107 protein-coding genes and 1 riboswitch (1 of these 108 running past the window's edge) are annotated in these 112,103 nt (G+C 67.1%); of the genes, 64 read left to right on the top strand and 43 right to left on the bottom strand.

Annotation, left to right across the window (positions count from 1 at the left end):
- Nucleotides 1–869, bottom strand: the 5' portion of a protein-coding gene (locus V8324_RS04760; protein ID WP_336418776.1) for a tyrosine-type recombinase/integrase. The gene continues 376 nt to the left of window position 1, outside the view; the window shows 869 of its 1,245 coding nt (coding positions 1–869); the start codon lies at nt 867–869; the stop codon falls past the left edge of the window.
- A 478-nt stretch (nt 870–1,347) separates the two neighbouring features.
- On the opposite strand from V8324_RS04760, the gene V8324_RS04755 reads away from it, so the two are divergent.
- The 3 genes from V8324_RS04755 to cobD are packed head-to-tail and all read left to right on the top strand — an operon-like array spanning nt 1,348 to nt 4,082.
- Nucleotides 1,348–2,160 (top strand): propanediol utilization protein, encoded by an 813-nt coding sequence (locus V8324_RS04755; protein WP_336418775.1) that lies wholly within the window; start codon nt 1,348–1,350, stop codon nt 2,158–2,160.
- Nucleotides 2,157–3,095 carry an adenosylcobinamide-phosphate synthase CbiB gene (gene cbiB / locus V8324_RS04750; RefSeq protein ID WP_336418774.1) on the top strand — a complete coding sequence of 313 codons (939 nt, stop codon included), beginning with the start codon at nt 2,157–2,159 and terminating at the stop codon, nt 3,093–3,095. Before V8324_RS04755 ends, cbiB begins: the two co-directional genes overlap by 4 nt.
- A gap of 6 nt (nt 3,096–3,101) precedes the next feature.
- Entirely contained in the window at nt 3,102–4,082 is a 981-nt protein-coding gene (cobD, locus tag V8324_RS04745; RefSeq protein WP_336418773.1) for a threonine-phosphate decarboxylase CobD, read from the top strand.
- Here the strand turns inward: cobD and V8324_RS04740 are convergent.
- The 6 genes from V8324_RS04740 to greA form a co-directional block, all read right to left on the bottom strand.
- Nucleotides 4,063–4,479, bottom strand: a complete 417-nt coding sequence (locus tag V8324_RS04740) for a GNAT family N-acetyltransferase (RefSeq protein WP_336418772.1) — start codon at nt 4,477–4,479, stop codon at nt 4,063–4,065. The genes cobD and V8324_RS04740 overlap by 20 nt on opposite strands.
- Nucleotides 4,469–5,047: a tRNA (adenosine(37)-N6)-threonylcarbamoyltransferase complex dimerization subunit type 1 TsaB gene (tsaB, locus tag V8324_RS04735; RefSeq protein WP_336418771.1), complete on the bottom strand. Its 579-nt coding sequence runs from the start codon at nt 5,045–5,047 to the stop codon at nt 4,469–4,471. Before tsaB ends, V8324_RS04740 begins: the two co-directional genes overlap by 11 nt.
- The gene (locus V8324_RS04730; RefSeq protein ID WP_336418770.1) at nt 5,037–5,600 is read right to left on the bottom strand and encodes a NifU family protein; all 564 of its coding nucleotides are present in this window, start codon (nt 5,598–5,600) and stop codon (nt 5,037–5,039) included. Before V8324_RS04730 ends, tsaB begins: the two co-directional genes overlap by 11 nt.
- Before the next feature lie 111 nt (nt 5,601–5,711).
- Nucleotides 5,712–6,167, bottom strand: coding sequence for a universal stress protein (locus tag V8324_RS04725; protein WP_336418769.1), 456 nt, complete (start codon nt 6,165–6,167; stop codon nt 5,712–5,714).
- 133 nt (nt 6,168–6,300) lie between these two features.
- Nucleotides 6,301–7,248, bottom strand: coding sequence for a hypothetical protein (locus tag V8324_RS04720; RefSeq protein WP_336418768.1), 948 nt, complete (start codon nt 7,246–7,248; stop codon nt 6,301–6,303).
- A 33-nt stretch (nt 7,249–7,281) separates the two neighbouring features.
- On the bottom strand, nt 7,282–7,752 hold the full coding sequence (greA, locus tag V8324_RS04715; RefSeq protein ID WP_336418767.1) for a transcription elongation factor GreA: 471 nt from the start codon (nt 7,750–7,752) through the stop codon (nt 7,282–7,284).
- Between the two features lie 277 nt (nt 7,753–8,029).
- On the opposite strand from greA, the gene V8324_RS04710 reads away from it, so the two are divergent.
- The 3 genes from V8324_RS04710 to V8324_RS04700 all read left to right on the top strand — a co-directional run bounded on the left by V8324_RS04710 (nt 8,030) and on the right by V8324_RS04700 (nt 12,290).
- The gene (locus V8324_RS04710; protein ID WP_336418766.1) at nt 8,030–9,679 is read left to right on the top strand and encodes an electron transfer flavoprotein-ubiquinone oxidoreductase; all 1,650 of its coding nucleotides are present in this window, start codon (nt 8,030–8,032) and stop codon (nt 9,677–9,679) included.
- 81 nt (nt 9,680–9,760) lie between these two features.
- On the top strand, nt 9,761–11,482 hold the full coding sequence (locus V8324_RS04705; RefSeq protein WP_336418765.1) for a tetratricopeptide repeat protein: 1,722 nt from the start codon (nt 9,761–9,763) through the stop codon (nt 11,480–11,482).
- Entirely contained in the window at nt 11,460–12,290 is an 831-nt protein-coding gene (locus tag V8324_RS04700; RefSeq protein WP_336418764.1) for a 4-(cytidine 5'-diphospho)-2-C-methyl-D-erythritol kinase, read from the top strand. The genes V8324_RS04705 and V8324_RS04700 overlap by 23 nt, the downstream gene beginning before the upstream one ends.
- Here the strand turns inward: V8324_RS04700 and V8324_RS04695 are convergent.
- Complete coding sequence (locus V8324_RS04695) at nt 12,283–13,278, bottom strand: polyprenyl synthetase family protein (RefSeq protein WP_336418763.1); 996 nt, start codon at nt 13,276–13,278, stop codon at nt 12,283–12,285. The two genes, V8324_RS04700 and V8324_RS04695, sit on opposite strands and share 8 nt — an antisense overlap.
- 62 nt (nt 13,279–13,340) lie before the next feature.
- On the opposite strand from V8324_RS04695, the gene V8324_RS04690 reads away from it, so the two are divergent.
- The 3 genes from V8324_RS04690 (at nt 13,341) to V8324_RS04680 (ending at nt 14,613) form a co-directional block, all read left to right on the top strand.
- A complete protein-coding gene (locus tag V8324_RS04690; protein WP_336418762.1) occupies nt 13,341–13,556 on the top strand; it encodes a putative signal transducing protein in 216 nt (71 codons plus the stop codon).
- Complete coding sequence (locus tag V8324_RS04685; RefSeq protein WP_336418761.1) at nt 13,546–14,319, top strand: tRNA1(Val) (adenine(37)-N6)-methyltransferase; 774 nt, start codon at nt 13,546–13,548, stop codon at nt 14,317–14,319. Before V8324_RS04690 ends, V8324_RS04685 begins: the two co-directional genes overlap by 11 nt.
- A gap of 123 nt (nt 14,320–14,442) precedes the next feature.
- A complete protein-coding gene (locus tag V8324_RS04680; RefSeq protein ID WP_336418760.1) occupies nt 14,443–14,613 on the top strand; it encodes a YdcH family protein in 171 nt (56 codons plus the stop codon).
- 63 nt (nt 14,614–14,676) lie between these two features.
- Here the strand turns inward: V8324_RS04680 and phbB are convergent, their stop codons facing one another.
- From phbB to V8324_RS04665, 3 genes are all read right to left on the bottom strand, one after another.
- Nucleotides 14,677–15,399, bottom strand: a complete 723-nt coding sequence (phbB, locus tag V8324_RS04675; RefSeq protein WP_336418759.1) for an acetoacetyl-CoA reductase — start codon at nt 15,397–15,399, stop codon at nt 14,677–14,679.
- A gap of 177 nt (nt 15,400–15,576) precedes the next feature.
- Nucleotides 15,577–16,752: an acetyl-CoA C-acetyltransferase gene (locus V8324_RS04670; RefSeq protein ID WP_336418758.1), complete on the bottom strand. Its 1,176-nt coding sequence runs from the start codon at nt 16,750–16,752 to the stop codon at nt 15,577–15,579.
- Between the two features lie 149 nt (nt 16,753–16,901).
- Nucleotides 16,902–17,738 carry an EAL domain-containing protein gene (locus tag V8324_RS04665; RefSeq protein WP_336418757.1) on the bottom strand — a complete coding sequence of 279 codons (837 nt, stop codon included), beginning with the start codon at nt 17,736–17,738 and terminating at the stop codon, nt 16,902–16,904.
- 111 nt (nt 17,739–17,849) lie between these two features.
- Between V8324_RS04665 and V8324_RS04660 the strand changes: the two genes are divergently transcribed.
- The 4 genes from V8324_RS04660 (at nt 17,850) to V8324_RS04645 (ending at nt 21,354) form a co-directional block, all read left to right on the top strand.
- Nucleotides 17,850–18,437 carry a DNA-3-methyladenine glycosylase I gene (locus tag V8324_RS04660; RefSeq protein ID WP_336418756.1) on the top strand — a complete coding sequence of 196 codons (588 nt, stop codon included), beginning with the start codon at nt 17,850–17,852 and terminating at the stop codon, nt 18,435–18,437.
- Nucleotides 18,438–18,501: 64 nt separating this feature from the next.
- The gene (gene rlmN / locus V8324_RS04655; RefSeq protein WP_336418755.1) at nt 18,502–19,680 is read left to right on the top strand and encodes a 23S rRNA (adenine(2503)-C(2))-methyltransferase RlmN; all 1,179 of its coding nucleotides are present in this window, start codon (nt 18,502–18,504) and stop codon (nt 19,678–19,680) included.
- 4 nt (nt 19,681–19,684) lie between these two features.
- A complete protein-coding gene (locus V8324_RS04650) occupies nt 19,685–20,638 on the top strand; it encodes an amidoligase family protein (RefSeq protein WP_336418754.1) in 954 nt (317 codons plus the stop codon).
- On the top strand, nt 20,635–21,354 hold the full coding sequence (locus V8324_RS04645; protein ID WP_336418753.1) for a gamma-glutamyl-gamma-aminobutyrate hydrolase family protein: 720 nt from the start codon (nt 20,635–20,637) through the stop codon (nt 21,352–21,354). Before V8324_RS04650 ends, V8324_RS04645 begins: the two co-directional genes overlap by 4 nt.
- A gap of 101 nt (nt 21,355–21,455) precedes the next feature.
- Here the strand turns inward: V8324_RS04645 and rpsU are convergent, their stop codons facing one another.
- On the bottom strand, nt 21,456–21,662 hold the full coding sequence (gene rpsU / locus V8324_RS04640) for a 30S ribosomal protein S21 (RefSeq protein WP_005614280.1): 207 nt from the start codon (nt 21,660–21,662) through the stop codon (nt 21,456–21,458).
- Nucleotides 21,663–21,770: 108 nt separating this feature from the next.
- On the opposite strand from rpsU, the gene V8324_RS04635 reads away from it, so the two are divergent.
- From V8324_RS04635 to V8324_RS04620, 4 genes are all read left to right on the top strand, one after another.
- The gene (locus V8324_RS04635; RefSeq protein WP_336418752.1) at nt 21,771–22,460 is read left to right on the top strand and encodes a COQ9 family protein; all 690 of its coding nucleotides are present in this window, start codon (nt 21,771–21,773) and stop codon (nt 22,458–22,460) included.
- Between the two features lie 16 nt (nt 22,461–22,476).
- Nucleotides 22,477–23,460, top strand: a complete 984-nt coding sequence (locus V8324_RS04630) for an NAD(P)H-quinone oxidoreductase (RefSeq protein WP_336418751.1) — start codon at nt 22,477–22,479, stop codon at nt 23,458–23,460.
- 261 nt (nt 23,461–23,721) lie between these two features.
- The gene (locus V8324_RS04625) at nt 23,722–24,483 is read left to right on the top strand and encodes a DUF1013 domain-containing protein (protein WP_336418750.1); all 762 of its coding nucleotides are present in this window, start codon (nt 23,722–23,724) and stop codon (nt 24,481–24,483) included.
- A gap of 130 nt (nt 24,484–24,613) precedes the next feature.
- Nucleotides 24,614–25,201: a LysE family translocator gene (locus V8324_RS04620; RefSeq protein WP_336418749.1), complete on the top strand. Its 588-nt coding sequence runs from the start codon at nt 24,614–24,616 to the stop codon at nt 25,199–25,201.
- 6 nt (nt 25,202–25,207) lie between these two features.
- Here the strand turns inward: V8324_RS04620 and V8324_RS04615 are convergent, their stop codons facing one another.
- Nucleotides 25,208–26,605, bottom strand: a complete 1,398-nt coding sequence (locus tag V8324_RS04615) for an aminotransferase family protein (RefSeq protein WP_336418748.1) — start codon at nt 26,603–26,605, stop codon at nt 25,208–25,210.
- A gap of 252 nt (nt 26,606–26,857) precedes the next feature.
- On the opposite strand from V8324_RS04615, the gene V8324_RS04610 reads away from it, so the two are divergent.
- Both V8324_RS04610 and V8324_RS04605 read left to right on the top strand, forming a co-directional pair.
- Nucleotides 26,858–27,529 (top strand): hypothetical protein, encoded by a 672-nt coding sequence (locus V8324_RS04610; protein ID WP_336418747.1) that lies wholly within the window; start codon nt 26,858–26,860, stop codon nt 27,527–27,529.
- A gap of 119 nt (nt 27,530–27,648) precedes the next feature.
- Nucleotides 27,649–29,694: an ASKHA domain-containing protein gene (locus tag V8324_RS04605; RefSeq protein WP_336418746.1), complete on the top strand. Its 2,046-nt coding sequence runs from the start codon at nt 27,649–27,651 to the stop codon at nt 29,692–29,694.
- Nucleotides 29,695–30,001: 307 nt separating this feature from the next.
- Here V8324_RS04605 and V8324_RS04600 read toward each other — a convergent pair whose 3' ends face one another.
- The 4 genes from V8324_RS04600 to rpe all read right to left on the bottom strand — a co-directional run bounded on the left by V8324_RS04600 (nt 30,002) and on the right by rpe (nt 37,001).
- On the bottom strand, nt 30,002–32,884 hold the full coding sequence (locus V8324_RS04600; protein WP_336418745.1) for an error-prone DNA polymerase: 2,883 nt from the start codon (nt 32,882–32,884) through the stop codon (nt 30,002–30,004).
- 423 nt (nt 32,885–33,307) lie between these two features.
- Nucleotides 33,308–35,467 (bottom strand): catalase/peroxidase HPI, encoded by a 2,160-nt coding sequence (katG, locus tag V8324_RS04595; protein ID WP_336418744.1) that lies wholly within the window; start codon nt 35,465–35,467, stop codon nt 33,308–33,310.
- Between the two features lie 179 nt (nt 35,468–35,646).
- Nucleotides 35,647–36,303, bottom strand: a complete 657-nt coding sequence (gph, locus tag V8324_RS04590; protein WP_336418743.1) for a phosphoglycolate phosphatase — start codon at nt 36,301–36,303, stop codon at nt 35,647–35,649.
- The gene (gene rpe, locus V8324_RS04585; RefSeq protein ID WP_336418742.1) at nt 36,300–37,001 is read right to left on the bottom strand and encodes a ribulose-phosphate 3-epimerase; all 702 of its coding nucleotides are present in this window, start codon (nt 36,999–37,001) and stop codon (nt 36,300–36,302) included. The genes gph and rpe overlap by 4 nt, the downstream gene beginning before the upstream one ends.
- 133 nt (nt 37,002–37,134) lie before the next feature.
- Here rpe and V8324_RS04580 point away from each other — a divergent pair, with 133 nt between their 5' ends.
- Genes V8324_RS04580 through V8324_RS04570 form a run of 3 tightly spaced genes read left to right on the top strand, consistent with a single transcriptional unit; the run spans nt 37,135 to nt 40,210 of the window.
- On the top strand, nt 37,135–38,778 hold the full coding sequence (locus tag V8324_RS04580) for a long-chain fatty acid--CoA ligase (RefSeq protein ID WP_336418741.1): 1,644 nt from the start codon (nt 37,135–37,137) through the stop codon (nt 38,776–38,778).
- A complete protein-coding gene (locus tag V8324_RS04575) occupies nt 38,775–39,800 on the top strand; it encodes a phosphotransferase family protein (protein ID WP_336418740.1) in 1,026 nt (341 codons plus the stop codon). Before V8324_RS04580 ends, V8324_RS04575 begins: the two co-directional genes overlap by 4 nt.
- Complete coding sequence (locus V8324_RS04570) at nt 39,797–40,210, top strand: PaaI family thioesterase (RefSeq protein ID WP_336418739.1); 414 nt, start codon at nt 39,797–39,799, stop codon at nt 40,208–40,210. Before V8324_RS04575 ends, V8324_RS04570 begins: the two co-directional genes overlap by 4 nt.
- Before the next feature lie 9 nt (nt 40,211–40,219).
- Here the strand turns inward: V8324_RS04570 and V8324_RS04565 are convergent, their stop codons facing one another.
- From V8324_RS04565 to V8324_RS04555, 3 genes are read right to left on the bottom strand one after another with little or no spacing between them, the layout of a single operon-like run.
- Nucleotides 40,220–41,641 (bottom strand): protein adenylyltransferase SelO, encoded by a 1,422-nt coding sequence (locus V8324_RS04565; RefSeq protein WP_336418738.1) that lies wholly within the window; start codon nt 41,639–41,641, stop codon nt 40,220–40,222.
- A gap of 32 nt (nt 41,642–41,673) precedes the next feature.
- On the bottom strand, nt 41,674–42,120 hold the full coding sequence (locus tag V8324_RS04560) for a GNAT family N-acetyltransferase (RefSeq protein WP_336418737.1): 447 nt from the start codon (nt 42,118–42,120) through the stop codon (nt 41,674–41,676).
- Entirely contained in the window at nt 42,117–43,058 is a 942-nt protein-coding gene (locus V8324_RS04555; protein ID WP_336418736.1) for a nucleoside hydrolase, read from the bottom strand. The genes V8324_RS04560 and V8324_RS04555 overlap by 4 nt, the downstream gene beginning before the upstream one ends.
- A 304-nt stretch (nt 43,059–43,362) precedes the next feature.
- Here V8324_RS04555 and ihfB point away from each other — a divergent pair, with 304 nt between their 5' ends.
- Genes ihfB through V8324_RS04540 form a run of 3 tightly spaced genes read left to right on the top strand, consistent with a single transcriptional unit; the run spans nt 43,363 to nt 44,651 of the window.
- Entirely contained in the window at nt 43,363–43,644 is a 282-nt protein-coding gene (gene ihfB / locus V8324_RS04550) for an integration host factor subunit beta (protein WP_336418735.1), read from the top strand.
- A gap of 2 nt (nt 43,645–43,646) precedes the next feature.
- On the top strand, nt 43,647–43,997 hold the full coding sequence (locus V8324_RS04545) for a DUF1049 domain-containing protein (protein WP_336418734.1): 351 nt from the start codon (nt 43,647–43,649) through the stop codon (nt 43,995–43,997).
- 9 nt (nt 43,998–44,006) lie between these two features.
- Nucleotides 44,007–44,651, top strand: coding sequence for a phosphoribosylanthranilate isomerase (locus V8324_RS04540; RefSeq protein ID WP_336418733.1), 645 nt, complete (start codon nt 44,007–44,009; stop codon nt 44,649–44,651).
- Nucleotides 44,652–44,675: 24 nt separating this feature from the next.
- Here V8324_RS04540 and hpt read toward each other — a convergent pair whose 3' ends face one another.
- A complete protein-coding gene (gene hpt / locus V8324_RS04535; RefSeq protein WP_336418732.1) occupies nt 44,676–45,218 on the bottom strand; it encodes a hypoxanthine phosphoribosyltransferase in 543 nt (180 codons plus the stop codon).
- 71 nt (nt 45,219–45,289) lie between these two features.
- Between hpt and V8324_RS04530 the strand changes: the two genes are divergently transcribed.
- Nucleotides 45,290–45,742: a type II toxin-antitoxin system RatA family toxin gene (locus V8324_RS04530; RefSeq protein WP_336418731.1), complete on the top strand. Its 453-nt coding sequence runs from the start codon at nt 45,290–45,292 to the stop codon at nt 45,740–45,742.
- Between the two features lie 15 nt (nt 45,743–45,757).
- On the opposite strand, the gene V8324_RS04525 is transcribed toward V8324_RS04530, so the two are convergent.
- The 3 genes from V8324_RS04525 to V8324_RS04515 are packed head-to-tail and all read right to left on the bottom strand — an operon-like array spanning nt 45,758 to nt 47,855.
- Nucleotides 45,758–46,228: a CinA family protein gene (locus V8324_RS04525; RefSeq protein WP_336418730.1), complete on the bottom strand. Its 471-nt coding sequence runs from the start codon at nt 46,226–46,228 to the stop codon at nt 45,758–45,760.
- A complete protein-coding gene (locus V8324_RS04520) occupies nt 46,225–46,722 on the bottom strand; it encodes a phosphatidylglycerophosphatase A family protein (RefSeq protein WP_336418729.1) in 498 nt (165 codons plus the stop codon). Before V8324_RS04520 ends, V8324_RS04525 begins: the two co-directional genes overlap by 4 nt.
- Nucleotides 46,713–47,855 carry a bifunctional 2-C-methyl-D-erythritol 4-phosphate cytidylyltransferase/2-C-methyl-D-erythritol 2,4-cyclodiphosphate synthase gene (locus tag V8324_RS04515; protein ID WP_336418728.1) on the bottom strand — a complete coding sequence of 381 codons (1,143 nt, stop codon included), beginning with the start codon at nt 47,853–47,855 and terminating at the stop codon, nt 46,713–46,715. Before V8324_RS04515 ends, V8324_RS04520 begins: the two co-directional genes overlap by 10 nt.
- Before the next feature lie 161 nt (nt 47,856–48,016).
- Between V8324_RS04515 and dusB the strand changes: the two genes are divergently transcribed.
- The 15 genes from dusB to lon all read left to right on the top strand — a co-directional run bounded on the left by dusB (nt 48,017) and on the right by lon (nt 68,265).
- Nucleotides 48,017–49,015: a tRNA dihydrouridine synthase DusB gene (gene dusB, locus V8324_RS04510; RefSeq protein ID WP_336418783.1), complete on the top strand. Its 999-nt coding sequence runs from the start codon at nt 48,017–48,019 to the stop codon at nt 49,013–49,015.
- Complete coding sequence (locus tag V8324_RS04505) at nt 49,012–50,112, top strand: two-component system sensor histidine kinase NtrB (RefSeq protein WP_336418727.1); 1,101 nt, start codon at nt 49,012–49,014, stop codon at nt 50,110–50,112. The genes dusB and V8324_RS04505 overlap by 4 nt, the downstream gene beginning before the upstream one ends.
- Nucleotides 50,113–50,115: 3 nt before the next feature.
- Complete coding sequence (locus V8324_RS04500) at nt 50,116–51,483, top strand: response regulator (protein WP_336418726.1); 1,368 nt, start codon at nt 50,116–50,118, stop codon at nt 51,481–51,483.
- Between the two features lie 99 nt (nt 51,484–51,582).
- Complete coding sequence (locus V8324_RS04495) at nt 51,583–53,856, top strand: sensor histidine kinase NtrY-like (protein WP_336418725.1); 2,274 nt, start codon at nt 51,583–51,585, stop codon at nt 53,854–53,856.
- A 22-nt stretch (nt 53,857–53,878) separates the two neighbouring features.
- The gene (gene ntrX / locus V8324_RS04490; RefSeq protein WP_336418724.1) at nt 53,879–55,291 is read left to right on the top strand and encodes a nitrogen assimilation response regulator NtrX; all 1,413 of its coding nucleotides are present in this window, start codon (nt 53,879–53,881) and stop codon (nt 55,289–55,291) included.
- A 96-nt stretch (nt 55,292–55,387) separates the two neighbouring features.
- Entirely contained in the window at nt 55,388–56,563 is a 1,176-nt protein-coding gene (locus tag V8324_RS04485; RefSeq protein WP_336418723.1) for an aspartate aminotransferase family protein, read from the top strand.
- A 77-nt stretch (nt 56,564–56,640) separates the two neighbouring features.
- The gene (gene argF, locus V8324_RS04480; protein WP_336418722.1) at nt 56,641–57,567 is read left to right on the top strand and encodes an ornithine carbamoyltransferase; all 927 of its coding nucleotides are present in this window, start codon (nt 56,641–56,643) and stop codon (nt 57,565–57,567) included.
- 161 nt (nt 57,568–57,728) lie between these two features.
- On the top strand, nt 57,729–59,129 hold the full coding sequence (gndA, locus tag V8324_RS04475) for an NADP-dependent phosphogluconate dehydrogenase (protein WP_336418782.1): 1,401 nt from the start codon (nt 57,729–57,731) through the stop codon (nt 59,127–59,129).
- A gap of 157 nt (nt 59,130–59,286) precedes the next feature.
- On the top strand, nt 59,287–61,791 hold the full coding sequence (locus V8324_RS04470; protein WP_336418721.1) for a penicillin-binding protein 1A: 2,505 nt from the start codon (nt 59,287–59,289) through the stop codon (nt 61,789–61,791).
- A 100-nt stretch (nt 61,792–61,891) separates the two neighbouring features.
- Nucleotides 61,892–63,019, top strand: coding sequence for a peptide chain release factor 2 (gene prfB, locus V8324_RS04465; RefSeq protein ID WP_336418720.1), 1,128 nt, complete (start codon nt 61,892–61,894; stop codon nt 63,017–63,019).
- Nucleotides 63,020–63,178: 159 nt separating this feature from the next.
- The gene (locus tag V8324_RS04460) at nt 63,179–63,421 is read left to right on the top strand and encodes a twin-arginine translocase TatA/TatE family subunit (RefSeq protein ID WP_336418719.1); all 243 of its coding nucleotides are present in this window, start codon (nt 63,179–63,181) and stop codon (nt 63,419–63,421) included.
- A gap of 7 nt (nt 63,422–63,428) precedes the next feature.
- A complete protein-coding gene (gene tatB, locus V8324_RS04455; protein ID WP_336418718.1) occupies nt 63,429–63,902 on the top strand; it encodes a Sec-independent protein translocase protein TatB in 474 nt (157 codons plus the stop codon).
- Complete coding sequence (gene tatC / locus V8324_RS04450; RefSeq protein ID WP_336418717.1) at nt 63,899–64,816, top strand: twin-arginine translocase subunit TatC; 918 nt, start codon at nt 63,899–63,901, stop codon at nt 64,814–64,816. The genes tatB and tatC overlap by 4 nt, the downstream gene beginning before the upstream one ends.
- The gene (locus V8324_RS04445) at nt 64,817–65,656 is read left to right on the top strand and encodes an ATP-binding protein (RefSeq protein ID WP_336418716.1); all 840 of its coding nucleotides are present in this window, start codon (nt 64,817–64,819) and stop codon (nt 65,654–65,656) included.
- 197 nt (nt 65,657–65,853) lie between these two features.
- Complete coding sequence (lon, locus tag V8324_RS04440) at nt 65,854–68,265, top strand: endopeptidase La (RefSeq protein ID WP_336418715.1); 2,412 nt, start codon at nt 65,854–65,856, stop codon at nt 68,263–68,265.
- A gap of 115 nt (nt 68,266–68,380) precedes the next feature.
- Here the strand turns inward: lon and V8324_RS04435 are convergent, their stop codons facing one another.
- The 5 genes from V8324_RS04435 to V8324_RS04415 form a co-directional block, all read right to left on the bottom strand.
- Nucleotides 68,381–69,127: an ABC transporter ATP-binding protein gene (locus V8324_RS04435; RefSeq protein WP_336418714.1), complete on the bottom strand. Its 747-nt coding sequence runs from the start codon at nt 69,125–69,127 to the stop codon at nt 68,381–68,383.
- Nucleotides 69,124–69,909 carry an MlaE family ABC transporter permease gene (locus V8324_RS04430; protein WP_336418713.1) on the bottom strand — a complete coding sequence of 262 codons (786 nt, stop codon included), beginning with the start codon at nt 69,907–69,909 and terminating at the stop codon, nt 69,124–69,126. The genes V8324_RS04435 and V8324_RS04430 overlap by 4 nt, the downstream gene beginning before the upstream one ends.
- Nucleotides 69,906–70,943, bottom strand: coding sequence for an alanine racemase (gene alr, locus V8324_RS04425; protein ID WP_336418712.1), 1,038 nt, complete (start codon nt 70,941–70,943; stop codon nt 69,906–69,908). Before alr ends, V8324_RS04430 begins: the two co-directional genes overlap by 4 nt.
- A gap of 121 nt (nt 70,944–71,064) precedes the next feature.
- Nucleotides 71,065–71,178 (bottom strand): entericidin EcnA/B family protein, encoded by a 114-nt coding sequence (locus V8324_RS04420; RefSeq protein ID WP_336418711.1) that lies wholly within the window; start codon nt 71,176–71,178, stop codon nt 71,065–71,067.
- 13 nt (nt 71,179–71,191) lie between these two features.
- Nucleotides 71,192–73,042 carry an extracellular solute-binding protein gene (locus V8324_RS04415; protein WP_336418710.1) on the bottom strand — a complete coding sequence of 617 codons (1,851 nt, stop codon included), beginning with the start codon at nt 73,040–73,042 and terminating at the stop codon, nt 71,192–71,194.
- Between the two features lie 285 nt (nt 73,043–73,327).
- On the opposite strand from V8324_RS04415, the gene V8324_RS04410 reads away from it, so the two are divergent.
- Nucleotides 73,328–74,101 (top strand): 3-hydroxybutyrate dehydrogenase, encoded by a 774-nt coding sequence (locus V8324_RS04410; RefSeq protein WP_336418709.1) that lies wholly within the window; start codon nt 73,328–73,330, stop codon nt 74,099–74,101.
- A 43-nt stretch (nt 74,102–74,144) separates the two neighbouring features.
- On the opposite strand, the gene V8324_RS04405 is transcribed toward V8324_RS04410, so the two are convergent.
- The gene (locus V8324_RS04405) at nt 74,145–74,831 is read right to left on the bottom strand and encodes a DUF502 domain-containing protein (protein ID WP_336418708.1); all 687 of its coding nucleotides are present in this window, start codon (nt 74,829–74,831) and stop codon (nt 74,145–74,147) included.
- A gap of 248 nt (nt 74,832–75,079) precedes the next feature.
- Here V8324_RS04405 and rpsB point away from each other — a divergent pair, with 248 nt between their 5' ends.
- From rpsB to V8324_RS04385, 4 genes are all read left to right on the top strand, one after another.
- Entirely contained in the window at nt 75,080–75,853 is a 774-nt protein-coding gene (rpsB, locus tag V8324_RS04400; RefSeq protein ID WP_336418707.1) for a 30S ribosomal protein S2, read from the top strand.
- A 74-nt stretch (nt 75,854–75,927) separates the two neighbouring features.
- On the top strand, nt 75,928–76,800 hold the full coding sequence (gene tsf / locus V8324_RS04395) for a translation elongation factor Ts (RefSeq protein WP_336418706.1): 873 nt from the start codon (nt 75,928–75,930) through the stop codon (nt 76,798–76,800).
- A gap of 229 nt (nt 76,801–77,029) precedes the next feature.
- Nucleotides 77,030–78,178, top strand: a complete 1,149-nt coding sequence (locus tag V8324_RS04390; protein ID WP_336418705.1) for an efflux RND transporter periplasmic adaptor subunit — start codon at nt 77,030–77,032, stop codon at nt 78,176–78,178.
- On the top strand, nt 78,175–81,309 hold the full coding sequence (locus V8324_RS04385) for an efflux RND transporter permease subunit (RefSeq protein WP_336418704.1): 3,135 nt from the start codon (nt 78,175–78,177) through the stop codon (nt 81,307–81,309). Before V8324_RS04390 ends, V8324_RS04385 begins: the two co-directional genes overlap by 4 nt.
- A gap of 91 nt (nt 81,310–81,400) precedes the next feature.
- Here V8324_RS04385 and V8324_RS04380 read toward each other — a convergent pair whose 3' ends face one another.
- Nucleotides 81,401–83,215 (bottom strand): M3 family oligoendopeptidase, encoded by a 1,815-nt coding sequence (locus tag V8324_RS04380; RefSeq protein ID WP_336418703.1) that lies wholly within the window; start codon nt 83,213–83,215, stop codon nt 81,401–81,403.
- 145 nt (nt 83,216–83,360) lie between these two features.
- Between V8324_RS04380 and V8324_RS04375 the strand changes: the two genes are divergently transcribed.
- A complete protein-coding gene (locus V8324_RS04375) occupies nt 83,361–84,383 on the top strand; it encodes a hypothetical protein (protein ID WP_336418702.1) in 1,023 nt (340 codons plus the stop codon).
- Nucleotide 84,384: 1 nt separating this feature from the next.
- Here V8324_RS04375 and V8324_RS04370 read toward each other — a convergent pair whose 3' ends face one another.
- Nucleotides 84,385–85,977 carry an ATP-dependent DNA ligase gene (locus V8324_RS04370; RefSeq protein ID WP_336418701.1) on the bottom strand — a complete coding sequence of 531 codons (1,593 nt, stop codon included), beginning with the start codon at nt 85,975–85,977 and terminating at the stop codon, nt 84,385–84,387.
- Entirely contained in the window at nt 85,974–86,969 is a 996-nt protein-coding gene (locus V8324_RS04365) for a ligase-associated DNA damage response exonuclease (protein WP_336418700.1), read from the bottom strand. Before V8324_RS04365 ends, V8324_RS04370 begins: the two co-directional genes overlap by 4 nt.
- 111 nt (nt 86,970–87,080) lie before the next feature.
- Here V8324_RS04365 and V8324_RS04360 point away from each other — a divergent pair, with 111 nt between their 5' ends.
- The gene (locus V8324_RS04360) at nt 87,081–87,911 is read left to right on the top strand and encodes a fumarylacetoacetate hydrolase family protein (RefSeq protein ID WP_336418699.1); all 831 of its coding nucleotides are present in this window, start codon (nt 87,081–87,083) and stop codon (nt 87,909–87,911) included.
- Between the two features lie 24 nt (nt 87,912–87,935).
- Here V8324_RS04360 and V8324_RS04355 read toward each other — a convergent pair whose 3' ends face one another.
- Nucleotides 87,936–88,895 (bottom strand): alpha/beta hydrolase, encoded by a 960-nt coding sequence (locus V8324_RS04355; RefSeq protein WP_336418698.1) that lies wholly within the window; start codon nt 88,893–88,895, stop codon nt 87,936–87,938.
- The gene (locus V8324_RS04350) at nt 88,895–89,185 is read right to left on the bottom strand and encodes an SCP2 sterol-binding domain-containing protein (RefSeq protein WP_336418697.1); all 291 of its coding nucleotides are present in this window, start codon (nt 89,183–89,185) and stop codon (nt 88,895–88,897) included. The genes V8324_RS04355 and V8324_RS04350 overlap by 1 nt, the downstream gene beginning before the upstream one ends.
- A 71-nt stretch (nt 89,186–89,256) precedes the next feature.
- On the opposite strand from V8324_RS04350, the gene V8324_RS04345 reads away from it, so the two are divergent.
- From V8324_RS04345 to V8324_RS04320, 6 genes are all read left to right on the top strand, one after another.
- Nucleotides 89,257–89,817, top strand: a complete 561-nt coding sequence (locus V8324_RS04345) for a tetratricopeptide repeat protein (RefSeq protein ID WP_336418696.1) — start codon at nt 89,257–89,259, stop codon at nt 89,815–89,817.
- Between the two features lie 20 nt (nt 89,818–89,837).
- Nucleotides 89,838–92,693: a helicase-related protein gene (locus tag V8324_RS04340; RefSeq protein ID WP_336418695.1), complete on the top strand. Its 2,856-nt coding sequence runs from the start codon at nt 89,838–89,840 to the stop codon at nt 92,691–92,693.
- Nucleotides 92,694–92,731: 38 nt separating this feature from the next.
- Nucleotides 92,732–93,319 carry an NAD(P)H-dependent oxidoreductase gene (locus tag V8324_RS04335; protein WP_336418694.1) on the top strand — a complete coding sequence of 196 codons (588 nt, stop codon included), beginning with the start codon at nt 92,732–92,734 and terminating at the stop codon, nt 93,317–93,319.
- The gene (locus V8324_RS04330; protein WP_336418693.1) at nt 93,309–93,692 is read left to right on the top strand and encodes an RNA-binding S4 domain-containing protein; all 384 of its coding nucleotides are present in this window, start codon (nt 93,309–93,311) and stop codon (nt 93,690–93,692) included. The genes V8324_RS04335 and V8324_RS04330 overlap by 11 nt, the downstream gene beginning before the upstream one ends.
- A 52-nt stretch (nt 93,693–93,744) precedes the next feature.
- Nucleotides 93,745–94,083: a ferredoxin FdxA gene (gene fdxA / locus V8324_RS04325; protein WP_336418692.1), complete on the top strand. Its 339-nt coding sequence runs from the start codon at nt 93,745–93,747 to the stop codon at nt 94,081–94,083.
- Nucleotides 94,084–94,353: 270 nt separating this feature from the next.
- Nucleotides 94,354–94,863: a CarD family transcriptional regulator gene (locus tag V8324_RS04320; RefSeq protein WP_336418691.1), complete on the top strand. Its 510-nt coding sequence runs from the start codon at nt 94,354–94,356 to the stop codon at nt 94,861–94,863.
- Nucleotides 94,864–94,910: 47 nt separating this feature from the next.
- On the opposite strand, the gene cobS is transcribed toward V8324_RS04320, so the two are convergent.
- Nucleotides 94,911–95,669 (bottom strand): adenosylcobinamide-GDP ribazoletransferase, encoded by a 759-nt coding sequence (gene cobS / locus V8324_RS04315; protein ID WP_336418690.1) that lies wholly within the window; start codon nt 95,667–95,669, stop codon nt 94,911–94,913.
- Nucleotides 95,670–95,745: 76 nt separating this feature from the next.
- Here cobS and cobT point away from each other — a divergent pair, with 76 nt between their 5' ends.
- Together cobT and V8324_RS04305 are read left to right on the top strand one after the other, a co-directional pair.
- A complete protein-coding gene (cobT, locus tag V8324_RS04310) occupies nt 95,746–96,762 on the top strand; it encodes a nicotinate-nucleotide--dimethylbenzimidazole phosphoribosyltransferase (protein ID WP_336418689.1) in 1,017 nt (338 codons plus the stop codon).
- A gap of 118 nt (nt 96,763–96,880) precedes the next feature.
- Entirely contained in the window at nt 96,881–98,545 is a 1,665-nt protein-coding gene (locus V8324_RS04305; protein WP_336418688.1) for an ABC transporter permease, read from the top strand.
- A 3-nt stretch (nt 98,546–98,548) separates the two neighbouring features.
- Here V8324_RS04305 and V8324_RS04300 read toward each other — a convergent pair whose 3' ends face one another.
- Nucleotides 98,549–99,154 carry a flavin reductase family protein gene (locus tag V8324_RS04300; RefSeq protein WP_336418687.1) on the bottom strand — a complete coding sequence of 202 codons (606 nt, stop codon included), beginning with the start codon at nt 99,152–99,154 and terminating at the stop codon, nt 98,549–98,551.
- Nucleotides 99,155–99,245: 91 nt separating this feature from the next.
- Between V8324_RS04300 and V8324_RS04295 the strand changes: the two genes are divergently transcribed.
- Nucleotides 99,246–99,728 carry a GNAT family N-acetyltransferase gene (locus V8324_RS04295; RefSeq protein ID WP_336418686.1) on the top strand — a complete coding sequence of 161 codons (483 nt, stop codon included), beginning with the start codon at nt 99,246–99,248 and terminating at the stop codon, nt 99,726–99,728.
- 47 nt (nt 99,729–99,775) lie between these two features.
- Nucleotides 99,776–100,552, top strand: coding sequence for an EcsC family protein (locus tag V8324_RS04290; protein WP_442970468.1), 777 nt, complete (start codon nt 99,776–99,778; stop codon nt 100,550–100,552).
- A 31-nt stretch (nt 100,553–100,583) separates the two neighbouring features.
- On the opposite strand, the gene V8324_RS04285 is transcribed toward V8324_RS04290, so the two are convergent.
- The 6 genes from V8324_RS04285 to metZ all read right to left on the bottom strand — a co-directional run bounded on the left by V8324_RS04285 (nt 100,584) and on the right by metZ (nt 106,267).
- The gene (locus V8324_RS04285; RefSeq protein ID WP_336418685.1) at nt 100,584–102,032 is read right to left on the bottom strand and encodes a TrkH family potassium uptake protein; all 1,449 of its coding nucleotides are present in this window, start codon (nt 102,030–102,032) and stop codon (nt 100,584–100,586) included.
- 69 nt (nt 102,033–102,101) lie between these two features.
- On the bottom strand, nt 102,102–102,329 hold the full coding sequence (locus V8324_RS04280) for a DUF1127 domain-containing protein (protein WP_336418684.1): 228 nt from the start codon (nt 102,327–102,329) through the stop codon (nt 102,102–102,104).
- A 176-nt stretch (nt 102,330–102,505) separates the two neighbouring features.
- Complete coding sequence (locus tag V8324_RS04275; protein ID WP_336418683.1) at nt 102,506–102,727, bottom strand: hypothetical protein; 222 nt, start codon at nt 102,725–102,727, stop codon at nt 102,506–102,508.
- 123 nt (nt 102,728–102,850) lie between these two features.
- Nucleotides 102,851–103,702, bottom strand: coding sequence for a hypothetical protein (locus tag V8324_RS04270; protein ID WP_336418682.1), 852 nt, complete (start codon nt 103,700–103,702; stop codon nt 102,851–102,853).
- A 164-nt stretch (nt 103,703–103,866) separates the two neighbouring features.
- Entirely contained in the window at nt 103,867–104,961 is a 1,095-nt protein-coding gene (folE2, locus tag V8324_RS04265) for a GTP cyclohydrolase FolE2 (protein WP_336418681.1), read from the bottom strand.
- 121 nt (nt 104,962–105,082) lie between these two features.
- Nucleotides 105,083–106,267 (bottom strand): O-succinylhomoserine sulfhydrylase, encoded by a 1,185-nt coding sequence (metZ, locus tag V8324_RS04260; protein ID WP_336418680.1) that lies wholly within the window; start codon nt 106,265–106,267, stop codon nt 105,083–105,085.
- A 56-nt stretch (nt 106,268–106,323) separates the two neighbouring features.
- A riboswitch (SAM riboswitch) is annotated at nt 106,324–106,402 on the bottom strand.
- A gap of 112 nt (nt 106,403–106,514) precedes the next feature.
- Between metZ and V8324_RS04255 the strand changes: the two genes are divergently transcribed.
- From V8324_RS04255 to V8324_RS04230, 6 genes are all read left to right on the top strand, one after another.
- A complete protein-coding gene (locus tag V8324_RS04255) occupies nt 106,515–107,456 on the top strand; it encodes a hypothetical protein (protein WP_336418679.1) in 942 nt (313 codons plus the stop codon).
- 142 nt (nt 107,457–107,598) lie between these two features.
- Nucleotides 107,599–108,642 carry a patatin-like phospholipase family protein gene (locus tag V8324_RS04250; RefSeq protein ID WP_336418678.1) on the top strand — a complete coding sequence of 348 codons (1,044 nt, stop codon included), beginning with the start codon at nt 107,599–107,601 and terminating at the stop codon, nt 108,640–108,642.
- A gap of 129 nt (nt 108,643–108,771) precedes the next feature.
- Nucleotides 108,772–109,479 (top strand): DUF484 family protein, encoded by a 708-nt coding sequence (locus tag V8324_RS04245; protein ID WP_336418677.1) that lies wholly within the window; start codon nt 108,772–108,774, stop codon nt 109,477–109,479.
- Nucleotides 109,476–110,396: a tyrosine recombinase XerC gene (locus V8324_RS04240; protein WP_336418676.1), complete on the top strand. Its 921-nt coding sequence runs from the start codon at nt 109,476–109,478 to the stop codon at nt 110,394–110,396. The genes V8324_RS04245 and V8324_RS04240 overlap by 4 nt, the downstream gene beginning before the upstream one ends.
- 155 nt (nt 110,397–110,551) lie before the next feature.
- Entirely contained in the window at nt 110,552–111,052 is a 501-nt protein-coding gene (locus tag V8324_RS04235; RefSeq protein WP_336418675.1) for an Lrp/AsnC family transcriptional regulator, read from the top strand.
- 350 nt (nt 111,053–111,402) lie between these two features.
- The coding region (locus V8324_RS04230; RefSeq protein ID WP_336418674.1) for a tyrosine-type recombinase/integrase at nt 111,403–112,103 on the top strand (701 nt) is incomplete at its 3' end.

Genomic DNA, 112,103 nt, shown 5'->3' with positions numbered 1-112,103 from the left:
CGCCCCTTGATCCTCTCCACGCCTGTGAGAACGTCCTGCGCGGCTTGTGTGAGCGGCACGGAATGTGCGCGCCCGTTCTTCGTTCGCGCCGCTGGCAGGTGCCAAGTGTCGCCGTTGATTTCCGCCTCGGTCATGCCCGCGACCTCGCCGCGCCGCTGCCCGGTCAGGATCAGCAGCCGCGCCAATGGCCCGAAAGGTTGCCCTACATCGCCAGCCGCAAGCCATAGCCACCGCAATTCGTCGTCGCTCAGAACGCGCTCGCGCGAATTTTCCGGGGAAGGGGGCTTTGTGCCGGTGATAGGCGACGTGGCGATTGCGTCCCGCTCGACCGCCCATGCGAAGAACGCTGACAGATAGGCGCGCGTCCGGTTGGCAGTGACCGCGCGCCCGCTCTCGACAATATCCTCCAGCAGTTCGATCACGTCGCGCCGCGCAATGTCCTGTATGCGGCGATCGCCCCATTTCGGCATGACGTGCTTGTTGATGACGGCCTGCACCGTGTCGCCCGCCTTGAGTTGCGTTAGCCTTCGCTTGCGGTAGGTGTCGAACATTGTGCGCACCGTGTCACGCTCGGATAGCTGCGCGTCGATCCGCGCGGCCTTGGCTTGTTTCTTCGCCGCGCCCGGATCGTCTCCATGCTCGACCGCCTCGATTGCCTCGGACGCGGCGGCGCGCGCATCCGCCACGCCCATGATCGGCCACCGGCCAAGGGTCAGCTTGCGCGGTTTGCCAGCGTATCGGTAGCGCAGCGCCCACCCTTTCGCGCCGCCCGGCTGCACGACAAGGTAAAGCCCGGAAAGGGCCGGGTCGGGGATCTCAAGCCGCTTGTTCGGATCCGGTTTTGCGGCCTCGACCGCCTTCGTCGTCATTGCGCGCGCCATGTCACACCCCCTATCCAATGGTGTTACCCCGGCGTTTTCCAGCCCTGCCAGAAGGTTGGCCCGAAGGCCCAAATTCGCGGCCCAGCCTGTTACCCGAAGCCTCTCGGGTAACACAGGGGTAACAGATTCCGGTGATTTGCACCGTTACCCGAAGTTAGCAACAAACCCTAACATTGCAAGGAAAGTCTTGTGATATATGGTGAAAATGTAGGCTGGATGTTTTGACTTGTTAGGCTCTGTTTGCCTATAAATTTGGATTGTGGATCCAGAGGTCCCCTGTTCAAGCCAGGGAGGCGGTACCATCCAGTCTGACATGACATGCGCGGTACGAGGCCGAGGGTTGGTTCTTGGCGGGGTCGCAAGGATCCGCGGGATCGACTTCGGCGCAGGGGTCGGGTCCGCTCGACTTCGGGGACGCCGCGTGACAAGAGACGGCGACACGTCCCCTGACGAGAGTTCACGTCTCATGCCCGACCTCGTTCCCGTCCCCCCACAGGTCACCGTGCCGGGCCATTTCGGCGAATGGATCCAAGGTAGGATGGGCGCGGACGGGCCGGTCGCGCTGGTGACGCTGGCGTGCCCTGCCTTGTGCGCGCGGGCGCCGGGAAGGGCGCTGCGCGTGCGCGACCATTTCAGCGCGGCAAGGCTCGAGGCGTTCGCGGACGCGCTCGGGCTGGCGGCGCCGGAGTGGCCCGAGATCGATTGCGACATGCCGCTCGGGGCGGGGGCCGGGGCCTCGACCGCCTGCCTCGTGGCGGCGGCCCGGGCGGCAGGGTTCGAGGGCGCGCCCGAGCGGCTGGCGCGCGCCTGTCTCGCATTGGAAGGGGCCAGCGATCCGCTGATGTACGATGCGCCCGACCGCCTGCTCTGGGCCTCGCGCCGGGCCGAGGTGTTGCGGGTGCTGCCGAGCCCGCCCGAGGCCGAGATCGTCGGGGGTTTTTGGGGCGCGCCCGAGGTGACCGATCCCGGCGACGATGCGTTCCCGGACATCGCCGACCTGGTGGAGTTCTGGGCGCAGGCCGTCGCGCGCGACGATCTGGCCGCCGTCGCGGGGATCGCCACCGAATCGGCGCGGCGCTGCTCCGTGCTGCGCGGGCCGGGCGATCCGATGTCGGATCTGGCGCGGGATCTCGGCGCGCTCGGGATCGCGCGCGCGCATACCGGCTCGGCCCGGGCGTTGATCTTCGCGCCGGGGCGTGTGCCCGATGGCGCCGAGGCGATCTTGGGCGAGGCCGGGCTCGACCGGGTGGTGCGGTTTTCCACGGGCGGCGCGGGATGAGTTTCGCGGCGATGATGCTGACCGGGCTGGCGATCGACCTGGTGCTTGGCTGGCCCGACCGCCTTCACGCCCGGATCGGACATCCGGTGACATGGCTGGGGCGCGTCATCGCCGCGCTCGAGGCGCGGTGGAACCGCGGCCCGCGCGGTGCGCGTCTGCGCATGGGGGCCGCGACCACCGGGATCGTCGTCGGGCTGGCGCTGGTGCCGGCGGTGGCGGTGCAGATGCTGTTGCCCGCAGGCCCGCCCGGCTGGCTGATCGGCGGGGTGCTGGCCTGGCCGCTGATCGCGCTGCGGTCGATGCACGATCACGTGGCGGCGGTCGCGCGGCCGCTGGCACAAGGTGATCTGGACGGCGCGCGCGCGGCGGTGGCGATGATCGTGGGGCGCGATCCCGCGACGCTCGACACCGGCGGCGTGGCCCGGGCGGGGATCGAGAGCCTTGCCGAGAACACCGGCGACGGCATCGTCGCGCCGATCTTCTGGGGCGTGGTCGCGGGCCTGCCGGGGATCGCGGTCTACAAGGCGATCAACACGCTGGATTCGATGATCGGCCACCGCGACGCGCGGTTCGAGGCGTTCGGCAAGATGGCCGCCCGGCTCGACGACGCGGTGAACCTGATCCCGGCGCGGCTGACGGGGGGGCTGTTCGCACTGGGCATGCCGCGGCACGCGGCGCGCGCCTGCCGCGTGATGCTGCGCGATGCGCGCCGGCACCGGTCGCCCAATGCCGGCTGGCCCGAGGCGGCGATGGCCGGCGCGCTCGGGCTGCGGCTGTCGGGGCCGCGCGCCTATGGGGCGAGATTCAGCGACGAGCCGTGGCTGAACGCGGGCGCGCCGGATCCGGGGCCACGCGACCTGCACCGGGCGCTGTCGCTTTATGCGCGCGCGATGGCGCTGCTGGCGCTTGCGCTTGGGGCGCTTTGCTTGTTCTAAGGCGGCATGCAGACCGAAGCCCGTGATCACGGCGGCAATCTAGATGCCGCGATGCGCCGTCATGGCGGCGACATGACGCGTTGGATCGACCTGTCGACGGGGATCAACCCGGTGCCCTACCCGGTGCCGCACCTTGAGCCTCGCGCCTTCACGGCGCTGCCCACCCGAGGCGACATGGAGGCGCTGCGCGCGGCGGCGGCGGTCTGTTACGACAGCCGCGCACATGTCACGCCGATGGCCGGCGCGCAGGCGGTGATCCAGGCGGTGCCGCATCTGGCAAGGCCGGGGGACGCGCGCGTGCTGGGCCCGACCTATAACGAGCACACGGCGGCGCTGGGCGCCTGCGGCTGGAGGGTTGCGGAGGTTACAACGCCCGAAGCATTGGCCGGGGCCGATTGCGCGGTCGTGGTCAACCCCAACAATCCCGACGGGGCACGGTACGACCCCGCCCGCCTGCGGGCGCTTGCCTCGCAAGTCGGCCTGCTGGTGGTCGATGAAAGCTTCGTCGATCCCGACCCCGAGCTGTCGCTGGCGCCCATGCTGCACCGCGGACCGGAGAACGTGATCGTGATGCGGTCCTTCGGCAAGTTCTACGGGCTGGCCGGGCTGCGGCTGGGATTCGCGCTGAGCGGGGCGGAGATCGCCGCGCGACTGGCCGATCTGGCCGGGCCGTGGCCCGTGTCGGGCCCGGCGATCGAAGTGGCGCGCGCGGCGCTTGGCGATCGCGACTGGCAGCGCGAGACCAGTGCGCGGCTGGCGCGGGACGCCGCCCGGCTCGATGCGCTGGCCTTGCGGGCGGGCTGGTCGCTGGTCGGCGGCACGCCGCTGTTCCGGACCTATGCCACGCCGGATGCCGCCGCGGCGCAGGAGGCGCTGGCGCAGCATCACATCTGGTCGCGCGTGTTTCCCTATGCGCCGGGCTGGCTGCGGCTTGGTCTTGCGGGGTCGCAGGACGACTGGGACCGGCTCAGCGCGGCGCTTGGCTGAGCGGTCGCGATAGCAGCAGCGCATCGACACCCGCGCCGTAATAGCCGTTGCGCCGGCCCACCTCGACATAGCGCGCGGCAGTGTAAAGCGCTCGGGCGGGGGCGTTGTCCGCGGCCACCTCGAGAAAGGTCTGTGTCGCGCCGCGCGCCGCCGCCTGTGCATGGAACGCGCGCAGGCAGGCACGGGCAAGGCCGCGGCGTCGATGCGCGGGATCTGTGGCGAGCGTCAGGATCTCGGCCTCATCCGCGACCACCCGCCCGAGGAGAAAGGCGCGCGCGTCGCCAGTGCAGATGACGTGGCGGTCCTGCAGGAGGCCCTGAAATTCTTGCGCCGACCATGGTCTGCCATGCTGATCGAAGGCACGGGCATGGGTTTCCGCGATCGCCTCAGGCGTCATCGAGGATGCGGGGCGGGGCGTCGCGCGCCGGTGCGGCGTCCGCGGGCCGGACGTAAAGCGGCGCGGGCGGTGGGCCATCCCCGGGAGCAAGGGCCGCGAGGCGCGCGATGGCGCAGGCCAGATCCGCCGGCGCGGGCGGCAGGACCGGGCGGTCGATCCCGGCGAGCGCCACGAGCTGCGGCGGACCGCCCTCGGGTTGCACATAGGCCTGGCCGTGCGGCGCCGGCACGCACGGGGTGCCCTGCGGGGCGCCGGCGCGGATCGCGTCCAGCGTGCCGATGCCGATGGCCGGGATCCCGAGGCTGAGGGCGAGGCCGCGCGCCAGCGACACGGAAATGCGGATGCCGGTGAAATTGCCGGGTCCGATGCCCACCCCGAGACGCGCCAGATCGCCCCAGTCGACACCGTTTGCGGCCAGCATGTCCTGCAGCATCGGGACCAGCCGTTCGGCCTGTCCGCGCGTCATCTCCTCGGACCGCGCGGCGAGGATCCGGTCGCCGGACAGCAAAGCGGCCGCACAATGTGCGGCCGATGTGTCGAATCCCAGCGTGAGCGTGTCACATGCCAATCGGTCGGACCTCTGTCACCTCGGGGATGTAGTGGCGCAGCAGGTTCTCGATCCCCATCTTCAGCGTGATGGTCGAGGACGGGCAGCCCGCGCAGGCGCCCTGCATGTGCAGGTAAACGACGCCGCGCTCGAACCCGTGAAAGGTGATGTCGCCGCCATCCTGCGCCACGGCGGGCCGCACGCGGGTGTCCAGAAGCTCCTTGATCTGGCCGACGATCTCGGAATCCTCGCCGCTATGCTCGGCATGGCCCGAGGCAGCGGTACCGCCGGCGGTCATGACCGGCTGGCCGGACTGGAAATGCTCCATTATGGCGCCGAGGATCGCGGGTTTTATGTGGTCCCACTCGATGTCGGTCGCCTTGGTGACGGTGACGAAGTCGTTGCCGAGAAACACCCCCGACACGCCCGGCACCTTGAAGATGCGCGCCACCAGCGGCGAGGCCTCCGCGCCCTCGGCGGTCGGGAAATCGGCGGTGCCGGCTTCGAGGACTTCCTGCCCGGGCAGGAATTTCAGCGTGGCGGGGTTGGGGGTGGATTCGGTCTGGATAAACATGCGCGCGTCCTTTCGAGATTACTTGCAGATATGCGCCTGCAGGATGCGCGAGTCAAGAGTTTGGAACGATTCCAAACTGGCGGATGTCGCGGTCGCGGGCCGCCTTGCGGCTCAGGTGATCGCTTCCAGCCGTTCCTTGCTGAGGTCGCCGGGAACGATGGTGATGGGCATCGGCAGCGTTCCGGCATTCCTCGTCAGCTGCGTGACGAGCGGCCCGGGCCCCTTCTTGCCGGACCCGGCCCCGAGCACGAGTACCCCGATCTGGTCGTCTTCGCTGACCTGCTCCATGATTTCCGTCACCGGTTCGCCCTCACGGATGACCAGTTCGGGATCGATGCCCTGCTTGTCGCGCATCCACTTGGCGAAGACCTCGAAATGCGCCTCGATCCGCTCGCGCTGTTCCTCGCGCATGATGTCGCCGACGCCGATCCAGTGATTGAATTCCTCGGGGGGGATGATCGCGAGGATCTCGACACCGCCGCCGGTGCGGGCCGCGCGCATGGCCGCGAAGCGCATGGCGTTCAGACATTCGCGGCTGTCGTCCAGTATCACGAGAAACTTGCGCATCGCTGGAACCCTTTCGGATGGTATCATGACGCGGAATGGCGCCGGGGGCAATAGAGCCCGGGCGGGGCGTATCCCGGGCGTCTGAAAATGTGGAAGATGTTCATTGACAAGGGTTTGCGGGATGGTCTTGACGTCAATCGAAGGTGCCCGCGACCCGGCCGAGCAGCATGAAGGCGCGCGCCGTGCGGGTTTGCGCCAGTTGCGCGATCTCGGCATCGCTGGCGTCTGGCGCGAAGTCGCCCAGCATCCTGTCGAAGAGGCGCAGGAAATGATGCGCCACGTCGCGAAAGACCGCGTCCTGTTTCATGCGCCTCGTCGCCACGTCGAGCGCGGCCTGATCGTGCACGCCGCCCAGGCTGGCGATCGTGCGGCCGCGTTCGCCACTGGCGAAGCGCCGCCACAGATCGGGATGCGCCATGTCGGGGTGCAGGTCGTCCATGTAGATGCCGTCCTGCGACATGAGCGTCAGGATGTCCTGCGCGGCGCGGATGATCTGCGCCGCCGAGCGATCCCGCAGCGCTCCGCGCAGCGCCGTGAACCCGGCCGTGTCATCCATGTTCTGCGGGAAATTCAACGCCCCAAGGAAATCGGCCCGCGACAGCCCCGGCTGCGCGTCCTCGGCCGGCATGTCGAGCGGCAGGGTGACCTGGTCGTCATCGGCGGGCGGCGCCGGGGTTGGGGCGGGGGCGGGCCGTGGCGCCTCGGGTGCGGGCTGCGGCGTGGCGCTGAGCGTATCGAGCGCCGCCTCGATCCCGCGCTGCCGCGCGGCGATCTCGTCGAGCTTGACGAGGACGCCGTCCGCTGCCGCCGGGCCCTTGGCCGGCGTGTCGTCGTGGTCGGATCGCAGCCCGTCGATGGCATCCTCGAGATGGGCGCTTTCCTCGCGGACGGTCTCGATGGCGCGCAGCAGGATCACCCCGAGCCATGTTAAAGCCGCCGGCAGTGCCGCGCAGATCAGGCCGATCATCAGGTGGGCGCCCGTGCCGAGCGGCGACGCGGATGCGCCCCAGATGAAAACCGTCGCGACGCCGATCCCCCAGAGGATCGCCGCCCCGAAGCTGACCCGTTCGAGTGATGTCACGTCAGCCTGCCTTCGTGCAGGGCCCGCGGCCCGTCAAACGTATGCGACCTTCAGGATCTCGTAGGCGCGATCGCCGCCGGGGGTGTGCACCTCGACGCTGTCGCCCGCTTCCTTGCCGATCAGCGCGCGGGCGATCGGCGACTTGATGTTGAGCAGGCCCTTCTCGATATTGGCCTCGTGCTCTCCGACGATCTGGTAGGTCTTTTCCTGGTCGGTATCCTCGTCGACCAGCGTGACCGTCGCGCCGAACTTGATCGTGCCCGACAGCTTTTTCGGGTCGATCACCTCGGCGAGGCCGAGGATGCCCTCGATCTCCTTGATGCGGCCCTCGATGAAGGACTGCTTTTCCTTGGCCGAGTGATATTCGGCGTTCTCGCTGAGATCGCCGTGCTCGCGCGCTTCGGAAATGGCGCGAATGATGGCGGGCCGTTCGACCGACTTGAGCTGCTTGAGCTCTTTCTCGAGCGCCGCGTGGCCGCCGGCGGTCATCGGGATCTTTTCCATTTCGCGTGTCCATTGTTAAGAAGGGGCCGCGTGTCCGCTGGCCCCGTCAGTCTTTTGTCACCGTTTAACGAAGAGTGCACGAAGGTGGCGGATGATTGCAAGAGCGGATCGGACGGGGTGGCGGATTCCAGCGTCAATGCAGCGCGCAGCGCCGGTTCCCGGCGGTCTGACGTCGTGTTTTGTTTGACGGCAAATGCCGGGCGTGGCTTAAGGTTCTCGCCAAACGACGAGCGGCTTCTACGTCCAGTGATGTGGGCTGCAAGCAGAGGAAATGCCGATGACGGATGTGACGCGCGAAGCCATGGAGTATGATGTCGTGATCGTCGGGGCGGGGCCGGCCGGCCTGTCGTCCGCGATCCGGCTCAAGCAGCTCGACGCCGACCGCGAGGTCGTGGTGCTCGAGAAGGGCTCCGAGGTGGGCGCGCATATCCTGTCGGGCGCGGTGCTGGACCCGTGCGGGCTGGACGCGCTGATCCCCGACTGGAAGGAGAAGGGCGCGCCGCTGAACACGCCGGTCGCCGATGACAACTTCTACCTGCTGGGCGAGGGCGGCAAGGTGCGCATCCCGAACTGGCCGATGCCGCCGCTGATGCGCAATCACGGCAATTACATCGTGTCGATGGGCAATGTCTGCCGCTGGATGGCCGAACAGGCCGAGGCATTGGGCGTCGAGATCTTTCCGGGCATGTCGTGCTCTGAGGTTGTCTATGGAGAGAACGGCGAGGTCCGGGGCGTCGTCGCCGGCGAATTCGGCCGGAACTCCGACGGCACACCCGGGCCGCATTACGAGCCGGGAATGGAACTGCTGGGCAAGTACGTGTTCCTGTCCGAAGGCGTGCACGGATCGCTGTCCAAGGAGGTCATCGGTAAATACGACCTGGCCGCCGGCAAGGAGCCGCAGAAATACGGCCTTGGCATGAAGGAGATCTGGGAGATCGACCCCGCCAAGCACCGCCCGGGATCGGTGACCCACACGATGGGCTGGCCGCTTGGCAAGGAAGCGGGCGGGGGATCGTTCATCTACCACCTCGAGAACAACCAGGTCTATGTCGGGTTCGTGGTGCATCTGAACTACGAGAACCCGTATCTGTACCCCTACATGGAATTCCAGCGCTTCAAGCATCACCCGATGGTCGCCGAGCTTCTGGAGGGCGGCAAGCGCGTGGCCTACGGCGCGCGGGCCATATCCGAGGGCGGCTGGCAGTCGCTGCCCAAGATGGTGGCGCCGGGCGTGGCGCTGCTGGGATGTTCGGCGGGGATGGTCAACGTGCCGCGCATCAAGGGCAACCACAACGCCATGCTGTCGGGCAAGGCGGCGGGCGAGGCCGCGCATGCCGCGCTGACCGGGGGCCGCGAACGCGATGAGCTGACCGAGTACGAGAGCGATGTGCGCGATGGTGCGATCGGCAAGGACCTGAAGAAAGTGCGCAACGTCAAGCCGCTGTGGTCGAAATACGGGCTGGCGGCGTCGCTGACGCTTGGCGGGCTCGACATGTGGACGAACACCGCCGGGTTCAGCGTCCTCGGGACCATCGGGCATGGCAAGTCGGATGCGGCCGCGACCGGCAAGGCAAAGGATCATGCCAGGATCGACTACCCCAAGCCCGACGGCAAGCTGAGTTTCGACCGGCTGACCAATGTCAGCTTCTCGATGACCAATCACGAGGAGAACCAGCCCTCGCATCTGTGGCTGAAGGACGCGGACGTGCCGATTTCCGTCAACCTGCCGGACTACGCCGAGCCGGCGCAGCGCTATTGCCCGGCCGGCGTCTACGAGGTGGTCGAGGAGAAGGGCAAGGAGCCGCGCTTCGTCATCAACTTCCAGAACTGCGTGCATTGCAAGACATGCGACATCAAGGACCCCAGCCAGAACATCGTCTGGGCGGTGCCGCAAGGGGGCGATGGCCCGAATTATCCGAACATGTGAGGGGTGCCGCGGGCCGCATTGCGTCGCTTTGGCGATCGCTGTAGAAACCGTGACATCCCGGGTGAGAAAAGGCAGGTCAGCGTGATAACAAGAACCATCTCGGCCCTCGTGCTGTCGGCACTGCTGCAGCCCGTTGCGTTTCCGGTGGCGGCGCAAGAGCCGTCGGGTGCCTATCTTGCGGCGCAGCACGCGCGCAGCATGGCCGATTTCAAGGCCGCCGCGGAATACTATTCGCAGGCGCTGGCGCAGGACCCGTCCAACCCGTCGCTTCTGGAGAACGCGACCGTGGCCTACCTGGCGCTTGGCCAGATCGACCGCGCCATCGCCGTGGCCGGCAAGATGGAAGGCGACGACCTGCGCAGCCAGGTGGCGCAGATCGTGCTCATCGCCGAGGAAACCCGTAACGAGAACTGGGATGCGCTGCTCTCGCGGGTCGAGGACATGCGCGGCGCCGGGGACCTGGCCGACGGGCTGATCGCCGCCTGGGCGCATCTCGGGGCCGGCGATGTCGACGCCGCGCTCGCCCGGTTCGACACCGTGGCCGAAGAGCGCGGATTGCGCAGTTTCGCACTTTACCACAAGGCGCTTGCGTTGGCCTCGGTCGGGGATTTCGAAGGCGCCGACGCGGTGTTCGCGGGCGACGAGAACGGCCCCGTCCAGCAGACCCGGCGCGGGGTGATGGCCTGGGCACAGATCCTCAGCCAGCTTGGCGAACAGGAGCGCGCGCTGGCGCTCCTCGACGAGACCTTCGGCAGCGATCCCGATCCGCAGGTCGCCGATCTGCGCGCGCGCGTCGCCTCGGAGGCGCCCGTGCCGTTCGGCCTTGTCCGCACTCCGCAGCACGGGGTGGCCGAAGTGTTCTTCTCGCTGGCGCGCGCCTTGCGGCAGGATGCCAATGACGAGTTCGTGCTGCTTTACGCGCGCATCGCCGAGGCGATCCGGCCGGACCATGTGGACGCGATCATCACCACCGCCGAGTTGCTGGAAAACATGGGGCAGTTCGAGCTGTCCATCGCCGCCTACAAGAAGGTGCCGCGCGAGCACCCGTCCCATCATGTCGCAGAGCTTGGCCGCGCCGAGGTGCTGCGCCGCGACGACCGCCCGGATGCCGCGGTCGAGGTGCTCGATCAACTGGTGCAGGCCTATCCGGACCTTGCCGACGTGCATGTCGCGGCCGGGGATCTCTATCGCACGCAAGAGGACTACGCCGAGGCGGTGTCGTCCTACGACCGCGCGATCGAGTTGCTGGAAGCGCGCGACAACCCGCAATGGTTCGTCTATTACGCGCGCGCCATCAGCCACGAGCGGCAGGACAACTGGCCCGAGGCCGAGGCGGATTTCCGCCGTGCGCTGGAGCTCAATCCCGGGCATCCGCAAGTGCTGAATTACCTCGGCTATTCGATGGTTGAAAAGGGCGTCAATCTCGACGAGGCGCTCGACATGATCGAACAGGCCGTCGCCGAACAACCCGAAAGCGGTTACATCGTCGACAGCCTTGGCTGGGCGCTATACCGCCTCGGGCGCTACGACGAGGCCATCGTCCACATGGAACGCGCCGCCGAGTTGATGCCGACCGATCCGGTGGTCAACGACCACCTGGGCGATGTGCTGTGGGCCGTGGGGCGCGAGACCGAGGCGCGGTTTCACTGGAAACGCGCGCTGTCGCTGCATCGAAGCGAGCCGTCACCGGATCTGGAGCCTGACCGCGTGCGCCGCAAGCTGGAGGTCGGGCTGGACGAGGTGCTGGAGCAGGAAGGCGCCGAGCCGCTGAAAGCCGCGGATGCCACCTCGGCCAACAACTGAAACTGCCCCGGCCAAGGTCAACGTGACGCTGCACGTGACCGGACGGCGCGCGGACGGCTATCATCTGCTCGATTCGCTGGTGATGTTCGCCGATATCGGCGACCGCCTGACCGTGGCGCCGGGGCCGCGGAGGTTGGCCGTGACGGGGCCACGGACCGCGGACGTGCCGGACGGGCCCGGCAACCTCGTGCTGCGGGCGGCGGACCTGATCGGCGCCGAGGCCGATATCACGCTGGAAAAGCGCCTGCCGGTCGCGGCGGGGATCGGCGGCGGATCGAGCGATGCGGCCGCCTGTCTACGCGCCCTTGCGCGGATGACGGGGCGCGCGCTTCCCGAGGACGTGCTGTCGCTCGGCGCGGATGTGCCGGTCTGCCTGGTGGCGCGCGCGGCGCGGATGCAGGGGATCGGCGACAGGGTGACGCCGCTGGACGGTCTGCCGACGCTGGACGCGGTTCTGGTCAATCCCGGTGTGGAGGTGTCCACGCCAGTGATATTCAAGCGATTGGAAAACCCGGACAACGCCCCGATGCCGATGCCGCTGCCGGGCTTCGCGTCTCCCGAGGATCTGGCCGGCTGGCTCGCGTCGCAGCGCAACGACCTCGAAGCGCCGGCGCTGGCCGAGGCCCCGGTGATCGGCGATGTCCTGCGGCGGATCGCGAAGACGCCCGAGTGTCGCATTGCCCGCATGTCCGGGTCGGGGGCGACCTGTTTCGGGCTTTATCCCGATGCGTCGCGCGCGCGGGCGGCGGCCGAGATGCTGACGACCGCACAGCCGGGCTGGTGGGTCGCGGCCTGTCGGCTCAGTTGATCCGCGCGACCACGTAATCGGCGAGATGGTCGAGCATGTCGCGCACCGGATGCGCGGGCATCGAGCGCAGGGCCCCGCGCGCCGTGTCGATCCAGGCGGTCGCGTCGGCGCGCGTCCGGTCGAGCGCACCATGCGCGTGCAGCAGGGCGAGCGCGTGGTCGAGATCGCCGTCGCGCTGATCGCCGCGCTCGATGGTGCGTTGCCAGAAGGCGCGTTCGGTGTCGGTCGCGTCCGCTACCGCCTTTATCACCGGCAGGGTCAGCTTGCGCTCGCGGAAATCGTCGCCGATGTTCTTGCCGGTCGCCGTCGCATCGCCCTCGTAATCGAGCAGGTCGTCGACGATCTGGAACGCGATTCCGAGCGCGTCGCCGTAGCGGAAAAGTGCCCGGATCTGGTCCTCGGGCGCTTCGGCCAGGACGCCGCCCACCTCGGTCGCGGCCGAGAAGAGCGCGGCCGTCTTGCCGCGCACCACCTGAAGATAGACGCCCTCGTCGGTGCGCAGGTCGCGCGCTGCGGTCAGTTGCAGCACTTCGCCCTCGGCGATGGTCGCCGAGGCGTTCGACAGGATGTCGAGCACCCGCAGCGAGCCGACCTCGACCATCAGTTGAAACGCGCGCGCGAAGAGGTAATCGCCGACCAGCACGCTCGACTTGTTGTCGTAAAGCAGGTTGGCGGTCGGGCGCCCGCGCCGCTGCGCGCTCTTGTCGACGACATCGTCGTGCAGCAGCGTGGCGGTGTGGATGAATTCCACCGTCGCCGCGAGATACACGTCGCGGTCGCCGCCATAACCGCAGAGATCGGCGGTCGCCAGCGTCAGAAGCGGTCGCAGCCGCTTGCCGCCAGCCTCGACCAGATGGGCGGTCACCTCGGGGATGCGCGGCGCGTGGCGCGACGCCATGCGCGCCCGGATCAGCGTGTTGACGGCGTCTATCTTGCCTGCGAGATGCGCGGACAAGGCGTCATGCGGTTTGGTTGCGGCGTCGTCCACTCCCGTCGATCTCCTGTCACTACTACTCGACAAATAGGCTGCGGTGGCCTTATGTCAGCCCCATGAAACTGCTTCTCAGAACGAACGATCCGGCATCCATGGCCTTTGCCCAGGCGCTTCTTCAGGGCGAGGATATAGACTGCTTTGAAATGGACGTAAACATGAGCATCCTCGAAGGGTCCATAGGTATTTTCCCGCGCCGGCTGATGGTGCCGGATGCCGATTACGACGCGGCTCGGCAGGCGCTTCTGGACAATGGATTCTGGCTTGAGGACTGAGCCGTTCGCCGAGAGCGAGCTGCGACGTGACGCATTTCTCGGGGGGCGTCTGTCGCTTTGGCAGCCCACGCACGGCTATCGCGCCGGGATCGACCCGGTGCTTCTGGCCGCCAGCATTCCCGCGCATTCCGGGCAACGGGTGCTCGACCTTGGCTGCGGGTCCGGCGTTGCGGTGCTTTGCCTCGGGGCCCGGGTGCCGGGCGTCGCGCTTGCGGGGCTCGAGGTTCAGCCGGGCTACGCCGACCTGGCGCGGCGCAACGCGGCGCACAACGGGATCGATCTCGACGTGGTCACCGGGGATGTGGCCGCGGTGCCTTCGGCCCTGCGGCAGCGGCTGTTCGATCACGTGATCGCGAACCCGCCCTATTTCGACCGCGACGCCGGCAGCCCCGCCCGGGATGCCGGGCGCGAGCAGGGTCTGGGCGAGGGCGTGCCTCTGGCCGACTGGGTCGCCGCTGCCGCACGCCGGGTTGCGCCGAAGGGCTTCGTCACGATGATCCAGCGGGCCGAACGGGTGCCCGAGCTGATGGGCGAGATGTCCAAGGCATTGGGATCGCTTGAACTTTTGCCGCTGACGCCGCGGGCGGGCAGGGCGGCGCGGCTGGTGTTGATGCGCGGGCGCAAGGGCGGCCGGGCGGCGTTTCGGCTGCATGACGGCTGGTGCATTCACGCGGGCGCGGCACATGCGTGCGACGGCGAGGATTACACCCCCGCGACCGCCGCCGTGCTCAGAGATGCGGCAGCCTTGCCGTTTTCTGCCTGAACTCCGACAAATCTGATCGGAAAACTTTCGCTCATCTCGCAGCTGCAGCGTGACAGGATTGTAAAAATATGCTGCACTTGCGTTCCTAGTTGTAAGGACAACTCATTCCAGAGGAGACAGCGCATGAGCTTGAGTTCGCATATCGAGGAACTTAGGAAGAAGCACCAAACGCTCTCTGAACGCGTGGAAGAGGCGCAGCGCGCACCCGGCACCAGTACGCTGGAAATCGCCGAACTCAAGAAGCAGAAATTGAAGATCAAGCAGGAAATCGAGCGCCTGTCGGAAAGCGCCTGACAGGATCGTGATCCAGGACGTGGGGCCGGTGTCATTTCGCACCGGCCCTTTTGCGTGGCGCGCTTAGCTGAAGAACTGCCCGCCATTGGCCGAGATCGTCGAGCCGTTGATGAAGCTCGCATCGTCGGAGACGAGGAACCGCACGCAGCGCGCGATTTCTTCCGGCTCGCCGAGGCGGCCGGTGGGAATCATGCCGATGATCGCCTCGCGGACCTTCTCGGGGACCGCCATGACCATTTCCGTGGCGATGTAGCCCGGGCAGACCGCGTTCGCCGTGATGCCCTTGGCGGCGCCTTCCTGCGCGAGGCTGCGGATGATGCCGAGGTCGCCGGCCTTCGTCGCGGCGTAGTTGGTCTGGGCGAACTGGCCCTTCTGGCCGTTGACCGAACTGATCACGACGACCCGGCCGAAGCCGCGCTCTCGCATGCCGGGCCAGACCGGGTGGATGGTGTTGAAGACGCCGGTGAGGTTGGTGTCGATCACCTCTTTCCATTGCTGCGGCGTCATCTTGTGGAACGGCGCGTCGCGGGTGATGCCGGCATTGGCGACGACGACCTCGATCGGGCCGAGATCGCCCTCGACCTGTTCGATGCCGGCCTTGGAACTGTCGTAATCGGCGACGTTCCACTTGTAGGTCTTGATCCCGGTCTCTTCGGTGAACTTCGCGGCGGCGTCATCGTTGCCGGCATAGCTCGCGGCGACGGTATAGCCGTCCTGCTTGAGCGATTTCGAGATGGCGGCGCCGATCCCGCGGGTTCCACCGGTGACGAGTGCGGTTCTTGCCATGATATCCTCCAATATGGCTGGGTTTCATCAAGTTGGTTATCGTGTCGCAGCGTAATTCGCAATAAAGTTGCGCAAGGCTTTGCCGATTTCGCCGCGCGTCCCTGTCGCCGGCATGAAAAAGGGTGCCGGATGGGGCACCCTTTGGTGTTCAGGACGTCGGCACGGTCGCCCGGCGGGTCAGGGGCGTTCGACGCACATCGCGACGCCCATGCCGCCGCCGATGCAGAGCGTGGCGAGGCCCTTCTTGGCGCCGCGGCGCTTCATCTCGAACAGCAGGGTGTTGAGGACCCGGCAGCCCGACGCGCCGATCGGGTGGCCGATGGCGATGGCGCCGCCGTTCACGTTCACGATCGACGGATCCCACCCCATGTCCTTGTTCACGGCGCAGGCCTGCGCGGCAAACGCCTCGTTCGCCTCGATCAGGTCGAGATCGGCGACGGACCATCCGGCCTTCTCCAGCGCCTTGCGGCTGGCATTGATCGGACCCACGCCCATGATCGACGGATCGACCCCGGCGGTGGCATAGGACGCGATCCGCGCCAGCGGCTCGATGCCGCGGCGCTCGGCCTCGTCGGCGCTCATCAGCAGGGTGGCCGCGGCGCCGTCATTGAGGCCCGAGGCGTTCGCCGCCGTGACCGAGCCGTCCTGGGTGAAGGCCGGGCGCATCTTCTGCATCCCTTCGATGGTCGCGCCGTGGCGGATGTACTCGTCCTTGTCGACGACGATGTCGCCCTTGCGGGTCTTGACGGTGAACGCGATCACCTCGTCGTCGAACTTGCCGGCCTTCTGCGCCGCCTCGGCCTTGTTCTGGCTGGCGAGCGCGAACTCGTCCTGGCTTTCGCGGGTGATCTGCCACTTGTCGGCGACGTTTTCCGCGGTCTGGCCCATGTGATAACCGTTGAACGCGTCCCAGAGGCCGTCGCGGATCATCGTGTCGATGTATTTCATGTCGCCCATCTTGTGGCCGGCGCGCAGATGCGCGGCATGCGGGCTGAGCGTCATGCTTTCCTGGCCGCCCGCGCAGATGATGGCGGCATCGCCGAGCTGGATGTGCTGGGCGCCCAAGGCCACCGCGCGCAGCCCCGATCCGCAGACCTGGTTGATGCCCCAGGCGGCGGATTCGATGGGCAGGCCGGCATTCACATGCGCCTGGCGCGCGGGGTTCTGGCCCTGCGCCGCGGTGAGGACCTGTCCGAGGATGGTCTCGTTGATCTCGGACTTGTCCACGCCGGCGCGCGAGATGACCGCCTCGAGGACGGCCGCCCCCAAGTCGTGGGCCGGAGTGGTGGCGAACGCGCCGCCGAATGATCCGACTGCGGTCCGCGCCGCAGATGCGATAACTACGTTGGTCATGTGTGCCTCCACCAAGCTGTGTTCGCCCGAATCGTCGCAAGGGGAGGTGGTCCCGGGCCTGCGACGCTTCGACGCTTGGCTTGGTCATATCGCAAGCCCGAGGCTTGGGCAACGGGGCAGATGTGAAAGGCGGCGCCGCGCCCCCGGTGTCAGGCCCGCGCCCTTGTCGCCTCGGCGACCAGCCAAGGCGGGCGCACGGTCGGCGCGCCGAAGCGGTAGCCCTGCATGCAATCGATCCCGAGCCCCGCCAGGTACGCGGCATCGGCCTGTTTCTCGACGTTCTGGGCCACCGTCACCATGTCGAATTGCCGGCCGATGGTCATCAGCGCGGTGGTCAGCACCTGGTTGTCGGTGTCGCTGGCGATGTCGCGGATGAAGGCGCCATCGATCTTCAGGATGTCGAAATAGAATGTCTTGAGGAACTTGAACGACGTGAACCCGGCCCCGAAATTGTCGAGCGCGAAGCCCACCCCCTTGCGCTGCATCCGGGTCATGAAGCCGGTGACAAGTTCGGGCAACTGCATGGCCGAGGTTTCGGTGATCTCGAGGATCAGCCGTTCGGGCACGGTCGGGTCGGCGGCGAGCCCCTTTTCCAGCATCCGCATCCAGCGCGCATACCCGATCGAGCGCGCCGACATGTTGATCGACAGGCGCAGCCCGGGATGGGTCGCCAGCACCCGCAGCCCGTGTTCGAGCGCCAGGCTGTCGATCACCCGGCCGGTTTCCATCACCTCGATCTGGTCGATGAAGTCGCGGGCGGGGATGACGCGCCCCGTGGCGTCGAGCACGCGGATCAACCCCTCGTAGAAGGCGGCCGTGTCGGGCTGACCGGCCGTCACGACCGGCTGGTAGGCAAGCATCACCTGGCTGTGCCGCACGGCCTGGTCGACCATCTCGACGGTGGAGCGATCGCGTGCCTCGACCGCGCGGGTCACCGGATCCTCGTGCCCGACGGCCCCCTTGCCCCATTTCCGATCCTGCGTCATCCGGTCCTCCGCAACGTCATGTGTTCTCACCGTGGGGCATATCCCTTAAGGATCGTTTAAACGGCGCATTTGCACGACTTTTTCGCCGGGGATATCACAAGGGAGACGCGCATGGAGCGATGCGGCTGGGTTGGCGCGGATCCGCTTTACGAGGCCTATCACGACACAGAATGGGGCGTGCCCGAATATGACAGCCGCGCGCTTTGCGAAAAGCTGGTCCTCGACGGGTTCCAGGCCGGGCTGAGCTGGCTGACCATCCTGCGCAAGCGCGAGAATTTCCGCCGCGCGTTCCACGGCTTCGATCCCGACGTGATTGCCACATGGGGGGAGGCCGAGGTCGAACGGCTGCTGGCCGATCCGGGCATCGTCCGGCATCGCGGCAAGATCGCGGCGACCATCGGCAACGCCAAGGCATGGCAGCGGATCGAGGCCGAGCAGGGCTTCGACAGGTATCTTTGGGATCATGTCGGCGGCACGCCGATTCAGAACCGCTGGCGGACGTTGGCCGAGGTGCCCGCGCAGACCGAGCTGTCGGCGCGACTCTCGAAGGATCTCAAGCGGCGCGGGTTCACGTTCTGCGGGCCGACCATCGTCTATGCCTTCATGCAGGCCGTGGGCATGGTCAACGACCACCTCGTGACCTGTCCCCGGCATGCGCCGGTGGCCCGCATGGGCGATGGCGCCCCGCCCGAACGCTAGAGGTTTCGAAACGCCGCGATCACCGCTATATGAGGTTCTGATCCTCAGGACGCGCGAAAGAGCCATGACCCAGACAGCCCCGATCACGCAGGACGTGATGATCATACCCCGCAAGCTGCCCGAGGGGCCGATCAACCTGGTCGGCCTGACCCGCGACCGCATGCGTGAGATGCTGATTGCGCATGGCACGCCGGAAAAGCAGGCGAAGATGCGCGTGAACCAGATCTGGCAATGGATCTACCAGTGGGGGGTGCGCGATTTCCACGCGATGACCAACCTTGCCAAGGCCTACCGGGCGGATCTTGCCGAGAAATTCGTGATCGAGATCCCCGAGATCGTCAGTCGGCAGGTCAGCGCAGACGGCACCCGCAAGTACCTCGTGCGCATCAAGGGCGGGCACGAGGTCGAGGTGGTCTATATCCCCGAGACCGATCGCGGCACCCTGTGCATTTCGTCCCAGGTGGGGTGCACGCTGACCTGTTCCTTCTGCCACACCGGCACGCAGCGGCTGGTGCGCAACCTGACGGCGGCCGAGATCATCGGGCAGGTGATGCTGGCGCGCGACGATCTCGACGAGTGGCCGCGCCCCGGCGAGGGGGCGGACGCGCATCCGCGCCTGCTGAGCAACATCGTTCTGATGGGCATGGGAGAGCCGCTATACAATTTCGAGAACGTGCGCGACGCGATGAAGATCGCCATGGATGGCGAGGGGATCTCGCTGTCGCGGCGCCGGATCACGCTGTCGACGAGCGGCGTGGTGCCCGAGATCGCGCGCACCGCCGAAGAGATCGGCTGCCTGCTGGCCGTGTCGTTTCACGCCACCACCGACGAGGTGCGCGACCGGCTGGTGCCGATCAACAAGAAATGGAACATCGAGACGCTGCTGACGGCGCTGCGGGACTATCCGCGCCTGTCGAATTCCGAGCGGATCACCTTCGAGTATGTCATGCTCAAGGACGTCAATGACAGCGAGGCCGATGCGCGGCGGCTGGTGAAACTGATCGCGGGTATCCCGGCCAAGATCAACCTGATCCCGTTCAACGAATGGCCCGGCGCGCCGCATCAGCGCAGCGACTGGGACCGGATCGAGCGTTTTGCCGACATCCTCTACAAGGCGGGCTATGCCAGCCCGATCCGCACCCCGCGCGGCGAGGATATCATGGCCGCCTGCGGGCAGCTCAAATCCGATACCGAGCGGGTCCGCAAGAGCCGGGCGCAGATCGCCGCGGACGCGGGGCTCTGACCAGGTGGCGGCGTTCGCCCCCCTTCCGCGCCCCTGCAACGCCGAGGGCGCGCCGCGCCGGGTCGGCGTCGAGATCGAGTTCGGCGGCCTGTCGGAGCGCGACGCGGCCGATCTCTGCGCCCGGGTTCTGGGCGGCACCGCGGTGCAGCTCGACAGCCATATCTGGCGTGTCGAGGACAGCGAGATCGGCACGCTCGACATCTATCTCGACATCTTCCTGCGCAAGGCGCAGCAAAGCCGGCTGCGCGACCAGGCCCTCGATCTCGGGCGCGAGGTGGTGCCGGTCGAGATCGTGACCGAACCGCTGGACATGGACGGGCTGTCGCGCCTTGACGATCTGCGCGACGCGTTGCGCAAGGCCGGGGCGCTTGGCAGCGGTGCGGGCTGGTTCTTCGGCTTCGGCGTGCATCTCAACATCGAGATCGCCAGCGACCGCGACCGCGACATCGTCCGCCCGCTTCTGGCCTACGCGCTGATCGAGGACTGGTTGCGCGCCGACAATCCCATCGACGATTCGCGCCGGCTGCTGCCCTTCACAGATCCCTATCCCACGGAGTTCGTGCGCGCCCTCATCAAGGCGGGGCCCGAGGCCACGCGGGATCATGTCACGGGTCTTTACCTGGAATACACCCCGAGCCGGAACCGCGGCCTCGACATGCTGCCGGTCTTTGCGCATTTCGACGCCGAGCGGATCGCGGCGGCGATTTCCGACAAGACCTCGGCGCGCCCGACCTTTCACTTTCGCCTGCCCGATTGCCGCATCGACGAGGATGGCTGGTCGCTCGCCGAGGAATGGCACCGCTGGATCGTGGTCGAGCGCGTGGCCGAGGACGGCGCGCTGCTGGACCGGCTGGCACAGGCCTGGGAAGACGATCACGGGCTGCTGACGCTGTCGCGGCAAAGCTGGGCCGAGCGCGCGGGCCGCATCCTTCGGACCGCGGGTCTGGCGCGCGCATGACCAGGCAACGCCCGGTGATCGGGGTCACGGTGTCGCGCCGGTCGGGTTGGCGGATCTACCCGTTGATCGCGGTCAACGTGTGGCTTGCCGGGGGGTGCGCCCGGCGCTGGCAGGCAGGCTGCACGGCAGATATCGACGGCGTGGACGGCGTCATCATCGGCGGCGGCGACGACATATCGCCCGACCTCTATGGCGGGCAGATCGTCACCTCGGCGCGGCTCGACCCGGACCGCGACGCGCTGGAGCGGGGCGTCCTGCTGGCCGCGTTCGTGCAGTCGAAACCGGTCCTGGGGATCTGCCGGGGCAGTCAGATGCTCAACATCGCACTGGGCGGCACGCTGCACCAGGATGCCTACGCCACCTACCAGGCGAGCGATCACAAGCGCACGGTGCTGCCGCGCAAGACCGTCTATCCCGAGGCGGGCACGCGTTTTGCCGCGCTGTCGGGCGAGGGTCCGATGAAGGTCAACGCGCTGCACACGCAGGCGGTGAACCGGCTGGGCGAGGGGCTGAGGATCGCGGCGCTGGACCAGGGCGGCATGATCCAGGCGATCGAACGGGTCGCCGATCCCTTTGCCCTCGGCGTGCAGTGGCACCCCGAGCATCTGTTCTACGCGCATCGGCAGATGGGCATCTTCCGCGCGCTGATCGCCGCGGCCGCCGCGCGGCGCGCGGACGCCGCACAGCTTGCCGGCGTGGACGCGTCAACGACCTGATCCCGGGCCTCTGAAAAAGGGTGTTCGAAAAAAGACAAACCCCCGGGCAGATGCCTCGGGGGTCGTCATTTCGTGTCGCAAGAAACTGAGCCGCGTGGCGTTCAGAGAAGCCCTTCGCGCTGCGCTTTCTTGCGTGCCAGTTTCCGGGCACGCCGAATCGCTTCGGCCTTCTCGCGCGCTTTCTTCTCGGACGGTTTCTCGAAATGTTGCTTGAGCTTCATTTCGCGAAACACGCCTTCGCGCTGCAGTTTCTTCTTCAGGGCGCGGAGCGCCTGATCGACATTGTTGTCGCGAACACTAACCTGCATGTGGTGTCACCACCTTCCCAAGTTGAAGTTGCAATAGATTGCAGGAATCGTTTCTATACCGATGTGCGTCTGGCTTGTCCAGAGCGCAACCCCCGAGAGGAGCGAAGAATGTCCCAGACGATGCTGATGTCCCGCCTACTGGAGGCCGCGAAGCTGCACGTCCCCTTCGACGGGTGGAGCGATGCGACCCTGCGGATGGCCGCCGACGATGCCGGGATCGATGCCGGTCTGATCCCGGCGATCTGTCCGCGCGGCGCGGTCGATCTCGCACTGGCCTTTCACGACGAGGGCGACCGCCTGATGCGCGCGCGGCTCGAGGCCACGGATCTGGGCGCCATGCGGTTTCGAGACCGCGTGGCGTTCGCGGTGCGCGTGCGGCTCGAACTGGTCGAGGACCGCGAACTGGTGCGCCGCGCCACGACGCTGTTCGCACTGCCGCAGCATGCCGCGGACGGCGCCAAGGCGATCTGGCGCACCTGCGATCACATCTGGACGGCGCTCGGCGATCGGTCGGACGATGTCAACTGGTACACCAAACGCGCCACGCTGGCCGGGGTCTACGCGTCCACGGTGCTGTATTGGCTGGGCGATGACAGCGAAGGATCGACGCGCACCTGGGAGTTTCTCGACCGTCGCATCGACGGGGTGATGCAGATCGAGAAGCTGAAAGGCCGGGCGCGTGACAATCGCCTGATCTCGGGGCTGATGGCCGGCCCGATGAAGGTGCTGAGCCGGGTGCGCGCCCCCGACCGGCGGCAGCAGACCGGTATGCCGGGGCGGTGGCGCGATTCGACTTGACACGAAGGAAGACATGATGAGCGAGATGATGCAGGCGGTCGAGATCACCGCCGCCGGCGGGCCCGAGGTGCTGCAGCCGACGGCACGCCCGCGCCCGGTGCCGCGCGCGGGCGAGGTGGTGATCCGGCTGGCCTATGCCGGGGTCAACCGCCCCGACGCGCTGCAACGCGCCGGCATGTACGCGCCGCCGCCGACCGCCAGCGATCTTCCCGGCCTCGAGGGCGCGGGCGAGATCGTGGCGGTCGGCGAGGGGGTCAGCGACCGGGCGCCTGGCGATCAGGTCTGCGCGCTGCTGCCCGGAGGCGGCTACGCGGAATACGTGGCCACCCCCGCCGCGCATTGCCTCGCCGTTCCCCAAGGCTTGGACCTCAAGCAGGCCGCCTGCCTGCCCGAGACATTCTTCACCGTCTGGTCCAACGTGTTCGAGCGCGGCGGCTTGAAGGGTGGCGAGCGCTTCCTGGTGCATGGCGGCTCGTCGGGGATCGGCACGACGGCGATCCAGCTTGCCAGCGCTTTCGGGGCGCGGGTATTCGCCACCGCCGGATCCGCCGAGAAATGCGCGACCTGCGCGCGCCTCGGGGCCGAGCGGGCGATCAACTACCGCGACGAGGATTTTGTCGAAGTGCTGCGCGCCGAGGGTGGCGCGGACCTGATCCTCGACATGGTCGGTGGCGATTACCTGCCGCGCAACGTCAAGGCGCTGGCCGACGAGGGGCGGCTGGTGCAGATCGCGTTCCTTCAGGGGCCGAAGGTGGAATTGAACTTTGCGCAGGTGATGGTGCGGCGGCTGACGATCACCGGCAGCACCCTGCGTCCGCAAGGCGATCTGGCCAAGGCGCGGGTCGCCGAAAGCCTGCGCGCCCGTGTCTGGCCGCTGCTGGCGGCGGGCCGGGTGGCGCCGGTGATGGATTCGGAATTTCCCCTGTCGCAGGCCGCCGCCGCGCATGAGAGGATGGAATCGAGCCGGCATATCGGCAAGATCGTGCTGAAGATCGCCTGAGGTGGCGGGAACTGTCATCGCCGCGTGTCGGGGCCGCGTGTCGGGATCCTCGGCATTCCTGCCATGACGGTCCCGCCGACACTGGCGAAAGAGCAGCAGGGCTCGTAACATCGACAGGACAAGACGCATTCTTTGGTCTTTTATTTTTCGGGCGGGATAAGTATATGACCCTCGAGTTCCCCGAAAATGGCAACCCGTTCCGGTCTGACCGGAACCGCCGGTCAGGCGCCGGGGAGGAATTGGGTGAAGGAGACCTGAGAGATGTCGAAACCGATCATGGCCAAGGCCACCGCCGTGTGGCTGGTGGACAACACGACGATAACCTTCAAGCAGATCGCCGATTTCTGCGGGCTGCACGAGCTCGAGGTGCAGGGCATCGCCGACGGGGACGTGGCCGCGGGGGTCAAGGGTTTCGATCCGATCGCCAACAACCAGTTGACCCAGGCCGAAATCGACCGCGCGCAGGCCGATCCGCTGCACCAGCTCAAGCTCAAGAACTACGCCGCGGCGCAGGGCGAGGAAAAGCGGCGCGGCCCGCGCTACACGCCGCTGTCGAAGCGGCAGGACCGCCCCAATGCGATCCTCTGGCTGGTGAAGTTTCACCCCGAGCTGGTCGACAGCCAGATCTCGAAGCTGGTCGGCACGACCAAGCCGACGATCACCTCGATTCGCGAGCGCACGCATTGGAACATCTCGAACATGCAGCCCGTCGATCCCGTGGCGTTGGGTCTTTGCAAGCAGTCGGAACTTGACACCGCCGTGCAGAAGGCCGCCGCCAAGAAGGCCCGCGCCGGCGAGACGCTGACCGACAACGAGCGCCGCAAGCTGCTCAGCACCGAGCAGAGCCTCGACGCCGATACCGAGCCGCGCATGCCGACCGCGATCGAGGGGCTCGAGACGTTCACGCTGGGGCAGAAGACCGAAGAGGAAGAGGAGGACGCGCCGCAACAGGATTACGACGCGGACAGCTTCTTCAACCTGCCGGACTCATCCGACGAGGATGACGAGGACGACCGCGGCTGAGCCTTTGCGTTATGCGTTGGCACCTCCGCCCTGGCCGTTTTTCGGACCACGGCGGTAGGTTGCGCAGGAACCGGGTCGCCTGACCTTCTGGTGCATGACAGCCTTTGCGCACACCGTTGCGAGGCCTGTCATGACCGAGACTCTTGCCGCACTGCTGATCTTTCTTCTGCCGCTCGCCTACAGTCCGGGGCCGGGCAACATGGTGTTCGCCGCCATGGGTGCGCGACACGGTGTGCGGAGCACGTGGCGCGCGAGCCTTGGCTATCACGCAGCGACGTGGCTGGTGACCCTGGCCATCGGCCTCGGCTTCGACACGGCTCTTGCGGAACGCCCCGTCATCGCGCGCGCGGTGCAGATGGTAGGGGTGCTCTACGTGCTTTGGCTGGCGCACGGTCTCTGGCGGGCGGGGGCTGCGCGGGAGGTGAAATGCGCCGCCCCGGCGATCGGGTTTGGCGGTGGCGTGGTTCTGCTCGTCTTCAATCCTAAGGCCTACATGATCATCGCGCTCATGTTCACCCAATTCGCGCAGGCCTCGGGGCTAAGCACGGTCGGGGTGACGACCGTCTTCACGCTCAACAACGCGCTTGCCTTCACGCTCTGGGCCGCCGTGGGGGCGACGCTCACACGGTTCTGGGCCCGCCCTGAAACCGCTGCGCGACTCAACAAAGGCCTGGCGCTAATGCTCGCGACGGTCGCGGTCTGGATGGCGGTCGGCTAGGCGGGCTCAGTCGAAGACGCGGGTGAGCGCCTGATCGGTGGCCGAGACGATCTGGTCGATGTCGTCGCGGGTGGCGATCAGCGCCGGCGAGTAGCACAGCGTGTTGTTGAAGCCCGGAACCGAGCGGTTCGTCGCGCCGATCACCACGCCTTGCGCCATGCAGTCGGCGACCACGGCCTGAACCATCTTTTCCGGCGCCGGATCCTTGGTCTGGCGGTCGGCCACCAGCTCGGCGCCGAGAAAGAGGCCCTTGCCGCGCACGTCCCCGATCACCGCGTGCCTATCCTGCAGCGCGCGCAACTGGTCGAGCATGTAGTCGCCCATGGCATTGGTGTTCTCGAGCAGACCTTCGTCCTCGATGATCGCCATGTTTTCCAGCGCCGCCGCAGGCCCCGCCGTGCAGCCGCCGAAGGTCGAGATGTCGCGGAAATAGTTCATCGGATCGCCTGCGTCCTCCTTGAACAGATCGAAGACCCGCTCGTTGGTCACGCAGCAGGCAATGGCGGCGTAACCGCTGGCCACGCCCTTGGCCATCGTCACGAAATCGGGCTCGACCCCGTAATGCTGGTAGCCGAACCATGTGCCCGTGCGCCCAACGCCGCAGACCACCTCGTCGATATGCAGCAGGATGTCGTATTTGCGGCAGATCTCCTGCACGCGGGGCCAGTAGCCTTCGGGCGGCACGATCACGCCGCCGCCGGCGGTGACAGGTTCCAAGCAGAGCGCGCCCACCGTGTCGGGACCCTCGGCGAGGATGACCTCTTCGATGGCGTTCGCCGCGGCTTCGCCATACGCCTCGCCCGTAAGATCCCATTGCGCGCGGTATTCGAGGCAATGCGGGACACGCACGAAGCCGGGCGTGTAGGGGCCGTATTGCGCATTGCGTTCGTCCTGACCGCCGGCCGAAAGGGTGGTGATGGTGGTGCCGTGATAGTCCCGCTCTCGGTAGAGGATCTTGTATTTCTTGCCGCCATGGCGCTTGTGCGCGATTTGGCGCACCATCTTGAAGGCCTTCTCGTTCGCCTCGGACCCCGAGTTGGTGTAGTAGACCCGGCTGAGGCCCGGCATTTTCGAGATCAGCTTTTCCGAGAACAGCGCGCCGGGGATCGACCCGGCAGACCCCGCGAAATAGGGCAGCTTGATCAACTGGTCGCGCACCGCGTTGGCGATGCGTTCGCGCCCGTAGCCCACGTTGACCGTCCAGACACCGCCCGAGACGGCATCGATATGTTCGCGCCCCTTCTGATCCCAGACGCGCATGCCGCGCCCCTCGACGATGATGCGCGGATCGCTTTTGGCGTCCGGCCCGGTCCATCCGGCATGCTGGATCAGGTGGTGCCAGACATACGCGCGATCGGCCTCGACCACGTGGCTGATATCGTTCTCGCGAAGTTTGCCGTCCATGGTCGTGCTCCATCGGGTTGTCGGTCGGCGATTGGGCGCCCGGACCGGGGGTGAACCTGTCGATCGTCCTGCCGGGACCGCGCCGTTGCGGGGCCGGCCGTGATGACGGCAGTATAATAGGTTTCGCCGCGGCAAGGCAATCCGGGCGCCCGCGGGATCTGAAAAGGCCGTGATCGGGGCAAGACGCGCATTGCGGCACTGGCGTCACTGGCAGTACCCCCGGAGCATGACCGATGGACCTATGGGCATCCCATGACGCGGGCGGACCCGCCGCCGCTGCGGATCGGCGTGATGCGCACGCTCTTGCGGCTTGGCGTGATCGCAGTCCTCGCGGTCGGGCTGCATTACGTCTTCAGCTGGGGCGAGGGCTGGATCCGGCAAAGCGAGTATGGCTGGGCCATGCCGGGCCTGATGATCGCGGCCATCGTGATCTACGCGCTGCTGATCGCCATCCCCTTCGTGCCCGCCGTGGAGATCGGGCTGTCGGTTCTGGCCGCCGGCGGGCCGGCCATGGCGCCTTTCGTCTGGCTGGCGACCGCGTCCGGCCTGACACTGGCCTACATGGCGGGGTGCGCCGTGCCGCTTGCGTGGCTGCACAGGTTCTTCCGGGACATGCACCTTGTCCGGGTCGCGCAGACGATCGCCGAGTTCGAGGCGCTGACACCGCAAGAGCGCGCCGCGTATCTTTATGGCCTGTTGCCCAGGCGCTACTGCGGCTGGATCGTGAAATACCGTTATCCCACGCTTGCGGTGCTGATAAACCTGCCGGGCAATTCGGTGATCGGTGGCGGTGGCGGGATCGCCTTGATCTCGGGGCTGTCGGGCGTGTTTCGTCCGGCCTTGACCCTCGTGACGATCGGGATTGCCACGGCGCCGGTGCCGTTCGCGGTCTGGCTTTTCGACTGGCAGATCTCGTGGGGCTGAGGCGCATGACGGGCGCATGACGCGCGACGGCCATTTTCTGACGCTTGCAGGCCGCCGGGCCTGGGCGTGGACGTCTATGTTGTGTCCAGATGCAGCGCGTCACAAGCAGGACAGCCCATATGCCGCAGGATCCCCTCGTCGTTTTCACCCCGTCGGGCAAGCGCGGCCGCTTTCCCGCCGGCACGCCGGTTCTGACCGCGGCCCGGCAGCTCGGGGTCGATCTCGATTCGGTCTGTGGCGGGCGGGGGATCTGCTCGAAATGCCAGATCAGCCCCGGTTACGGTTCGTTTTCCAAGCATGGCGTCACCGTGCACGAGGGTGCGCTGTCAGAGTGGAACAGCGTCGAGGCGCGCTACGACGCCAAGCGCGGGCTGAAACCGGGGCGGCGGCTGGGATGCCAGGCGCAGATCCGCGGCGACGTGGTGATCGACGTGCCGGCAGAGTCCCAGGTGCACAAGCAGGTGGTGCGCAAGGCCGCGTCGAGCCGCGTGATCGCCATGGATCCCGCGACGAAGCTTTATTTCGTCGAGGTGGACGCGCCCGACATGCACGAGCCGACGGGTGATCTGGAACGTCTGGCGCGGGCGCTGAGGCGCGAATGGAGCATTGACGCCATCCGCGCCGACCTGACGCTGCTGGCGAAGTTGCAGCCCACACTCCGCAAGGGCAAGTTCCAGGTGACGGTCGCGCTGCACCGCGCCGGCGCCGATGACCCGGCGCAGGTGCTGGAAATCTGGCCGGGCCTGCACGAGGACGGGCTTTACGGGCTGGCGATCGACCTCGGATCGACCACCATCGCCGCGCATCTGACCGATCTCGTGACCGGCGAGGTCAAGGCATCCGCCGGCATCATGAACCCGCAGATCCGGTTCGGCGAGGACCTGATGAGCCGGGTGAGCTACGCGATGATGAACCCCGGTGGTGACAAGGAGATGACGGCGGCGGTGCGCGATGCGATCAATACTTTGGCGCAGGACATCGCCGGCGAGGCCGGGATCGACGCCCGTCTGATCGTCGAGACGGTGTTCGTGTGCAACCCGGTGATGCATCACCTGCTTCTGGGGATCGACCCGGTGGAGCTGGGGCAGGCGCCCTTTGCCCTTGCGACATCGAACAGTCTGACGCTGAACGCCAGGGAGCTTGACCTGTCGGCGATCAACGCGCGCGCGCAGGTCTATATCCTGCCCTGCATCGCGGGCCATGTGGGCGCCGATTGCGCCGGCGTCGCGCTGTCCGAGGAGCCGGGAAAATCCGAGGATCTGGTATTGGTCGTCGATGTCGGCACCAATGCCGAGATCCTGCTGGGCGACCGCACCCGCGTTCTGGCCTGTTCCTCGCCCACCGGGCCGGCCTTCGAGGGCGCGCAGATTTCCTCGGGGCAGCGCGCCGCGCCCGGCGCCATCGAGGCGATCCGCATCGACCCCGACACGAAAGAGCCGCGCTTTCGCGTCATCGGCTGCGAGACATGGTCCGACGAGGAGGGGTTCTTTGACGAGGTGGGCGCGGGCGGCATCACCGGCATCTGCGGGTCGGGCATCATCGAGGCGGTCGCGGAATTGCGCATCGCCGGGCTGCTGGACGACAGCGGGCTTCTGGGCTCGGCCGAGGCGACGGGCACGGACCGCATGCAGGCCGAGGGGCGCACCCATGCCTACCTGATCCATGACGGCACCGACGATGGCGGGCCGCGCGTGACCGTGACGCAAGGCGACATCCGCGCCATCCAGCTTGCGAAATCCGCGCTCTACGCCGGCGCGCGGCTGCTGATGGACGAGCGCGGCGTGGACAAGGTGGATCGCGTCGTGCTTGCCGGGGCGTTCGGGGCGCATATCTCGCCGCTGCACGCGATGGTGCTGGGGATGATCCCCGACGTGCCGATCGACAAGGTCACATCGGCCGGCAATGCCGCCGGCACCGGTGCCCGCATCGCGCTGTGCAACGTCGCCGCGCGGCGCGAGATCGAGCGCGTGGTGGGCGAGATCACCAAGGTCGAGACCGCGATAGAGCCCAGATTCCAGGAGCATTTCGTCGCCGCCAACGCGATCCCGCACAAGACCGATCCCTTTCCGGAACTGGCGCGGGTCGTGTCGCTGCCGCATCCGCATTTCAACACCGGCGGCGATGGCGGCGCGGAGGGCGGACGGCGCCGGCGCCGGCGGGCGTAGTGTCAGGTGACTGTTAGACGGTGATGGCCAGACGCGGACGCTCGCAAGAGCAGCGCCACCCGCATGTCCGCGGGCAGGCGATCCAACAGATGTTCAGGGCGCTTTATTCCTGCCACCCCGAAAAAGCACAAATCAATGCGCCGGCTTAGACAAATCGCCTGTCCGTCACGCCAAAGGCGTGCCGATATCATCTGGCGCACCTTTGGTGCGACGGGGCGGACATGCGATGGCGCTGCGGCGCGGCGCGCCGCGGCTATAGCTTCACCCCCGATGCCGGCGCTACTCGGCGCGCATCATGTGTCATGTGTCAACACTCGCTCGGGCGAGTGGGGGGCGTCAGGATCGGCCGCAAGAGCGCCAGGGGATGCGCGCGCAGGCTGAGGTGCAGCGCCGCGTAATCCTCGACCATCTCCTCGCCCAGGGTCATCCGCGGCAGATGCGCGGCGGGCTCATTGATCGCCTCGCCGTCGAGATCGTGGGCGAAAAGCGGCAGCGGATCAGGCGACCGGATCGCCTTGGCCTGCCAGAGCGCGTCGCGCCGCGACAGCCCGAGTGCGGCGAAGCAATCCGCCTCGGCCAGCCGGGCCAGCAGCGTCGGGTCGAGCCCGGCGCGCCGCCAGACATCCTCGGGGCCGGTATAGCCGTTGCCGCGTGCCGCCGCGATCCAGTCGGCCTCGTCCCGGGCGAGGCCCTTGATCTGGCGAAACCCGAGCCGCAGCGCGAGGCCGCCCTGCGCGTCCGGCTCCAAAGTGTTGTCCCAGTACGAGGCGTTGATGCAGACCGGGCGCACCGTCACGCCGTGATCGCGCGCATCCCGCACGATCTGCGCGGGGGCATAAAACCCCATGGGCTGCGCGTTGAGCAGCGCGCAGGCGAAGACGCCTGGGTGGTGATGCTTGATCCAGGCGCTCGCATAGACCAGATGCGCGAAGCTGGCGGCGTGGCTTTCGGGAAAGCCGTAGCTGCCGAACCCCTCGATCTGGCTGAAACAGCGCTCGGCGAACTCCATGTCGTAGTTGTTGGCGCGCATGCCCTTCAGGAACCGGTTGCGGAACTCGCTGACATTGCCGTGGCGCTTGAAGGTGGCCAGCGCGCGGCGCAGACGGTCGGCCTCGTCGGGCGAAAACCCCGCGCCGATGATGGCGATCTGCATCGCCTGTTCCTGGAACAGCGGCACGCCGAGGGTCTTGGCCAGCACCCGACCCAGGGCGTCGGAAGGAAAGCGCACCGCTTCCTCGCCGTTGCGGCGGCGGATGAAGGGATGCACCATGTCGCCCTGGATCGGCCCCGGCCGGATGATCGCCACCTGGATCACCAGGTCGTAGAAAGTGCGGGGGCGCATGCGCGGCAGGAAGTTCATCTGCGCGCGGCTTTCCACCTGGAAGACGCCGAGGCTGTCGGCGCGGGCCAGCATGGCGTAGACGCGCGGGTCCTCTTGCGGCAGCGTGGCCAGCGTGTGGCGCTGTCCGCGATGCTGGTGCAGCAGGTCGAACGCCTTGCGGATGCAGGTCAGCATGCCAAGGGCGAGCACATCGACCTTGAGGATGCCGAGCGCGTCGATATCGTCCTTGTCCCAGCATATGACGGTGCGGTCGGCCATGCTGGCATTCTCGATCGGCACCAGTTCGTCCAGCCGGCCTTCGGTGATGACGAAACCGCCGACATGCTGGCTGAGATGACGGGGAAACCCGGTGATCTCTGCGATCAGGTCGAGCGTCAGGGCAAGGCGCGGGTCGCTGGCGTCAATGCCCAGTTCGCGCAGGCGCGCGGTGTCGAGCCGCCCCTCGCCGCCATGCCCCCAGATCTGCGAGGTCATCGCGCCGAGGATATCCTCGGACAATCCCATGGCGCGGCCGACCTCGCGGATCGCGCGCCTTGTGCGGTAATGGATCACCGTGGCGCAAAGCCCGGCGCGGTGCCGGCCGTAGCGGTCGTAGATCCACTGGATCACCTCTTCGCGGCGCTCATGTTCGAAATCGACGTCAATGTCGGGGGGCTCGTCGCGGGCCTCGGACACGAAGCGCTCGAACACCATGGTGCCCAGTTCGGGGCTGACCGAGGTGACGCCAAGGCAGTAGCAGACCACCGAATTGGCCGCCGAGCCGCGGCCCTGGCAAAGAATGCCGCGTGAGCGGGCGAAGTCCACCACGTCGTGCACGGTCAGGAAATAGGGCTCGTAGCGCAGCTTGGCGATGAGGGTCAGCTCGTGGGCCAGCATGTCGCGCACCCGCTGCGATGCACCGCCCGGATAGCGCCAGTCGAGCCCGGCAAGCGCCAGCCGCCGGAGCCGGTGGGTGGGGGTCTCGTCGCCGGCGACCTCGCTGGGATATTCATGGCGCAGCTCATCCAGCGAAAAGTTCAGCCGCGCGGCGAGGGTTTCGGCGCGTGTGATTGCCGCCTCGTGCCCGGCAAGGAGGCGGCGCATCTCGGGCGCCGAGCGCAGGCGCCGTTCGGCATTGGGCAGGGCGTGGCGGCCGAGGGTCTCGACCGTCACCCCCAGCCGGATCGCGCTGAGGACATCGGCAAGGCGGCGGCGCTGCGCGCGGTGCAGGATCGGGCAGGCGGCGGCCAGCGTCGGCATGCCGAGCCGGTCCGCGCGCCGTGCCAGCTGCTCGAAGCGCACCGGATCGCGCCCGTCGTAATGCGGGCGCAGCACGAGGTGCATGTGGTCGCCGTGGCTAGCTGCCAGCCGTTTCGCCTGCGCCGGCCAGTCGCGCCCGCGCCCTGGATGCAGGAGCAGATGCAGCCCCGCGGCCCCGTCGAGCAGATCTTCGAGCCGCAGGTCGCAGTCGCCCTTGGGGGCGCGGCGCCGCCCGAGGGTCAGCAGACGGCAGAGGCTGGCCCAGCCCTGCCGGTCCTCGGGCAGGGCGGTGACCTCGAGCCCCTCGCGCAGCACCAGCCGGGCGGCGGGGATCAGGCGGGGGGTGCAGGTCCATCGCGGTTCTGCAGGCCACGGCGCGGGCGGACCGATCGGGCCTTCCCGCGCCTCGACCGCCTGCCGTTCGGCCACCTGCCGCGCGATCTCTCGCGCGCGGCTGTGCGCGCGTACGATGCCCGCCACGGAATTCACATCGGCGATCGCCACGGCCGACAGGCCGAGCTCTGCTGCACGCTCCATGTACTCCTCGGGGTGTGCGGCCCCGGTGAGGAAGGTGAAGTTCGACGTGGCAGAAAGCTCGGCAAAGGACATGAGGCAGGGCGACTCGGGTTGTGTGGCAGCACACAGGCATTGTATTCTTGTTTTGTTCTTTCTTCCACTCCGGGTATGGGATGCAGACGGATGGAGCTGAAATACGACAGGTGGTCTTGATTGGATGAGCGGCGCCACCTGCATGTCCGCGGGCAGGCGATCCGCCCCTTATTCAATGCGCTTTATCCCTGCCAATCCGCAAAAGCTCAAATCGACGCGCCGGCTTCGACAAATCGCCTGTCCGGGGGGCGGACATGCGATGGCGCTGCGGCCTTCGGCCGCGTATCGCGCCAGGGCGTTAGCCAGCACGTCCCCTAAAGGCCGGCAACCAAACAGCCCAAAAAAACCAATCCCCCAAACGAAAACCGCGCGGCCCGTCTCTGGGCCGCGCGGCGGATTCTTATACTTGGGCGTGACGCCCGATCACTTCAGATCGAAGCGGTCGGCGTCCATCACCTTGGCCCAGGCCGCGACGAAATCTTGCACGAACTTGCCGGCATTGTCGTCCTGCGCATAGACCTCGGCATAGGCCCGCAGGATCGAGTTGGAGCCGAACACGAGGTCCGCGCTCGTCGCCGTCCACTTGGTGGTGCCGGTCTGGCGATCCCGCAGCTCGTACATGTTCTCGCCGGTCGGTGCCCAGCTATAGCCCATATCCGTGAGGTTCACGAAGAAGTCGGGCGTCAGCGCGCCGATCCGGTCGGTGAAGACGCCATGCGCGGTGCCGGCATGGTTGGTCCCCATGACCCGCATCCCGCCGATCAGCACCGTCATCTCGGGGCCGGTCAGGCCCAAGAGCTGCGCGCGGTCCAGAAGCGCCTCTTCGGGGGCGTCCGTGTTGTCGGCGGCCTGCCAGTTGCGGAACCCGTCCGTGCGCGGCTCGAGCGAGGCGAAGCTGTCGGCATCGGTCATCTCGTCGGTCGCGTCGCCACGGCCCGGCGAGAACGGCACGTCGACATCGAAGCCTGCGGCCTTGGCCGCCTGCTCGACCCCGAGATTGCCGGCCAGCACGATCACGTCCGCCAGGCTCGCCCCGGTTTCGGCAGAGATGCCCTCGAGCACGCCCAGCACGCGGGTCAGGCGTTCGGGCTCGTTGCCTTCCCAGTCCTTTTGCGGGGCAAGGCGGATGCGCGCACCGTTGGCGCCGCCGCGCTTGTCGGACCCACGGAAGGTCCGGGCGCTGTCCCACGCGGTGTTGACCATGTCGCTCAGCGACAGGCCGCTTTCGGCAATCCGGTTCTTGACGGTCTGCACGTGGTAGTCGGTCGGGCCCGCGGGCACCGGATCCTGCCAGATCAGATCTTCCTCGGGCACGTCCGGCCCGTGGTAGTTCGCCTTGGGGCCCATGTCGCGATGCGTCAGCTTGAACCAGGCGCGCGCGAAGGTGTCGGCGAGGTAGTCGGGATCCTTGTAGAACCGCTCGCAGATCTCGCGATAGACTGGGTCGACCTTCATCGCCATGTCGGCATCGGTCATGATCGGGTTGTGCTTGATCGACGGATCGGTCGCATCCGGCACCTTGTGCTCCTCGGCGATATCCACGGGCTCCCACTGCCAGGCACCCGCGCGGGACTTCACCGATTTCCACTCGTAACCGAACAGCAGTTCAAGATAGCCATTATCCCACTGCGTCGGGTTCGAGGTCCACGCGCCTTCGAGGCCCGAGGTATGCGCGGTGTTGGCGGTGTTCTTGAAGCCCGCATTCTGCCAGCCGAGGCCGCCCTGCTCCATCGGGGCGCTTTCCGGCTCGGGGCCGATATCGGCATCCAAGCCGTGGCACTTGCCGACGGTGTGACCGCCGACGGTCAGCGCCGCGGTTTCCTCGTCGTTCATCGCCATGCGCGCGAAGGTGACGCGCACATATTCAGCGGTCAGCGCCGGGTCAGGATTGCCGTTCACGCCCTCGGGGTTCACGTAGATCAGGCCCATATGCGACGCCGCCAGCGGGTTGTACATGGTGGTCGGGTCGTTGACGTCCTCGGTGCGCTCTTCGGACCCAGCCAGCAACATGCTTTCGCTGCCCCAGTTGATGTCGATCTCGGGGCCCCAGATATCCTCGCGCCCGAAGCCGAAGCCGAAGGTCTTCAGACCCATGGATTCGTAGGCCATGGTGCCGGACAGGATGATGAGGTCTGCCCAGGATACCTTGTTGCCGTATTTCTTCTTCAGCGGCCAAAGAAGCCGCCGCGCCTTGTCGAGGCTGGCATTGTCGGGCCACGAGTTGAGCGGCGAGAAGCGGATATTGCCGGTCCCGGCGCCGCCGCGCCCGTCACCCAGACGGTAAGAGCCGGCCGCGTGCCATGCGAGGCGAATCATCAGGCCGCCGTAATGGCCCCAATCCGCCGGCCACCATTCCTGGCTGTCGGTCATCAGCGCGACCATGTCTTTCTTCAGCGCCTCGACATCCAGCTTCTCGACTTCTTTCGAATAGTCGAATGCCTGCCCCATCGGGTTGGTCTTGCTGTCATGCTGGTGCAGAATGTCGAGGTTGAGCGCATTCGGCCACCACTGAATGGGGCTGTCGGCCCGTTCGGTCACGCCGCCATGCATGACCGGGCATTTCGCCATATCATTGCCGTCCATCATATCCTCCAATCGGATTGGGTTTCATCTGTCGAGGTTGTGCGAAACATATCGCGCGACCTGTTGTGACTTTGAAATAAACGTCTTTCGGGATTAGGGGAAGTTCTCTTTGGTGATGATATCCATAGTATTGGATTATCACGCATCCGCCATCTCGCCGTCATCACGTCCCGCCCCGGTCATGGCAAAAGTTTCGCGACGATCCTTGGCAGATCTGCAAAATCGGAAAAGGCGCTTGCATGCGCGATCTCGCTCGCTGGGCTCTTGCGGTAGCCCTCGGTATAAAGCGCGAACCGCACGTCGGCGCGCAGGGCGGTTTCCGCGTCGATCTCGCTGTCGCCGACATAGAGCACGTTCCGCGCCGCCAAGCCCGCGATCGCCGCGTGAAGGGGGGCCGGATCGGGCTTGCGCACCGGCAGGCTGTCACCGCCGATGATCACCGGGAAATAATCCGAAAGACCCAGATGTTCCAGAACGGCGCGGGCGGGGCCGTGCGGCTTGTTGGTGCAAAGGCCGAGCAGGGCGTGATCCGCGGCCAGCCGCGACAGGGCCTCTGGTACACCGGGATAGACCCGCGTCAGGCTGACCGCGTTCTCGTAATCGGCCATGAAGTCATCAATGAGGCGTGCGCGCAGGTCGGTGTCGTCCTCGCGGCCACGGGCGCGCAGGCAGCGGCCGATGAAATGCGGCACCCCGCTGCCGATGAAGCTGCGGGTTTCAGCGGTGGAGAACTGATCGAATTCGTAACGGTCCATCAGGCGGTTGGCCGCGGCGTGGATGTCCGGCGCGCTGTCGATCAACGTGCCGTCGAGATCGAAGATGACCGCGCGGGTCATGCCATGACGCCGGTCGCGGCCTCGGCGGCGCGGCGGATCGCACGGATGTTGTCGCCGTAGGGGGCGGGGGTTTCGACCGACCCGCCCTTGAACACTGCCGAGCCCGCCACGAGAACATCGGCCCCTGCGGCGGCCATGAGCGGAGCTGTCTCGGGCGTGATGCCGCCATCGATCTCGATATGGATGGGCCGGTCGCCGATCATCGCGCGAAGGCGGCGCACCTTGTCGATCTGGCCGTGAATGAACTTCTGCCCGCCGAAGCCGGGATTGACCGTCATCACGCAGATCAGGTCCACCATGTCGAGCATGTCCGCCACCGAGTCGATCCCGCTGCCGGGATTCAGCGCCAGCCCCGCCTTGCAACCCGCGGCGCGGATGGCCTGCAGCGTGCGGTGGATATGCGGCCCGGCCTCGAGATGCGCGGTCAGGATATCGGCGCCGGATTGCGCGAAGGCGTCGATATAGGGATCCACCGGCGAGATCATCAGATGCACGTCCATCAGCGTCGTGACATGCGGCCGGATCGCGACGCAAAGCTGCGGGCCGAAGGTCAGGTTCGGCACGAAATGCCCGTCCATCACGTCGACATGCACCCAGTCGCAGCCCTCGGCCTCGATCGCGCGGATCTCGCCGCCGAAATTGGCGAAATCCGCCGAGAGGATCGAGGGGGCGATCTTGATGGAACGATCAAAGGTCATGCCGGGCTCCTGTCCGCGCTGGATGTGGTGGAGATGCGCCGCGCGCAGCCCGAGGTCAAGACCGCCGGGCCAGATTGATCCGGCGCCGGTTTCGTGCCACCGTCCGGTGACGGAGGAGGACAAGGGGCACCACATGCAAGGCGGGATGATGCACAGGCCGCTCAGGATCATCGACATCCTGACCCATGCGGCCGAGGTCACCGGCGATCAGGGCATCGTCTCGGCCCGGGTCGAGGGGGATCTTCACCGCCAAGGCTATCCCGAAACGCTCGCACGGGTGGCACAGCTCGCGCACGTGCTCGAAGCGCTCGGGGTGGGGCAGGGCGACCGGATCGGCACGCTGGCCTGGAATGGCCACCGGCATTTCGAACTTTACTACGGGGTCTCGGGGATCGGTGCGGTCTGTCACACGATCAACCCGCGCCTGTCGCATGAGCAGTTGGTCTATATCATCCGCCACGCGGGCGACCGGCTTCTGTTTCTGGATCTGACATTCGTGCCGCTCGTCGAGGCGCTCTTGCCGGACCTGCCGCGTGATCTGCGCTTCGTGATCCTGACGGACCGCGCGCACATGCCGGAGACCGGGATCAACGCGCTGTGTTACGAGGATCTTCTGGCCGGGCAGCCTACGCAGTACCCTTGGCCTGACCTGCCGGAGGACAGTGCCTCGGGCCTGTGCTACACGTCCGGCACGACGGGCCATCCCAAGGGCGCGCTTTATTCGCACCGCTCGACGGTGCTGCACGCGATGCAGGTGCCGCTGAGCCAGACCAGCAGCTTTCGCGCCGGGGGCCGCGTGATGCCGGTGGTGCCGCTTTTCCACGTCAACGCGTGGGGGCTGCCCTATACCGCGCCGCTGACGGGGATGACGCTGGTAATGCCGGGGCCCGATCTGGACGGGTCCAGCCTGTTTCGGCTGATGGACCGCGAACGCGTCTTTTCAGCTTGGGGTGTGCCCACCGTGTGGGCCGGACTTCTGGCCGAGATCGAGGCGCAGGGGCGCATTCCGCAGGGCTTCGGGGATCTGGTCGTCGGCGGGTCCGCAGCACCACGCGTGATGATCGAGGCCTACGAGGCGCGCGGCGTCAACGTGGCCCAGGCCTGGGGCATGACCGAGATGAGCCCGATCGGCAGCCACGGCGTGCTGCCGCCCGCGCTTGACACAGCCCCCGAGGCCGAGCGCATTGCGGCCAAGTGCTGCGCCGGGCATCGCGTATTCGGGGTCGAGTTCAAGATCGTCGACGAGGCCGGGCACCGCCTGCCGCATGATGGCGAGACCACCGGTGAACTTTATGTACGCGGCAACACCGTGATCGCCGGCTATTTCGACAACCCCGAGGCCAGTGCCGCCGCGATGGACGCGGACGGATGGTTCGGCACCGGCGACGTGGCGTCGGTCGGCCCCGATGCGCGGCTCATCATCCGCGACCGCTCCAAGGACCTGGTGAAGTCGGGCGGCGAGTGGATCAGCTCGATCGACCTGGAAAACGCGGCGCTGTCGCATCCCGCCATTCACGCCTGCGCGGTGATCGCGGTGCCGCATCCGCGATGGGACGAGCGCCCGGTGCTGCTGGCCGTGGCGGCGGGCGAGGCGCAGCCGGCGCTGGATGATCTGCGCGCGCACATGGCCCCGCATTTCGCCGAGTGGCAATTGCCCGACGATCTTCTTTGGGTCGAGGATCTGCCGCTGACCGCGACGGGCAAGGTCTCGAAGCTGACGCTGCGCGAGCGGTTCCGCGACTACACCCATCCCGATCTGCGCGGGGCCGAGGCGTGAGCACCGACCTTGATATCGCCCGCCTCGAGGCATGGCTGACGGACCATCTGCCCGGCTTCGAAGGGCCGGTCACGGCTGAGAAGTTCAGCGGCGGGCAGTCGAACCCGACCTACCGGCTGGAGACGCCCGCGCATGTCTATGTATTGCGGCGCAAGCCGTTCGGCGCGCTGCTGAAATCCGCCCACGCCGTCGAGCGCGAGTTCCGCGTGCAGCGGGCGCTCTGGTCCACGGACGTCCCGGTGGCGCGGATGCACGTGCTGTGCGAGGACGCGGACGTGATCGGCGCGCCCTTCTACGTGATGGACGAGGTGCCGGGGCGCAATTTCGACGCGCCGACGCTACCGGGACTGGAGGCCGCGACCCGGCATGCTGTCATCGACGAGATGAACCGGGTTCTGGCGGCGATCCATGACGTGGATCTACGGGCGACGGGCCTTTCGGATTACGGGCCGACCGGCAACTATTACCGCCGCCAGATCGATCGATGGACGACGCAGTATCACGCCACCGCGACCGAGGACCTGCCGCAGATGACCGCGCTGATGGACTGGCTCGACACGCATGTGCCCCCAGATGACGGGCAGCGCACGCTGGTGCACGGCGACTTCCGGCTCGACAATTTGCTCTTTGCGCCGGAGGGAACGGACTGTGTCGCCGTTCTCGACTGGGAGCTGTCGACCGTAGGCCATCCCTATGCCGATCTGGCCGCGGTCATCATGCAATGGTCGATGCCCGCCACGCCCGAGGGCCGTGGCCTCGCCGGAGTGGATCGCGCGGCGCTCGGCCTGTGGTCGGACGCGGATTTCATCGCGCGGTATTGCGAACGTCGGGGCCTTGCGCCGATCGGGAATTTCAACTTCTACCTCGCCTTCAGCTATTTCCGCATGGCCGCGATCCTGCAGGGTGTCAGGAAACGGGCGCTGGAAGGCAACGCGTCGGACCCCGAACGCGGCTTGCGGATGGGCGAGTACGTGCCGGAATTCGCGAACGCCGGGCTTGCGGCCGCGAAGGATGACCAATGACCGACGAGATCGACCCCGCGCTGCTCGAGGCGCCGTCGGCGCTGCAAACCCACCTCGGCTACCAACTGACCCGCTGGTCGACGGATTTCGCGCGGGTGGAATTGCCGCTGACCCCGCAACTGATGAACCGGCAGGGGCTGCCGCATGGCGGGATGCACGCCACGCTGCTTGACACCGCCATGGGGTTCTGCGGCTGCTACACGGGCGACCCCGGGCGTTCGCAGATGGCGCTGACGCTGTCGCTGACGGTCAATTACCTGGGCCAGGCGAAGGGCGCGGTGCTGATCGCCGAGGCAAGGCGCACCGGCGGCGGCAAGAGCACCTTCTTCGCCGAGGCCACCGTGCTGGACGACCGGGACACGCTGATCGCCACAGGCACGGGGGTGTTCCGTTACCGGCGCGGCGGCTGATCCGCGCCGTCAGGTTCCGCAGAAGGTCGCCTGAACCACTTCGGCAGGCTGCGGCGGACGCTTGAGGTCGCTGGCCTCGGGATTGTCCGCAAAGGGCTGCGACAGGATCTCGATCAACCGCTCGAACGGTGCGTAGTCGCCGGCGACCGCTGCCTCGATCATCTGCTCGATTCGGTGATTGCGCGGGATCACGGCGGGGTTGGCCGCGCGCATCACGGCCTCGGGATCGTCCTCGAGCTTCAGCCGCGCGCGCCACTCGTCGGCCCAGACATCGAAGGCATCGGGATCGGCGAACGCCTTGCGCGCGCTGCCGTCGATGAGGCCGCGGAAGGTGTTGGTGAAATCCGCGCGCGCCTCGGCCATCAGGTTCAGCAGGTCGTCGACGAGGGCGGCGTCGTCGGCGGTAGGCTCCGCGATGCCGATCTTGCGGCCGAAGAGGCGCTGACGCTCGGTCTCGATCAGGTCGGGCATGGCATGCACCTTTGCGGTGAAATCCTCTACCGCGGCGTCCTGATCGGGCATCAGCGGCACCAGCGTTGTGGCGAATTGCGCCATGTTCCAGACAATCACGCGGGCCTGATTGTCGTAGCCGTAGCGCCCATGCGCGTCGATCGAGCTGTAGACCGTCTGCGGGTGATAAGTATCCATGAATGCACAGGGCCCGTAATCGATCGTCTCGCCGGAGATTGCCGTGTTGTCGGTGTTCATCACCCCGTGGATGAAGCCGACCGACAGCCATTGCGCCACCAGCCGGGCCTGCCGACGGATCACCGTGTCCAGAAGATCGGCGGGGCTTTCGGCCTGCGGGTCGTGCCGGGCGACGGTATAGTCGTAAAGCGCGCGCAGCCCTTCGAGATCGCGGCGCGCGGCGAAATACTGGAAGGTGCCGACGCGGATATGGCTGGAGGCCACGCGGGTCAGCACCGCGCCGGGCATGCCGCCTGCCTCGCGGTAGACCGGCTCTCCGGTGGCGACGGCGGCGAGGGCGCGGGTCGTGGGAATGCTGAGCGCGTGCATCGCCTCGGACACGACATATTCCCGCAGCACCGGGCCGAGCCAGGCGCGCCCGTCGCCCATGCGGCTGTAGGGCGTGGGGCCGGAGCCCTTGAGCTGCAGGTCGCGGCGTGTGCCGGTCCGGTCCACGACCTCGCCCAGAAGCAGCGCGCGCCCGTCCCCCAGTTGCGGCGAGAAGCCGCCGAACTGATGCCCGGCATAGACCTGCGCCAACGGATCGGCGCCCTCGGGCACGGCATTGCCGGCAAAGACTTGCGCCAGCGTCGCCTCGTCGGTGTGCGGTATGCCGAGATCCGCGGCGAGATCTTCGTTGAACCGGATGAGGCGCGGCGCCCGGACGGGCACGGCCGTCTGCCGGGTGAAGAAGCGTGCTGGCAGGGCGCCATAGCTGTTGGTGAAGGGTATGTTCATGTTCATGACTCAGATGTAATCGCGACCGGGGCTGGCGTCTACATCTCGCGTGTCATCATCACGTGATCCTCGCGCGGGATGAATCGCAGCTTCTCGTAAAGCTTGCGCGCCTTCGCGTCGTCGCGCCGGACCTGCAGGTGCAGGCTCCGCAACCCGGCGCCCGACAGCGCCTTGGGCAGGGCGACCATCACTTCTGACCCGATGCCGCGGCCGCGGACGGCGCGTCGTATGTAAAGCTCGTCGACCACCCCGTCGAGGCCCGCGGACCGGACCGACCAGCCGAAGCTGAGGATCACGTAGCCGATGGGCGCGCGGGCGGGCCCGATGAGATAGGCCACGCCATGCGGGCTGCCCTCGAGAATCGGGGTCAGGGCCGCGCGTCGCGTCGCGTCGTCCTGCGCGATGCCGGCCTCTTCGTGGAAGGCCGCGACAAGCGGTGCCAGCCGATCCAGGTCGTCCGGCCGCGCCAGGGTCAGTGCCGTCATAGCCGCGCAAGCCTTTCTATCAGAAGGTCGAAGAATCCTTCCGCCTCGATCTCGTTGAGGACAGTGGCGTTCGGCGCGCGCCCTTGCGCCCCCGGCCAGTCCATGACGGTCATGCCAAGGGTCTCGTCGTCGTCGGTCTCGACCGTGAGATTGACCCTGGAAGATCGAAAGAGATCGGGGCGCACCAACCAGCCGATGACGCAGGGATCGTGCAGCGGCGCGCCGGCCTCGCCGAAGCGGTCGGGATCGTAGCGCTCGATGAACCCGGTGAGATCGGCCACCGCGCGCCCGACAGGCGTGCCGATCGCGCGCAGCGCGGCGTTGCGCGGCGGGGTCACCAGCGCCCTGTGCGTCACGTCGAGCGGGACGAGGGTCAGCGGCACGCCGGCGCGCATCACGATGTCGGCCGCGTGCGGATCGACATGCATGTTGAATTCGGCACTGGGCGTGGCGTTGCCGGCGACATGCTGTGTGCCGCCCATCACCACGATCCCGCGCAGCTTCGCGGCGATCTCGGGCGCGGTTTCGAACGCCGTCGCGATATTCGTCAGCGGTCCGAGCGCCACCAGCGTCACCGTCTCCTCCGGACGGCTGCGCACCGTCTCGATGATGAACTCCACCGCGTGGCCGGGCTGCAGCGGCATTTCCGGCTCGGGCAGGTATGGGCCGTCGAGGCCGGTTTCGCCATGCACGTGTTCGGCCGTCAGAAGCTCGCCGCGCAGCGGGCGCTCACAGCCGGCGAAGACCGGCAGATCGGCCCGGCCGGCCAGTTCGCAGGCGATGCGCGCGTTGCGTGTGGTCAGGTCGAGCGGCACGTTGCCGGCGACGCAGGTCAGGCCGAGAACCTCGAGCGCGTCGGGGCAGGCGAGGGCCAGTAGGATCGCGACCGCGTCGTCCTGTCCGGGATCTGTGTCGATGATGATCGGTTGCGCTGTCACGATTGTCTCCCCCGCTTCGCGCGAGCGACAATGCGGTGGATGCGCGGCAATGTCCACCGTCGAGGGCGGGTCTTCGGCAGGGTTTCCCGACCCGCGAATCACGCTTTTCGCCGGGTGTGGATCGCTGTCCGACCGCCCGCGGTCCGGGCCTGCGCCGGTACGCGCGCCGCCATCGCCGCGAAGAGGTGTGATAAATCATGGCTTTCCGACGCGCGATCCCGGCTTTGTGGTTTCGTTTTATGGCAGTGCGCTTATAGTCGGGCGGTGTCGTGCAGCTTGAAACAGCATTGGAGGGTGCCAGCCGATGATACGATCGGAATTGATCCAGAAGATCGCCGAGGAGAACCCGCATCTCGTGCAACAGGATGTCGCGAAGATCGTGAACACCATCTTCAGCGAGATCACCGAGGCGCTTGCCAATGGCAACCGGGTGGAGTTGCGCGGCTTCGGCGCGTTCTCCGTCAAGAAGCGGGACGCGCGGATCGGCCGCAACCCGCGTACCGGTGAAAGCGTGCAGGTCGACCAGAAATACGTCCCCTTTTTCAAGACCGGAAAGCTTTTGCGTGACCGGCTGAACGGAAACTGACCATGCGATATATCAGATACGCCTCGATCGCCGTCTTCGCGCTTGCCCTCGTGCTGATCGCGCTTGCCAATCGCGGTGTGGTGACACTGCGGGTGCTGCCCGACGAACTGGCGGGGTTCGCCGCGCTCAATCCCACATACGATGTACCGCTCTTCGTCGTGATCTACGCGGGCATCCTGATCGGGCTGATCGTGGGGTTCATCTGGGAATGGATTCGCGAGGCGGGCGAGCGCAGGGCGGCGGCGCGGCAGGCGCGCGAACTCGCCAGCCTGCGCGCCGAGGTCAAGCGCCTGAAGGGCGAGCGGGACAAGGGCAAGGACGACGTTCTGGCGCTTCTCGACGAGGCGGGCTAGGTCGTCGCCATGCCGAAGGACACCCGGGTGAAGATTTGCGGTCTGACCACCGGGCCCGACGTGATGGCGGCGGCCGAGGCCGGCGCGACCTATGTCGGGTTCGTCTTCTTCGAGAAATCGCCGCGCCACCTGTCGACGGGTGCGGCGCGCGCGCTTGCCATCGAGGTACCGCCCGGCATCGCCAAGGTGGCGCTGGTCGTGGATGCGGAGGATGCCGCGCTGGATGCGCTGACGCAGGCGGTGCCGCTGGACATGCTGCAACTGCACGGGCGCGAGACCCCGGCCCGCGTGGCCGAGATCCGGGCGCGCTACGGCCTGCCGGTGATGAAGGCCCTCGGTATTGCCGAGCGGGCGGATCTGGCGCAGATCGACCTTTATTCCAAGGCGGCCGACCAGCTTCTGATCGACGCGAAACCCCCGACGGATGCGGACCGCCCCGGCGGGAATGCAGCGGCTTTCGACTGGTCGCTGATAAAGGGCTACGAGTGGCCGCTGCCGTGGCTGCTGGCAGGGGGGCTGACGCCCGAGAACGTGGCCGAGGCCGTGACGCGCACCGGCGCACGCCAAGTCGACGTCTCTTCGGGGGTGGAGGAGGCGCCCGGTCGCAAGGACAAGGCGCGAATCCGCGCCTTCATAGATGCCGCGCGCGCCTGAGGGTGGCAGCGAACCGCAACGACATCACGAAGCGGTGAACCTGACCGTGCCGATATAGGGCAGGGCGCGGTTACGCTGCGCGTAGTCGATGCCGTAGCCCACGACGAAGGCATCGGGGCAGTCGAACCCGATCCAGTCGGCGCTGATATCGGTCTCGCGCCGCGACGGCTTGTCGAGCAGCGCGATGGTTTTCAGCCGTGCGGGCCGCCGCGCCCGCAACAGGTCCAGCACATGCGCCAGGGTGTGGCCGGTATCCACGATATCCTCGACGACCAGCACGTCGCGCCCGGCCATGTCGCCCTGCAAGTCCTTGAGAATGCGTACTTCCCGTCCGCTCTGCATGGCATTGCCGTAGGACGACGCCTCGACGAAATCGACCTCGACGGGCAGGGACAACTCGCGCACCAGATCCGCGATGAAGATGAACGACCCGCGCAGCAGCCCGACGACCACCAGCTTCTCGGTGCCCGCGAACTCGGCCTCGATCTCTTGCGCGAGGGTCTCGATGCGGGCCGCGATGGTCTTGGCCGAAATCAGGCGGTCGATGACATAGGCGGGCTGCGGCATGGTTCCCCCTTGAACTTCCGGTCCCGTTACAAGACAACGCGCGCCACTGTCACGCGCAATTCGGGGCCTTCATGCCATCACATTCCGAGACACGAAAGCTGCGCTATACGGCCGACCAGATGTATGCGCTGGTGGCCGATGTCGCGAACTACCCGCAATTCCTGCCCTGGACGGCGGCGGCGCGGGTGCGCCGGGTGACGCCGCGCCCCGACGGGTCGGAAGTGATGGAGGCGGATCTTGTCATAAGTTTCAAGGTGTTCCGCGAACGGTTCGGCAGCCGCGTCGTGCTCTGGCCGAAGGAGAAGCGGATCGAGACCGAGTATCTCGACGGGCCGTTCCATCACATGCGCTCCAACTGGGCGTTCCGCGATGTCGAGGGCGGCTGCGAGGTGGCGTTCGACGTGGATTTCGCCTTCAAGAACCGCCTGCTGCAATCGGCGGCCGAGATCTTCTTCTATGAGGCCATGAAGCGCATCGTGCGGGCCTTCGAGAAACGTGCCGACGCGCTTTACGGCAATGCTTGAACTTTGCCGCACAACCTATTGTTGTAAAGCGATACTCAGCAGGCTCAGGGCATGGTCCCGGGCGTGTTGGCGGACCATGTCGCGGCCCTGTGCGCCGTAATCATGCGTCTCTGTCCGCGTGGGCTGACCGGTGCGCGCGACGCTGAAACAGACGCGTCCTTCGGGCTTGTGCTCGGAGCCGCCGGGGCCGGCGATGCCGGTGATGGCCACGGCAAGGTCGGCGTGGCTGTGGGCGAGGGCGCCCTCGGCCATTTCGCGGGCGACCGCTTCGGAGACGGCGCCGACCGCCGACAGCGTGTCCGGGGACACGCCGAGCATCTCGATTTTCGCGTCGTTGGAATAGCTTACGAAGCCACGTTCAACCACCGTCGACGCGCCCGGAATATCCGTCAAGGCGACCGCGACCATGCCGCCGGTGCAGCTTTCGGCGGTGGTGATCCGCACGCCGCGGGCGCGGGCGGTTTCGATAATATCCTTTGTAATCATCTTAGTAGCACCTCGTGATAGATGAAGGCCGCGATGACGACGCAGATCGCGGCGGCGAGGCCGGCGAGGATGTCGTCGAGCATCACGCCAAGGGCGTCCTCGCGGCGGTCGGCCCATCCGATGGGGCCGGGTTTCCAGATGTCGAAGAGCCTAAAGAACCCGAAGGCAAAAAGGAAGCCGGGCCAGAGGTTTAGCATGTTCGCGCCGACATGGGCCGCGCCGATCGACACGGGCAGCACGGCGAGCCATTGGCCCGCGACCTCGTCGATCACGATCTCGGAGGGGTCTGGATCGACTTTTCCCCGTGTTTCCAGTGACGTGGCCCACACCCCTGATGCAAAGGCCACGACGATGCCGGCCAAGAGCGCCCAGGGCCCGCCCACAAGATGTAGAGCCCATGCCAGCGGCAGCGCGGCAAGGGACGCCCATGTGCCCGGGGCCGGTTGAATGTGGCCGAGATGGAAAACTGTTGCGATCAGGTGACTTACGCGCATGTCTTCACCAATGTCACGGCGGCCTGGGCCGCGATGCCTTCTTCCCGGCCGGTGAAGCCGAGGCGTTCGGAGGTCGTCGCCTTGACCGAGATCCGGGCGGTCTCGACCCCGGTAATCTCTGCCAGCGTGTGTCGCATGGTCTCGGCATGGGGCCCGATCTTCGGACGTTCACAGACGAGGGTGATGTCCATGTTGTTGATCCTGAGGCCTTTTGTCGTCGCCAGATCGACCGCATGACGCAGGAAGACGTGGCTGTCGGCGCCCTTCCATTGCGGGTCGGACGGGGGGAAGTGACGGCCGATATCGCCCTCGGCCAGCGCACCGTATATTGCGTCGGTAAGGGCGTGCATACCTACATCCGCGTCCGAATGACCGTCGAGGCCGCGATCATGGGGGACGGCGACGCCGCAGAGCCTACAGTGGTCGCCGGGTCCGAACCGGTGCACGTCGTACCCGGTGCCGATGCGTATATCCATATGATTTTCCAACAGTTTCCGGGCGCGGGCGAAGTCGTCCGGATGGGTGATCTTGAGGTTGTCCTCGTCCCCTTTGGCAATCGCCACGGCGAGGCCGGCGGCCGTGGCGACGGCGACATCGTCGGCCGCCTCATCAGCATGCGCGCGGTGGGCCTCAAGAATAGAGGCGAAATCAAAGGCTTGCGGTGTCTGCGCGCGAAACAGTCCGGTGCGGTCCCGGGTGCCGGTGACGCGGCCATCGGCGGCCGTCCAGAGCGCATCGGTGACCGGCAGGGCGGGCGCCACGGCGGGCGTGTCGCCGGTCTGCAAGGTGTGCAGGATGTACGCGATGTACGCGGGTTGCGTACAGCAGCGCGCGGCATCGTGGATCAGCACGTGTTCGGGGGCTGCGCCGGTCATCGATTCGAGCCCGGCGCGCACCGAGTCCGCGCGCGTCTCGCCGCCCGCGACGACCGTGATCCGGGGATGCGGGGCGATGCGCGCGGTCGCCTCGGGCGGGACGACGACGGTGATCGAGGTGATGTCCGGCACCGCGAGAAACGCGTCGAGCGTCCAGTCGATGACTCGCCGACCGGCGAGGGATTGCCATTGTTTCGGCAGATCCCCCCCGGCGCGGGTGCCACTTCCTGCGGCGACGATGAGGGCGGCGCATGTCATGTCTCGTGAGTAAGGCGCGTTCCGGTTGAGCGCAATGGCTTCGCATACGCCTGAAAATTGGGCACAGGGGTCGCGGCAGCCTGTGAAGGCATCATCGCGGCGTTGTCTAACGGCGAGGCGGCGGGTACAAGGGCGGCATTGCACATCGTTTAGGCATGAACATGCAGGTACTCGCCAATAGGTGGTTAACGCCGCCCGTGGTGCTCGCCCCGATGGCGGGAATCACCGATCTGCCCTTTCGGTCGCTGGTGGCGCGGTTCGGCGCCGGCCTGGTGGTCAGCGAGATGGTCGCCAGCCAGGAGATGGTGCAGGCGAAACCCGGCACGCGCGAAAAGGCCGAGCTGGGGCTGGGCGTAGAGAACACCGTCGTGCAGCTTGCCGGGTGCGAGCCGCGCTGGATCGCCGAGGCCGCGCGGATGGTGGCCGATCGCGGGGCGCGGATCATCGATATCAACATGGGCTGTCCCGCCAAGAAGGTCACGAGCGCGAGCGGGCTTGGCGCTTCGGGGTCGGCGCTGATGCGCGACCCCGACCACGCGCTGCGGCTGATCGAGGCGGTGGTGGGCGCGGTCGACGTGCCGGTCACGCTGAAGACCCGGCTGGGCTGGGATCACGATTGCCTGAACGCCCCCCTGATCGCGCGGCGGGCCGAGGCGGCGGGGGTGCGGATGATCACCATTCACGGCCGCACGCGCTGCCAGTTCTACAAGGGTCAAGCCGACTGGCGCGCGATCCGCGAGGTCGTGCAGGCGGTGGAGATCCCGGTGCTCGCCAATGGCGATATCGTGGATGCCGAGAGCGCCGCCGACGCGCAGGCGCAATCGGGGGCGGCCGGCGTGATGATCGGGCGCGGTGCGCAGGGCCGGCCGTGGTTGCTGGCGCAGGTCGCCGCGGAGCTTTACGGTGCGGCCGCGCCGGAGGTGCCGCGCGGCAGCGCCCTCGTCGATCTGGTTGCCGGGCATTTCGAGGCGATGCTGGCCTTCTATGGCACGGGTCTGGGCGGGCGCGTGGCGCGCAAGCATCTGGGTTGGTACATGGACCACGCCGGAACCGATGCCGGGCTGCGCCGGTCGGTGCTGACCGCGGAGCCGGCGGAGGTTCTGCGGCGCTTGCCCGAGGCGCTGTGCTGGGTCGACCCGGCGCGGAGGCAGGCGGCATGAACGCCGACGACGCGATCTGGGCGGCGCTGCCGGTGCCGGCGCTGGTGATCGACGCCGGCGACCGCATCGCGCGGATCAACCCGGCCGCGGAAGGCTTCATGCTGGCCTCGGAGCGGGCGATGGTCGGGCAGCCGGTCTGGGACAGGCTGGCGGTCAACGCGCCGCTCGACGAGGCCTTCGAGCGGGCCCGCCAGAGCGGCGCGCCGCTATTCGTCAACGACGTGGATGTCGGGACCGGCGAGCGCGCGCCGATGCAGTGCAACCTGCAGATCGCGCCCTTGTCGGGTCAGCCGGGATACATGATCATGCTGATCAGCCCGCGCGAGTTTTCGGGACGCATGGTGCAGAACAGCAACGTGAAATCGGCCGCGAAATCGGCGATCGGCATGGCCGAGATGCTGGCCCACGAGATCAAGAACCCGCTGGCGGGGATCACCGGGGCGGCGCAGCTGTTGTCGATGAACGTCGCGTCCGAGGACATGGAGCTGACCGACCTGATCGTCAGCGAGAGCCGCCGCATCGTCGGCCTGCTGGAGCGGGTCGAGCAGTTCGGCAATATCACGGCCCCCGATCTGCGCCCGATCAACCTGCATGACGTGCTGGACCGCGCGCGGCGCTCGGCGATGCTGGGCTTTGCCGCGCACATGACGCTGATCGAGGATTACGACCCGTCGCTGCCGCTGGCGCTTGGCGATGTGGACCAGCTGTTGCAGGTGGTGCTGAACCTGCTGAAGAACGCCGCCGAGGCGTCGAAGGGCGCAGCCGGCACGATCCGGCTGCACAGCTATTACGAGCAGTCGCTGCGGGTGCGCCGCGACAAGGGCGAGGGCCGGGGCAAGGTGTTGCCGCTGCAGATCGAGATCATCGATGACGGGCCGGGCCTGCCGCCGGAGATCGCCGAGCAGGTCTTCGATCCGTTCGTGTCCGGGCGCGAGAACGGCACCGGCCTCGGCCTCGCGCTGGCGGCCAAGATCGTCTCGGATCACGATGGCTGGATCTCGGTCAGTTCGGTGCCGGGGCGCACGGTGTTCCGCATCTCGCTGCAGCGGGCGGAGGTGACGGGCGGGGACGATCAGGACACGGGCAGGGAAGGCTAGCATATGGACGGGACGGTATTGGTCGCCGATGACGACCGCACGATCAGGACGGTGCTGACGCAGGCGCTGACGCGGGCGGGGTGCCGGGTGCACGCCACCTCGAGCCTGACGACGCTGATGCGGTGGGTCGGCGAGGGCAAGGGCGACGTGGTGATCTCGGACGTGGTGATGCCGGATGGCAATGGCCTCGAGATGCTGCCGAAGATCGCGCAGGACCGGCCCGGGCTGCCGGTGATCGTGATCTCGGCGCAGAACACCATCATGACGGCGATCAAGGCCGCCGAGGCCGAGGCCTATGATTACCTGCCGAAACCCTTCGATCTGCCCGATCTGATGAAACGCACGGCGCGGGCGCTGGAATCGCGGGCGCAGCGCGGGGCGGCGCCTGCCGCCGAGCAGGACCGGCCCGAGGAACTGCCGCTGATCGGGCGCACGCCGGCGATGCAGGTGCTGTACCGCGTGGTGGCGCGGGTGATGCACAGCGATCTGCCGGTGATGATCTGCGGCGAATCGGGCACCGGAAAGTCGCTGATCGCGAAAGCCTTGCACGATTTCTCGGACCGCCGGACGCTGCCGCTGGTGACGGTGACGGCCGAGGATCTGAGCGATCTGGACGGGCCGTCGAAGGTTCTGGCGCGCGTCAAGGGCGGGACATTGGTGCTCGACGAGGTCAGCGACCTGCCGCGCGAGGCCCAAGGCCGGCTGGTGCGGATGATGGACGCGCCGGGCGATCACGTGCCGCGTTTCATGGCCACCAGCCGCGTGGCCTGTGCGCAGGCGATGGAGGATGGTACGCTGCGCGAGGATCTCTACTACCGGATGAGCGGCGCGGTGGTCGACGTGCCGTCCTTGCGCGAGCGGATCGAGGATATCGCCCTGCTGGCCGCGCATTTCCTGGCCCGCGACGAGCGCGAGGGCCAGCCCGAGCGGCACCTGTCGGATGACGCGCTGGAGCTGATGCGCGCCTATAGCTGGCCCGGCAACGTGCGGCAGCTGGAAAACGCCGTGCGCCGCATCGGGCTGACGGCGCAGGCCCCCGAGATCAGCCGCGCCGAGGTCGAGGCGGTGCTGGGCAACCAGCCGCGCGCCGAGCCGGCCATGCGCGAGGGCCGCGGCGCCGAGAGCCTGTCGGGCTCTGTGGCCGAGCATCTGCAGCGCTATTTCGATCTGCACGGCGCGGACCTGCCGCCGCCCGGCCTGTACGGCCGGGTCCTGCGCGAGGTCGAGACGCCGCTGATCGAGATCGCGCTGGATGCCACCGGCGGCAACCAGATGAAATGCGCCGATCTGCTGGGGATCAACCGCAATACCCTGCGCAAGAAGATCACCGATCTGGATATTAACGTGACACGCCGCCGAAAGTTGATGTAAAACTGCAACATGGCTGTGGCCATTCGGACCCGTCTGGGCAAGAATGGCCGAGATGTTGTGGGGCAGGCGGCACGCCCCACCAAGGGATGAGGGGCCTGCGTGGCAACGCGAACACGAAGACTGCGCGCCGGGCGTCTGTCATGGGAGGGGCTCACCCGCCTGAGGCGGCTGCGGCGGTTGCAGACATGGGCCGCGCTGGGTCTGGTGATTCTCGGGCCGGTGCTGGCGCTCGTGACCTATCTCGTGATGGGGCCGCTGGAGCAGGGCACGGCCTCGAACGCGCTGCGCCTCGTGCTGCTGGCCGATCTCGTCTATGTGCTGATGGTCGCCGGGCTGGTGATGCAGCGCGTCGTGCGGATGATCGCCGCGCGGCGCAGCCAGTCGGCGGGATCGAAGCTGCACCTGCGGCTGACGGGCGTCTTCGCGCTGATGGCGCTGTTGCCGACGGTGACGGTGGCGGTGTTCGCCATGCTGTCGGTGAACATGGGGCTGGAGGCTTGGTTCTCCGACCGTGTGGGCCGGGTGGTCGACAATTCGGTCGCTGCCGCAAAGGCCTATGAGGAGGAGCACCGCCGCGACCTGGTGACCGATGCGCGCGCGCTGGCGCAGGTGATCAACGCCAACAAGCGCGCCATGGTGTTCATGGATGACGGCGCCATCCGGCAGGTCCTGTCCTCGGGACAGCGCGAGATCCAGCGCGGGCTGCGCGAGGCCTTCGTGATCGACGGGTCGGGCGAGATCCGGGCGCGCGGCGAACGCTCTTATCTGTTCGATTACGAGGAACCCACGCCCGCGCAGATCCGGCAAGCGCAGCAAGAGGGCGTGCTGGTGATCCGCGACTGGGCCAATGACGAGTTCCGCGCGCTGATGCCGCTGGAGGCGTTCGCCGACCGGCTGCTCTACGTCAGCCGCAATGTCGATGGCGCGATCCTGAGCCTGCTGGACGAGACCCAGGAGACCGCGCGCTTCTACGAGCAGCGCGAGAGCGAGCGCGGCCGCGTGCTGTTCGAGTTCGGGCTGCTCTATCTGGGGTTCGCGGTGATCCTGATCCTCGCCGCGATCTGGTTGGGGATGTGGTTCGCAGAGCGGCTGTCGCGCCCGGTGGGGCGGCTGACCAGTGCCGCGCAGCGCGTCGGCGAGGGCGACCTCGACACCCAGGTGCGCGAGGAGGAGGGCGACGACGAGATCGCCCAGCTGAGCACGTATTTCAACCGGATGACCCGGCAATTGAAGGCGCAGCGCGAGCGTCTTCTGGCCAACACCCAGCAGATCGAGCGCCGCCGCCGGCTGTTCGATTCGGTGCTGGGGTCGGTGTCGTCGGGGGTCGTGGGCCTCGACGCCAAGGGCCGCGTCACCTTCGTCAACCGCGCCGCCGAGCGGCTTCTGGACTGGCAGGAGGACCAGCAATCGCTGTCGCTGAGCGTGGCGGTGCCGGAATTCGCGGCCCCTTTCGAGCGGTTGCGCGCAGCGCCCGGCGGGTTCGTGCAGGAGGAGATCAAGGTCAGCCGCGGCGCGCGCACCGAGCACCTGCTGGTGCGGATGTCCACCCGCAAGGGCGAGGGCGGCAAGCGCGAGGGCTACGTGGTGGCGTTCGATGACGTCACCGACCTTGTCACCGCGCAGCGCATGGCCGCCTGGGGCGATGTCGCGCGCCGCATCGCGCACGAGATCAAGAACCCGCTGACCCCGATCCAGCTGAGCGCCGAGCGCATCAAGCGCAAGTTCTCGCGCCTGTTGGAGCCCGAGCAGGCCGCAAGCCTGGAGCAGCTGACCGACGTGGTGGTGCGCCAGACCACGGACCTGCGGCGCATCGTCGACGAGTTCTCGAAATTCGCCCGCATGCCAGAGCCGCAGACCGCCGCGCTGAGCCTGACGGAGGTGCTGCGCGAATCGGCCGTGCTGCAGGAAAGCGGCCAGCCCGGTGTGCGCTTCGAGCTGGACCTGACCGACGCCCCGCTGCGCGCCGAGATCGACGCCGCGATGATCGGACAGGCGCTGACCAATCTGATCAAGAATGCCGGCGAGGCCATCGAGAGCCTGCGCGAGGCCGGCGCCCCCGAGGGCCATGTGCCGACCATCCGCATCGAGAGCGCCGACGCGGGCGACTGGGCGGTGATCCGCATCAGCGATAACGGCGTCGGCCTGCCCGACGATCGCGGCCGGCTGTTCGAGCCTTACGTGACGACGCGCGACAAGGGCACCGGCCTTGGCCTGCCGATCGTCAAGAAGATCATCGAGGAGCATGGCGGCACGCTGGTGCTGGAGGATGCCGCGCTGGACGCCGACGGTGTGTCGCGCGGCGCCTGCGCCGTGGTGCGGCTGCCGCTGCTGGCCGTGCAGATCGCCGAGACACGGACCGAGACCGCCGTATGAGGACACGCCGCATGAGGACACCATGAACGATATCCTGATTGTCGATGACGAACGCGATATCCGCGAGCTGATCTCGGATATCCTCGAGGACGAGGGCTATGTCACGAGGCGCGCCGGCGATTCCGATGCCGCGATGGCCGAGATCGCCGCCGACCAGCCCGGCCTGCTGATTCTCGACATCTGGCTGAAGGACAGCCGGATGGACGGGATCGACATCCTCAAGACCGTCAAGCGCGACTACCCGGACGTGCCGGTGGTGATCATCTCGGGGCATGGCAATATCGAGATCGCGGTAGCGGCGATCAAGCAGGGCGCCTACGACTTCATCGAGAAGCCGTTCAACATCGACCAGCTGATGGTGGTGATCCGCCGCGGCATGGAGACCAGCCGCCTGCGGCGCGAGAACCAGGCATTGCGCCGGCGCGAGACCGCGCCCGCCGACATGCTGGGCGACAGCGCGCCGTTCCGCGCGCTGCTGGGCAATCTCGACAAAGTCACGCGCTCGAACGGGCGGGTGCTTCTGTCGGGCCCCGCCGGGTCGGGCAAGGAACTGGCGGCGCGCTACATCCACGCCAATTCCAGCCGCGCCGGGGCGCCATTCGTCAGCGTGGCCTGCGCCACGATTTCCGCCGACCGGATGGAAGAGGTGCTGTTCGGCCGCGAATGCCCCGAGACGGGCGTGACGCCGGGGCTGCTGGAGGATGCCGATGGCGGGGTGATCTATTTCGACGAGGTCGCCGACCTGCCGCCGGGCACGCAATCGAAGATCCTGCGGGTGCTGGTCGACCAGACCTTCCTGCGCGTCGGCGGCAGCGCCAAGATAAAGGTCGATCTGCGGGTGATATCCTCGACCAGCCGCGATCTGGAGGCCGAGATCGCCGCCGGGCAGTTCCGGCGCGAGCTGTATCACCGGCTCAACGTGGTGCCGGTCGCAGTGCCGAGCCTGGAAGAGCGGCGCGAGGACATTCCCGCGCTCGCCGCACATTTCATCGACGTTTTCCACCGCACGCAAGGCTTGCCGCAGCGGCCCCTGAGCGACGAGGCGGCGGCGCTGCTCCAGACCATGCACTGGCCGGGCAACGTGCGCCAGTTGCGCAACATGGTCGAGCGCGTGCTGATCCTCGGCGAGGGCACCGCGCCGATCACCGCCGCCGAACTGCCCGGCGAGACCGGGCCGCCCGGCGAGGAGGGCCGCGTCATCCTGTCGGGCACCATCGCCACCATGCCGCTGCGCGACGCCCGCGAGGCCTTCGAGCGCGAATACCTGCTGACCCAGATCCACCGCTTCGGCGGCAATATCAGCCGCACCGCGGAATTTGTCGGGATGGAGCGCAGCGCGCTGCACCGCAAGCTGAAATCGCTGGGCGTGGCGACCGGCGCCAAGGGTCTGCTGCGCGACGGCCCCGAGGGTGACGCGGCGCAGCCCCCGGGCTAGCGCGGCCGGGCTAGCGCGGCGCGGCCGATCATTGACTTGGGCGCGGCCTTGCGGCAGTCACGGGTCTTTACCGCCGTCACCACCAAGGACACGACCATGATCCCGACGATCCTGCCGACGTATAATCGCGCACCGCTTGCCTTCGTGAAGGGCGAGGGCAGCTGGCTGATCGAGGCGGACGGGCGACGTTTCCTGGATCTCGGGGCGGGGATCGCGGTCAATGCGCTGGGCCATGCACATCCCGATCTCGTGGCGGCGCTGACCGAGCAGGCGGGCGCGCTCTGGCACAGTTCGAACCTCTTCGAGATCCCGCGCCAGCAGGAGCTGGCCGACCGGCTGGTCGAGGCCAGTTTCGCCGACACGGTGTTCTTCACCAATTCCGGCACCGAGTCCTGCGAGCTGGCGGTGAAGATGGCGCGCAAGCATTTCCATGAGGCGGGCCAGCCGGAGCGCACCGGCATCATCGCCTTCGAGGGCGCGTTTCACGGCCGCTCGACCGCCGCCATCGCCGCGGCCGGGTCCGAGAAGATGACGCATGGCTTCGGGCCCCTGATGCCCGGCTTCCGCCATGTGCCGTGGGGCGATCACGACGCGCTGCACGCCGCCATCGACGACACGACGGCGGCCATCCTGATCGAGCCCGTGCAGGGCGAGGGCGGGATCCGCCCGCTGCCCGATCAATGCCTGAAGGGGCTGCGCGCGCTCTGCGACGAGCGGGGCATCCTGCTGGTCCTCGACGAGGTGCAATGCGGCATGGGGCGCACGGGGCGGCTGTTCGCGCATGAATGGGCCGGGGTGACGCCCGATATCATGATGGTCGCGAAGGGCATCGGCGGCGGCTTTCCGCTGGGCGCGGTGCTGGCAACGGAGCGCGCGGCGCGCGCGATGAGCGCCGGCACGCATGGCTCGACCTATGGCGGCAACCCGCTGGGCTGTGCCGTGGGCTGCGCGGTAATGCGCCATGTCGCCGATCCGGCCTTCCTGGCCGAGGTCGCGCGCAAAGGGGCGCTGATGCGCCAGCGGCTGGAAGGGCTGGTCGCCGCGCATCCGGACATCTTCAAGGGCGTCCGGGGCATGGGGATGATGCTGGGGCTCGAATGCCGGGTGCCCAACGCGGACGTGGCGCGGGCGGGTCACGCCGCACAGATCGTCACCGTCCCGGCCGCCGACAACGTGCTGCGCCTGCTGCCGCCGCTGACCATTTCCGATGACGAGATCGCCGAAGGCGTCACCCGTCTCGAGGCCGCCGCGGCCAGCCTCGCGACGGCCTGAGGTCTTCAGGACCCGATTATCCCGTGGGTATGGGGCCGGGCCCGGCACCCGCCCGCAAGACAAAAGCGAATCGCGACATGAAGCATTTTCTCGACATCCACACGACCCCCGCCGCCGACCTGCGGGCGATCATCGATCAGGCGCTGGCCATGAAGACGGCGCGGGGCGACGCGCCGCGCGGCACGCCCGATGCCGAACAGCCGCTTGCGGGCCGCGTGGTCGCGCTGATCTTCGAGAAGCCGTCGACGCGCACGCGGGTCTCGTTCGATGTGGGCGTGCGGCAGATGGGCGGGCAGACGCTGGTGCTGTCGGGCACCGACATGCAGCTTGGCCATGGCGAGACCATCGCCGACACCGCCCGCGTGATGAGCCGCTATGTCGATCTGATCATGCTGCGCACCTTTGATGAGGCGGTGCTGCAGGAAATGGCAGATCACGCGGATGTGCCGGTGATCAACGGGCTGACCGACCGCAGCCATCCCTGCCAGATCATGGCCGACATCCAGACCTTCGAGGAGCATCGCGGCCCGATCGCCGGCAAGAAGGTCGTGTGGTCCGGCGACGGCAACAATGTCTGCGCCTCGTTCCTGCATGCCGCGGCGCAGTTCGGCTTCGATCTGACCTTCACCGGGCCGATGCAGCTTGATCCCGAACCGGAATTCGTCGGGCTGGCGCGCAAGGCGGGGCGCACCATCACCATAGAGCGCGACCCAGCGAGGGCCGTCGAGGGGGCCGACCTGGTGGTCACCGATACCTGGGTCAGCATGCATGACAGCCAGTCCACCAAGGAGCGGCGCCACAACATGTTGCGCCCCTACCAGGTCGACGAGGCGCTGATGGCGCGCGCCAAGCCGGACGCGCTGTTCATGCATTGCCTGCCGGCGCATCGCGGCGAGGAGGTGACCTCGGCGGTGATGGACGGCCCGTCCTCGGTGATCTTCGACGAGGCCGAGAACCGCCTGCATGTGCAGAAGGCGATCATGCGCTGGGCGCTCGGGGTCTGAGACCTGGCGTGACGGGAGATCCTACGGTCACGCCGGAGGATGACGTCGCTGTCATGGCCACGTCACCCTCGGGCCTGACCCCAGGGTCTCGCCGGTGCTTGCAATCGTGCCGTGCCCGGGCGTAGCCTGAGCCAACGGTGTTAGCGATAGCAGAGGGCGGCATGGGCAAGGCGCGGATCGGCGTTTACGGGCTTGGCACGATGGGCAGTGCGCTTGCCCTCAACATCGCGGGGCGCGGCATCGACGTGGCCGTCGGCAACCGCGAGACCGAGTGGATCACGCCCTTTGTGACCGGCGCGGGCGATCTGGCGGGCCGGATCCATGCCTGCGACAGGATAGAGGATCTGGTGGCGGCATTGGACCTGCCGCGCGTGATCCTCTTCATGATCCCTGCGGGCGCGGCGATGGACGCGATGATCGACGCCGTGACGCCCCTGCTGGCGCCGGGCGACGTGGTGATCGACGGCGGCAATGCCGATTTCCACGACACGATCCGCCGCGCCGCGGCGCTTGCCGACAAGGGCCTCGAGTTCGTCGGCCTCGGCGTGTCGGGCGGCGAGGACGGGGCGCGGCACGGCCCGTCGCTGATGGTCGGCGGCAGCGATGCCGGCTGGCAGCGGGTCGCGCCGGTGCTGACCGCGATCGCCGCGCGGCACGAGGGGCAGCCTTGCGTGGCGCATCTGGGGCCCGACGGGGCCGGGCATTTCGTCAAGACCGTGCATAACGGCATCGAATATGCCGACATGCAGATCATCGCCGAGATCTACGGCCTGATGCGCAACGGCGCCGCGATGCCGCCCGCCGAGATCGGCGCGGTCTTCGCGCGCTGGAACGCGGGCCCGCTGCGGTCCTACCTTGTCGAGATCACGGCGCGCATTCTGGAGTATCTCGACCCCGAGACCGGGCATCCGATGGTCGATGTCATCACCGATGCCGCCGGGCAGAAGGGCACCGGGCGCTGGACGGTGATCGAGGCGGTGCGGCTGGGCCAGTCGGCCAGCATGATCGAGGCGGCGCTCGGCGCGCGGGCGTGGTCGTCGGAAAAGGCGACGCGGCAGGCGGCCGAGGCGTGCCTTGGCGGGGAGGTCGGGACGGTGGATCTGCCCGAGGAGACGCTGGCCGAGGCGTTTCTCGCGGCGCGGCTGCTGGCGCATGCGCAAGGGTTCCGGGTGCTGGCGCAGGCGTCGTCGGATCATGACTGGGCCCTGGCACCCGCGACGATCGCGCGGATCTGGCGGGCGGGCTGCATCATCCGTTCGGCGCTGCTCGACGAGATTGCCGACGCCTTCGACGCGGGGCCGCCGCGGGGCGAGCTGATCCTCGCCCCCGGCATCGCGGGCCTGCTGGGCCGCACGGTGCCGGCCCTGCGCGCTGTCGTGACGGCCGCCACGGGCGGCGGGCACGCGGTGCCGGCGTTGTCGGCGGGGCTGGCGTGGTATGACACGATGCGCCGGGGCCATGGCAGCGCCAACCTGATTCAGGCGCAGCGCGATATGTTCGGGCGGCACGGCTTTGCCCGCCTGGGGCAGGCGGGGCGGCATCACGGGCCGTGGTGGGCCTGACCGCGATGTCTTTTCGAGTATTTCTGGAAAGATGAAGGGCGGCGCGACAAGCTGACGTCGCGGAGCCGGTCAGCCGATCCCGGCCGGGCCGGGCCAATCCTTTTGACCCTCGGGGCGGGGATGCTTATATATCATCAACTCTAGCAGCGAGGTTCGCGTGGTTCGTCCGATTCTCAGCCTTTTCGGCACAGTCTTCAGCCTGATCACGCTGGCCGTCGTGATCGTCGGGCTCAGCATCGGTGCGGTGCTGCACATCTACGGCGAGGATCTGCCCAGTCACGAATCGCTGGCCGATTACACCCCGCCGACGATCAGCCGCATCTATTCCGGCGAGGGTCGGATCATCGACGAGTTCGCGCGCGAGCGGCGGCTGTTCACCCCGGCCGAGGATATTCCCGACCTCGTCAAGCAGGCCTTCATCAGCGCCGAGGACAAGAATTTCTACAGCCATGGCGGCTTTGACGCGGTTGGCATCGCTGCGGCGATTTACGAGGCCGTGGCCTCGCGCGGTCAGAGCGTGCGCGGCGCCTCGACCATCACGCAGCAGGTGATGAAGAATTTCCTGCTGTCGGGCGATCGCCGGCTGGAACGCAAGATCAAGGAGATCATCCTCGCCACCCGCATCGAGGAAACGCTGAGCAAGGAGGAGATCCTCGAGCTTTACCTCAACGAGATCTATCTGGGGCAGAACAGCTACGGCGTGACCGCCGCGGCGCTGACCTATTTCAACAAGACCCTCGGCGATCTGGCCCCGCACGAGGCGGCGATGCTGGCCGCGATGCCGAAGGCCCCCAGCGACTACCACCCCGTCCGCGAGGCCGAGCGCCTTCTGGACCGGCGCAATTTCGTGCTGCGCGAGATGTGGGATAACGGCTACCTGGACGAGGCCGCGTACCGCGCCGAGCGCGCGGCCCCGCTGCGGTCGGTGCAGAACGGTGATTTCGAGCCGTTCAGCGCCGATTTGCCACCGCGCGACTATTTCACCGACGAGATCCGCCGGCAGTTGAGCGGCGATTTCGGCGAGGAGGAATTCTTCACCGGCGGGCTTTCGGTGCGCGCCACGGTCGATCCCGAGATGCAGGTCAACGCCGCGCATGCCCTGCAGCGCCAGTTGGAACGCTATGACCGCGGCCGCGGCCGGTGGCGCGGCACTGGCGAGGAACTGCCGCCGGAGGCGCTCGCCTCGGAAGACGCGTGGCGCGCGGCGTTGAGCGACACGCGCGTGGCGCGCGACGTGACGCTCGACGGCACGTGGTACCCGGCCGTGGTGCTGGAAACCGGCGATCAGGTGATGCGCGTCGGCGTCGAGGGGGTCGAGGGTATCCAGGAGGTCCCGCGCGATGATATCGACTGGCTGCCGGGCGATTTCCGCGAGACGTTCGATATCGGCGAGGTGGTGCATGTTCGCCGCATGACCGAGGAAGATAGCGGCGATTTCATCCGCTGGACGCTGCGGCAGGTGCCCGAGGTCGAGGGCGGCTTCATGGCGATGGACGTCAATACCGGGCGCGTGCTGGCGATGCAGGGCGGGTTTTCCTACCAGCATTCGGTCTTCAACCGCGCCACGCAGGCGATGCGCCAGCCGGGGTCGAGCTTCAAGCCCTTCGTCTATGCCGCCGCCCTCGACAGCGGCTATTCCCCGGCCACGATCGTGATCGACGCGCCGATCGAGATCAACACCCCGCAGGGCCTGTGGCGGCCGCGCAATTCGTCGAACAAGTATTACGGCCCGACGCCGCTGCGCACCGGGATCGAGCAGTCGCGCAACCTGATGACCGTGCGTCTCGCGCAGGAGGTGGGCATGGATGTGGTTGCCGATTATGCCGAGCGGTTCGGGGTCTATGACAACATGGGCACGTATCTGGCCAACGCGCTCGGATCCGAAGAGACGACGCTGTTCGACATGGTCGCGGCCTACGCGATGTTCGCCAATGGCGGCGAGCGGGTGCATCCCAGTCTCGTGGACCGGGTGCAGGACCGCTACGGCCGCACCATCTACCGGCAGGACCAGCGGACCTGCGTGGATTGCGGCGATCCCGGCATCCCGCGCGACCGCGGCCCGCGCATCACCTCGGATCGCGAGCGCATCATGAATGCCGTCACCGCCTATCAGCTGACCTCGATGATGCAGGGGGTGGTGGATCGCGGCACTGCCTCGGGGGCGATCGACCTGCCGGTGCCGGTGGCCGGCAAGACCGGGACCACCAACGATGCGCGCGACGTGTGGTTCATCGGCTTCACCAGCAACATCGTCGCCGGCTGCTATATCGGCCACGACCAGCCGCGGGGCCTGGGGCGGTCGGCCTATGGTTCGTCGATGTGCGGGCCGGTTTTCCAGGAATTCATGACCGAGGCCGTGAAGAAATTCGGCGGCGGGCCGTTCGAGGTGCCGCCCGGCGGGCGGTTCATCAAGATCGACCGGGTCACCGGCGCGCGCCTGCCCGACGATGCGACAGGCCCCAACGTGGTGGCGGAATATTTCCGCGACGGCGAGGCGCCGGTCTTCGGCCAGATGTTCGATGGCGGCTTCGCCATGGGCGACGACCTGCAGCTTTACAGCCAGGAGGAGCAGGTCAAGGACGTCACCACCTCGTCGGGCCGGACCGGGCAGGTCGGCGGCAATTCCAGCTTCGGCTCGATGAGTTCGGGCGGGCTGTACTAGGCCGCGCCGGACCGCGCCGCAAATTGGGCGAGATGGGCGATCTTGCCCGTGCCGCCGGGCTGGGCTATCAGGCACACTCAAATCAACGGGATGACTTCACATGCGCGCCGATCCGCAGAACCTTGTGGCCGAGATCGAAAAGTCGCTGGATCTTCTGCGCCAGCGACTGGGGTGGGAGACCGTCCATCACCGGCTCGAGGAATTCGACGCGCGGGTCGAGGACCCCACGCTGTGGGACGACCCGGCGGCGGCGCAGAAGCTGATGCGCGAGCGGCAGGCGCTGGTCGACGCGCTGGAGACGCATGACAATATCAGGCAGGAGCTCGACGATCTGACCGGGCTGATCGAGATGGGCGAGGCCGAGGGCGACGAGGAGGTCGTCGCCGAGGCCGTCGAGAACCTGCAATCGCTGGCCAAGGTGGCCGCGGCGCGCGAGCTCGAGGCGCTTCTGGATGGCGAGGCCGACGCCAACGACACCTTCATCGAGATCAATGCCGGCGCCGGTGGCACCGAAAGCTGCGACTGGGCGGCGATGCTGGCGCGGATGTATGTTCGCTGGGCCGAGAAGCGCGGCTACACCGTCGAACTGCAATCCGAAAGCGCCGGCGACGGCGCCGGGATCAAGTCGGCGGCCTACAAGATTTCGGGGCGCAACGCCTATGGCTGGCTGAAATCCGAATCCGGGGTGCACCGGCTCGTGCGGATCTCGCCCTTCGATTCGGCGGCCAAGCGTCACACGTCGTTCTCGTCGGTCTGGGTCTACCCGGTCGTGGACGACAATATCGAGATCGAGGTCAACCCGAGCGATATCCGCATCGATACCTTCCGCAGTTCCGGCGCTGGCGGGCAGCATGTCAACACCACGGATTCGGCGGTGCGGATCACCCACATCCCCACCGGGATCGTGACGCAATCTTCGGAGAAATCGCAGCACCAGAACCGCGACATCGCCATGAAGGCGTTGAAATCGCGGCTGTACCAGCAGGAACTGGACCGGCGGAATGCGGCGATCAACGAGGCCCATGACGCCAAGGGCGACGCGGGCTGGGGCAACCAGATCCGGTCCTACGTGCTGCAACCCTACCAGATGGTGAAGGACCTGCGCACCGGGGTCGAGACCTCGGACACCAAGGGGGTTCTGGACGGCGATCTCGACGCGTTCATGGCCGCCACATTGGCGCAGAATGTCACCGGCAAGAGCCGGGCCGAGGCGCAGGGTGATGATTGACCCCGATCGCGGGCCGCGCATAGGGTGGCGCGTGTGAAATCGGGTGCGGTCGGGACGACTTGACGGATTGGTGCTTTCAACTGACGCGTCGAGGCACTAGATCCAAAGGACGAAACGTCGGGGATGCAGAGCGATCCCCGAGACTGGGAGAATTGAGACATGCTGAACAATATCGGCCTTCCCGGCCTTCTGCTGATCGCCGTCGTGGTGCTGGTGCTTTTCGGGCGCGGCAAGATCTCGTCGCTGATGGGCGAGGTCGGCAAGGGCATCACGTCCTTCAAGAAGGGGGTGTCGGAGGGCAACAAGGAGCTTGACGAGGCCAAGGACGAGGACGGTCAGGACACCGCGCATGATGACGGCGTCCGCGACGTCACCCCGAAAAACGAAAAAGACAAGGTCTGATCATTAGATGCTGGACCTCGGCTGGACGGAGCTTCTGCTCATAGGGATCGTGGCGTTGATCGTGGTCGGTCCCAAGGACCTGCCCGGCATGTTCCAGGCCGTGGGCCGGTTCGTGGGCAAGGCCAAGGGCATGGCGCGCGAATTCAGCCGGGCGATGAACGACGCCGCGGACCAGTCCGGGGTGAGTGACATCCAGAAGAGCTTCAAGGCCGCGTCGAACCCGATGAAATCGGCGATGGACGAGGTGCGCAAGACCACCGACAGCGTGACCCGCGACGCCGCGGGCGACAAGAAGGCCAAGGACAAGACGCCGCTTGGCGAAGAGCGCAAGGCGCAGGCCGAGAAGATCCGCGAGAAATCCGCCGAAATGGCCGAAAAGCGCAAGACCGCAGAGGCCGAGGACAAGGCCGACGACGCTGCGCCCGTCGACGCCGCGGATGCGCCCGCCGACGACGCCGTCAAGGCCGAGGACAAGGCATGACCACCCCCGACGAGATCGAGGACAGCAGCGCGCCGCTGATCGAGCATCTGGCGGAACTGCGCAACCGGCTGATCCATTCGGTCGTTGCCTTCATCATCGGCATGGTGATCTGTTTCACCGTGGCGACGCCGATCTTCAATTTTCTGACGGCGCCGCTCTGCCAGGTGCTGGCCGAGCGCGGGCAGGATTGCGACCTGATCTTCATCTCGCCGCAGGAGGGGTTCTTCGTCGCGGTCAAGGTGTCGTTGCTGGGCGGGTTCTTCCTGGCCTTTCCCTATATCGCCAACCAGATGTGGCGGTTCGTGGCGCCGGGCCTTTACAAGTCCGAGAAGGGCGCGTTCCTGCCCTTCCTCGTCGCGTCGCCCTTCATGTTCTTCCTGGGCGCGGCCTTCGCGTTCTACGTGGTCACACCGCTGGCCTATGACTTCTTCCTCGGCTTCCAGCAGTTCGGCGGCGAGGGCGAGGCCGTGGAAGGCGGGCAGGGGGCGGCGCCCCTGTCGGTGGTCTTCCAGGGCTCCGCGCAGGAATACCTGAACCTGACGATCAAGTTCATCGTCGCCTTCGGGCTGTGTTTCCAGTTGCCGGTGCTGCTGACCCTGATGGGCAAGGCCGGGCTGGTCAGCGCAGAGGGTCTGCGCCGGGTGCGCAAATACGCGATGGTGGGCATCCTCGTGCTGGCGGCCCTCGTGACGCCGCCCGACGTGATCACGCAGGTGATCCTGTTCGTGGTGGTCTACGGCCTTTACGAGATCTCGATCCACCTGGTGTTGCGCGTCGAGAGGAAGCGCGAGGCGGAACTGCGCGCGCAGGGATTGTGGTTCGATGACGATGACGACGACGAGGCCGCCTTCGACGAGGCCGAGGATGGCGAGGACCCGCTTGGCGCGCCGGGTGAGGACAGGGGCCGCGACTGAATGACCACCGACCCGATGGAGCGTATCGCCGCCGCGCTGGAGCGTATGGCCCCCGCGCCGCTGACAGCCCCCGATTTCGACTGCGCCCATGCCTTCGTCTGGCATGTCGCCCCCGACCGGCTGGAGCCGGTGGAAACGGTCAACCGCGTCGACATGGGGCTTCTGGTCGGCATCGACCGGTCGCGCGACACGCTGCTGTCGAACACGCGGCAATTCGCGCGCGGCCTGCCCGCCAACAATGCGCTGTTATGGGGCGCGCGGGGCATGGGCAAGTCGAGCCTCGTGAAGGCCGCGCATGCCGCCGTGCTGGCAGAGGGCCTGCCGCTGAAGATCATCGAACTGCACCGCGAGGATCTGCCGTCGGTCGGGCGCCTGCTGAACCTTTTGCGGGGGGCCTGCGCGCGGTTCCTGCTGTTCTGCGACGATCTGAGCTTTGGCGAGAATGACGAGCATTACAAGTCGCTGAAGGCGGTGCTGGATGGCGGGATCGAGGGCCGGCCGGAAAACGTGCTGTTCTACGCCACCTCGAACCGGCGTCACCTGATGCCGCGCGACATGATCGAGAACGAACGATCGACCGCGATCAACCCCTCGGAGGCGGTCGAGGAGAAGGTGTCGCTGTCGGACCGGTTCGGCCTCTGGCTGGGCTTTCATCCCTGCGACCAGGAGGATTACCTGGCGATGATCCGCGGCTATTGCGACGCCTACGGGGTCGAGATCGATGAGGCGACGCTGCGCGCCGAGGCGATCGAGTGGCAGGCCACACGCGGCGCGCGGTCGGGGCGCGTGGCGTGGCAGTATTTCACCGATCTGGCCGGACGGCGCGGCGTGCGGGTCTGACCCGCGCGAGTCCGGGCTGCCGGTCTTTGCCATGCCGCGATTGTGCGCTTGTGCCACGGCGCGCGACGCGGCAAGGTGCGGGGCGAATATTGAAAAGCGGGGGTTGGTGCCCCACCTTGATAACAAGTGAAACGGAGACGGCCAAGCGCTGCCGCGATGACGGGGCCGGCGTCGTCTTGCCAAGAAGGACATCGAGCATGCAAGATCAACTCAACGCGTCTTATCCGGTGCTGCCGCTGCGTGATATCGTGGTGTTCCCGCACATGATCGTGCCGCTTTTCGTCGGCCGCGAGAAATCGGTGCGGGCGCTGGAAGAGGTGATGCAGGACGACAAGCAGATCCTGCTGTCGAGCCAGATCGACCCGGCCGAGGACGACCCGGCCGAAAAGGATATCTACCGGGTCGGCGTGCTGGCCAACGTGCTGCAACTGCTGAAACTGCCCGACGGCACCGTCAAGGTGCTGGTCGAAGGCGTGTCGCGCGTGCGCATCACCGAGTATCTCGACAACGACGAGTATTTCGCGGCCCGTGCCGAGTATCTCTCGGAGACCCCCGGCGACGCGACCACCATCGAGGCGTTGCTGCGGACCGTCAGCGACGAGTTCGCGCGCTACGCCAAGGTCAAGAAGAACATCCCCGACGAGGCGCTGTCGGCGGTGAGCGAATCCGACGATGCCGCGAAGCTGGCTGATCTCGTGGCCGGCCATCTCGGGATCGAGGTGGACCGCAAGCAGGACCTGCTGGAGACGCTGAGCGTCAGCGAGCGTCTGGAAAAGGTCTATGGCCTGATGCAGGGCGAGATGAGCGTCATGCAGGTCGAGAAGAAGATCAAGACCCGCGTGAAAAGCCAGATGGAGCGCACGCAGCGCGAATACTATCTGAATGAGCAGATGAAGGCCATTCAGAAGGAATTGGGCGATGGCGAGGACGGCGAAGGCGAGGTCGCCGAACTGGAAGCCAAAATCGCGGAAACCAAGCTGAGCAAGGAGGCGCGCGACAAGGCAGAGGCCGAGCTCAAAAAGCTCAAGAACATGAGCCCGATGAGTGCCGAGGCGACGGTCATCCGCAACTACCTCGACTGGATCCTCGGAATTCCGTGGAACACCAAGAGCCGCGTGAAGAAGGACCTGAGCAAGGCGCAGAAGGTGCTTGATGACGACCATTACGGCCTCGAGAAGGTCAAGGAGCGGATCGTCGAGTATCTGGCTGTCCAGCAGCGCTCGAAGAAGCTGAAGGGCCCGATCATGTGCCTCGTCGGCCCGCCGGGCGTGGGCAAGACGTCGCTTGGCAAATCCGTGGCCCGCGCCACCGGGCGCGAGTTCATTCGCATCTCCTTGGGCGGCGTGCGCGACGAGTCCGAGATCCGCGGCCACCGCCGGACCTATATCGGCTCCATGCCCGGCAAGATCATTCAGTCGCTGAAGAAGGCCAAGACCACGAACCCGCTGATCCTGCTCGACGAGATCGACAAGATGGGGCAGGATTTCCGCGGCGATCCGGCCTCGGCAATGCTGGAAGTGCTCGACCCCGAGCAGAACGGCACCTTCGTCGATCACTATCTCGAGGTGGAGTATGACCTCAGCAACGTGATGTTCATCACCACGGCCAACGGCTATACCATGCCCGGCCCGCTTCTGGACCGGATGGAGATCATCCCGCTGGCCGGCTATACCGAGGACGAGAAGCTGGAGATCGCCAAGCAGCACCTGCTCGCCAAGCAGATCAAGAACAGCGGCCTGAAGAAGGGCGAGTTCGAGCTGACGGACGAAGCGCTGACCGACATCATCCGCTACTATACCCGCGAGGCCGGGGTGCGGAACCTCGAGCGCGAGATCGCCAAGATCGCCCGCAAGGCGGTGACGCGGATCATCAAGCGCGAGGACGAGGTGATCAGGGTGACGCCCGAGAATCTGCCCGATTTCCTCGGGGTGCGGAAGTACAAGTTCGGCCTTGCCGAGGACGAGGATCAGGTCGGTGTCGTCACCGGGCTGGCCTATACCTCGGTCGGGGGCGAACTTCTGAACATCGAGGCGTTGCGCCTGCCGGGCAAGGGCCGGATGAAAACCACCGGCACGCTTGGCGACGTGATGAAGGAATCGATCGATGCCGCCTCGTCCTATGTGCGGTCGGTGGCCCCCAGGATCGGGGTGAAGCCGCCGCGCTTCGAGAAATGGGACATCCACGTGCACGTCCCTGAGGGCGCGACGCCCAAGGACGGGCCCTCGGCGGGTCTGGCGATGGTGACCTCGATCGTGTCGGTGCTGACCGGCATCCCGGTGCGCAAGGATATCGCCATGACCGGCGAGGTGACGCTGCGCGGCAACGCGCTGCCCATCGGCGGGCTGAAGGAAAAGCTTCTGGCGGCGCTGCGCGGCGGCATCACCACGGTGCTGATCCCGCGTGACAACGAGAAGGATCTGACAGAGATCCCCGACAACGTGAAGCAGGGGCTCGAGATCATCCCCGTCGATCACGTGCGCGACGTGCTGAAGATCGCCCTGGTGCGCCAGCCCGAGCCGGTCGACTGGGACGAGGAGGCCGAGGAGGCCGCCGCCGCCGAGGCGACGCTGAAACAGTCCGAGGCCGGCCGGGGCGCAGTCGCGCATTGAGCGGACACGCCCGGTGACATGGGAAAGCGGCGCGAGGGGATCCTCGCGCCGTTTTCATTTGCGCGCCAAGGCAAGCAGCCCAAGAATCTTCCAAAAATTCTTGGGCCGTTTGGTGTCAGCGGACCGCTTCGATCGGGCCGTGCGCGCGGCCGTGGATGAACTGGTCAAGATAGGGATCGCCCGAGGCGTCCATGTCGGCCACCGGGCCGCTCCATTTGATCTGCCCGTCATGCAGCATCGCCACGTCGTCGGCGATGGCGCGGACGCTGGTCATGTCATGCGTGATGGTGATCGCGGTCGCGCCCATCTCGGTCACGATCTCGCGGATCAGCTCGTTGATGACGCCCGACATGATCGGGTCGAGGCCGGTGGTCGGCTCGTCGAAGAAGATGATCTCGGGGTCGGCGGCGATGGCGCGGGCGAGACCCACGCGCTTTTGCATCCCGCCCGACAGTTCGGCGGGGAACTTGTCGGCGACCCCGGGCTGCAGGCCGACGCGGCGCAGCTTCTCGATGGCGATCTCGCGGGCCTCGGCCTTGGGCCGCTTGAGCGCGCCGCGCAGCAGCCGGAACGCCACGTTCTGCCAGACGGGCAGGCTGTCGAACAGCGCACCGCCCTGGAACAGCATCCCGAAACGCGCGAGGAAGGCGTCGCGGTCGCCGCGGGTCATGTCCGTGCCATCGAGACGGATCGATCCGGCCTCGGGGCGCAGCAGACCGAGGATGCATTTGAGGATCACCGACTTGCCGGTGCCCGAGCCGCCGATGATCACCATCGACGATCCTGTCTCCACGGTCAGGGTCACGCCCTGCAACACGTGCAGGGCGCCGAAGCTTTTCTGGACATCGCGCAGCTCGATCATGCCGAAAAGAACACCTCGGTCAGGACGTAGTTCGAGGCGAGGATCAGCACCGAGGCCGAGACCACCGCCGTCTTGGTGGCGCGGCCCACACCCTGGGCCCCGCCGCTCGATTGCATGCCGTGATAGCAGCCCATCAGTGCCACGATGAAGCCGAAGACCGCGCCCTTGATCAGCCCTGACGCGATGTCCCAGAATTCCAGGAAGTCGATGGTGTTGTGCAGGTAGGTCGCCGCCCCGAATTCGAGGCGGCCGATGCCCACGAGGAACCCGCCCATGATGCCGATCACGTCGCCCACGCCCACCAGCACCGGCACCGCGAGGGTTGCCGCCAGCACGCGCGGCAGCGTCAGGTATTTCATCGGGTTGGTGGACAGCGTGATCAGCGCGTCGAGCTGTTCGGTCACCTTCATCGTCCCGATCTCGGCGGCGATCGACGAGGCCACCCTTGCCGCCACCATCAGCCCGCCGAGGACCGGCCCCAACTCGCGCGTGAGGCCAATGGCCACGATCGAGGGGACCACGGTTTCGGCATTGAAACGCGCGCCGCCGGCATAGATCTGCAGCGCCAGGGCGCCGCCGGTGAAGAGCGCCGTCATGCCCACGACCGGCAGCGACAGCCAGCCGATCTGCATCAGCGCATGGCCGAATTCGCGCCAGTAGAAGGGCGGGCGGGCGAGATGGCTAACGGTATTGCTTGCGAAAAGCGTGATCCGGCCGACCCCAGCCAGCCCCGCCAGAACGGCGCGCCCGAGGGCGGCCAGAAAGCCCAGGATATAGCTCATCCGCCAGTATACCGGCGGGTGTAACGGGATCCGAGCGCGGTCAGAATCTCGTAGCCGATGGTGCCGGCATTGTCGGCGAGGTCGTCGATCCCCCGATGCGCGCCGAGAAGCTGCAGGTGATCGGGATCCTGCCCCAGATCGGTGATGTCGACGCCGATCAGATCCATCGAGATGCGGCCCGCGACCGGGCAGGCCATGCCGCCGGCCCAGAGCGACGTGTGCGGTCCCATGATACGGAAGATCCCGTCGCCGTAGCCCGCAGCGATGGTGGCGATGCGCGTGGGCCGCGTGGCGGTGAAGGTGTTGCCGTAGCCGACCGTTTCGCCCGGATCCAGGTCGCGGCACTGGATGACGGGGATGTCGAGGGTCACGACCGGGCGCGCGTCGTGATGCGGCCGGCCGCCATAAAGGCCGATCCCGGGGCGCGCGAGGTCGAAGTCGTAGTCGGGGCCCATCTGCATCGCCCCGGTATTGGCGAGGCAGAGCGGCGCGCCGGTTCCTTCCGTCATCTCGCGGAAGCTGGCGAGTTGCGCCGCGTTCATCGGATGCTCGGGCGTGTCCGCGCAAGCGAGATGCGACATGATCAACGCCGGGCGCTGCGCCAGCACGATCTCGCGCACGCTTTGCCATTCGGCGGGCTCCATCCCGAGGCGGTTCATGCCGGTATCGAGCTGGATCCCCAACGGGTGGCCCGGCAGCGCCTCGGCATGGCGGATCATCTGGTCGATGGAATTGATCATCGGGGTCAGATCGGCCTCGGCGATCATCGCGGCATCGCCCTGCATGTGGCCGGAAAAGACGTGGATCGGCGCCCCCGGCCCGAGGATGCGGCGCAGCGCAAGACCCTCTTCCGCGATGGCCACGAAGAACTGCCGTGCGCCGGCGCGGGCGAGGGCCGGCGCGACGCGGTCGGCGCCCAGCCCATAGGCGTCGGCCTTGACCACGGCGGCGGTTTCGCCGCGGGTGCGGGCGTCCAGCGCCCGCCAGTTGGCGGTGATGGCGTCGAGGTCGATGGTAAGGTGGCCGCTGCTCATGCCCGCGGTTCTGACAGGATGGGCGGGCGCGTCAAGCGGAAAGCCGTGCTTGCCCGGGGCATCCGCGCGGCCGCCCCGCGCGACCGATCGGCGCGGGATGCGGGGCGGGTTTTCGCTGCGCTCAGAACCAGCTTTGAACGCCGCGCGCCGCGCCCGAGATGTCGCGGCCGATCCCGTCGACGGTGGCGCATCCCCCCACCAGCGCGATCAGCGCGCATGCCGCAAGATTTCGCATGGTCCGGCCCATATCAGTCTGCCTGTCGTTGTTCTTTGTTGTCTGCCTCGTGCCACCAGACCGTGGGGAGGAAGCCGATGCCGTCCCCGTAGATCGGTACGCTTTCGCGAGGATAGGCGAGTTCCGCCTTGTGGGCAATACGGCCCACGGCGTAGCGGTGGATGGGGATCACGTAGCGCCCGGCCGTCAGTACCCGGTCGAGCGCGCGGGTCGCGGCGACGAAGGCGTCGCGGTCGTCGGATTGCAGCATGGTGCGGATCATCGCCTCGGCGGCGGGCGAGGTCATGCCCATCAGGTTGCGGCTGCCCGGCTCGTTCACGCCGTCCGAGCCCCAGTAGAACATCTGCTCGTTGCCGGGGCTGAGCGAGACAGAGCGGCGCATCATCGTCAGGTCGAAATCGTATTGCGCCACGCGCTCGGCGTATTGCGCCTTGTCGGTCATGTCGATGCGCAGCGTGATGCCGAGGCGCGACAGCGCGCGGGCGTAGATGTCCATCATGGCGCTGGCCTGCGCGATCAGCCCGTCCTGCTGCAGCAGCACGGTCAGCGTCAGCGGCGTGCCGTCGGCATTGACCAGCCGCCCGTCCTCGACCTGCCAGCCCGCCTCGGCCAGAAGCCGCACCGCGCGGCGCAGGCCGTCGCGGTTGCGCGCCGTGCCGTCGCCCTCTGGCAGGCTGTAGCCTTCGAGCGTGCCGGGCAGCAGGCTGCCCGCGAAGGGCGCAAGAAGCTCACGCACCCGGCCGGTGGCGGGGCCGTGATCCATGCCCAGTTCCGAGCCCGAGAAATACGAGGTGATGCGCGGCTGCCGCCCGCCGGTCAGCGTGTCGTTGATGTAGTCGAAGTTGAACGCGGTGATCAGCGCCTCGCGCACCCGCCAGTCATCCAGCGGCGGGTTGCGGGTGTTCATCACGAAGCCGGTGATGCCCGAGGGCTGCTGGTGGGGGATTTCCGTCTTGACGATCTCGCCGCGCTGCACGGCGGGAAAATCGTATTCCTCTTCCCAGGCCTCGGCGTTGAATTCGCGCACGTAGCTTATCAGGCCCGCCTTGAACGCCTCGTCCAGGACGGTGCCGTCGCCGTAGAACTCGATGCGGATCTCGTCGAAATTATGCGTGCCGCGCCGGTAAGGCAGGTCGGCGCCCCAGTAGTCGGGATTGCGCTGCAGGGTGACATGGCGGTTCACCTCGTGCCCCGTGACGGTGTAGGGGCCCGAACCTGTGGGGATGTCGGTCATCTCGGCGTCGCTGATGTCGCGGCCTTGCCATTGCGCCTTTTTCAGGATCGGGCGGAGCCCGGCGAGCAGCGCAAGTTCCCGGTCCTCGACGTTGAATGTCAGGCGCAGGCTGCGCGGGCCGGTCTGTTCGATGCGCTCGACCTTGGTCCAGAAGCCGCGATAGCGCGGGTGGCCCTGCGTGCCGAGTGTTTCGAACGACCAGATGACGTCCTCGACCGTGACCGGGCTGCCATCCGAGAACCGCGCGGCGGGGTTCAGCGTGAACTCGACCCATTCGCGGTCGGGTCCGGTCTCGACCGATTCGGCCAGCAGCCCGTACAGCGTGAACGGCTCGTCCCATGAGCGGCCCAGAAGTGTTTCATGCGTGAGATGCGCCAGCTGCCAGGGCGGGCTGCCGCGCAGGATGAACGGATTGAGCGAATCGAACCCGCCGACATTGCCGGTCACCACGCGTCCGCCCTTGGGGGCGTCGGGGTTGGCATAGGGCAGGGACACAAAATCAGGTGGCAGGGCCGGGTCGCCATACATAGCTATGCCATGCGTCGGGCCTGCAGCCGCGGTCTGGGCCGCGCCGAGCAGGGCGATCGCGACAAGCGCGCTGCGGATCTTGCGGAAGATAACGGCGTTCATTTGGGGAGACACACCTTGCTGAACGAGGGGATTGCAGTGCAAGGGTAAAGACGGATTCACGTCATTTCAAACTTTTAGCTTGGACAGCGACCAAAGATCGCTTATTAATACTTTTACTGCTCGATAGGTTTCTTGCCTGTATGAAACCTGCCTCAATGACTGGACGCCCGCCTTGTGCGGGCGTTTTTTTTTGACCGGATCCCGACGTCGTGAGCGCCACGCCCCGTGCAATCGGCCAGCACCGGGCCTATGCTGCGCGCGCAACAAAGCCAAGGGAGAACCGGCATGAGTGTTCAAGGCAAGACCGCCGTCATCACGGGATCCACATCCGGAATCGGGCTGGGCATCGCGTGGGAGCTGGCCAGAGGCGGCGTGAAGGTGGTGCTCAATTCCTTCAGCGATTCGGACGAGGATCACGCGATCGCGCGCCAAATCACCGACGAGACCGGCACAGAGGCGCGCTACGTGCAGGCCGACATGTCCAAGCCCGACCAGTGCCGCGCGCTGATCGGAGAGGCCGGCGCCTGCGATATCCTCATCAACAATGCCGGCATCCAGCACGTGGCCCCGATCGACGAGTTCCCGACCGAGAAATGGGACGCGATCATCGCCATCATGCTGAGCTCGGCGTTTCACACCACCGCCGCGGCGCTGCCGGTGATGCGCAAGGCCGGCTGGGGCCGGGTGATCAACATCGCCTCGGCGCATGGTCTGACCGCCAGCCCCTACAAGTCGGCCTATGTCGCGGCCAAGCACGGGATCGTCGGGATGACCAAGGTCGTCGCGCTGGAGACCGCGCGCGAGCCGATCACCGCGAACGCGATCTGCCCGGGCTACGTGCTGACCCCGCTGGTCGAGGGCCAGATCCCCGACACGATGGAGAAATACGGCATGGGCCGCGAAGAGGTGATCGAGAAGGTCATGCTGGAGCGTCAGCCCTCCAAGGAGTTCGCCACTACCGGGCAGCTGGGCGGTACCGCGCTGTTCCTGTGCTCGGATGCCGCGGCGCAGATCACCGGCACGACGATCAGCGTCGATGGCGGCTGGACGGCGCTGTGACGGGCGCGCGCGGCGGGGATGCGGCCCCCGCCGCGCAGCGCGGTCATTGCGGTTTTGGCACCTCCTTGGGCGCCTTCTCGCCGGGATAGACGAGCCCCGCCGAGATCACCAGTTTCGCGGCATCCTCGATCGTCATGTCGAGCTCGATCACGTCCTCGCGCGGGAAGAACAGCAGGAACCCCGAGGTCGGGTTGGGCGTGGTCGGCACGAAGACGCTGACCATGTCGCTGGCGGTGTGGGCCTTGGCGGCGATCTCGCCCCGCGTGTCGGACGAGATGAAGCCGATGGCCCAGATATCCTTGCGCGGGTACTGGATCAGGCAGGCCTTCTCGAAGCTGCGCTCGGACTGGGCGAAGACCGTTTCGGCAATCTGCTTGGCGCCGGAATAGATCGAGCGGACCACCGGCATGCGGTCGACCAGCGATTCGGCGAAGCGGATCATCGAGCGCCCGATCAGGCCCTTGGCGACCCAGCCCACCACGACCGTGAAGACCAGGAAGATCACCACGCCGACACCGCGGAAGTTGATGCCGAGATATTGTTCGGGTTGAAACTGGCCGGGGATCAGCGGCAGGACGAACCCGTCGACCCAGCCGATCAGCGTCCACATCAGCCAGATCGTCAGGCCGACCGGCGCGATCACGATCAGCCCGGTCAGGAAGCTGGTGCGCAGCCGCGCGAACCGTCGCGGTTTCGGGGGCGTCGTCGGTTCCTGGAATGGCGTGGTCATGACCCTATCCCGGTTTGGACACGACCGCCTTCTAGGCACATTCGCGCAGGGTCACAATGGGCCGCGCATCGCTGCGTCGAAAATCGGCGGCGGGCCTTGTATCACGCGCGCGCGGCGGCTATGTGCGCGGCACGAGAAATTCGCAGGCACGGGCGGGCCGGCGGGGGAGACATCCCCGCCTGGTCCACCGGTTGAAGCATTCCGCTTCTCATCCCGTGCCAAGGCGCAAACCGGAAAGGAAACGACACATGGCTCTTCCCGAGTTCACGTTGCGTCAGCTGTTGGAAGCTGGCGTTCACTTCGGCCACCAGACGCAGCGCTGGAACCCCCGCATGGGCGAGTTCATCTACGGTGCGCGCAACGGCATCCACATCATGGACCTGACGCAGACCGTACCGATGCTGGACGCGGCGCTGAACGCGATCCGCGAGACGGTCGCCAAGAACGGCCGCGTGCTGTTCGTGGGCACCAAGCGGCAGGCGGCACAGCCGATCGCCGACGCGGCCGAACGCTGCGCGCAGTATTACATGAACCACCGCTGGCTGGGCGGCACGCTGACCAACTGGCAGACGGTGTCGAAATCGATCAAGCGTCTCAACGAGATCGACGAGATCCTCGAGGCCGGCGGCGAAGGCCTGACCAAGAAGGAGCGTCTTGGCATCGAGCGCGACCAGGCCAAGCTTCAGGCCTCGCTCGGCGGGATCCGCGAGATGGGCGGCGTGCCGGACATGCTGTTCGTGATCGACGTCAAGAAAGAGGCGCTGGCCGTCGCCGAGGCGAAGAAGCTGAACATCCCCGTGGTCGCCGTGGTCGATACCAATTGCTCGCCCGACGGTATTGATTATATCATTCCCGGTAATGACGACGCGGCGCGCGCCATCGCGCTTTATTGCGATCTGGTGAGCCGCGCCGCGCTGGACGGGATGACCGCGCAGATGGGCGCCGCCGGTGTCGATCTGGGCGCGATGGAAGAGGCCCCGGTCGAGGAAGCGCTGGCCGATGCCGACAGCGCCGCGAGCTGAGGCCCGTCACGAAACCGACATGGGGGGCGGCCCATACCGCCCCGGCGATTTGATGAGATGTGAGGAGAGCCGAGATGGCGATCACTGCTGCAATGGTGAAAGAACTGCGCGACAGCACGGGCGCAGGCATGATGGACGCGAAGAAGGCGCTGACCGAAACCGACGGTGACATGACCGCCGCGATCGACTGGTTGCGCACCAAGGGGCTTTCGAAGGCGGCCAAGAAATCCGGCCGCACCGCCGCCGAGGGCCTCGTGGCCGTCAACGTCAAGGACGGCATGGGCGTCGTGGTCGAGGTCAATGCCGAGACCGATTTCGTCGCCAAGAACGCCGATTTCCAGGGCATGGTGGCGCAGATCGCGCAAGCCGCGCTTGGTGTCGAGGATATCGACGCGCTGAAGGCCGCCGATCTGGGGGGCAAGACCGTCGAGGACACGATCACCGACAAGATCGCGACCATCGGCGAGAACATGGCGCTGCGCCGGATGGGCCGGATCGAAGGCGACGGCGTGGTGTCCTATGTGCACAATGCCGCCGCCGACGGGATGGGCAAGATCGGCGTTCTCGTGGCCTTCTCGGGTGACGAGGCGTTCGCGCGGCAAGTGGCGATGCATGTCGCCGCCACCAATCCCGCGGCCCTCAACGAATCGCGGCTGGATCCGGCGATCGTCGAGAAGGAAAAGCAGGTGCAGATCGAGATCGCCCGCGAATCCGGCAAGCCCGAGAACATCATCGAGAACATGATCAAGGGCCGCATGAAGAAATTCATGTCCGAGGTCACGCTGCTGGGGCAGTCCTTCGTGATGAACCCCGATCTGACGGTCGAGGCCGCCGCCAAGGAGGCCGGCACCGAGATCACAGGCTTCGTGCGGTTCGAAGTGGGCGAGGGCATCGAGAAGAAGGAAGAAGATTTCGCCGCCGAGGTCGCCAAGGCCGTGCAGGGCTGATACCGGGCGGCCGGATCGGGCTTGTCCCGACCGCGACTTGCGGCGACGAGACAGGCATGACGAAAGCCGCCGGCAATACGTGCCGGCGGCCTTTTTCATCGCTCTCGCGTGTCCGGCAAGCGATGTCTGAACGTCCGCGGGTGTCGGCCCGGATGAACGGAAATACGCTACCTCCGGCGGCGGCAAGGCGTTACACCTTCCCGGCACGGGCGGCTTGCTTGCGACAAGGATGAGCAGCGTGGACGAGAGAGACGACCTGTCCTTCGAGGACGACACGGGCGCCGCGCGCTCGACATGGATTGCCGCCGCGCTGGTCATCGCGATCGTGGCCTGGATGGGCAGCGGCTTTGTCCTGCCGTCCGGTGATGCGGATGCGCCGCAGCGGTCCCAGGCACGGATCGAACCGGTCGCCGTCACCGTCGAGCGGTCGTCGCCGGACACGGTGACGCTTTATTTTCAGGCCGAGGGTCAGGCGCTGCCGGACCGCGACACCTCGATCCGTGCCGAGGCGTCGGGCGATGTCGCGGAAGTGCGGGTCAAGAAAGGCGCGGATGTCGCCGACGGTGCCGTGATCGCGCGGCTGTCGGCCACCCGCGCCGAGGCCGATCTTGCGCGCGCAAGGGAAGAGCTTGCCCGCGCGCAACGCGAATTCGACAACGCGTCGCAGCTGCTCGAGCAGGGCGTGGCCACGGTCGACCGTGTCAGCCAGGCGCGCGCCACGCTCGCCGCCGCCGAAGCCTCGGTCGCCGCGGCGAAGGAGGCGATGGAGGCGCTCGATATCAGGGCCCCCTTCGCGGGACGGATCGAGACATTGTCGCTCGACGCCGGCGAGTACGTGCAGGCCGGCGCTGATGTCGGGCGCATCGTCGATAACCGGCCGCTGACCGTCGCCATCCAGGTGCCGCAGCAGGCGCTGCGCCGGATCGAGAGCGGCCAGGTCGCCACGGTAAGCTTCATCACCGGGCAGGAGCGCGAGGGCACGGTCAGCTTCGTGGGCACCGCCGCCAATGCCGAGACACGCACGTTCCTGGCGGAAATCACCGTGCCGAACGCGGACGGCGCCATTCCCGCCGGCATTTCGGCAGAGATCCGCATCCCGACAGGCACCGCGACGGCGCATTTCGTTCAGGCATCAACCGTCTCGCTGAGCCCCGAGGGCCTGCCGGGCGTCAAGGCCGTCGATGACGACGATACCGTGGTGTTCCACCCCATCGAGGTCGTGCGCGCGGAAATCGACGGGGTCTGGGTCACCGGCCTGTCCGAGAGCCCGAGGATCATCACCATCGGCCAGGGCTTCGTGAACGCGGGAGAGACGGTCAGACCCTCGCCCGCCCCGGAGGCGACCGCGCCGCCGGCGCAGCGGGACGCCAAGCCATGAACGGCCTCATCGACGCCGCGTTCTCGCGCAGCCGGGTCGTTCTGCTGGTGCTCGTGATGCTCCTCGGGGTCGGCGCCGTGTCCTATGTCGCGATCCCCAAGGAGGCCAATCCCGAGGTGCCGCTGCCGCTGGTCTACGTCTCGACCGGGCTTGACGGCATCAGCCCGGGCGATGCCGAACGTCTTCTGATCGAACCGATGGAGGCGGAGTTCTCGTCCATCGAGGGGCTGGACAGGATCGAGAGCCATGCCGCGGAAGGCTCGGCGCGGGTGCAACTGGAATTCACGCCCGGCGGCGATATCGACGAGGCGCTGCGCAAGGTGCGCGAGGCCGCCGACCAGGTCGAGAACGATCTGCCCGAAGACGCCTATGACCTGACCATCACCGAGATCAACACGGCCCTTTTCCCGATCATCACCGCGATCATCTCGGGCCCGGTGCCCGAACGCACCCTGAACGACCTCGCCGACGACGCGCAGGACAAGATCGAGGGCCTTCCCGGCGTGCTCGAGGTCGATATCGGCGGCGCGCGCGACGAGTTTCTCGAAGTGCTCATCGATCCGACGGTCTTTCAGACCTACAATCTCAGCTTCGACGAGTTGATCAACCAGCTTCAGCGCAACAACCGCCTGATCGCCGCCGGCGCCATCGAATCCGGCGGCGGGCGGATCGTGCTGAAGGTGCCGGGCCTGATCGAGGATCTTCAGGACGTGATGGAGATCCCGGTGAAGGTGCGGGGCGATGCCGTTGTGACCTTCGAGGATGTCGGTACCGTGCGGCGCACCTTCGAGGATCCCACCGGCTTTGCCCGGATCGACGGGCAGCCCGCGCTGGCGCTCGAGGTCAAGAAGCGCTCGGGCGCCAACATCATCGACACGGTGGCCGCGACCAAGGCCGCGCTGGAGGATCTGCGCACCGACTGGCCCGACAGTGTCGAGGTGACCTATCTTCAGGACCAGTCCGAGCAGGTCGAAACACTTCTGTCGGATCTCGAGGCGAACGTCATCGCCGCGGTGATCCTGGTGATGATCGTCATCGTCTTCGCCCTGGGGGGCCGCTCGGCGATCCTCGTGGGGCTGGCCATTCCCGGCGCCTTCCTCGCCGGTGTGTCCGCGCTCTGGGCGATGGGGTTCACCATGAACATCGTGGTGCTCTTCTCGTTGATCCTCGTGGTGGGGATGCTGGTCGACGGTGCCATCGTCACGACCGAGCTTGCCGACCGGCACCTGCAGGAGGGCGCGCCCCCGCAAACCGCCTACGCCGCGGCCGCCAAGCGCATGTCGTGGCCGATCATCGCCTCGACCGCGACGACGCTGAGCGTGTTCTTTCCGCTTCTGTTCTGGTCCGGGATGGTCGGCGAGTTCATGAAATTCCTGCCGATCACGGTGATCCTGACGCTCTTCGCCTCGCTCTTCATGGCGCTGATCTTCATTCCGGTGCTCGGCGGCCTGATCGGCAAGCGCCAGCCGCAGACCGCTTCGGCCAAGTGCGCGCTGCACGCGGCCGAACGCGGCGACCCGCGGCGCATCGGCGGTGCGACGGGCATCTACATGCGCGTGCTCGAATGGGCGATCCTGCGGCCCGGGGCCACGGCGCTGCTGGCGCTGGCGCTGCTTCTTGGCGCGCTCGGGCTTTACGGCCAGTTCGGCAAGGGACTGTCGTTCTTTCCCTCGGTCGAGCCGGAATTCATGCAGGTTCAGGTGCGCGCGCGCGACAACTTCTCGATCTACGAGCGCGACGCGCTGGTGCGCCGGGTGGAGGAGCGGCTGCTCGGCTATGACGAGGTCGCCACCGTCTACGCCCGCTCGACCATGCGCGCGGGCCAGGGCGACGAAGAGACCATCGGCACCCTGCAACTGGAGCTCATCGATTGGGATATCCGCCGCCCGGCCGAACGGATCGGCGCCGAAATCCGGCAGGACGTGTCGGACATCGCCGGTATCGACGTGCAGGTCCAGACCGAAAGCGGCGGGCCCAGCACCGGCAAGCCGATCGATCTTCAGATCGCGGCCCGCAACCCGGGCGTTCAGGCCGAGGCCGTCGAACAGGTCCTGTCGATCATGGAGCGTATCGGCGGCTTCACCGACGTGACCGACACCCGCCCGCTGCCCGGTGTCGAGGTGTCGATCCTCGTCGATCGGTCCGAGGCTGCCCGCTACGGCGCCGATGTCAGCCTGCTGGGGCAGGCGATCCAGCTTCTGACGCAAGGCATCACCGTCGCCGACTATCGCCCCGGCGATGTCGACGGCGAAATGGACATCCGCGTCCGCTTTCCGGCCGAGGAACGGTCGCTGTCGGAGCTTGGAAACCTGCGCGTTCCGACCGCGGCGGGCCTCGTGCCGATATCGAACTTCGTCACCTTCGAGCCGGTCGAGCGCACCGGCACGATCACCCGCATCGACGAGCAGCGCGTGGTGACGATCGAGGCGAATGTCGCCCCGGGACGTCTGGTCAACGACCAGGTCACCGCCCTGCAGGAGGCGCTGGCCGCGGCCGCCCTGCCCGAGGGCGTCAGCTACAGCTTCGCGGGCGAGGCCGAGGACCAGACCGAGGCGATGACATTTCTCGTCGGCGCCTTCGTTGCGGCGATCCTGCTGATGTTCGTCATCCTCGTGTTGCAATTCAACAGCTTCTACCAAGCCTTCGTGGTGATGAGCGCGATCGTCTTCTCGGTCGCGGGCGTTCTTCTGGGCCTGATCGTCACCGGGCGCCCCTTCGGCGTGGTCATGGGGGGCATCGGGATCATCGCGCTGGCCGGGATCGTGGTGAACAACAACATCGTGCTGATCGACACCTATAACGATCTCAGGCGCGGCGGTCTTGCGCCGCGCGAGGCCGCGCTGAGGACGGGGGCGCAACGCCTGCGGCCGGTGGTCCTGACCTCGGTCACCACGGCGCTCGGGCTGATGCCGATGGTTCTCGGGGCAAACCTGAACTTCTTCACCCGCGAGATCGTGTTCGGCGCGCCGTCGACCCAGTACTGGACCGAACTTTCCAGCGCGATCGTGGGCGGCCTCGCCGTGGCGACGCTGCTCACGCTGGTCCTGACGCCGGCCATGTTGATGCTTGGAGAGACGCGACGCCACCGGCCGGCGCAGCCTTCGGTCGATGCCGTGGCGCCGGCCCGATGACGCCCCGTCGGAGTTCGCCGGTCGGGTCCTTGATGCTGATCGCTCGGCCATGGTCCAGACCCCGAGCAGGGTCTGGCCATCGCTCGGCCGCTCAGCCCTCCATCGCCTCCAGTTCGTCGATCAGGCGCGAGATCATCGACAGCCCCTTGTCCCAGAAGGCCGGGTCCGAGGCGTCGAGGCCGAAGGGCGCCAGCAGCTCGCTGTGGTGCTTGGAGCCGCCCGCTTTCAGCATCTCGAAATACTTGTCCTGGAAGCCGTCGGGATTTTCTTCGTAGACCGCGTAGAGCGCGTTCACCAGCCCGTCACCGAAGGCATAGGCGTAGACGTAGAAGGGCGAATGCACGAAATGCGGGATATAGGCCCAGAACGTCTCGTAGCCGTCCATGAAATCGAACGCGGGTCCGAGGCTTTCGGCCTGCACCGACATCCACAGCGCGTTGATGTCGTCGGGCGTCAACTCGCCCTCGCGGCGCGCGGCGTGCAGCTTGCATTCGAAATCGTAGAAGGCGATCTGGCGGACCACGGTGTTGATCATGTCCTCGACCTTGCCGGCCAGCATCACCTTGCGCTCGGCATCGGTCTCGGCGCCGTCAAGCATCCGGCGGAAGGTCAGCATCTCGCCGAACACGCTGGCCGTTTCCGCCAGCGTCAGCGGGGTCGAGGACAGCAACTCGCCCTGATCGGCGGCCAGAACCTGGTGCACGCCGTGGCCCAATTCATGGGCCAGCGTCATCACGTCGCGCGGTTTGCCCAGGTAGTTGAGCATCACGTAGGGATGCACATCCGTGACCGTGGGATGCGCGAAGGCGCCGGGCGCCTTGCCCGGCTTGACGCCGGCATCGATCCAGCCCTTCTCGAAGAACGGCTTGGCGAGATCGGCCATGCGCGGATCGAAGGCCGCGTAGGCGTTCATCACGGTTTCCTGTGCCGCGTCCCAGCCGACGGTGCGGGTTTCCTCCATCGGCAGGGGGGCGTTGCGGTCCCAGACCTGCATCCGGTCGACGCCCAGCCACTTGCGCTTGAGCTCGTAATAGCGGTGCGACAGTTTCGGATAGGCCGCGACCACCGCGTCGCGCAGCGCCTCGACGACCTCGGGCTCTACGTCATTGGAAAGGTGCCGCCCTGTCTGCGGCGTGGGCATCTCGCGCCAGCGGTCGATCACCTCCTTTTCCTTGGCGGTGGTGTTGTGCACGCGGCTGAACGTGCGGATGTTCTCGCCAAAGACCCGCGCCAGTTCGCGCGCTGCCGCTTCCCGTTTGCTGCGATCCTGTTCGGTCAGCAGGTTGAGCGTGCCTTCGATGCCCAGATCCTCGCCATCGACGGTGAAGGTCAGCGCGGCGATCGTCTCGTCGAAAAGCCGTTCCCACGCGTCGCCGACGACGCCCATGTCGTGCAGGAATTTCTCGAGCTCGTCGGATAGCTGGTAGGGCTTCATCGCGCGGATGCGGCGGATGACCGGCGCGTAGCGCGCGAGATCTTCGTTCTCGGCATACATCGCGTCCAGCCTGTCCTCGTCCAGCCGGTTGAGTTCCAGTGAGAAGAAGACCAGCGGGGTCGTGTAGGTCGTCACCTTCTCCTGGCAGTCGGACAGGAATTTCGCCCGCGCGCTGTCGGTGGTCTGCTGGTAGTAGCGCAGCCCGGCATAGGACATGATCCGCCCCGCCGTGCGGCTCAGCGCCTCGTCGCGCTGCAGGCAGTCGAGCAGGCCCGCGGCGTCCAGCGTGTCGAGCTGGCCCTCGTAATCATCCGCGAAATGCTTGCAGGCCTGTTCCAGCCATTCGAGATCGCGGGCCAGTTCAGGTGCATCGGGCGAGGTGTAGAGATCGCTCAGGTCCCATTCCGGCAGGTCGCCGAGGTTCCGGTCGCCGGAGGTGGCGTTCGCGTCGCGGACGGGGGTGATGGTCATGGGCGGCTCCTTGGTTCTTGCGTTCGCGCAAGACGTAGCGCGCGCGGCGCTTCAAGTATACGCGCCGCGCCGCGATCCGTCGAAAAAATTGTTCCCGGACGGGCGAATCCCTGTATCATCAGTCGCAAAAAGGGAGGAATTGACGATGGCTGAAATTTTGAAGAACCCCGTGGTGACCGGTGTCGGTGGCGCGGTTGCCGGGCTTGCCGTGGGGGCGCTTCTGTCGCTGTCCACGATCGACGCCAAGATCGGCGCAAGCATCGATGAGGCGATGGACGGGATCGCGGCGCTTGTCGCCGGCGAAGAGGCCGCGATGGACGGCGTGACCGCGCGTCTTGAGGCGCTGGAAGAGGCGGTGGAGGTGTCTTCGGGCGCGGTCGCCGCGCTGGACGAGACCGTCTCGGACCAGGCGGGCGCGGTCGCGACCCTTGCCGAGCGGATGCCCGGGGATCTTGGCGCGGATCTTGGCGCGCGGATCTCGGCGCTCGAGGCGCGGATCGACACCGCCGCCGCCGATCTGGGCAGCACGATCGCGGACACGGCCACGGCGCAGACCGAGACCCTGCGCGCCGCGTTGCAGGCGCAGCCCGCGCCGGCGCCCGCGCCCGAGACCGAGACGACAAGCGCGGAGACGGACGGCGCCGAGGATGCGTCGCGCGTGGCGTTGCCGGAAGGCCTGCGCATGGAAGGCGAGGCGCGCGGTGTCGGCGAGACATTCGTGCTGGCCGATGGCTCCGTGCGCGCCTTCGTGCAGCGCGCCGATGCGCAGGCGGGCCGCGCGCAGTTGTCGGTCAACCGCGTGTCGTCGGATCTGGCCGTGGGCGAGACCGTGGTCGTGTCGCATGCGGGCGGCGCCTGCCGCGTGGGCGTGGCCGCGGTCACCGGGGCCGGCGTGCGGATCGGGTCGGATTGCAACACGCCCGCGGAGGGCGCCGCACTTGGCGACGCCTATGCGCCCGGCAATCTCGCGATGCTGGCCGACGGGCAGCTTCGGGTCTTCGTGTCGGGCATCTTCGGCGACGAGGCGCGGCTGGCGATCAACGGCCTCGAGACCCGGCGCGTCCGCGTCGGCGACACGCAGTCGGTGACCATGGGCGAGGCGAGCTGTTCGGTCACCGTCAACGGCATCCGCGGCAACTCGGTGCTGCTCACGGGCGGGTGCGCGTGATCTAGCCGTAGCTCTCGAGCATGGCCCGCAGGTCGGCAAGCGTATTGGCCTCGGCCACCGGCTTGTCGTGACGCCAGCGGGCCATGCGCGGAAATCGCAGCGCCACCCCGGACTTGTGCCGCGGACTGGCCTGGATGCCCTCGAACGCGATCTCGAAGACGTGCTCCGGGCGGACCTGCCGCACCGGGCCGAAGCGTTCTTGCGTGTTGCGGCGCACCCAGGCTGTGATCTGGCGGAACTCGGCATCGGTTAGACCCGAATAGGCCTTGGTAAACGGGACCAGCGCATTGCCGTCCCAGACCGCGAAGGTGAAATCGGTGAACAGGTTGGCGCGCCGACCGTGGCCCTGCTGCGCGTAGATCATCACGGCATCGATGGTCAGCGGGTCGAGCTTCCATTTCCACCAGTCGCCCTTCTTGCGACCGGCATGGTAGGGTCCTTGGCGGCGTTTCAGCATCAGGCCTTCGGTGCGGCGACGGCGCGCGGTGGCGCGGGTGGTGGCAAGGTCGGCCCAGTCGTCGAACGGCACCAATGGCGAGGGGCGCAGCGGCGCGTCTTCGGGCGGATCGTGCAGAAGCGCTTCGAGCCGCGCGCGGCGGTCTGCGAAGGGCGTCTCGCGCAGGTCGTGCCCGGCCTCCTCCAAGAGGTCATAGGCCATCAGGATCACCGGCGCCTCTCGCAGCAGCTTCTTCGGCACGGTCTTGCGGGTGATGCGTTTCTGCAAGGCGGCAAAGGGAAGGGGGCCATCTTCGTCATGCGCCAATAGCTCGCCATCGAGAACCGTTCCGTCGGGCAGTACCTCGTGCAACCCGGCGAGTTCGGGGAAGCGGTCGGTCATCAACTCCTCGCCGCGCGACCAGACAAAGCATTGCCCGCCGCGGACGATCACCTGCCCGCGGATGCCGTCCCATTTCCATTCCGCCAGCCAGTCGGCCGGCGGCCCGAGGCCCTCGGGCCCGTCCTCGAGCCCGTAGGCGAGGCAGAACGGGTAGGGGCGCGACAGGTCGTCGGCCTGATGATGGCTTTCGATCAGGGCGGTCCATGTCGTCGTGTCGGGCGTCCAGTCTCCCATCAGGCGGTGCGCCAGTTCGGCCTCGTCGCGGCCGGTGGCCTGCGCCAGCGCGCGGGTCATCAGCTTGCGGCTGATTCCGATGCGGAAGCCGCCGGTCAGCAGCTTGTTGAACACCAGCCGTTCCAGCGGCTCCATCGCGTCCCAGGCCGCGAGTATGCGTCTCTTGCGCGTTGCCTCGTCGGCTTCATTCAGCGCGCGGAGCCGGTCGATCCATGCGCTCAGGCTGGCGTCGTGGGTCGTGCCGGGGGCGGGCAGCACCAGCGCGATGGTCTCGGCCAGATCGCCGACGATGGGATAGGTTTCCTCGAACAGCCAGAGCGGTATCCCGGCCCGCTCGGCCGCCCATTCGCGCAGCCGCGTGGTGGTGATCGCGCGTTTGGGCCGGCGGCCGGAGAAAAGCGCGATGGTCCACAGGCGGTCATCTTCGGGCGCGTCGCGGAAATAGGCGGCCAGCGCGGCGACCTTGGTATTGGTTCGGGTGGTCTGGTCGAGCGTGCTGAAGAGATCGGCGAAGCGTTTCATGCCTCGTCCTCCAGCGTTTCGCCGGTAAACTCGGTCTGCACGATATCCGCGTCATAGCCCTGCTCGGTCAGCCAGCGGGCGAAGATCGACGTGTAGCCGTGCGTGACGTGGATGTGGCTCGCCCCGGTCTCGGCGATGGCACGGTTGAGCCCGGCCCAGTCGGCGTGGTCCGAGAGGACGAAGCCGCGATCGGCCGCCCGTCGGCGGCGCACGCCGCGCAGCCGCATCCAGCCGCTGGCAAACCCGGTCGAGGCGGGCCGAAAGCGCCGCGCCCATGGTCCCGACAGCGCCCCCGGCGGGGCCAGCACCAACGCCCCGCGCCGCTGCTTGGGGTCCATGTCGGGGGTGACATATTCTGTATCCGGCAGGGCGATGCCCTGGCCGCGCATCACCGCGTTGGTGTTCTCTATCGCGCCATGCGTCAGGATCGGTGCGATGCCGGGGTCGAGAAGCCCGAGCACGCGCTGCGCCTTGCCCAGGGCGTAGGCGCCCAGCAGGCTGAACCGGCCAACGGCCGCGTTGGCCGCCCACCATCCGTTGATCTCGGCGGCGACATCGGCCTCTGCCGGCCAGTCGAAGACCGGCAGGCCGAAGGTGCATTCGGTGACGAAATGGTGACAGCGCACCGGCTCGAACGGGGTCGAGAGCGCGTCGGCGCCGAGCTTGTAATCGCCCGACACCACCCAGACCTCGCCGCCCACCTCGACGCGGATCTGCGCAGAGCCGGGCACGTGGCCCGCGGGGTGGAACGACACGGTCGCGCCGCCGATCCGTCGGGTTTCACCGTAGCGGATGGTGTCGAGGGTAATCTCGCCCAGACGGTGGCGCATCACCGGGGCGGCAAGATCCGTGGCGAGATACGCGCCGTGCCCCTCGCGGGCGTGATCGGCATGCCCGTGGGTGATCAGCGCGCGGGCGACCGGCCGCCACGGGTCGATGTGGAAATCGCCGGCGCGGCAGTAGATGCCCTCGGGGGTGAATGTCAGTGCCATTAGCTAAGGATAAACCATGTGGCGCGGGCGACCAGCCTCTTGCGATACGGCATCGGCCTTGTATTCTTTACGGGTCAGATAACCGGACCAATCCGATCAGGGGGACAGCAGATGCGGTTTGTGAGATATGGCGCGGTCGGGCAGGAACAGCCCGCCGTTCTGGACGCCGACGGTGAGTTGCGCGACCTGAGCGGCGTGGTGCCCGACCTGGCCGGCGGCGTGCTGGCGGATCTGCCAAGGATCAACCCGCAAAGCCTGCCGCGCGTGCCGGGCAATCCGCGCATCGGCCCGCCGGTGGGGCGCGTCGGCAAGCTGGTCTGCATCGGGCTCAACTATTCCGATCACGCGGCAGAGCTTGGCGTGGACCCGCCCGACGATCCGGTGGTCTTTCTCAAGGCGACTTCGGCGATCGGCGGGCCGAACGATCCGGTGATCATGCCGCGCGGCGCGCAAAAGGTCGACTGGGAGGTGGAGCTTGGCATCGTCATCGGGCAGCGTGCGAAATACGTGACCGAGGCGCAGGCGCCGCGCCAAGTGGCGGGCTACACCATCGTCAACGACGTCTCCGAACGCGCGCTGCAACTCGAACGGTCCGGGCAGTGGACCAAGGGCAAGAGTTGCGACAGCTTCGCGCCGATGGGGCCTTGGCTGGTGACGCCCGACGAGGTGGGCGACGTGCACGCGCTCGACCTGTCGGTGGACGTGAACGATGCGCGCATGCAGAGCGGCAACACCGACCGGATGGTCTTCACCGTGCCCGCGATCGTGTCCTATCTCAGCGAGTTGATGACGCTGCATCCCGGAGACGTGATCGCCACCGGCACGCCGCCGGGGGTGGGCATGGGCCACAGGCCGCCGCGGTTCCTGAAAGAAGGCGACGAGATGGTGCTGAAAATCTCGGGCCTGGGCGAACAGCGGGTGACGGTGCGGGCCGAAGGGTAGGGCCGCGGCCGGGCGCCAGACTTCTCAGGAGACGGCGACGGCATCCTTTTCGCGGGATCTCTCGAAGAAATCGCAGAGCAGGCCGAACAGGCGCGCCTGTGTCGCCTCACCCTCCATCAGCGTCTCGTGCCGGCCGCCTTGGACCATCTCGAGATGCCCGCGCGGCCAGCGCGCCATGCGGTCGGTCACGCGCGGCACGTCGACGATGTCCTCGTCCGTGCCGAGGATGGTCAGGCAGGGCAGGTCGGGCGAGGGGCGCTGCGCCAGCGCCCGCGTCTCGCGCAGCGCCTCGTAGAGCCAGCGCAGGCTCGGCCCGCCGAGGCCGAGCTCGGGATGCGCGCCGAGCTGGCGTGCCATGTACTGCCACATGTCGCGGTCGCCGGTCAGCTTGTTGGTCTCGAACGGTTCGGTCAGCACGTAGTGATCGGCGGTGGTGCCGGGGGCGTAGCGGTGGCTGAGTCCCACCTGGTGGCTGCCCCAGGCCAGCCACCACGCCACGGGGCGCAGTGCCTCGGCCATCTTGATGCCCCACATCGGGCTGGAAAAGGCGCAGCCTTGCACGTCGAGCCCGTCCATCACGGCGCGCAGGCCGATGCAGCCGCCCATCGAATGCGCCAGCAGGTACCACGGGCGCGGCAGGTCGAGCCGCGCCGCGGTCTCTGTCATCGCCGCCACGTCGTACTGGTAATCGGGGAAGTGATGCACATGGCCGGACATCACGTCGTCGAGCAGCCGGTCCGCCAGTCCTTGGCCGCGCCAGTCGATCGCGAGGCTGGCATAGCCGCACCTGGCCAGCGCCCGCGCGGCGCGGCCGTATTTTTCGACATATTCGGTGCGGCCCGGAAAGATCAGGACGGTGCCCTTGGGGGCCTCGCGGTTCCACAGGCCGACGCGCAGGCGCAAATCGTCGCGCGCGGTGACCCACCATGCGGCGCCATCCGCAGGGCCGTCGGCCACATCGGCAAAGAGCGGCGCGGGGTCCATCAGGCCAGGACGCTGCCCAGCTTCATCGCCAGCCCCATGTCGCCATCGACGCTGAGCCGCCCGGACATGAACGCCGCCGTGGGATCGAGGTCGCCCTGCAGGATCGATTCGAACGTGTCGGCATCCGCGGTGAGGGTCACGTCGGCAGCCTCGTCGGCGGCGCGGGCGCCGTCCGAATCGATCACCACACTGCCTTCGCCCTCGATGACGAATTTCGCGGTTCCGTCGAAGCCCTCGTCGCCCATCTTCTCGTTGAGGGCCTTCACGGCCGCATTGATCACGTCACTCATTGGCGCTTCCTTTCACAATCGCGATGCCGGGGGGTTTGAATCCCGGTATTCTGCATTAAACTAATCGCATCATGGGTGTTGTTTTCATCAATCTCAAGCGTATCCTCGCGGCATGGCTGGCAGCGCTTGCGTTTTGCCTGCCCGCAACAGCCGGGCAGGACAAGCTCGACGATCTGCTGGCACGGCTGCCCGAGGCCGAGCCTTCGGAGGCGCGCAAGCTTGCTGCCGAGATCGAGATGGAATGGTCGAAATCCGGCTCTGCGGCCATGGACCTGTTGCTGCGGCGCGGCCGGGACGCGATCGAGGCCGGCGAGCTTGACGCGGCGGTCGAGCATCTCGGCGCGCTGACAGATCACGCGCCGGGCTTCGCCGAGGCGTGGCACCTGCGGTCGGTGGCGTTCTTCAAGCAGGACCGCTACGGGCTGGCACTGGCCGATATCGGACGCGCGCTGGCGCTGGAGCCGCGCCATTTCAACGTGATCTTCGGTCTCGGCGTGCTGCTCGAAGAGCTGGGACGGTATCAGCTGGCGCATGAGGCCTTCACGCGCGTCGAGGCTATACATCCGCATCACGAGAACGTATCCAGCGCACGCGAGCGTGTGGCCCGGAAACTGGGCGGGGCGGAACTCTGACGGCATAAGGAACGCGGCGGATGTCGGAGCAATCGAGAACCCTCGCGGTTCTGGGTCCCACCAATACAGGCAAGACGCATTTCGCCATCGAGCGGATGCTGGGCTATCGCACCGGGCTGATCGGCCTGCCGCTGCGCCTGCTGGCGCGCGAGGTCTATGACCGGATCGTGGCGGTGCGCGGCCCGTCGGTGGTGGCACTGGTCACCGGCGAAGAGCGCATCGTGCCCGCCCGCCCGCAGTACTGGGTCTGCACCGTCGAGGCGATGCCGGAGGGCATGGGCACCGATTTCGTCGCCATCGACGAGATCCAGCTTTGCGCCGATCCCGAGCGCGGGCATGTCTTCACCGACCGGCTGCTGCGGATGCGCGGCCAGCACGAGACGCAGTTCCTGGGCAGTCACACCATGCGCGGCGTCATCGCCAGCCTCGTGCCCGAGGTCGAGTTCCTGAACCGCGACCGGATGTCGCAGCTGAGCTACGCGGGGCCCAAGAAGATCGCCAAGATGCCGCCGCGCAGCGCGATCGTCGGGTTCTCGGTGGAAAACGTCTATGCCATGGCCGAGTTGCTGCGCCGTCAGAAGGGCGGCGCCGCCGTGGTGATGGGCGCGCTGTCGCCGCGCACCCGCAACGCGCAGGTCGAGCTTTATCAGAACGGCGACGTGGATTACCTCGTGGCGACCGACGCCATCGGCATGGGGCTGAACCTCGACATCAACCATGTCGCGTTCTCGTCGCTGTCGAAATTCGACGGGCGGCGGATGCGGGCGCTTTATCCCAACGAGCTGGGGCAGATCGCCGGGCGTGCGGGCCGCGGCATGACCAACGGCACCTTCGGAGTGACCGGCGAGGCGCCGGACCTTGATCCCGATCTCGCGCAGGCGATCACCGAGCATCGCTTCGCCCCGATCCGCAAGCTGGAATGGCGCAACGCGCGGCTCAGCTTCGGATCCACCGACGCGCTGGTCGCCTCGCTCGAGGCGCGGCCCGAGCACGATCTGCTGGCGCGCACCCGCGAATCGGATGATCTCGGCGCGCTCAAGACGCTGGCCGAGCAGCCCGAGGTTGCCGCCCGGGCGACCGCGGCGCCCGCGGTGCGGCTTTTGTGGGATGTCTGCCGCATCCCCGACTTCCGCGGCATCAGCCATGTCGAGCATGCGGGGCTGCTGGAGCGCATCTTTTGCGACCTGCACGAGGGGGGCCGGGTGCCCGATGACTGGCTGGCGCGGCAGATCGGCCGCATCGACCGGACCGACGGCGATATCGACACCCTGTCCAAGCGTCTGGCATATATCCGCACATGGACCTATGTCGCGCAGCGAAAGGGCTGGGTCGGGGACGAAAACCATTGGCGCGGCGAGACGCGCGCGGTAGAAGACCGACTGTCGGATGCGCTGCACGAGCGTTTGACCCAGAGATTTGTGGACCGGCGCACATCCGTGCTCTTGCGCCGGCTCAAGCAGAAGGAGGCCATGGTGGCCGAGGTAAGTGATCAGGGCGACGTCACCGTCGAGGGCGAATTCGTCGGACGTCTCGAGGGCTTCCGCTTCATGCAGGACAAAACCGCCGCCGCCCAGGAGGCGCGCACCCTGCAGCAGGCCAGCCTGCAGGCACTGGCACCGCATTTCCATCTCAAGGCGGACCGCTTCTACAACGCACCCGATCCAGAGATCGACTTCACCGAGCAGGGCGGGCTTTTATGGGGCAAGGAGGCCGTGGGCAAGCTGACGCCGGGGCCGGACCCGCTGAAGCCGCAAGTCGTGGCCTTCGTCGATGACGAGGCCGGCGCGGATGTGGCCCAGAAGGTGCAGCGGCGCCTTCAGCATTTCATCGACCGCCGGATCGCCACGCTGTTCGAGCCGCTGATGACCCTGCAACGCGACGAGACGCTGACCGGCGAGGCGCGCGGTTTCGGCTTTCGCATGGTCGAGGCCATGGGCATCATCCCGCGCGCCACGGTCGCAGCCGAGGTCAAGGCGCTCGATCAGGGCGCGCGCGGCGCGCTGCGCAAGCACGGCATCCGCTTCGGCCAGTTCACGGTGTTCATGCCGGCGCTGCTGAAACCCGCGCCCACGCGACTGCGGCTGGTGCTGTGGTCGCTGGCCCAGGGCCTCGACCAGTTCCCCGAGGCGCCGCCGCCGGGCCTCGTGACGATGCCTGTGCAACCCGATGCGCCCGAGGGGTATCACGACATGGCCGGCTACCGCGCCGCCGGCACGCGGGCGATCCGCATCGACATGCTGGAACGGCTGGCCGACATGCTGCGCGCCGAGGACGGGCGCGGCGGGTTCGAGGCCAAGGCGGACATGCTGTCGATCACCGGCATGACGCTGGAACAGTTCGCGGAGCTGATGCAGGGCCTCGGCTACAAGGCCGAACGCGGCGAGCGCGAAAAGGTCAAGCCGGTCGATCAGGCGCTGGCCGAAGCCCCCGCCGACGCCGCGGCGGCCGCCGAGGATCCCGCGCCGGAAAGCCCGCTCGACGCGGTCGCCGAGATCCCAGATCAGGGCGAGGCCCCGATCGCGGCCGACCCCGAGGCAGAGCCCGAAGCGGTGCCCGAGATCCCCGACACCCCCGAAGAGGAGGTCGCGCCCGGCGAGACCCCCGAGACGGCGACCCCCGAGATCGAGGTCTATTACACCTTCACATGGGCGCCGCGCGCCAACCGGCCGGCCGAGGGCGGGCGCGCGAAATCGCGGAAACCCCAAGCGCAGGGCAAACCAAAGGGCAAGCCCGGCAGCCGCGCCCGGAAACCGCAGGAAGGCGCCGCCAAGGGCCCAGCGGACCGCCCAGAGAACACCCGACCCGAGAAGAAAGAGCGCATCGATCCCGACAATCCCTTCGCGGCGGCGCTGATGGGGTTGAAGACCAGGAGGTGAGTCCCGGGCCGTAGCCGCCCGTCAGGGCAGGAGCAAGCATGGCACGTCGCATCGCCGTCATTCAGGGCCATCCCGATCCGGAGGGCGGGCATTTCTGTCACGCGTTGGCGGATGCTTACCGGGATGGGGCTTCGGCCGCCGGACACGCCGTTGACCTGATCGACACGGCTCGGATGGATCTGCCCTATATCCGCAACAAGGCCCAATGGGACGCCCCGCCCACCGACGAGCGTATCTTGCAAATGCAGCGGGCCGTGGGCGCAGCGGATCACCTGTTGATCCTCTATCCGCTCTGGCTTGGCGACATGCCGGCGGTCCTGAAATCCGCGCTTGAACACCTGTCCTGCGGCGGATTCGTGATGGCGGTGGATGAGAGCGGTCACTGGCAGGCCAAGCTGAAGGGCAAATCGGCGCGCGTGGTGGTGACGATGGGCATGCCGGCGCTGGTCTACCGGCTTTTCTTCCTCTCGCATTCGCTCAAGAGCCTCGAGCGCAACATCCTCAAATTCGCCGGCGTGAAGCCGGTGCGCACGACCCTCATGGGGCAGGTCGACGGCGAGCGCCGCAAGGCACAGCGCGAGGCCTGGCTGGCGCAGATGCGGCGTCTTGGCAGCAATGCAGCCTGATCCGCGCGCATCCATCCGCCTCGACAAATGGCTGTGGCATGCGCGGTTCTTCAAGACGCGCAGCCTGGCCGCGCGTCAGGTGAGTTCCGGGCATGTGCGAGTCAACGGAAAGCGGGTTTCGAAACCGGCCCATGCGGTCGGCGCACAGGACGTGCTGACCTTTGTGCAGGGCGACGCGGTCAAGGTGGTCCGGGTGCGCGATCCCGGCACGCGGCGCGGCCCGGCGCCCGAGGCGCAGACGCTTTACGAGGATCTGACAGAGCCCGCGCCGCGCGACACCGCGCCGCCCGCGCCCAAATACGAGGGCAAGGGAAGGCCCACCAAGCGCGACCGCCGCAAACTGGATCTCGATAAACGCGGACCGCTTGAATGATCTGTCCCACTGGACTACGTCAGCGCAGATCCGGACAGCATGAGAGACGGCCATGACCTATATCGTCAACGATAACTGCATCGCCTGCAAATACACCGACTGCGTCGAGGTCTGTCCGGTGGATTGCTTCTACGAGGGCGAGACCATGCTGGTCATCCATCCCGACGAATGCATCGATTGTGGTGTCTGCGAACCGGAATGCCCCGCCGACGCGATCCGCCCGGACACCGAGCCGGAGATGGAAAAATGGGTCGAGTTCAACCGCAAGTATTCCGAGATGTGGCCGGTCATCGTCACCAAGAAGGACCCGCTGCCCGAAGCCGAGGAGCGCGACGGCGAAACCGGCAAGCTGGAGAAGTACTTTACCGAGGCCCCCGGCGAGGGGGGCTGATCGCGCGCCTGACCCGCGATGCCACCCGTATCGCGGCGAAATCGACGCGCAAAAGCGCCGAAAACGCGCGTATCGGCGATACGCGCCCTTTCGTATGCGTGCTTTTTGTGCTACACAATTCATCTATTAGAAGAGAAATCCGTGACGGCACCTTTCAGCGTCCTGCTGTGGGGTGCGTGACAAAGACATTGACGCATGATCCCGGGCCGAAAATGGCTCGTGGTTCGTGTGTCTTTGTGTAGTCCAGTACCTTGCGAGGAAACAAACCGAATGTCCAAATCCAGGAAGACCGAGTTTCGCCCCGATGACTATGTCGTGTATCCCGCGCATGGCGTGGGTCAGATCATGTCCATCGAGCAGCAGGAAATCGCCGGCATCACGCTGGAGCTTTTCGTGATCTCGTTCGAGAAGGACAAGATGACCCTGCGGGTGCCGACCGACAAGGCGACGGAGATCGGGATGCGCAGCCTGTCCACGCCCGAGGTGATCTCGAAGGCGATGGTCACGCTCAAGGGCAAGGCCAAGGTCAAGCGCGCGATGTGGTCGCGGCGGGCGCAGGAATACGAACAGAAGATCAACTCGGGCGATCTGATCGCGATCGCCGAGGTGGTGCGCGACCTGCACCGCAATGACGAACAGCGCGAGCAGAGCTATTCCGAGCGTCAGCTCTACGAGGCCGCGCTGGAGCGTCTGACCCGCGAGGTTGCCGCCGTCGCCGGTGGCGACGAGGTGCAGGCCGCCAAGCAGGTCGACGATGTGCTGATCACCCGCGCCGCGTGATTCCTGGTGAAATTCGTGTCAGGCCGCGCCTTCGGGCGCGGCCTTCTTCATGCCAGCAGGCTGAACAGAATCGCGATCTCGACGCTCTGTTGCGTGGCCCCCAAGATATCGCCGGTCTGACCGCCGATCCTGGCGTGAGCGATCCGGGCAATAAGGGCGGCGACGACCACCGCCCAGATCACCGCCCAGAGGCCTGCACCCCCGGTCAGCAGAAGGGCCGCGATGCAGCCGAGGCCTAGGCCGACCGCCGCCGTGGCGGGGCGGGGTCGTCCCTGGCTGTGCGACAAGCCCGTTGCGCGCGCATGCGGCACGGTGGCCATCACGCAGGGCATCAGCGCCCGCGACAGCGCGGCGCTTGCCAGCAAAGCGGCACTTGCCGGGCCGGGGCCTTGCGCGAACAAGAGCCACAGCGCCCCCCACCGCGCGCCCAGTGACAGGCACAGCGCGATCACCCCGTAGGTGCCGATATGGCTGTCCTTCATGATCTCGAGCCTGCGTTCGCGCGTCCAGCCGCCCCAGAGCCCATCGGCGGTATCGGCCAGCCCGTCCTCGTGCAGGGCGCCGCTGCAGACGATCAGCAGCGCCAGCGCCACCAGCGCGGCGAGGGGCAGGGGTAACCCGGACCAGACCGCGACCGCGCCGCCGAGCGCGGCCAGCCCGCCGATCACGAGGCCGGCCAGCGGATAGGCCCAAGCCGCCCGCGCGCCCCGGTCATGCGAGGTGGCGCGCGCCGGCAGCCGGCTGAGAAGCGTCAGCGCCTGTGACACGTCGCGCGCGCGCATGAGGGCGGTGTCGATTTCTGCCATGCGGGGGCCTTTTCGGGTGGGGCGGGGCTGGTCGCTGCGATACAGAAGGGCATCTGAACTTGCAACGAGGCCCGCGATGCGCGCCGATTTCTTGACCCTGTCCGATGTCGCGCGGCACCTGCGCGATCTGCCCGGACCCGATACCGCGGCCCGCGCGGCCGCGCGGGTGCGCGATGCCCAGCTGACCAAGCCCCCCGGCGCGCTTGGCCGGCTGGAGGATCTGGCGATCTGGTATTGCGGCTGGCGCGGAGCGGCGCGGGTGCGGGTGGACGCGCCGCAAGTGCTTGTCTTTGCAGGCAATCACGGTGTCTGTGCGCAGGGCGTGTCGGCCTTTCCCGCCAGCGTCACCGCGCAGATGGTCGCCAATTTCCGGGCCGGCGGCGCGGCGGTCAACCAGCTGGCAGAGGCCGCCGGTGCGCGGATGGATGTGCATCCGCTCGATCTCGACCGCCCCACGGCCGATATCAGCCTTGGGGCGGCGATGACCGAGGCCGAGGTCATCGCCGCTCTGCGCGCCGGGTGGGAAGCGGTGGACCACGCGACCGATCTTCTGGTTGTGGGCGAGATGGGCATCGGCAACACCACCGCTGCGGCCGCCATCGCCTTCGCGCTGTATGGCGGGCAAGCGCCGGACTGGACCGGACGCGGCACCGGCCTCGACGATGCGGGGCTGACCCGCAAGGCGCGGATCGTGGCAAAGGCGGTCGCGGTGAACGCTGCGTCCGGGCTGGACGGGTTGGAGGTGCTGCGCCGTCTGGGCGGGCGCGAAATCGCGGCCATGGCGGGCGCGATCCTTCGGGCGCGCGCGGGGCGAATCCCGGTCGTGCTGGACGGTTTCATCTGCACCGCCGCCGCCGCCTGTCTGGAGGCCGCGCAGCACGGCGCGCTGGATCATGCCATCGCCGGCCATGTCAGCGCCGAGCCGGGCCATGCCCGCCTGCTGGAGTATCTGGGCAAGGTGCCGCTCTTGTCCCTTGGGCTGCGGCTTGGCGAGGGATCGGGCGGGGTTCTGGCGATGGGGATCGTGCGTTCCGCATTGGCCTGTCATGCCGGCATGGCCACCTTCGCCGAGGCCGGCGTGTCGGACGGCTGATGCCGGGGCGAGAGATCCTCGGGTCGAGCCCGAGGATGACGGGGGCGTGGCTTGACCCCTTCGCTGCAGGCGAATACTGATCAAAAAACTCGGATTATCCCGGAGCGGTCCGCGCAACATGAGTGAAACCCTATTGCACCGTCTGGCCTGGGTCGTGGTGGCATTGTGCCTCGCGCCGATCGTGGCCGCGGCGCTGTCGGCGTTCGCCGGCGACCTTCAGACGTGGCGCGAGGTGCTTTCGACGGTGCTGCCGCGCTACACCGCGACGACGCTGGCCCTGGTGGTCATCGTCGGCCTCGGCACCGCGGTGATCGGGTCGGTGACGGCATGGCTCGTGACCGTCTACCGCTTTCCCGGCGCGCGCCTGCTGGAGATCGCGCTGGCGCTGCCGCTGGCCTTCCCGGCCTACGTGATGGCCTATGCCTATACCCACATGCTGGATCATCCCGGCCCGGTGCAGACCGCCTTGCGTACCGTCACCGGCTGGGGGCCGCGCGAGTACTGGTTTCCCGAGGTGCGCAGCCTTGGCGGTGCCGCGCTGATGCTGACGATCGTGCTATACCCTTACGTCTACCTGCTGGCGCGCGCGTCGTTCCGCCAGCAATCGGCCAACGCGTTCCTTGTGGCGCGCACGCTGGGGCGGTCGCCGATGCGGGCCTTCTGGCGGGTGGCGCTGCCGATGGCGCGGCCGGCGATCGCCGGGGGCGCACTGCTGGCGATCATGGAGACGATCGCGGATTTCGGCACCGTGGCCTTCTTCAACGTCCAGACCTTCGCCACCGGCATCTACCAGGCGTGGTTCAGCCTGGGCGACCGCGCCGCGGCCTCGCAGCTGGCGCTGTGCCTGCTGGCCTTCGCGCTGCTTCTGGCGGGGCTGGAGCGCGCCAGCCGCGGGCGCGCGCGCACCGCCGGCGGCGGCGGCAGCTTCGAGACCATGGAGCGCCCGGCATTGCGTGGCCTGAAAGGTTGGGGCGCGTTCGCGATCTGCTTTTTGCCGGTGTTCCTGGGCTTCATCATCCCGGTCATCATGCTGGGGGTGATGGCGGTGGGATCGGGGCAGGACCTGCTGTCGCCGCGCTATCTCGGCTTCATGTCGAATTCCCTGACGCTGGCCAGTGTCGCCGCTGTGCTGACGGTGGCGGGCGCGATCCTCGTGGGGTTTCGCGCCCGAACGCGGCCGGGGCGTGCGTCGAAATGGCTGGTGGTGGGCGCGGGGCTTGGCTATGCGGTGCCCGGCGGCGTGATTGCCGTGGGTCTGATGGTGCCGATGGCGGCCTTCGACAACGCGGTCGACGCGTTCATGCGCGGCACGTTCGGGATCAGCACCGGGCTTTTGCTGACAGGGTCGATCTGGCTGATGGTGCTGGCCTACGTGGTGCGGTTCATGGCCGCCGCCCTCAACGCCTATGACAGCGGCATGGCGACGGTGCCCGGGCATCTCGACGCGATCGGGCGGTCGCTGGGGCAGCCGGGGCCGAAACTGCTGACGCGGGTGCATCTGCCGGTGGCACGCACATCGGTGCTGACGGCGCTGCTGATCGTCTTCGTCGACGTGATGAAGGAGCTGCCCGCGACGCTGATCCTGCACCCGTTCGATTTCCAGACCCTTGCGGTGCAGGCGCATCGGCTGGCCGCCGACGAGAGGCTGGCCGAGGCCGCGGTGCCGTCGCTGGTGCTGGTGGCTTTCGGCCTCATCCCGGTGCTGGTGCTTTGCCGCACGCTGGGGCGCCAGGGCGCGGGGCAGGGCGCGGCAAAGCTTGGATCGGCGATCTCGCCCGGCTAGGGATCAGTTTTCGGGGCGGTTCATGCTGAACGTCTCGCGGATCACCGAGTAATCCATGTAGCCAAGCCGCGTCAGCGGGTTGAAGCGCGTGACGTCGAACCGCCCGTCGACAAGGCAATCGTCGCGCATGTGCACGCCGGTCACCTCGCCGAAGACCACGAAATTCGCCTCGCCCGGCAATTGCACGATCTGCGTCAGCCTGCATTCGAGGCTGGCGGGCGCGGCGGCGACGCGCGAACAGGCGACCGTGTCGCACTCGGCCTTTTCGATGCCGGCATCGGCGAACTCGTCGATCTCGCGCCCCCATGGGCCGGAACTGCGGTTCATCGCATCGCGCAGCGCCTCGCTGACGATATTGACGCAGAACACGCCCGTTTGCCGGATGTTGGCGACGCTGTCCTTGGTGCCGTCGCGGTCGGGCTTGGCCGAGGTCGAGGCGAACATCACCTGCGGCGGCACGTAGGCGACCGCGTTGAAGAACGAATAGGGCGCGAGGTTGTCTTGGCCGTCGGCGTCGCGCGTCGAGATCCAGCCGATGGGCCGGGGCGTGACGATGGCGTTGAAGGGATTGTGCGGCAGGCCGTGGCCGTCCTCGGGTTTGTAGAACATCGGCGACACTCCTGAAGTCATGCGGTTTGTGTCAGCCGTAACGCCGTGCTACGCGCCATGCCAGTCGATTTTCGCGAAGGCAGGTCGCGCCATGTTCGAATTGCGGCCCGAGGGCCCCGGGGACCGGTGGGAGGTCGAGGCGCTTTACGATCTGTGCTTTGCCCCCGGGCGCGAGGCCCTGTCATCCTATCGTCTGCGCAACGACGTCTCGCCGGTGAACGATCTGTGCCTCGTGGCGGTCGATGACGGGGCGATCGCCGGCGCGATCCGGTTCTGGCCGGTGCGCATCGGACAGGCGCAGGCATTGCTGCTGGGGCCGATCGCGGTACATCCCACCCATCAGGGCGAGGGGATCGGGGCGTGGCTGATCCGCGAGGGGATCGAGCGCGCGCGGGCGGATGGCTGGAAGCGGATGCTGCTTGTGGGCGACGCGCCCTATTACGGGCGCTTCGGCTTTGCGCGTCTCGACCGCGTGACGATGCCGCCGCCGACCAATCCCGACCGCGTGTTGGGGCTGGCCTTGAAACCCGGCGCGTGGGATCATGTCGAGGGACAGGTGACGCGGGCCGCTTGAAATCGCGGCCCGGCGCCCGCAGTTTTGACAGGTCGGGTTCACAACGGATGCGGGGCGATACGATGGAAATCCTGGGCCGACCGATAGACCAGGCCACGACCGAGGCACGGCTTGATGCGCTGGTGCGGCGCAATGCGCGCGCCGGGAACGCGGCGATGGATGTGCTCAACCTCATCGGCGGTCAGGCCGAGGACCTGCTCGACCGCTTGCCCCCAAGCGTGCGGATGCGGCTCAATTCCACGACCGAGTCGGCGCTGCGACAGGCCGCCGAGGCCGCGCATCGCTCGCGCGACGTGGTGGGCGACGGCCCGGCTTGGCGGGTGCAGGCGCTGACCACGATGATGGGGGCCGCGGGCGGCATGGGCGGGCTGCCCACGGCGCTTGCCGAATTGCCGGCCACCACCACGATCCTGTTGCGCGCGATCCAGGATGTCGCGCTGGATCACGGTTTTGATCCGACGGACCCGTCGGTTCGGTTCGGTTCGGTCGAGGTGTTCGGCGCCGCCGGTCCGCTGGCCGATGATGACGGCGTCGATCTGGGCTTCATCGGCGCGCGGATGACGCTGACCGGGGCGGCGATGCGGACGCTGATCGCGCGCGTGGCGCCCCGCCTTGCGACGGTCCTGGGCCAGAAGCTTGCGGCGCAGACCGTGCCGGTGCTTGGCGCCGCAGCGGGGGCGGGCATCAATTACGCCTACACCCGCTATTACCAGGACATGGCGCATGTGCATTTCGGCCTGCACAGGCTGGCGATCGACGCGGGTCGCGATCCGCGGGACATGATGCTGGCCTTTCGCGAGCGGGCCGGGCAGGTCAAGGGCTGATCGGCGCGCGGGGCGTGGCGATACGCCTTGTTCAGGACCGCCAGAAGGTCGGCACCAGCAGCACGATCACCGCGAGGATTTCCAGCCGCCCCAGAAGCATCGCGAAGATCATCAGCGCCTTGGCGGCCTCTGGAAACGCCATGACCGACCCGGTCGGGCCGACACGCTCGCCGAAGGCCGGGCCGATGTTGAAGATTGCCGTCCATGCCCCGGTGATCGATTCCCGCACCGTCAGACCGGTCAATTCGAGCGCGACAGAGAAAAACCCCAGCGACAGAACGTAGCAGGTGAACAGAAGCATCACCGATTGCAGCACGTCGTCCTCGACGCGGCGCCCGTCATGGCGCAGGACCATGACGCTGGAGGGATGAAAGATCCGCCGCGCCTGCTGGCCGAGCGCGCGCAGCATGAGCTGGTAGCGGAAGATCTTGATCGAGCACCCGGTCGAGCCGGTGCAGCCGCCGATCGCACCCACGGCGATCAGGATCACGAAGGGAAACGAGCCCCAGGCGGTCACATCCGCAGACCCGTAGCCCGTGCCCGAGAAGAACGAGACCATGTTGAAGATCCGCGCGCGCACGCTTGCCTCGTCGAAGCGGCCATTGACCGCGAAATCGTAGATCACGGCGAGGGCGATCGCGTAGAAGATCCAGCGCAGATAGGTCTGCACCTGGCTGTCATGCAGGATCGGGCGAATGTGGCCCTGCACGCCCTGCATCATCCGCACAAAGGGCAGCGAGGCGAGGATCATGAACACCACGCAGGCATATTGCGGCGCGCCGGGGAACGCGCCGAAGGACTGGTCGGAACTGGAAAACCCCCCGGTGGAGATCGTGGTCAATGCATGAACCGTGGCGTCGAACGCCCCCATGCCCAGCAACAGGTACGAGACGATGCAGATCACCGTCAGGCCGAGATAGACGTTGATGACCCCCTTGGAGATGTCGATGGTGCGCGGCATGGCCTTGCCGAAGGTGTCGAAGCCCTCGGTGCGAAAGAACTGCATGCCGCCGACGCGCATCTCGGGCAGAAAGACCAGCGCCACGATGACGATCCCAAGACCGCCCAGCCATTGCAGGATTCCGCGCCACAGCAACAGCCCCTTGGGCAATTCGTCGAGCCCGGCGATGACGGTCGTGCCGGTGGTCGTCACGCCGGACATGGATTCGAAAAACGCGTCGATGAAGCCCAACTGCGTGGCCCCCAGCATGAAGGGCAGCGTCCCGAAGAGCGGCAGCACCACCCAGGCCAGCGTGGTCACCAGAAAGGTCTGCTGGATGGTCAGCCCCTTGCCGGTCGCATTCCGGCAGGCCAGCGCCACGAGCAGACCGACGAGGCAGGTCATTATCATGCTTTCCAGAAAGACCGGCCACTGGCCGCGCCCCTCGGCGATATCGACGAGCAGCGGAACAGCCATGGTCGCCCCCATGGCCGTGAGCATCAGCCCAACCAGATATCCTGCGGGTCGCACATCGAACATGGCGCGAACCGTTGGGCCGGCGTCACGAGACTGTCAAGCGCGTTGACGCGCGGTCGGCAGGCAACCGGCTCAATCGGTCAGGAGATCCTCGAAGACGAAGGCCGGGATGTCGGCCCGCGTCAATCCCATCGCGGCCAGTTGCCGGTCGGTCATGGCGTGCAGCCGGGCCATGCTGGACAGCCTGTGCCGGCTGAGCATGTAGGCGTTCATGCCCGGCGCGCGCTCTGTCATAAAAAGGTCCAGGTCGCGCCGCCAATCATGCGGCAGAAGATGGATGTGCATCTCTGGTTCGGTCATCGGGTCCCCTCTTCCTTCGGGTGAACGGGCCCCTCCCACATGGAAACGGTAACGCATCGCGGTGCGAAAACCATGGCGCACGTCACATCTGTCGCGACGTGTTGCTGCATTGCAGCATGAACACGGCCCCGCCGGAACATGTCCGGCGGGGCCGATATGCCTGACGCAGCCTCGGGTCAGGCGTAAAAGAGATCGCGGAAGACGTGAACGGCGATCTGGTCGCGGCGGATGCCTATGCGGACCAGTTCCGCGTCGCTTTTCGCCTCGAGCGCCTCGATCTCGTCGCGGCGTGACCGGATGCGCATATGCGTCTCGAAACGCCGCTCTAGGGTCGCGGCGAACCGTTGCCAAGCGTCGCGCAGGGGCGACGTGATGGTGTTTGTGGTGGATGTCGCCATTTGGAAACCTCACTTTCGGTGTGAACGTTTCCTCCCCTAGTCAAAAATGGCCCGAAGGCATCGACGGGACCAGCGCCGATTGAGAAAGGCCGGGTTGCGCGTGGCGCATCCCGGCCCCTGAGATCATTGCGACGTGTCGCCCTTGGCGTCGGATTTCGGCATCGCGGGCGGGTTGGACGGCGCCCGTGTGCGCTTGGGCTGTTCTTGCGTTGCCGCCTTCTCAGGCGCGTCCTGTCCGGTTTGCGGCTTGGCAGCCGGCGTTTCCGGCTTCGGCGTTGCGGCGTCCTGCGGTTTGGCGGCGGTCTCGGGCGCCTCGGCGGGCGTTTTCGCAGCGCTCTCGCCCGGTGTCGTCTCGCCTGCCGCATCGGTATCTGCGGGGATCGCCTTGGCCGGTGCCGCCTTGGGCTGCGCGGACTTCGGCGCGGCGCCGGTCGCCGTGTCGGCCGGTTTCGCAGCCGGCGCCGTCTTGGCGGCGGCCTTCGGTGCGGCGGCTTTCGTCGCGGGCTTTGCCGCGGGCGCGGCTGTACCCTTGGCCGCGGGCGCGGCTGTGCCCTTGGCCGCGGGCGCGGCGCTGGCGACCTTGGCCGGTGCGTCGGGCTTCGGCGTCGCGGCGGGCTGGGTTGCCGGTTTCCCGGCCGGTTTGGCCGCTTCGGTCTTGGCCGGCGCGGGCGTGTCCGAGACGGCCTTCCCGGCCTCGGCCGGTGCCTTGGTCTTGGGTGCTTCGGCCTTGGGTGCGGCTGCGGGTTGTTCGGCCTTCGGCTTTGCGGCGCGCTTTGCCGCCGGGGTCGGCGTTTTCGCCGCCGGCGTTGCGCTGTCTGCCTCGGCATACTTGGTCGTTATGCACGAGGGCAGGGGGCTGGCGCGCAGCGCGGCAAGCCCGAACACGCGCGCCATGCGCATGTTGTTCTCGATCATGTAGCCGGTGAAACGGATCCCGGCAGCGGAAAGTTTGAGCGGCAGGTCGGGTGAAAGCATCCTTGGTTTCCTTTTCAGACGCATCCGCCCTTCCAAATGTCACGAGGGCGGCAGAACATAATTCCGTACGCTGCATTGCAGCAAAGTGCGCCGAGGTCAAATCACGATTGCCCCGGCGCGCCGCTTTCCGCCTGAAACATGTACGCGATGCCCGTTTGCGGCGCTTACCGCCCGGCCATCAGCGTCTGGAAGATCCGCGGGTCGAGGCTTTCGGCCGCGAAGGTGTCGCCCTCGGTCAGGATGCTGACCGCGTCGTGGCTGTGCAGGCTTTCCTGGTGGCTGGCGATGACGCGGAAGTCGCCGATCCGCGGATCGGCCAGCAACTGCGCGCAGAAGAGCCGCGCAGCATCCTCGACGAAGATCGGATTGGCGGCGTTGAGTTCCGCGAAGGCCTGCTCGTCCTCGCGCTTGACCATGACCTGCGTCTCGGTGGGCACGGCGCGGCGGCACGCCTCAATCAGGTCCTCGAACCACAGGCAGTCCGGGCCGATCAGCTCGACCGAGATCCGGGCGACGGAACGCTGCGAATGCGGCGTCGCGAGCTGTCCGCGCGCCGACCGGGCGTGTTCGCTGAGCTCCAGCGAGCAGGGGCAGGTCGAGGAATAGACGTAATCGAGATGCATGAACCGGCGCGTCACCCCGTCCTGTTGCACCAGTTCGAGCGCGATGTCGTAATACTGGTAACCTTCGAGGTCCGAGCGCAGCGAGCGCACCTTGGCGGGATAGGACAGCCGCATCTGCAGCCGGGCGTCGGGCGAGTCGAGATCGGTGATGTAATCTGCGAGCGCGGCCTCCATCACGTCGAGGCTGAAGGTCTTCTGCGCATGCTTGTAGAAGCTGCGCATGATCCGCGACATGTTGATACCCTTCTTGCCGGCCTCGAGGCTGACAGTGCCGGTCACCGAGGTTTCCAGCGTCAGGTCGCCGTTGTCGCGGGTGTGATAGGCGATCGGCAGGCGGAAATTGGAGATACCCACATGCTGCAGGTGCTGCCGCGTGCCGCGGATCAGCGAGGCGGGGCCGTTCTGCAGATCGGGCAGGGTGGCGCGATAGCCGTCCGTCACCTCGAAATCGTCGGGATAGTCGCGCGACAGCGCCGGGTAGTTCGACAGCGCATCCCCCCCGACAAGCCGTGCGATCGCCGGGTCGAGATCGGCCACTTCCTCAGGGCTGGCCGTGCGGGCCCAGTTGCGCAGCAGGTCCAGCGCCTCTTTCGCCGCGTCGCGATCCGGTGTCATTTCGGGCGGATGCATGTTCATCGCGATGTCCCTTTCAATTCGCCTTGCCGCATACATAAGTCAGTTGCGCGAAATTTCCCAATATCGATCAAAGTCGGGGATATGCGCCCGGGCGGATCCGCGCCGATGGGGGTCATGTGTGCTAAAGCGCCGCATCGAGGGCCTGTTGCAGATCGGCGACCAGATCGTCGGGATCCTCCAGCCCGACGCTAAGCCGCACGAGGCCCGGGGTGATCCCCAGCGATGCCTGACGCTCGGGCGAGAGACGTTGATGGGTGGTGGTCGCGGGATGGGTGGCGATGGATTTCGCATCGCCGAGATTGTTCGAGATGATGACGATATCCAAAGCGTTGAGAAACCGGAACGCCGCCGCCTGCCCGCCGGCCAGATCGAGCGCCAAGATGGTGCCGCCCGGCCCCATCTGGCGTCTGACCAGATCGTGTTGCGGATGCGCCGGCAGGCCGGGGTAGATCAGCCGCGCAAGCGCGGTGTGACCGTCGAGCGCCGCGGCGATGGTCGCAGCGCTGTCGGTTTGTGCACGGACCCGAAGATCGAGCGTTTCCAGACCCTTGAGCATCACCCACGCGTTGAACGGCGACAGCGAGCCGCCGGTATGTTTCATGTAAGGTTCGACCGTGCCGCGGATGAACTCGCGCGTGCCGAGGATCACCCCACCCAGCGTCCGCCCCTGGCCGTCGATATGCTTGGTCGCGGAATAGATCACCACATCCGCGCCCTGGTCGATGGCGCGCGAAAAGACCGGCGTGGCGAAGACGTTGTCGACGATCACCGTGGCGCCCGCCGCGTGGGCAATCTCCGCGACCGCCGCGATGTCGACCACGTCCAGCGTGGGGTTCGAGATCGTCTCGAAGAACACCGCGCGGGTGTCGGGACGGATCGCCGCGCGCCATTGGTCCAGATCCGTGCCGTCGACGAACGTCACCTCGACGCCGAACCGCGTCAGGACCTCTTCCAGCACGTAGAGACACGAACCGAACAGCGCCCGCGCCGAGACCACGTGATCGCCGGCGCGCAGCATCGAGGTCAGCGCGCCCGAGACTGCCGCCATGCCGCTGGCGGTGGCGAAGGCATCCTCGGCGCCCTCGATGCCGGCGATGCGGGTCTCGAACATGGCGACGGTCGGATTGCCGTAGCGGGCATAGATGTATTCGTCCGCGCCCGCCTTCTCGAAGCGGGCCTGCGCCGCCTCGGCGGTGTCGTAGACAAAGCCTTGGGTCAGGAACAGCGCCTCGCTGACCTCGCCCCACTGGCTGCGCCGCGTGCCGCCATGCACCTGGCGCGTGCGGCTTTTCCAACTTTCGGTCATGTTCGTCCTCCGGGCCCTCGTGCCCATAAAAAAAGCCCCGTTCCGGCCAAGCGAAAGGGGGCTTTCTCCTGACCTCTTTAGCGGAAATGTTTAACGTGGCCCGCAATCCGGCAACAAATCACCACAGGGTCAAATAATCCTGTTGCGTCATCGGCGTCAACACCGTCACGGAGGTTTAACCGGACTGTCACCGGATCGAAATATGTCTCCTCTAAGTCTGCGCACAAGATGTAGTAGGGGACGGCCAATGCCAGTGATTCATGTCAATGCCGGGCGGGATGGACCTGAATTGCATGATCCGACCTGCGCGCCGGGGACGCATCTGCCCGATCTTCTGAGTGGCGACGGCCCGGTGATCGTGATGGTGCACGGCTTCAAATACGCCCCCGGACATCCGCGCGAATGTCCACATCAACAGATCCTGTCGCTTAATCCGACGCTCGCCTCGTTCAAGGTGGTCAGCTGGCCGCGCGGTCTCGGCTTCGGGGGCGGCGCGCCGGATGAGGGGCTCGGCATCGGCTTTGGCTGGCAGGCGCGCGGCACGCTGCGGCAGGCCTATGCCGAGGCCGCGCGTGCCGGGCAGCGGCTGGCGCAGCTGATCGCGATGATCCGCCGCATCGCGCCCGACCGGCCCGTGCATGCGGTTGCGCATTCGCTTGGCGCTCGCGTGGTGCTGCAGGCCTTGCCGCATCTGCCGGCGGGTGCCGTCTCGCGGCTGATCCTGCTCGCCGGGGCCGAGTTCGGGGGCCGTGCGGCGGCCGCACTCGAGACGCCTGCGGGGCGCTGTGCCGAGGTCATCAACGTTACCAGCCGCGAGAACGACCTTTTCGACTTCCTGCTGGAATGCCTGATTCCGCCGCCCGCGCGCGGCAATCGCAGCCTCGGGCTGGCGCTGCCGCCGGGGGCGAACGTGCTCAACCTGCAGATGGATCATCCCGACACGCTGACCGCGCTGCGCGTCAACGGCTTCGAGATTGCGGCCCCGGTGACGCGGATCTGTCACTGGTCGCCCTACACGCGGCCGGGCGTGCTGGCGCTGTATGACCGGCTGTTGCGCGACGCCGCGCGGATGCCGCTGGCGCAGTTGCGCGCCGCCATGCCCGACCGCCCGACGCCGCGCTGGTCGCGGCTTTTGCCGCGGCAGGTGTTCGCGCCCGGCCCGTCGGCGGGTGTCCGGCCCGGAATGTGAGGCCGTCGCGGCCCGTCCCTCTCACACGGGGGTGCCTGATCTCACACGGGCGTGCCTGTGCGCGATGAATTAGCCCCTACAGGTCGCGCGCGATTTCCGCTATGACAACGGGGATGCCGCAACGCAGCGAGGACGAGGCCGGATGACCAGGAACGCAAAGCCCATCAACCTTGCCCTGCAGGGTGGCGGGGCGCATGGCGCCTTCACGTGGGGCGTGCTCGATTACCTGCTCGAGGATGGGCGCCTGCGGATCGCGGGCATCTCGGGTACCTCGGCGGGGGCGATGAATGCGGTGGCGCTGGCTGATGGCCATACCCGCGGCGGCCCCGACGGGGCGCGCGAGGCGCTCGAGAATTTCTGGGCCGCCATGAGCCGCAGCGCACAGCACACCCCCCTGCAACGCACGCCCGTGGACCGGATCAGCGGCAACTGGGGCCTCGAGAACAACCCCTTCTATCATTTCATGAACGCCCTGACCGGGATCGCGTCTCCCTATCAGCTCAACCCGATGGACATAAATCCGTTGCGCGACCTGGTCGAGGAAAGCATCGATTTCGAGATGGTGCGCAAATGCAGCGCCTTCGAGCTTTTCGTCTCGGCCACAAATGTCGAGACCGGGCGCGTCAAGGTCTTCCCGCGCGAGCACCTGACCGCCGACATGGTCATGGCCTCGGCCTGCCTGCCGCATCTCTACCGCGCGGTCGAGATCGACGGCGTACCCTACTGGGATGGCGGCTACATGGGCAACCCGGCGCTGTTCCCGCTATACGGCAAGACCGGCACCGACGATATCGCCGTCATCCAGATCAACCCGATCGAGCGCAAGGGCACGCCGCGCACCGCGCAGGACATCGAGAACCGGCTCAACGAGATCGCCTTCAATTCCAGCCTGCTGAAAGAGTTGCGCGCCATCGATTTCGTCGACCGGCTGATCCGCCAGGGCAAGCTCTCGCCGGGGCATTACCGCCCCGTCAAGGTTCACCTGATCGAGAACGAGGATGCGCTGAAGCCGATGGGCGTGTCGTCGAAGATGAACGTCGAATGGGCCTTCCTGACCCGGCTACGCGATATCGGGCGCGAGACGGCGGCGACCTGGCTGTCACGGCATCACGACCGGATCGGTGTCGAGAGCACCGTGGATCTGCGCGCCATGTTCCAGGGCATCGGCGCCGAGCATCAGGGCTGACACCGCAGCGGGTCCAACGGCCGGCATGGTCGAAAAGCCTCACCGTGGCCCGCATTGTGCGATTTCATTGGCGACGTCCGGCGTAGACCTGCTAACCTCGGCGTGAAAATGCGGGGCAATGAGGGGCACATGAGCAGCACACCCGACATCACCGACAGCCTGCGTGCGCAGATCATCGCGCGACCGGATATCATCCTGGGGGATCAGGACCTCATGCGCGCGCTGGTCGCCGGAAACGAGCGCGCCATGGGCGAGAATATCGTCGACCTGCGCGGCATCGCGATGGATCGGCTCGAGGCGCGGCTCGACCGGCTGGAGGACACGCATCGCTCGGTCATCGGGGCGGCCTATGAAAACCTGTCGGGCATGCATCAGGTGCACCGCGCCATCCTGCGCATGCTCGACCCTCTGGATTTCGGGCATTTCCTGCGCGATCTGGGCGGCGACGTGGCGCATATCCTGCGCGTGGATCGCGTGCGGCTGGTGCTCGAATCCGCACAACGGGACGGCGATGCGGCGATGGCGGCCGCGGGCGATGTGCTTTCGGTGGCAGAGCCCGGATTCATCAAGTGCTATCTGACCGGGCAGCGCGACGCGGAGGCGCGTCAGGTGACCCTGCGGCAGATCCACGGCGGCGAGGCGCGCATCCATGGCGACGACACCGGGCATCTGCGTTCCGAGGCGTGTCTGCTGCTGGATCTGGGCGAGAATCGCCTGCCCGGCCTGCTGGTCATGGGCTCCAAGGATGCCGAGCAGTTCACCCCCCAGCAGGGCACCGATCTTCTGGCCTTCTTCGCCGGCGTGTTCGAGCGCAGCATGCGCCGCTGGCTGGCATGATCTCGGCGGCGGCCCGCGACGCCCTGCAGGGCTGGCTCGCCGCGCAAGAGGCCCTGCACGGCGCGTCCGAGAACACGATCGAGGCTTACGGGCAGGATGTCGCCGGGTTCCTTGCCTTCATGACCGAACATCACGGTCAGATGCAGGGGCTCGGGGCATTGGCGCGGGTCGAGACCGCGGACATGCGCGCCTGGATGGCCTTTACCCGGTCGCACGGGGTGGGCGCGCGGTCGCTGGCGCGCAAGCTGTCCGCGGTCAAGGGCTTCTACCGCTGGCTGGCCGAGCGCGAGGGGTTCGAACCGACGGCGGTGCTGTCGATCCGGGCGCCGAAATTCCAGCCCAAGCTGCCGCGCCCTCTGTCGCCTCAGGCCGCGCGCGAGGTGATCGAGACGCTGGAGATGCAATCCGCGACACCGTGGATTTGCGCGCGGGATCAAGCGGTTGTGACGCTGCTTTACGGCTGCGGGCTGCGCATATCAGAGGCTTTGGGCCTGACCGGCGCGGTGCTGCCGATGGCCGATATGCTGCGCATCACCGGCAAGGGCGGCAAGGAACGGCTGGTGCCGGTGATCGACCCCGCGCGCGACGCGGTGGCGCGCTATGCCGATGTGTGCCCCTATGAAATCACCCCGCGCGGGCCGCTGTTTTACGGGGCGCGGGGCGGGGCGCTTGGGGCGCGGGCGGTGCAGAAGGTGGTCGAGCGGACGCGCGCGCAGCTTGGCCTGCCGGCGACGGCGACGCCGCACGCGATGCGCCACAGTTTCGCGACGCATCTGCTGACCGCGGGCGGCGATCTGCGGGCGATCCAGGACCTGCTGGGGCATGCGTCGCTGTCGACCACGCAGGCCTATACCGGCGTCGATACCGCGCGGTTGATGGAGGTTTACGCGCGGGCGCATCCGCAGGGCGGCGGCTGACGGCGTACGGTGGCGCAGCCCCGCGTTAACCGTCGCACGGCTATTCCATGCGTGACGACCCCGGATATCGGAAAGAAAGTGTCCGAATGTTGAAATAATATTGCGGATCAGGCGTTTGAGGTATAACTTTCCCCCGATATGGAATCGGAGAGCCCATGCCCCTGACACGTCTGGACGAAATTGACCGCAAGATCCTGGCCGAGCTTCAGGCGGACGGCCGGATGACCAATGTCGAACTGGCCCGACGGGTGGGAATCTCTGCGCCGCCCTGCCTGCGGCGGGTGCGCACGCTGGAAGAACAGGGCTATATCCGCGGGTATCACGCGAAGGTGGATGCGCGGGAGTTGGGATTCGAGGTGCAGGTGTTTGCCATGGTGGGGCTGCAAAGCCAGGCCGAGGCGGATCTGTCGGCGTTCGAGGCGCGTTGCCGGGCGTGGCCGCTGGTGCGCGAGTGCCACATGCTGAACGGCGAGGTGGACTTCATCCTCAAATGCGTGGCCCCTGACCTGTTGACTTTCCAGCGTTTTCTGACCGAGGAGCTGACCGCGGCCAGGAACGTGGGCAGCGTCAAGACCTCGCTGGTCATCCGCGGGGCCAAGGACGAGCCGGGCGTGCCCTTCGACGTGCTCGAATCCCGTCTGGGCCAATCCGCCTGATCCCCCGCGATCCGGGTGTACAGGGTGTACGTTGCGTACGCGGGTTGTGTACGCAGTCCAATATGGCCTAGTCCGCCCGTTTATTGGCCTTGCGCTCCCGTACGCGACGGGTGCTCCGGAGGTCTGTAGACAGCCCGAAGCGGCTATATCCTAAGATATCTCGGGTCGATGAAAGCAGACGTTCAAAACTTTGGCCGCGACTGACTGCAACGCGGGACAGGGACGAAACCGCTCTCGCGGTATGGGCGCTTGCGGCGAGTGTAGCGCGCTGATCGCGGTGGTGGGATTTGGTGGATGGGCGCACCTGTCGGACGATTGGGACCTTCTCAATCAGATGACAGGAGGTTTCCATGTCCGATCAACATGTTCCCGCTTTGCGCCGGCGGTTTCTCGAAGATATGCAGATCAAGGGGCTGCAGCCGAAGACGCAGACGATGTATCTGCGAGCGATGCGTGACTTCACCCGGTTTCTGGGCCATTCGCCCGATACCGCGACCCCGGAGGAGCTGCGCGCGTTTCAGCTCGACATGAAGGAGCGCGGCATCGGCGCGCCGACCTTCAACAACCGGCTAACGGTTCTGAGCTTCTTTTTTGCAACGACGTGTCCGCGACCCGAGATGAAGCGCCACATGCGTTATCAGCGTCTGGCGAAGAAGATCCCGGTGGTGCTGAGTGCCGAGGAGGTCACCCGCATTCTCGAAGTCGCCCCTGGGCCCGGCCTCAAGTACCGGGCCGCCTTCAGCGTGGCCTATGGCGGCGGCCTTCGGGCCAGCGAAGTGACCCACCTCCGTGTGCCCGACATCGACAGCGACCGGATGCTGATCCGGGTCGATCAGGGAAAGGGCCGCAAGGATCGTCATGTGATGCTGTCGCCCAGCCTGCTTGAACTTCTGCGCGACTATTACCGCGAAGCCCGGCCCGCGGGCTGGCTCTTTCCCGCCCGCAACAGGATCGATCCGATCTCGACCCGGCAGTTCAACCGCGCGTTTGGGGCGGCTTGCGACTTTGCCGAGATCAAGAAGAAGGTGTCCCCTCACACACTGCGGCACAG

Origin of the sequence: Roseovarius sp. D22-M7 (assembly GCF_037083785.1) — a bacterium.
GTDB lineage: Bacteria > Pseudomonadota > Alphaproteobacteria > Rhodobacterales > Rhodobacteraceae > Roseovarius.
Note: the sequence above shows the minus strand (reverse complement) of the source record. Positions and strands in the feature narration are given on the sequence as shown.

Excerpts from the sequence above, each read along its gene's own strand:
- V8324_RS04350 (WP_336418697.1), bottom strand. The coding sequence starts at position 89,185 with ATGAGTGACGTGATCAATGCGGCCGTGAAGGCCCTCAACGAGAAGATG.
- V8324_RS04270 (WP_336418682.1), bottom strand. The coding sequence starts at position 103,702 with ATGCTTTCACCCGACCTGCCGCTCAAACTTTCCGCTGCCGGGATCCGT.
- metZ (WP_336418680.1), bottom strand. The coding sequence starts at position 106,267 with ATGACCGAAAGTTGGAAAAGCCGCACGCGCCAGGTGCATGGCGGCACG.
- cobT (WP_336418689.1), top strand. The coding sequence starts at position 95,746 with ATGCGCGCCGATTTCTTGACCCTGTCCGATGTCGCGCGGCACCTGCGC.
- V8324_RS04280 (WP_336418684.1), bottom strand. The coding sequence starts at position 102,329 with ATGACCGAACCAGAGATGCACATCCATCTTCTGCCGCATGATTGGCGG.
- V8324_RS04365 (WP_336418700.1), bottom strand. The coding sequence starts at position 86,969 with ATGGCACTGACATTCACCCCCGAGGGCATCTACTGCCGCGCCGGCGAT.
- fdxA (WP_336418692.1), top strand. The coding sequence starts at position 93,745 with ATGACCTATATCGTCAACGATAACTGCATCGCCTGCAAATACACCGAC.
- rpsU (WP_005614280.1), bottom strand. The coding sequence starts at position 21,662 with ATGCAGGTTAGTGTTCGCGACAACAATGTCGATCAGGCGCTCCGCGCC.
- V8324_RS04235 (WP_336418675.1), top strand. The coding sequence starts at position 110,552 with ATGCCCCTGACACGTCTGGACGAAATTGACCGCAAGATCCTGGCCGAG.
- rpsB (WP_336418707.1), top strand. The coding sequence starts at position 75,080 with ATGGCTCTTCCCGAGTTCACGTTGCGTCAGCTGTTGGAAGCTGGCGTT.
- V8324_RS04300 (WP_336418687.1), bottom strand. The coding sequence starts at position 99,154 with ATGTTCTACAAACCCGAGGACGGCCACGGCCTGCCGCACAATCCCTTC.
- hpt (WP_336418732.1), bottom strand. The coding sequence starts at position 45,218 with ATGCCGCAGCCCGCCTATGTCATCGACCGCCTGATTTCGGCCAAGACC.
- folE2 (WP_336418681.1), bottom strand. The coding sequence starts at position 104,961 with ATGAACATGCATCCGCCCGAAATGACACCGGATCGCGACGCGGCGAAA.
- V8324_RS04410 (WP_336418709.1), top strand. The coding sequence starts at position 73,328 with ATGAGTGTTCAAGGCAAGACCGCCGTCATCACGGGATCCACATCCGGA.
- V8324_RS04560 (WP_336418737.1), bottom strand. The coding sequence starts at position 42,120 with ATGACGGCACTGACCCTGGCGCGGCCGGACGACCTGGATCGGCTGGCA.
- greA (WP_336418767.1), bottom strand. The coding sequence starts at position 7,752 with ATGGAAAAGATCCCGATGACCGCCGGCGGCCACGCGGCGCTCGAGAAA.
- V8324_RS04530 (WP_336418731.1), top strand. The coding sequence starts at position 45,290 with ATGCCATCACATTCCGAGACACGAAAGCTGCGCTATACGGCCGACCAG.
- V8324_RS04340 (WP_336418695.1), top strand. The coding sequence starts at position 89,838 with ATGTCGGAGCAATCGAGAACCCTCGCGGTTCTGGGTCCCACCAATACA.
- V8324_RS04600 (WP_336418745.1), bottom strand. The coding sequence starts at position 32,884 with ATGTCCTTTGCCGAGCTTTCTGCCACGTCGAACTTCACCTTCCTCACC.
- V8324_RS04420 (WP_336418711.1), bottom strand. The coding sequence starts at position 71,178 with ATGCGAAATCTTGCGGCATGCGCGCTGATCGCGCTGGTGGGGGGATGC.
- katG (WP_336418744.1), bottom strand. The coding sequence starts at position 35,467 with ATGGACGGCAATGATATGGCGAAATGCCCGGTCATGCATGGCGGCGTG.
- V8324_RS04275 (WP_336418683.1), bottom strand. The coding sequence starts at position 102,727 with ATGGCGACATCCACCACAAACACCATCACGTCGCCCCTGCGCGACGCT.
- V8324_RS04515 (WP_336418728.1), bottom strand. The coding sequence starts at position 47,855 with ATGACATGCGCCGCCCTCATCGTCGCCGCAGGAAGTGGCACCCGCGCC.
- V8324_RS04245 (WP_336418677.1), top strand. The coding sequence starts at position 108,772 with ATGAGCAGCACACCCGACATCACCGACAGCCTGCGTGCGCAGATCATC.
- dusB (WP_336418783.1), top strand. The coding sequence starts at position 48,017 with ATGCAGGTACTCGCCAATAGGTGGTTAACGCCGCCCGTGGTGCTCGCC.
- V8324_RS04630 (WP_336418751.1), top strand. The coding sequence starts at position 22,477 with ATGAGCGAGATGATGCAGGCGGTCGAGATCACCGCCGCCGGCGGGCCC.
- phbB (WP_336418759.1), bottom strand. The coding sequence starts at position 15,399 with ATGGCAAGAACCGCACTCGTCACCGGTGGAACCCGCGGGATCGGCGCC.
- V8324_RS04740 (WP_336418772.1), bottom strand. The coding sequence starts at position 4,479 with ATGACGCCTGAGGCGATCGCGGAAACCCATGCCCGTGCCTTCGATCAG.
- V8324_RS04485 (WP_336418723.1), top strand. The coding sequence starts at position 55,388 with ATGATCCCGACGATCCTGCCGACGTATAATCGCGCACCGCTTGCCTTC.
- tsf (WP_336418706.1), top strand. The coding sequence starts at position 75,928 with ATGGCGATCACTGCTGCAATGGTGAAAGAACTGCGCGACAGCACGGGC.
- V8324_RS04625 (WP_336418750.1), top strand. The coding sequence starts at position 23,722 with ATGTCGAAACCGATCATGGCCAAGGCCACCGCCGTGTGGCTGGTGGAC.
- V8324_RS04255 (WP_336418679.1), top strand. The coding sequence starts at position 106,515 with ATGCCAGTGATTCATGTCAATGCCGGGCGGGATGGACCTGAATTGCAT.
- prfB (WP_336418720.1), top strand. The coding sequence starts at position 61,892 with ATGCGCGCCGATCCGCAGAACCTTGTGGCCGAGATCGAAAAGTCGCTG.
- V8324_RS04370 (WP_336418701.1), bottom strand. The coding sequence starts at position 85,977 with ATGAAACGCTTCGCCGATCTCTTCAGCACGCTCGACCAGACCACCCGA.
- V8324_RS04665 (WP_336418757.1), bottom strand. The coding sequence starts at position 17,738 with ATGACGCAGGATCGGAAATGGGGCAAGGGGGCCGTCGGGCACGAGGAT.
- V8324_RS04660 (WP_336418756.1), top strand. The coding sequence starts at position 17,850 with ATGGAGCGATGCGGCTGGGTTGGCGCGGATCCGCTTTACGAGGCCTAT.
- V8324_RS04295 (WP_336418686.1), top strand. The coding sequence starts at position 99,246 with ATGTTCGAATTGCGGCCCGAGGGCCCCGGGGACCGGTGGGAGGTCGAG.
- V8324_RS04345 (WP_336418696.1), top strand. The coding sequence starts at position 89,257 with ATGGGTGTTGTTTTCATCAATCTCAAGCGTATCCTCGCGGCATGGCTG.
- V8324_RS04305 (WP_336418688.1), top strand. The coding sequence starts at position 96,881 with ATGAGTGAAACCCTATTGCACCGTCTGGCCTGGGTCGTGGTGGCATTG.
- ntrX (WP_336418724.1), top strand. The coding sequence starts at position 53,879 with ATGAACGATATCCTGATTGTCGATGACGAACGCGATATCCGCGAGCTG.
- V8324_RS04330 (WP_336418693.1), top strand. The coding sequence starts at position 93,309 with ATGCAGCCTGATCCGCGCGCATCCATCCGCCTCGACAAATGGCTGTGG.
- V8324_RS04645 (WP_336418753.1), top strand. The coding sequence starts at position 20,635 with ATGACCAGGCAACGCCCGGTGATCGGGGTCACGGTGTCGCGCCGGTCG.
- V8324_RS04505 (WP_336418727.1), top strand. The coding sequence starts at position 49,012 with ATGAACGCCGACGACGCGATCTGGGCGGCGCTGCCGGTGCCGGCGCTG.
- V8324_RS04755 (WP_336418775.1), top strand. The coding sequence starts at position 1,348 with ATGCCCGACCTCGTTCCCGTCCCCCCACAGGTCACCGTGCCGGGCCAT.
- gndA (WP_336418782.1), top strand. The coding sequence starts at position 57,729 with ATGGGCAAGGCGCGGATCGGCGTTTACGGGCTTGGCACGATGGGCAGT.
- V8324_RS04570 (WP_336418739.1), top strand. The coding sequence starts at position 39,797 with ATGACCGACGAGATCGACCCCGCGCTGCTCGAGGCGCCGTCGGCGCTG.
- V8324_RS04445 (WP_336418716.1), top strand. The coding sequence starts at position 64,817 with ATGACCACCGACCCGATGGAGCGTATCGCCGCCGCGCTGGAGCGTATG.
- V8324_RS04385 (WP_336418704.1), top strand. The coding sequence starts at position 78,175 with ATGAACGGCCTCATCGACGCCGCGTTCTCGCGCAGCCGGGTCGTTCTG.
- V8324_RS04500 (WP_336418726.1), top strand. The coding sequence starts at position 50,116 with ATGGACGGGACGGTATTGGTCGCCGATGACGACCGCACGATCAGGACG.
- V8324_RS04680 (WP_336418760.1), top strand. The coding sequence starts at position 14,443 with ATGAGCTTGAGTTCGCATATCGAGGAACTTAGGAAGAAGCACCAAACG.
- V8324_RS04690 (WP_336418762.1), top strand. The coding sequence starts at position 13,341 with ATGAAACTGCTTCTCAGAACGAACGATCCGGCATCCATGGCCTTTGCC.
- ihfB (WP_336418735.1), top strand. The coding sequence starts at position 43,363 with ATGATACGATCGGAATTGATCCAGAAGATCGCCGAGGAGAACCCGCAT.
- V8324_RS04580 (WP_336418741.1), top strand. The coding sequence starts at position 37,135 with ATGCAAGGCGGGATGATGCACAGGCCGCTCAGGATCATCGACATCCTG.
- V8324_RS04725 (WP_336418769.1), bottom strand. The coding sequence starts at position 6,167 with ATGCGCAAGTTTCTCGTGATACTGGACGACAGCCGCGAATGTCTGAAC.
- V8324_RS04415 (WP_336418710.1), bottom strand. The coding sequence starts at position 73,042 with ATGAACGCCGTTATCTTCCGCAAGATCCGCAGCGCGCTTGTCGCGATC.
- V8324_RS04360 (WP_336418699.1), top strand. The coding sequence starts at position 87,081 with ATGCGGTTTGTGAGATATGGCGCGGTCGGGCAGGAACAGCCCGCCGTT.
- lon (WP_336418715.1), top strand. The coding sequence starts at position 65,854 with ATGCAAGATCAACTCAACGCGTCTTATCCGGTGCTGCCGCTGCGTGAT.
- V8324_RS04520 (WP_336418729.1), bottom strand. The coding sequence starts at position 46,722 with ATGCGCGTAAGTCACCTGATCGCAACAGTTTTCCATCTCGGCCACATT.
- V8324_RS04335 (WP_336418694.1), top strand. The coding sequence starts at position 92,732 with ATGGCACGTCGCATCGCCGTCATTCAGGGCCATCCCGATCCGGAGGGC.
- V8324_RS04525 (WP_336418730.1), bottom strand. The coding sequence starts at position 46,228 with ATGATTACAAAGGATATTATCGAAACCGCCCGCGCCCGCGGCGTGCGG.
- alr (WP_336418712.1), bottom strand. The coding sequence starts at position 70,943 with ATGAGCAGCGGCCACCTTACCATCGACCTCGACGCCATCACCGCCAAC.
- V8324_RS04380 (WP_336418703.1), bottom strand. The coding sequence starts at position 83,215 with ATGACCATCACCCCCGTCCGCGACGCGAACGCCACCTCCGGCGACCGG.
- V8324_RS04285 (WP_336418685.1), bottom strand. The coding sequence starts at position 102,032 with ATGTTCGATGTGCGACCCGCAGGATATCTGGTTGGGCTGATGCTCACG.
- cobD (WP_336418773.1), top strand. The coding sequence starts at position 3,102 with ATGCAGACCGAAGCCCGTGATCACGGCGGCAATCTAGATGCCGCGATG.
- V8324_RS04620 (WP_336418749.1), top strand. The coding sequence starts at position 24,614 with ATGACCGAGACTCTTGCCGCACTGCTGATCTTTCTTCTGCCGCTCGCC.
- V8324_RS04290 (WP_442970468.1), top strand. The coding sequence starts at position 99,776 with ATGCGGGGCGATACGATGGAAATCCTGGGCCGACCGATAGACCAGGCC.
- tatC (WP_336418717.1), top strand. The coding sequence starts at position 63,899 with ATGACCACCCCCGACGAGATCGAGGACAGCAGCGCGCCGCTGATCGAG.
- cbiB (WP_336418774.1), top strand. The coding sequence starts at position 2,157 with ATGAGTTTCGCGGCGATGATGCTGACCGGGCTGGCGATCGACCTGGTG.
- V8324_RS04730 (WP_336418770.1), bottom strand. The coding sequence starts at position 5,600 with ATGTTTATCCAGACCGAATCCACCCCCAACCCCGCCACGCTGAAATTC.
- V8324_RS04430 (WP_336418713.1), bottom strand. The coding sequence starts at position 69,909 with ATGAGCTATATCCTGGGCTTTCTGGCCGCCCTCGGGCGCGCCGTTCTG.
- V8324_RS04460 (WP_336418719.1), top strand. The coding sequence starts at position 63,179 with ATGCTGAACAATATCGGCCTTCCCGGCCTTCTGCTGATCGCCGTCGTG.
- V8324_RS04545 (WP_336418734.1), top strand. The coding sequence starts at position 43,647 with ATGCGATATATCAGATACGCCTCGATCGCCGTCTTCGCGCTTGCCCTC.
- V8324_RS04405 (WP_336418708.1), bottom strand. The coding sequence starts at position 74,831 with ATGACCACGCCATTCCAGGAACCGACGACGCCCCCGAAACCGCGACGG.
- V8324_RS04540 (WP_336418733.1), top strand. The coding sequence starts at position 44,007 with ATGCCGAAGGACACCCGGGTGAAGATTTGCGGTCTGACCACCGGGCCC.
- rpe (WP_336418742.1), bottom strand. The coding sequence starts at position 37,001 with ATGACCTTTGATCGTTCCATCAAGATCGCCCCCTCGATCCTCTCGGCG.
- V8324_RS04700 (WP_336418764.1), top strand. The coding sequence starts at position 11,460 with ATGCCACCTCGGCCAACAACTGAAACTGCCCCGGCCAAGGTCAACGTG.
- V8324_RS04355 (WP_336418698.1), bottom strand. The coding sequence starts at position 88,895 with ATGGACCCCGCGCCGCTCTTTGCCGATGTGGCCGACGGCCCTGCGGAT.
- V8324_RS04375 (WP_336418702.1), top strand. The coding sequence starts at position 83,361 with ATGGCTGAAATTTTGAAGAACCCCGTGGTGACCGGTGTCGGTGGCGCG.
- cobS (WP_336418690.1), bottom strand. The coding sequence starts at position 95,669 with ATGGCAGAAATCGACACCGCCCTCATGCGCGCGCGCGACGTGTCACAG.
- V8324_RS04320 (WP_336418691.1), top strand. The coding sequence starts at position 94,354 with ATGTCCAAATCCAGGAAGACCGAGTTTCGCCCCGATGACTATGTCGTG.
- V8324_RS04240 (WP_336418676.1), top strand. The coding sequence starts at position 109,476 with ATGATCTCGGCGGCGGCCCGCGACGCCCTGCAGGGCTGGCTCGCCGCG.
- V8324_RS04610 (WP_336418747.1), top strand. The coding sequence starts at position 26,858 with ATGACGCGGGCGGACCCGCCGCCGCTGCGGATCGGCGTGATGCGCACG.
- V8324_RS04250 (WP_336418678.1), top strand. The coding sequence starts at position 107,599 with ATGACCAGGAACGCAAAGCCCATCAACCTTGCCCTGCAGGGTGGCGGG.
- tatB (WP_336418718.1), top strand. The coding sequence starts at position 63,429 with ATGCTGGACCTCGGCTGGACGGAGCTTCTGCTCATAGGGATCGTGGCG.
- V8324_RS04635 (WP_336418752.1), top strand. The coding sequence starts at position 21,771 with ATGTCCCAGACGATGCTGATGTCCCGCCTACTGGAGGCCGCGAAGCTG.
- V8324_RS04565 (WP_336418738.1), bottom strand. The coding sequence starts at position 41,641 with ATGAACATGAACATACCCTTCACCAACAGCTATGGCGCCCTGCCAGCA.
- V8324_RS04435 (WP_336418714.1), bottom strand. The coding sequence starts at position 69,127 with ATGATCGAGCTGCGCGATGTCCAGAAAAGCTTCGGCGCCCTGCACGTG.
- argF (WP_336418722.1), top strand. The coding sequence starts at position 56,641 with ATGAAGCATTTTCTCGACATCCACACGACCCCCGCCGCCGACCTGCGG.
- V8324_RS04605 (WP_336418746.1), top strand. The coding sequence starts at position 27,649 with ATGCCGCAGGATCCCCTCGTCGTTTTCACCCCGTCGGGCAAGCGCGGC.
- V8324_RS04710 (WP_336418766.1), top strand. The coding sequence starts at position 8,030 with ATGACGGATGTGACGCGCGAAGCCATGGAGTATGATGTCGTGATCGTC.
- gph (WP_336418743.1), bottom strand. The coding sequence starts at position 36,303 with ATGACCCGCGCGGTCATCTTCGATCTCGACGGCACGTTGATCGACAGC.
- V8324_RS04670 (WP_336418758.1), bottom strand. The coding sequence starts at position 16,752 with ATGACCAACGTAGTTATCGCATCTGCGGCGCGGACCGCAGTCGGATCA.
- V8324_RS04390 (WP_336418705.1), top strand. The coding sequence starts at position 77,030 with ATGAGCAGCGTGGACGAGAGAGACGACCTGTCCTTCGAGGACGACACG.
- V8324_RS04615 (WP_336418748.1), bottom strand. The coding sequence starts at position 26,605 with ATGGACGGCAAACTTCGCGAGAACGATATCAGCCACGTGGTCGAGGCC.
- rlmN (WP_336418755.1), top strand. The coding sequence starts at position 18,502 with ATGACCCAGACAGCCCCGATCACGCAGGACGTGATGATCATACCCCGC.